At 71.4% G+C, this 108,639-nt stretch carries 88 protein-coding genes and 1 riboswitch; of the genes, 61 read left to right on the forward strand and 27 right to left on the reverse strand.

What is annotated here, in order from left to right:
- Positions 1–3: 3 nt before the first annotated feature.
- From CUT83_RS05975 to CUT83_RS05985, 3 genes are all read right to left on the reverse strand, one after another.
- On the reverse strand, positions 4–1,974 hold the full coding sequence (locus tag CUT83_RS05975) for a M4 family metallopeptidase (RefSeq protein ID WP_158238972.1): 1,971 nt from the start codon (positions 1,972–1,974) through the stop codon (positions 4–6).
- A gap of 352 nt (positions 1,975–2,326) precedes the next feature.
- Positions 2,327–4,258: an ABC transporter ATP-binding protein gene (locus CUT83_RS05980; RefSeq protein ID WP_101254828.1), complete on the reverse strand. Its 1,932-nt coding sequence runs from the start codon at positions 4,256–4,258 to the stop codon at positions 2,327–2,329.
- Complete coding sequence (locus CUT83_RS05985) at positions 4,255–6,261, reverse strand: ABC transporter ATP-binding protein (protein WP_101254829.1); 2,007 nt, start codon at positions 6,259–6,261, stop codon at positions 4,255–4,257. Before CUT83_RS05985 ends, CUT83_RS05980 begins: the two co-directional genes overlap by 4 nt.
- A gap of 165 nt (positions 6,262–6,426) precedes the next feature.
- Between CUT83_RS05985 and CUT83_RS05990 the strand changes: the two genes are divergently transcribed.
- Positions 6,427–6,735, forward strand: coding sequence for a hypothetical protein (locus CUT83_RS05990; protein ID WP_101254830.1), 309 nt, complete (start codon positions 6,427–6,429; stop codon positions 6,733–6,735).
- A gap of 51 nt (positions 6,736–6,786) precedes the next feature.
- On the opposite strand, the gene CUT83_RS05995 is transcribed toward CUT83_RS05990, so the two are convergent.
- Both CUT83_RS05995 and CUT83_RS06000 read right to left on the reverse strand, forming a co-directional pair.
- Positions 6,787–7,302 (reverse strand): ATP-binding protein, encoded by a 516-nt coding sequence (locus tag CUT83_RS05995; protein ID WP_240957942.1) that lies wholly within the window; start codon positions 7,300–7,302, stop codon positions 6,787–6,789.
- Between the two features lie 170 nt (positions 7,303–7,472).
- The gene (locus CUT83_RS06000) at positions 7,473–8,240 is read right to left on the reverse strand and encodes an enoyl-CoA hydratase/isomerase family protein (RefSeq protein ID WP_101254831.1); all 768 of its coding nucleotides are present in this window, start codon (positions 8,238–8,240) and stop codon (positions 7,473–7,475) included.
- A gap of 252 nt (positions 8,241–8,492) precedes the next feature.
- Between CUT83_RS06000 and glgX the strand changes: the two genes are divergently transcribed.
- From glgX to CUT83_RS06015, 3 genes are all read left to right on the forward strand, one after another.
- Entirely contained in the window at positions 8,493–10,736 is a 2,244-nt protein-coding gene (glgX, locus tag CUT83_RS06005) for a glycogen debranching protein GlgX (protein WP_101254897.1), read from the forward strand.
- 103 nt (positions 10,737–10,839) lie between these two features.
- Positions 10,840–11,070: an EF-hand domain-containing protein gene (locus CUT83_RS06010; RefSeq protein WP_101254832.1), complete on the forward strand. Its 231-nt coding sequence runs from the start codon at positions 10,840–10,842 to the stop codon at positions 11,068–11,070.
- A 253-nt stretch (positions 11,071–11,323) separates the two neighbouring features.
- Positions 11,324–12,334: a DUF8814 domain-containing protein gene (locus tag CUT83_RS06015; RefSeq protein WP_101254833.1), complete on the forward strand. Its 1,011-nt coding sequence runs from the start codon at positions 11,324–11,326 to the stop codon at positions 12,332–12,334.
- Positions 12,335–12,368: 34 nt separating this feature from the next.
- Here CUT83_RS06015 and CUT83_RS06020 read toward each other — a convergent pair whose 3' ends face one another.
- Positions 12,369–13,124 carry a vWA domain-containing protein gene (locus CUT83_RS06020; RefSeq protein WP_101254834.1) on the reverse strand — a complete coding sequence of 252 codons (756 nt, stop codon included), beginning with the start codon at positions 13,122–13,124 and terminating at the stop codon, positions 12,369–12,371.
- 159 nt (positions 13,125–13,283) lie between these two features.
- Here CUT83_RS06020 and CUT83_RS06025 point away from each other — a divergent pair, with 159 nt between their 5' ends.
- The gene (locus tag CUT83_RS06025; RefSeq protein ID WP_101254835.1) at positions 13,284–13,778 is read left to right on the forward strand and encodes a hypothetical protein; all 495 of its coding nucleotides are present in this window, start codon (positions 13,284–13,286) and stop codon (positions 13,776–13,778) included.
- 119 nt (positions 13,779–13,897) lie between these two features.
- On the opposite strand, the gene xynA is transcribed toward CUT83_RS06025, so the two are convergent.
- Both xynA and CUT83_RS31575 read right to left on the reverse strand, forming a co-directional pair.
- Entirely contained in the window at positions 13,898–14,938 is a 1,041-nt protein-coding gene (xynA, locus tag CUT83_RS06030; protein ID WP_101254836.1) for an endo-1,4-beta-xylanase XynA, read from the reverse strand.
- 321 nt (positions 14,939–15,259) lie between these two features.
- A complete protein-coding gene (locus CUT83_RS31575) occupies positions 15,260–15,832 on the reverse strand; it encodes a transposase (RefSeq protein ID WP_101254837.1) in 573 nt (190 codons plus the stop codon).
- Positions 15,833–16,179: 347 nt separating this feature from the next.
- Between CUT83_RS31575 and CUT83_RS06040 the strand changes: the two genes are divergently transcribed.
- The 9 genes from CUT83_RS06040 to CUT83_RS06080 all read left to right on the forward strand — a co-directional run bounded on the left by CUT83_RS06040 (position 16,180) and on the right by CUT83_RS06080 (position 27,892).
- On the forward strand, positions 16,180–17,361 hold the full coding sequence (locus CUT83_RS06040; protein WP_277347713.1) for a S1 family peptidase: 1,182 nt from the start codon (positions 16,180–16,182) through the stop codon (positions 17,359–17,361).
- 338 nt (positions 17,362–17,699) lie between these two features.
- On the forward strand, positions 17,700–20,231 hold the full coding sequence (locus tag CUT83_RS06045; RefSeq protein ID WP_101254898.1) for a collagenase: 2,532 nt from the start codon (positions 17,700–17,702) through the stop codon (positions 20,229–20,231).
- 377 nt (positions 20,232–20,608) lie between these two features.
- Positions 20,609–21,775: an NAD(P)/FAD-dependent oxidoreductase gene (locus CUT83_RS06050; RefSeq protein ID WP_101254899.1), complete on the forward strand. Its 1,167-nt coding sequence runs from the start codon at positions 20,609–20,611 to the stop codon at positions 21,773–21,775.
- Between the two features lie 53 nt (positions 21,776–21,828).
- The gene (locus CUT83_RS06055; RefSeq protein ID WP_101254838.1) at positions 21,829–22,143 is read left to right on the forward strand and encodes a (2Fe-2S)-binding protein; all 315 of its coding nucleotides are present in this window, start codon (positions 21,829–21,831) and stop codon (positions 22,141–22,143) included.
- Entirely contained in the window at positions 22,124–23,599 is a 1,476-nt protein-coding gene (locus CUT83_RS06060; RefSeq protein WP_240957943.1) for an FAD-dependent oxidoreductase, read from the forward strand. The genes CUT83_RS06055 and CUT83_RS06060 overlap by 20 nt, the downstream gene beginning before the upstream one ends.
- A 124-nt stretch (positions 23,600–23,723) precedes the next feature.
- Complete coding sequence (locus CUT83_RS06065) at positions 23,724–24,587, forward strand: dihydrodipicolinate synthase family protein (RefSeq protein WP_101254840.1); 864 nt, start codon at positions 23,724–23,726, stop codon at positions 24,585–24,587.
- Positions 24,588–24,635: 48 nt separating this feature from the next.
- A complete protein-coding gene (locus CUT83_RS06070) occupies positions 24,636–25,637 on the forward strand; it encodes a proline racemase family protein (RefSeq protein ID WP_101254841.1) in 1,002 nt (333 codons plus the stop codon).
- Entirely contained in the window at positions 25,634–27,055 is a 1,422-nt protein-coding gene (locus tag CUT83_RS06075) for an aldehyde dehydrogenase family protein (RefSeq protein WP_101254842.1), read from the forward strand. Before CUT83_RS06070 ends, CUT83_RS06075 begins: the two co-directional genes overlap by 4 nt.
- A 123-nt stretch (positions 27,056–27,178) precedes the next feature.
- A complete protein-coding gene (locus CUT83_RS06080) occupies positions 27,179–27,892 on the forward strand; it encodes a GntR family transcriptional regulator (protein ID WP_101254843.1) in 714 nt (237 codons plus the stop codon).
- Between the two features lie 105 nt (positions 27,893–27,997).
- Here CUT83_RS06080 and CUT83_RS06085 read toward each other — a convergent pair whose 3' ends face one another.
- Positions 27,998–29,461, reverse strand: coding sequence for an aminopeptidase P family protein (locus CUT83_RS06085; RefSeq protein ID WP_101254844.1), 1,464 nt, complete (start codon positions 29,459–29,461; stop codon positions 27,998–28,000).
- Positions 29,462–29,700: 239 nt separating this feature from the next.
- Between CUT83_RS06085 and CUT83_RS06090 the strand changes: the two genes are divergently transcribed.
- From CUT83_RS06090 to CUT83_RS06110, 5 genes are all read left to right on the forward strand, one after another.
- Positions 29,701–31,467: an ABC transporter substrate-binding protein gene (locus CUT83_RS06090; RefSeq protein WP_101254845.1), complete on the forward strand. Its 1,767-nt coding sequence runs from the start codon at positions 29,701–29,703 to the stop codon at positions 31,465–31,467.
- Positions 31,468–31,778: 311 nt separating this feature from the next.
- Positions 31,779–32,608 (forward strand): IS5 family transposase gene (locus CUT83_RS06095; protein ID WP_420882422.1). Its coding sequence is split into 2 segments (ribosomal slippage): positions 31,779–32,091 and positions 32,091–32,608, totalling 831 coding nucleotides; the frame shifts between segments, so codons are not numbered across the junction.
- Positions 32,609–32,641: 33 nt separating this feature from the next.
- On the forward strand, positions 32,642–32,899 hold the full coding sequence (locus CUT83_RS06100) for a DUF6221 family protein (protein WP_101254846.1): 258 nt from the start codon (positions 32,642–32,644) through the stop codon (positions 32,897–32,899).
- Entirely contained in the window at positions 32,847–33,263 is a 417-nt protein-coding gene (locus CUT83_RS31580) for an ATP-binding protein (protein ID WP_101254900.1), read from the forward strand. Before CUT83_RS06100 ends, CUT83_RS31580 begins: the two co-directional genes overlap by 53 nt.
- A gap of 325 nt (positions 33,264–33,588) precedes the next feature.
- Positions 33,589–35,037, forward strand: a complete 1,449-nt coding sequence (locus CUT83_RS06110; protein WP_101254847.1) for an alanine/glycine:cation symporter family protein — start codon at positions 33,589–33,591, stop codon at positions 35,035–35,037.
- An 839-nt stretch (positions 35,038–35,876) separates the two neighbouring features.
- Here the strand turns inward: CUT83_RS06110 and CUT83_RS06115 are convergent.
- Positions 35,877–36,524, reverse strand: coding sequence for a helix-turn-helix domain-containing protein (locus CUT83_RS06115; protein ID WP_101254848.1), 648 nt, complete (start codon positions 36,522–36,524; stop codon positions 35,877–35,879).
- A gap of 377 nt (positions 36,525–36,901) precedes the next feature.
- Between CUT83_RS06115 and CUT83_RS06120 the strand changes: the two genes are divergently transcribed.
- Positions 36,902–38,368 (forward strand): aminopeptidase P family protein, encoded by a 1,467-nt coding sequence (locus CUT83_RS06120; RefSeq protein ID WP_101254849.1) that lies wholly within the window; start codon positions 36,902–36,904, stop codon positions 38,366–38,368.
- A gap of 618 nt (positions 38,369–38,986) precedes the next feature.
- On the opposite strand, the gene CUT83_RS30790 is transcribed toward CUT83_RS06120, so the two are convergent.
- The 5 genes from CUT83_RS30790 to gcvT form a co-directional block, all read right to left on the reverse strand.
- Positions 38,987–39,247: a hypothetical protein gene (locus CUT83_RS30790; protein WP_240957949.1), complete on the reverse strand. Its 261-nt coding sequence runs from the start codon at positions 39,245–39,247 to the stop codon at positions 38,987–38,989.
- 708 nt (positions 39,248–39,955) lie between these two features.
- On the reverse strand, positions 39,956–41,365 hold the full coding sequence (locus tag CUT83_RS06135) for an L-serine ammonia-lyase (protein ID WP_101254852.1): 1,410 nt from the start codon (positions 41,363–41,365) through the stop codon (positions 39,956–39,958).
- 183 nt (positions 41,366–41,548) lie between these two features.
- Positions 41,549–42,817: a serine hydroxymethyltransferase gene (glyA, locus tag CUT83_RS06140; protein ID WP_101254901.1), complete on the reverse strand. Its 1,269-nt coding sequence runs from the start codon at positions 42,815–42,817 to the stop codon at positions 41,549–41,551.
- Positions 42,818–42,891: 74 nt separating this feature from the next.
- Positions 42,892–43,269 (reverse strand): glycine cleavage system protein GcvH, encoded by a 378-nt coding sequence (gene gcvH, locus CUT83_RS06145; protein WP_093847526.1) that lies wholly within the window; start codon positions 43,267–43,269, stop codon positions 42,892–42,894.
- 164 nt (positions 43,270–43,433) lie between these two features.
- Positions 43,434–44,561, reverse strand: a complete 1,128-nt coding sequence (gene gcvT, locus CUT83_RS06150; protein ID WP_101254902.1) for a glycine cleavage system aminomethyltransferase GcvT — start codon at positions 44,559–44,561, stop codon at positions 43,434–43,436.
- Positions 44,562–44,735: 174 nt separating this feature from the next.
- Positions 44,736–44,845, reverse strand: a riboswitch (glycine riboswitch).
- Positions 44,846–45,069: 224 nt separating this feature from the next.
- On the opposite strand from gcvT, the gene CUT83_RS06155 reads away from it, so the two are divergent.
- The 12 genes from CUT83_RS06155 to CUT83_RS06210 all read left to right on the forward strand — a co-directional run bounded on the left by CUT83_RS06155 (position 45,070) and on the right by CUT83_RS06210 (position 57,597).
- Positions 45,070–45,777: an AAA family ATPase gene (locus CUT83_RS06155; RefSeq protein ID WP_420882420.1), complete on the forward strand. Its 708-nt coding sequence runs from the start codon at positions 45,070–45,072 to the stop codon at positions 45,775–45,777.
- Positions 45,778–45,871: 94 nt separating this feature from the next.
- Entirely contained in the window at positions 45,872–46,651 is a 780-nt protein-coding gene (locus tag CUT83_RS06160; RefSeq protein WP_101254854.1) for an enhanced serine sensitivity protein SseB, read from the forward strand.
- Between the two features lie 202 nt (positions 46,652–46,853).
- Positions 46,854–47,630: an enhanced serine sensitivity protein SseB C-terminal domain-containing protein gene (locus tag CUT83_RS06165; RefSeq protein WP_101254855.1), complete on the forward strand. Its 777-nt coding sequence runs from the start codon at positions 46,854–46,856 to the stop codon at positions 47,628–47,630.
- A gap of 215 nt (positions 47,631–47,845) precedes the next feature.
- Positions 47,846–49,513 carry an ABC transporter substrate-binding protein gene (locus tag CUT83_RS06170; protein WP_101254856.1) on the forward strand — a complete coding sequence of 556 codons (1,668 nt, stop codon included), beginning with the start codon at positions 47,846–47,848 and terminating at the stop codon, positions 49,511–49,513.
- Between the two features lie 90 nt (positions 49,514–49,603).
- A complete protein-coding gene (locus tag CUT83_RS06175; protein WP_101254857.1) occupies positions 49,604–50,608 on the forward strand; it encodes an ABC transporter permease in 1,005 nt (334 codons plus the stop codon).
- Positions 50,608–51,561 (forward strand): ABC transporter permease, encoded by a 954-nt coding sequence (locus tag CUT83_RS06180; RefSeq protein WP_101254858.1) that lies wholly within the window; start codon positions 50,608–50,610, stop codon positions 51,559–51,561. Before CUT83_RS06175 ends, CUT83_RS06180 begins: the two co-directional genes overlap by 1 nt.
- 4 nt (positions 51,562–51,565) lie before the next feature.
- Entirely contained in the window at positions 51,566–52,726 is a 1,161-nt protein-coding gene (locus tag CUT83_RS06185; RefSeq protein ID WP_101254859.1) for an ABC transporter ATP-binding protein, read from the forward strand.
- Positions 52,723–53,838, forward strand: a complete 1,116-nt coding sequence (locus CUT83_RS06190; RefSeq protein ID WP_101254860.1) for an ABC transporter ATP-binding protein — start codon at positions 52,723–52,725, stop codon at positions 53,836–53,838. Before CUT83_RS06185 ends, CUT83_RS06190 begins: the two co-directional genes overlap by 4 nt.
- A 120-nt stretch (positions 53,839–53,958) precedes the next feature.
- Entirely contained in the window at positions 53,959–54,624 is a 666-nt protein-coding gene (locus CUT83_RS06195) for a trimeric intracellular cation channel family protein (RefSeq protein WP_240957945.1), read from the forward strand.
- A gap of 57 nt (positions 54,625–54,681) precedes the next feature.
- Positions 54,682–55,515 carry a thioesterase family protein gene (locus CUT83_RS06200; protein ID WP_101254861.1) on the forward strand — a complete coding sequence of 278 codons (834 nt, stop codon included), beginning with the start codon at positions 54,682–54,684 and terminating at the stop codon, positions 55,513–55,515.
- A gap of 289 nt (positions 55,516–55,804) precedes the next feature.
- The gene (locus tag CUT83_RS06205) at positions 55,805–56,281 is read left to right on the forward strand and encodes a Dps family protein (RefSeq protein ID WP_101254862.1); all 477 of its coding nucleotides are present in this window, start codon (positions 55,805–55,807) and stop codon (positions 56,279–56,281) included.
- A gap of 146 nt (positions 56,282–56,427) precedes the next feature.
- Positions 56,428–57,597, forward strand: a complete 1,170-nt coding sequence (locus tag CUT83_RS06210; RefSeq protein WP_101254863.1) for a cysteine desulfurase family protein — start codon at positions 56,428–56,430, stop codon at positions 57,595–57,597.
- Between the two features lie 41 nt (positions 57,598–57,638).
- On the opposite strand, the gene CUT83_RS06215 is transcribed toward CUT83_RS06210, so the two are convergent.
- On the reverse strand, positions 57,639–58,271 hold the full coding sequence (locus CUT83_RS06215) for an N-acetylmuramoyl-L-alanine amidase (protein WP_420882421.1): 633 nt from the start codon (positions 58,269–58,271) through the stop codon (positions 57,639–57,641).
- A 127-nt stretch (positions 58,272–58,398) separates the two neighbouring features.
- On the opposite strand from CUT83_RS06215, the gene mnmA reads away from it, so the two are divergent.
- The 3 genes from mnmA to CUT83_RS06230 all read left to right on the forward strand — a co-directional run bounded on the left by mnmA (position 58,399) and on the right by CUT83_RS06230 (position 61,783).
- Entirely contained in the window at positions 58,399–59,565 is a 1,167-nt protein-coding gene (gene mnmA / locus CUT83_RS06220) for a tRNA 2-thiouridine(34) synthase MnmA (protein WP_101254865.1), read from the forward strand.
- A gap of 107 nt (positions 59,566–59,672) precedes the next feature.
- Positions 59,673–60,953 (forward strand): AAA family ATPase, encoded by a 1,281-nt coding sequence (locus CUT83_RS06225; RefSeq protein ID WP_101254866.1) that lies wholly within the window; start codon positions 59,673–59,675, stop codon positions 60,951–60,953.
- Positions 60,950–61,783 (forward strand): RloB family protein, encoded by an 834-nt coding sequence (locus tag CUT83_RS06230; RefSeq protein WP_101254867.1) that lies wholly within the window; start codon positions 60,950–60,952, stop codon positions 61,781–61,783. The genes CUT83_RS06225 and CUT83_RS06230 overlap by 4 nt, the downstream gene beginning before the upstream one ends.
- Before the next feature lie 90 nt (positions 61,784–61,873).
- Here the strand turns inward: CUT83_RS06230 and CUT83_RS06235 are convergent, their stop codons facing one another.
- From CUT83_RS06235 to CUT83_RS06245, 3 genes are read right to left on the reverse strand one after another with little or no spacing between them, the layout of a single operon-like run.
- On the reverse strand, positions 61,874–62,422 hold the full coding sequence (locus tag CUT83_RS06235; protein WP_101254868.1) for an MOSC domain-containing protein: 549 nt from the start codon (positions 62,420–62,422) through the stop codon (positions 61,874–61,876).
- A gap of 55 nt (positions 62,423–62,477) precedes the next feature.
- Positions 62,478–62,678: a DUF397 domain-containing protein gene (locus CUT83_RS06240; protein WP_101254869.1), complete on the reverse strand. Its 201-nt coding sequence runs from the start codon at positions 62,676–62,678 to the stop codon at positions 62,478–62,480.
- A 12-nt stretch (positions 62,679–62,690) separates the two neighbouring features.
- Positions 62,691–63,542, reverse strand: a complete 852-nt coding sequence (locus tag CUT83_RS06245) for a helix-turn-helix domain-containing protein (protein WP_101254870.1) — start codon at positions 63,540–63,542, stop codon at positions 62,691–62,693.
- Positions 63,543–63,804: 262 nt separating this feature from the next.
- Here CUT83_RS06245 and CUT83_RS06250 point away from each other — a divergent pair, with 262 nt between their 5' ends.
- Complete coding sequence (locus CUT83_RS06250; RefSeq protein WP_101254871.1) at positions 63,805–64,290, forward strand: ATP-binding protein; 486 nt, start codon at positions 63,805–63,807, stop codon at positions 64,288–64,290.
- Between the two features lie 31 nt (positions 64,291–64,321).
- On the opposite strand, the gene CUT83_RS06255 is transcribed toward CUT83_RS06250, so the two are convergent.
- Positions 64,322–65,200, reverse strand: a complete 879-nt coding sequence (locus tag CUT83_RS06255) for an SDR family oxidoreductase (protein WP_277347715.1) — start codon at positions 65,198–65,200, stop codon at positions 64,322–64,324.
- Between the two features lie 197 nt (positions 65,201–65,397).
- Here CUT83_RS06255 and CUT83_RS06260 point away from each other — a divergent pair, with 197 nt between their 5' ends.
- On the forward strand, positions 65,398–66,243 hold the full coding sequence (locus CUT83_RS06260) for a class I SAM-dependent methyltransferase (RefSeq protein WP_101254873.1): 846 nt from the start codon (positions 65,398–65,400) through the stop codon (positions 66,241–66,243).
- A gap of 37 nt (positions 66,244–66,280) precedes the next feature.
- On the opposite strand, the gene CUT83_RS06265 is transcribed toward CUT83_RS06260, so the two are convergent.
- Positions 66,281–68,176: an NAD-binding protein gene (locus CUT83_RS06265; RefSeq protein WP_101254904.1), complete on the reverse strand. Its 1,896-nt coding sequence runs from the start codon at positions 68,174–68,176 to the stop codon at positions 66,281–66,283.
- Between the two features lie 247 nt (positions 68,177–68,423).
- Here CUT83_RS06265 and CUT83_RS06270 point away from each other — a divergent pair, with 247 nt between their 5' ends.
- The 8 genes from CUT83_RS06270 to gatB all read left to right on the forward strand — a co-directional run bounded on the left by CUT83_RS06270 (position 68,424) and on the right by gatB (position 78,973).
- On the forward strand, positions 68,424–69,113 hold the full coding sequence (locus CUT83_RS06270) for an SDR family oxidoreductase (protein ID WP_101254905.1): 690 nt from the start codon (positions 68,424–68,426) through the stop codon (positions 69,111–69,113).
- Positions 69,110–70,135 carry a methionine synthase gene (locus CUT83_RS06275; RefSeq protein ID WP_101254874.1) on the forward strand — a complete coding sequence of 342 codons (1,026 nt, stop codon included), beginning with the start codon at positions 69,110–69,112 and terminating at the stop codon, positions 70,133–70,135. Before CUT83_RS06270 ends, CUT83_RS06275 begins: the two co-directional genes overlap by 4 nt.
- Positions 70,136–70,151: 16 nt before the next feature.
- Positions 70,152–72,344, forward strand: a complete 2,193-nt coding sequence (gene ligA / locus CUT83_RS06280; RefSeq protein WP_101254875.1) for an NAD-dependent DNA ligase LigA — start codon at positions 70,152–70,154, stop codon at positions 72,342–72,344.
- 226 nt (positions 72,345–72,570) lie between these two features.
- Entirely contained in the window at positions 72,571–74,760 is a 2,190-nt protein-coding gene (locus tag CUT83_RS06285) for a putative bifunctional diguanylate cyclase/phosphodiesterase (RefSeq protein WP_101254876.1), read from the forward strand.
- A 449-nt stretch (positions 74,761–75,209) separates the two neighbouring features.
- Entirely contained in the window at positions 75,210–75,506 is a 297-nt protein-coding gene (gene gatC / locus CUT83_RS06295; RefSeq protein ID WP_031505700.1) for an Asp-tRNA(Asn)/Glu-tRNA(Gln) amidotransferase subunit GatC, read from the forward strand.
- A 5-nt stretch (positions 75,507–75,511) separates the two neighbouring features.
- Entirely contained in the window at positions 75,512–77,014 is a 1,503-nt protein-coding gene (gatA, locus tag CUT83_RS06300; protein WP_101254878.1) for an Asp-tRNA(Asn)/Glu-tRNA(Gln) amidotransferase subunit GatA, read from the forward strand.
- A 180-nt stretch (positions 77,015–77,194) separates the two neighbouring features.
- Entirely contained in the window at positions 77,195–77,437 is a 243-nt protein-coding gene (locus CUT83_RS06305) for a hypothetical protein (RefSeq protein ID WP_093847478.1), read from the forward strand.
- A 27-nt stretch (positions 77,438–77,464) separates the two neighbouring features.
- A complete protein-coding gene (gatB, locus tag CUT83_RS06310) occupies positions 77,465–78,973 on the forward strand; it encodes an Asp-tRNA(Asn)/Glu-tRNA(Gln) amidotransferase subunit GatB (protein ID WP_101254879.1) in 1,509 nt (502 codons plus the stop codon).
- 114 nt (positions 78,974–79,087) lie between these two features.
- Here the strand turns inward: gatB and CUT83_RS06315 are convergent, their stop codons facing one another.
- The 3 genes from CUT83_RS06315 to CUT83_RS06325 form a co-directional block, all read right to left on the reverse strand.
- Positions 79,088–79,267: a DUF6191 domain-containing protein gene (locus CUT83_RS06315; protein WP_093847474.1), complete on the reverse strand. Its 180-nt coding sequence runs from the start codon at positions 79,265–79,267 to the stop codon at positions 79,088–79,090.
- Complete coding sequence (locus CUT83_RS06320) at positions 79,267–80,472, reverse strand: PQQ-dependent sugar dehydrogenase (protein WP_101254880.1); 1,206 nt, start codon at positions 80,470–80,472, stop codon at positions 79,267–79,269. Before CUT83_RS06320 ends, CUT83_RS06315 begins: the two co-directional genes overlap by 1 nt.
- A 130-nt stretch (positions 80,473–80,602) precedes the next feature.
- Positions 80,603–81,601: an aldo/keto reductase gene (locus CUT83_RS06325; RefSeq protein ID WP_101254881.1), complete on the reverse strand. Its 999-nt coding sequence runs from the start codon at positions 81,599–81,601 to the stop codon at positions 80,603–80,605.
- Positions 81,602–81,707: 106 nt separating this feature from the next.
- Between CUT83_RS06325 and CUT83_RS06330 the strand changes: the two genes are divergently transcribed.
- The 6 genes from CUT83_RS06330 (at position 81,708) to serA (ending at position 91,617) form a co-directional block, all read left to right on the forward strand.
- Complete coding sequence (locus tag CUT83_RS06330) at positions 81,708–82,649, forward strand: 2-hydroxyacid dehydrogenase (protein ID WP_101254882.1); 942 nt, start codon at positions 81,708–81,710, stop codon at positions 82,647–82,649.
- Between the two features lie 323 nt (positions 82,650–82,972).
- Positions 82,973–85,975: a putative bifunctional diguanylate cyclase/phosphodiesterase gene (locus CUT83_RS06335; protein ID WP_101254883.1), complete on the forward strand. Its 3,003-nt coding sequence runs from the start codon at positions 82,973–82,975 to the stop codon at positions 85,973–85,975.
- A gap of 240 nt (positions 85,976–86,215) precedes the next feature.
- Positions 86,216–88,069 carry an acetolactate synthase large subunit gene (locus tag CUT83_RS06340; protein WP_101254884.1) on the forward strand — a complete coding sequence of 618 codons (1,854 nt, stop codon included), beginning with the start codon at positions 86,216–86,218 and terminating at the stop codon, positions 88,067–88,069.
- 52 nt (positions 88,070–88,121) lie between these two features.
- Positions 88,122–88,646: an acetolactate synthase small subunit gene (ilvN, locus tag CUT83_RS06345; RefSeq protein ID WP_101254885.1), complete on the forward strand. Its 525-nt coding sequence runs from the start codon at positions 88,122–88,124 to the stop codon at positions 88,644–88,646.
- Positions 88,647–88,777: 131 nt separating this feature from the next.
- The gene (gene ilvC, locus CUT83_RS06350) at positions 88,778–89,776 is read left to right on the forward strand and encodes a ketol-acid reductoisomerase (protein WP_101254886.1); all 999 of its coding nucleotides are present in this window, start codon (positions 88,778–88,780) and stop codon (positions 89,774–89,776) included.
- A 251-nt stretch (positions 89,777–90,027) separates the two neighbouring features.
- Positions 90,028–91,617 (forward strand): phosphoglycerate dehydrogenase, encoded by a 1,590-nt coding sequence (serA, locus tag CUT83_RS06355; protein WP_101254887.1) that lies wholly within the window; start codon positions 90,028–90,030, stop codon positions 91,615–91,617.
- Positions 91,618–91,731: 114 nt separating this feature from the next.
- On the opposite strand, the gene CUT83_RS06360 is transcribed toward serA, so the two are convergent.
- A complete protein-coding gene (locus CUT83_RS06360) occupies positions 91,732–92,928 on the reverse strand; it encodes a PucR family transcriptional regulator (protein WP_173915036.1) in 1,197 nt (398 codons plus the stop codon).
- Between the two features lie 191 nt (positions 92,929–93,119).
- On the opposite strand from CUT83_RS06360, the gene CUT83_RS06365 reads away from it, so the two are divergent.
- On the forward strand, positions 93,120–94,046 hold the full coding sequence (locus CUT83_RS06365; RefSeq protein WP_101254889.1) for a proline dehydrogenase family protein: 927 nt from the start codon (positions 93,120–93,122) through the stop codon (positions 94,044–94,046).
- 70 nt (positions 94,047–94,116) lie between these two features.
- Positions 94,117–95,748, forward strand: coding sequence for an L-glutamate gamma-semialdehyde dehydrogenase (gene pruA / locus CUT83_RS06370; RefSeq protein WP_101254890.1), 1,632 nt, complete (start codon positions 94,117–94,119; stop codon positions 95,746–95,748).
- A gap of 109 nt (positions 95,749–95,857) precedes the next feature.
- On the opposite strand, the gene CUT83_RS06375 is transcribed toward pruA, so the two are convergent.
- Positions 95,858–96,538, reverse strand: a complete 681-nt coding sequence (locus CUT83_RS06375) for a Uma2 family endonuclease (protein ID WP_101254891.1) — start codon at positions 96,536–96,538, stop codon at positions 95,858–95,860.
- 419 nt (positions 96,539–96,957) lie between these two features.
- Here CUT83_RS06375 and CUT83_RS31345 point away from each other — a divergent pair, with 419 nt between their 5' ends.
- The 6 genes from CUT83_RS31345 (at position 96,958) to CUT83_RS06400 (ending at position 103,796) form a co-directional block, all read left to right on the forward strand.
- Complete coding sequence (locus tag CUT83_RS31345; protein WP_093663306.1) at positions 96,958–97,092, forward strand: hypothetical protein; 135 nt, start codon at positions 96,958–96,960, stop codon at positions 97,090–97,092.
- A 185-nt stretch (positions 97,093–97,277) separates the two neighbouring features.
- A complete protein-coding gene (locus CUT83_RS06380) occupies positions 97,278–98,315 on the forward strand; it encodes a 3-isopropylmalate dehydrogenase (protein ID WP_101254906.1) in 1,038 nt (345 codons plus the stop codon).
- Positions 98,316–98,547: 232 nt separating this feature from the next.
- Positions 98,548–99,651 (forward strand): branched-chain amino acid aminotransferase, encoded by a 1,104-nt coding sequence (locus CUT83_RS06385; RefSeq protein ID WP_101254907.1) that lies wholly within the window; start codon positions 98,548–98,550, stop codon positions 99,649–99,651.
- Between the two features lie 457 nt (positions 99,652–100,108).
- Positions 100,109–101,752 (forward strand): citramalate synthase, encoded by a 1,644-nt coding sequence (gene cimA, locus CUT83_RS06390; protein WP_101254892.1) that lies wholly within the window; start codon positions 100,109–100,111, stop codon positions 101,750–101,752.
- Between the two features lie 209 nt (positions 101,753–101,961).
- Entirely contained in the window at positions 101,962–103,545 is a 1,584-nt protein-coding gene (locus tag CUT83_RS06395; protein ID WP_101254893.1) for an acyl-CoA carboxylase subunit beta, read from the forward strand.
- 20 nt (positions 103,546–103,565) lie between these two features.
- The gene (locus CUT83_RS06400) at positions 103,566–103,796 is read left to right on the forward strand and encodes an acyl-CoA carboxylase epsilon subunit (RefSeq protein WP_173915034.1); all 231 of its coding nucleotides are present in this window, start codon (positions 103,566–103,568) and stop codon (positions 103,794–103,796) included.
- A 134-nt stretch (positions 103,797–103,930) separates the two neighbouring features.
- Here CUT83_RS06400 and CUT83_RS06405 read toward each other — a convergent pair whose 3' ends face one another.
- Entirely contained in the window at positions 103,931–104,119 is a 189-nt protein-coding gene (locus CUT83_RS06405; RefSeq protein WP_101254894.1) for a hypothetical protein, read from the reverse strand.
- A gap of 557 nt (positions 104,120–104,676) precedes the next feature.
- Here CUT83_RS06405 and CUT83_RS06410 point away from each other — a divergent pair.
- Entirely contained in the window at positions 104,677–108,216 is a 3,540-nt protein-coding gene (locus tag CUT83_RS06410; RefSeq protein ID WP_101254895.1) for a sensor histidine kinase, read from the forward strand.
- 9 nt (positions 108,217–108,225) lie between these two features.
- Positions 108,226–108,639 carry a roadblock/LC7 domain-containing protein gene (locus CUT83_RS06415; protein WP_026057603.1) on the forward strand — a complete coding sequence of 138 codons (414 nt, stop codon included), beginning with the start codon at positions 108,226–108,228 and terminating at the stop codon, positions 108,637–108,639.

Here is a 108,639-nt window from a genome sequence, read left to right on the forward strand (position 1 = left end):
GGATCAGAAGGTGAGCTTCCAGCTGTTGATGTAGCCGGAGTCGGTGCGGTAGACGTCCCTCACCCGCAGCTTCCAGGTGCCGGAGGCCGTCTCGGAGGAGGCGTCGACGGTGTAGGACGCCCGGACGTCGTCGCCCGAGTCCCAGCCGGAGTTCTTCAGCCGGTAGGTGCTCCCGTCCGGGGCCACCAGGTCGATGACGAGGTCACCGCGGTAGGTGTGGACGATGTCCACGTCCACCTTCAGGTCGCCGGGCGCGTTGCCGGACCTGTTCACCGTGATCGGCGACTCCACGGTGCCCGGGTCCGGGATGGCGTGGTCGTCGGTGTTCTCGAAGACGTTGTCGCCGGGCTCCCCGCCGCCGTCGTCGGGCCGGGAGCCGACGTTGACCGCGGCCCAGGCGTGGGCCACCGCCTTGTGCTGGACGCTGTCGGCGCCGAACAGGTCGGCCGCGGCGGAGAGGGTGGCGGTGCGGGCGCCCGCGTAGTTGGTCGTCGAGGTCATCTTCTCGGTGAGCGCCTTGAACCAGATCTTCTCGGCGGCCCCGATCCCGATGCCGGTCACCGGCTTGCCGTCGGAGGTCGGCGAGTCGTAGGAGACGCCGTTGACGGTCTTGGCGCCGCTGCCCTCGCTGAGCAGGTAGAAGAAGTGGTTGGCCGGGCCCGAGGAGTAGTGGACGTCCACGCTGCCGATGCCGGAGTACCAGTAGTCCTTGGAGTTGCCGTCCCGGCTGGGCTTGTCCATGTAGCGCAGCGGGGTGCCGTTGCCGCGGATGTCGATCTTCTCGCCGACGAGGTAGTCGCCGACGTCCGAGCTGTTGTTCGCCCTGAACTCCACGGCGGCGGCGAAGATGTCGGAGGTCGCCTCGTTCAGGCCGCCGGACTCGCCGCTGTAGCGCAGCCCCGCGGTGTTGGAGGTCAGACCGTGGGTCATCTCGTGGGCGGCGACGTCGATGGAGGTGAGCGGCTTGGAGTTGTTCGCGCCGTCGCCGTAGGTCATGCAGAAGCAGGAGTCGGACCAGAAGGCGTTGACGTAGGCGTTGCCGTAGTGCACCCGGCTGTACGGGGCCTTCCCATCGCCCCGGATGCCGTTGCGGCCGTGGACGTTCTTGTAGTAGTCCCAGGTCAGGGCCGCGCCGTAGTGGGCGTCCACGCCCGCGGTCTGACGGTTGGACGGCGAGCCGTTGCCCCAGAGGTCGTCGGCGTCGGAGAACAGGGTGCCGGTGCCGGAGGAGCCGCCGTTGAGGTCGTAGGTCCTGTGGTTGCCGCGGTTCACGTCGGTCATCGTGTAGGAGCCGCCGGACCCGCTGGTGCCCAGGGAGACCCGGCCGCTGTACATGCTCTCGCCGGTGCCGGTGTGGACGCCCTCCCACTCGGCCAGCTTCTCGCCGGTGGCCGCGTCGGTGACGATGTGCAGCTCGCTGGGGGTGCCGTCCTCCTGGGTGCCAGCGACCACGCGCTCCCAGGCGAGCACGGGCTCTCCGTCGGCGGCCCAGACCACCTTGCGGGGTGCGGTGCTGCCCTCGGCCGCGGCCCTGGAGGGCTTCTTCGAGGCCGGGGCGGCGGTGGAGGGGACGGCGATCTTCGCCGTGGTGGCCTTGGCGACCTCGGCCACCGTACCGCCGGGCGACTCCTCCACGACCAGGTCGCCGCCGAGTACCGGCAGCCCGTCGTAGGTGCGCTCGTAACGGGTGTGGACGGTGCCGTCGGCGTTCTTGACCACGTCGCGGACGACGAGCTTCTCCTTGGCGCCGAGGCCGAGGGCCTTGGCGGTGGCGGAGCTGCCGGCCTCCGCGTCGCGGAGCAGTTCGGCCCGCTGGGAGGGGGAGAGCTTGACGGAGAGGGCGCCGGGGTCGGGCTTGGCCTGGGGCGCGGCGGTGGAGACCTGCGACTGGAGGCCGACGGCCAGCAGCGCCGAGGCGGCGACGAGGGCGCCGGTGGCGGTGGCACGTCTGCGGGGGGTGGATCTGCCTATCACGCTGAACTCCTCGCTGGAGAGCGGTGTGGAGAGGGAGATGGTGCGCCTGAGGGTGTGGGGACCCGTGGGGGGATCGGCTGTGCACAGCGTGGAGAGAGTGGCACCGAAACGGCGATGATGACAGGGTCAGGTCAAGAAAATGGCCGGAATCTGTCCGCTGTCGGAAAATCGCTGTCCGCTGAGCGAACGCGATGGAAACGGCGGAGAAACCGGGACGTCACCGGCGTCCGCCAGGATGGGGGGCTCGGGTGCGGGAGTCCCGCCCGGCGGGTGCGGCCCCGCCGGGCGGGACACCAAGCGGTGTCCCGCCCGAGCCGTGCGCCCGGCCCGTGCGTCCGGCCCGTGCGCCCGGTCAGGCCAGGCTGTCGCGCCAGGCGCGGTGGAGCCCGGCGAAGCGGCCGTCGCCCGCGACCAGCTCGGCCGGCGAGCCGTCCTCGACGACGCGCCCCGTCTCCATGACCAGCACCCGGTCGGCGATCTCCACCGTCGACAGCCGGTGGGCGATCACCACGGCGGTGCGCCCGCGCAGCACCGTGTCCATGGCCCGCTGGACCGCCCGCTCACCGGGGACGTCCAGGGAGGAGGTCGCCTCGTCCAGGATGAGCACGGCCGGATCGGCCAGCAGCGCCCGGGCGAAGGCGACCAACTGCCGCTGCCCGGCGGAGATCCGGCCGCCGCGCTTGCGCACGTCGGTGTCGTACCCCTCGGGGAGGGCGGCGATGAAGTCATGGGCGCCGATCGCCCGCGCCGCCCGCTCGATCTCCTCCCGGCTCGCCTCCGGGCGGCCGATCGCGATGTTGTCGGCGACCGTCCCGGAGAACAGGAACGCCTCCTGCGTCACCATGACCACCCCGCGCCGCAGCTCGGGGGTGGCCAGCTCCCGCAGATCGGCGCCGTCCAGCAGCACCCGGCCCGCCGTGGGGTCGTAGAAGCGCGCCAGCAGTTTGGCGAGCGTGGACTTGCCCGCGCCGGTGGAACCGACCACCGCGACCGTCTGCCCGGCCGGGATCTCCAGGTCGAAGCGGGGCAGCACCTCGCCGCCCGTGCGGTAGGCGAAGCGCACCCCCTCGAAGACCACGGTGCGGCCCGGCCGCCCGCCGGCCGGCGGCGGCAGCCGCCGGGGGTGCTCCGGCTCGGGGACGCCGGGCGCCTGGGCGAGCAGCCCGGCGATCTTCTCCAGCGAGGCCGCCGCGCCCTGGTAGGAGTTGAGGAACATCCCCAGCCGGTCGATCGGGTCGTACAGCCGCCGCAGGTACATCGCCGCCGCCGCCAGCACACCCAGCTCCAGCGAGCCGGACGCCACCCGGTACGCGCCCCACAGCACGATGGCGGCCAGCGCCGTGTTGGCCACCAGCCGGGCGGAGACCACATAGCGGGCCATCTCCAGGATGGCGTCCCCGTTGAGCCGCAGGTGACGGTCGTTGAGACGGCCGAACTCCGCCTCGCCCGCCCGCTCACGGCGGAACGCCTGCACCGGGCGGATGCCGTTCATCGTCTCCACGAACTTCACGATCATCGCCGCGGTGGCCGTGGACTTCCTGCGGTAGACCCGCATCGAACGGCGCCGGAAGTTCTGCACGATCAGCAGGAGCGGGACGAAGGAGACCAGGGCCGCGCCGCCCAGGCCCGGGTCGAGCCAGAGCAGCACCGAGCAGATGTAGACCACCGACAGGATCACGCCCAGCAGCTCCTGCAGACCCTCGTCGAGCAGCTCGCGCAGCGCCTCGACGTCGGTGGTGGCGCGGGAGATCAGCCGCCCGGAGGTGTAGCGGTCGTGGAAGTCCACGCTGAGCACCTGGGCGTGCCGGTAGATCCGGCCGCGCAGCTCCAGCAGCACGCTCTGGTTGACCCGGGCGGCGGCGCGGACGAAGGCGTACTGCAGGCCGCCCGAGGACAGCGCGCACACCGCGTAGCCCGCCGCGACGGCGGCCAGCGGGCCGCCGTCGCCGCCGCGCAGGGCGGGCACCGCCCGGTCGATGGCGTACGCGACCAGCAGCGGACCGGCCTGAACGGCGGCCTGCTGGAGCAGCAGCAGAAGGGCTGCCACCGCGACCCGCGGCCGCAGCGGGCGCAGCAGCGAGCCGAGCAGCCGGAGCGAGGCGCCCTTGGGCGCGGGCAGCACATCGCGGTCGAAGGCGTCGGGCGCCCCGGGCCGCCCGGGCTCCCTTGCCGGTCCGGACGGGCCGGGTGGTCCGGCCGGTTCCGTGCCCGGTGCGGCCTTCGCGTCCGGTGAGTCCCGCGCGTCCCCGTCCCCGGAGGACGGTTCGGTGACGGTGGCGGTCATCGCTCCTCCTCGTAACGCTCGTACTGCTCGTACTGCTCGTGCCGCTCGCCGGACATCAGATGGCGGTACTCCGCGCTGGAGCGCAGCAGTTCGGCGTGGGTGCCGACGGCGGCGATCCGGCCCCGCGACAGCAGCGCGACCCGGTCGGCCAGCAGCACCGTGGAGGGCCGGTGCGCCACCACCAGGGCGGTGGTGCCGGCCAGCACCTCGCGCAGGGCGGCCTCCACCAGCGCCTCGGTGCGGACGTCGAGGGCGGAGAGCGGGTCGTCCAGCACCAGGAAGCGGGGGCGGCCCACGACGGCGCGCGCCAGCGCCAGCCGCTGACGCTGCCCGCCGGACAGGCTCAGCCCCTGCTCGCCGACCTGGGTGTCCAGCCCCTGCGGCAGCGCCGCGGTGAACTCCTCGGCCTGGGCCACTCGCAGGGCACGCGCCAGATCCTCCTGCGCCGAGCCCCCCGCCGAATCCTCCACCGCGCTCTCCACCGCGCTCTCCGCCGCGCCCATCAGCACGTTCTCGCGCACGGAGGCGGAGAAGAGCGTGGCCTCCTCGAAGGCCACGGCGACCAGCGAGCGCAACTCCTCGCGCGACATCGCGGCGATGTCGCGGCCGTCGAGGGTGATCCGGCCGGACGTCACCTCGTGCAGCCGGGGGATCAGGGCGGTGAGCGTGGTCTTGCCGCTGCCGGTGGCGCCGACCAGAGCCATGGTCTCGCCGGAGCGGATGTGCAGATCGACGCCGTCCAGCACGGGCGGGGCGTCCGGCGGGGTGTCGGGATGGCGGAAGACCACACCTTCGAAGCGCAGGCCTTCCCGAACGGTCCTGATCTCCCCTGCCTCCCCTGCCTCCCCGGCTTTCCCTGCCTCCCCGGCTTTCCCGCGCGGGGCGGGGGAGGGGCGCCCGCTGGCGAGGACGTCCGGCGGCACCGGCTCGTCCAGCACCTCGAAGTAGCGGTCGGCCGCCGTCGCCGACTCGTTGCTCATGGCGATCAGGAAGCCGATCGACTCCACCGGCCAGCGCAGTGCCAGGGCCGTGGTGAGGAAGGCGACCAGGGTGCCCGCCGACAGCTCGCCGTCGGCCACCTGGACCGTGCCCCACACCAGAGCGGCGCCGATGGCCAGTTCCGGCAGCGCCGTGATGACCGCCCAGATACCCGCCAGCAGCCGCGCCTTGCGCAGTTCGGTGCCCAGCAGCCGCCGCGAGAGCTCGCGGAAGGCGCGGGCCTGGCTGCGGTGGCGGCCGAAGCCCTTGATGATCCGGATGCCGAGGACGGCCTCCTCGACGACCGTGGTCAGATCGCCGATCTGGTCCTGGGCGCGGCGGGCCTGGAGGGAGAACTTCGTCTCGAAGAGGGAGCAGAACACCACCAGCGGCGCCACCGGGGCCAGCAGCACCAGCCCCAGCGTCCACTCCTGGGACAGCAGCACGGCGAAGCCGACGACGATGGTGGTGCCGTTCACCAGCAGGAAGGTGAGCGGGAACGCCAGGAAGATGCGGATCAGGTGCAGGTCACCCGTGGCGCGCGACAGCAGCTGCCCGCTCGCCCAGCGGTCGTGGAAGGCGACCGGCAGCCGCTGCAGGTGCCGGAACAGGGCGGCGCGCATCGACGCCTCCACTCCGGCCAGCGGACGGGCCACCAGCCAGCGCCGCAGCCCGAACAGCGCGGCCTCCAGCACACCGACGGCCAGCAGCAGCGCGCCGCCCAGCCACACCCCGCCCGTGTCGCGTCCGGCGATCGGTCCGTCGACGATCCACTTCAGGATCAGGGGGATGACCAGGCCCAGGCAGGAGGCGAGGATCGCGACGAGGGCCGCCGTGAACAGCCGCGCCCGCACCGGGCGGACGAAGGGCCACAACCGCAGCAGCGAGCGTACGGCGGAACGGCTCCGCCGCCCGGCGGGCGCGGCCGGGGCCGCGGTGCCCGGCCCGCCGGGTTCGGAGCCGGAATCGCCGGGTTCGGGGTGGGGAGGGTCGGGACGCGGTGGACTGGCGGCGGTGGCAGACATCACGAGCGAGACTACGTTTCACCACTGACGGGGCACACTCGGTTTTCCGCCGTAGGACTGACGGCCGAGTCCGCCCGGCCGAAGGCCCCGCCCGGCCGGGCCCAGTACCGCCCGCACCGACGAGCAGCGGGCGGTCTGTCGGTGCGGGCACCTACGCTGCCCGGTATGAGTCAGGCAGAACTGAGAGAGCTGCGGGCCGCGCTGCACACCGCCTCCGACATCGTCTTCACGCTGGACGGCGAGCCCTCGGCGGAGCAGGCGGACCAGCTGACCGACGCGCTGCGCCGGGCGCTGGACGCGGCCCGGTCGCTGGGCGAGGACCGCGGCGGCACGGGCTGCCGGGAGCATCCGCGCGGGGCGGTCGATCCGCTGTACGGGGACAAGGACGATCCGCTGCCGCCGGGCTGGGGGCGGTGTCTGCTGTGCAACGACCGGCGGCGCCGGGCGGGCGTGCGGCGGTACGCCGCGCGCTGAGGCGACCGCCGAGGCGGGCGCAGGGGCGGCGGGTGGGGTTGCGGGCGCCGGTCAGGGCTCCTCGTCCCGCAGTTCGAACCAGGTCGTCTTGCCCAGCGGCAGCAGGTCCACGCCCCAGCGGTCGGAGAGGTGGTCCACCAGGAACAGTCCGCGCCCGCTGACGTCGAACTCGTACACGGGCAGCAGGCAGGGCAGTCCGCGCGAGGGGTCGCGCACCTCCACGCGGATCCGGCCGCGCTGCCGCCGCAGCCGCAGCCCCAGGGACTGGGCCCCGGTGTGCCGCACGGCGTTGCCGACCAGTTCGGAGACGAGCAGCACGGTGTCCTCGGCCAGGGCCTCGGACAGCCCCCAGCGTTTCAGCAGGACGGAGCGGACCAGCCGGCGCGCGGTGCGCGCGGACTCGGGGCGGTTGGGCAGCCGCACCTCCGCGGCGGCCGGATCGCCGAACTCGCGGAACTCGGTGGACTCGTCGAGTGAGCCGGCCCCGACCGGCCCGTCGTCGGGGATCGCGGGGGCCGGTTCCTCCCCCGGTGCCGATGCCATGTACGCCGTGTTCGCTCCCGCCATGGGCCAATCATGGCCGCGAAACGGTCGCCTTGCGGCCGTACAGCGCGAATTCCCGGTCGGTGGCGGACCGTTCGGGGCTCACCGTGCTGTACGCGCACCGGTTGCGTGCGCCGGGGCGGGGCGCGGAACGGCTCGCGCGCCGTTCCGCGCCCCCGCGCCCCGGCCGGGCGTCAGCGGAACCTCGCCTTGCCCGGCCCCTCCTCGACGAAGCTGCGCATGCCGGTCTCGCGGTCCTCGGTCGCGAACAGCCCGGCGAACCAGGTGCGCTCGATCGCCAGCCCGGTGTCGATGTCCGCCTCCAGCCCGGAATCGACGCACTCCTTGGCGGCGCGCAGGGCGATCGCCGGACCGGCCGCCAGCCTCGCCGCCCAGGCGTGCGCCTGCTCGTAGACATCGGCCGCGGGCACGACCTTGTCCACCAGGCCGATGGCCAGGGCCTCGTCCGCCTTCACCTGGCGGCCGGTGAAGATCAGGTCCTTGGCCCTGGAGGGACCGACCAGCCGGGACAGCCGCTGGGTGCCGCCGGCGCCGGGGATCAGTCCCAGCAGGATCTCGGGCTGTCCGAGCTTGGCGTTGTCGGCGGCGATCCGGATGTCGGCGCACAGCGCCAGCTCGCAGCCGCCGCCCAGCGCGTAGCCCGTCACCGCGGCCACCACCGGCTTGGGGATGCGGGCCACGGCGGTGAAGGAGTCCTGCAGACCCCGGGACCTGGCGACCATGGCCGCGTGGTCCATCTCGCGCATCTCCTTGATGTCCGCGCCCGCCGCGAACACCTTCTCCCCGCCGTAGATCACCACGGCCCGTACGTCGTCGCGGTGCGTCGCCTCCTCGGCCAGCTCGCGCAGCCGGTCCTGGGTGGCGATGTCCAGCGCGTTCATGGGGGGACGGTTCAGTCGGATGGTGCCGACGCCCTCGGCGACCTCAAGAGTCACAGTCATGGGGGCAGGTTAGTCCCCGTTAACGCCGCGCGGTCCGCCGCCTCCCGGCCGTACGGTCCCCGCCCGGTCCCGGTCCGGCCCTCACCCGGCCGGAGCAGCACGGTGGAAAGAAGACGATCACATGAGTGAGGCGGGCGGTCCGATTGGGAACACTCCTGCCAGACCCGGGCACCGGACCCGTGCGGCAGGCGCGCCGCGCGGGCCCCGAACCCGCCCCCGCCGCGAGCCGCCGGAGGCCACAACGTGTCGGACGTGTCGAGTGCACCCGAACAGCACACGCGCCGGGAGTCCCGGTACGCCGGGGCCCCCGCGGCCCCTGCGGCCGCCCCCACCGTCTGGCCCGGCAGCCCCCAGCCGCTGGGAGCCCGCCACCACATCGGCCCGGGCGGGGTGGCGGGCACCAACTTCGCGCTGTGGTCGGCCGGCGCCGAGGCCGTGGAGGTCTGTCTCTTCGACGACGACGGCAACGAGACCCGCTGCCCGCTGACGGAGCACACCCAGGAGATCTGGCACGGCTTCGTCCCCGGCGTCGGCCCCGGGCAGCTCTACGGCTACCGGGTGCACGGCCGCTGGGACCCGTGGACGGGCGCTCGCTGGAACCCGGCCAAGCTGCTGCTCGACCCGTACGCCCGCGCGGTGGACGGCGAGTACGCCCTGCCGCCGGAGGTCTACGGCCACGTCCGCGACTGGCCGCAGCGGCATCTGGCCGACACCGTCCGCGACGAGAGGGACTCGGCGCCGTACGTGCCCAAGGGCGTCGTCGTCGACTCGGCCCTGGGCGCGGGGCCGGGCGGCGGGGACGAGTGGGCCGACGACCGCCGCCCCAAGACCCCCTGGCCCGACTCGGTCATCTACGAACTGCACGTGCGCGGCTTCACCATGCGCCACCCCGGCGTCCCGCCCGAGCTGCGCGGCACCTACGCCGGACTGGCGCACCCGGCCGCGGTCGAGCACCTGGTGAAGCTGGGCGTGACGGCGGTGGAACTGCTGCCGGTGCACCAGTTCGCGCACGAGGACCACCTGCTCCGCCGCGGCCTGCGCAACCACTGGGGCTACAACTCCATCGGCTACTTCGCGCCGCACGCCGCGTACGCCGCCGGCGGCACGCGCGGCCGGCAGGTGGGGGAGTTCCGGGAGATGGTCCGGGCGCTGCACGCCGCCGGGATCGAGGTCATCCTCGACGTGGTCTACAACCACACCGCCGAGGGCAGCGAGCTGGGGCCGACCCTCTCCCTGCGCGGCATCGACAACCGCGGCTACTACCGGCTGGCCGACGACCCGCGCCATTACGCCGACTACACCGGCTGCGGCAACACCCTGCACGTCGTCCAGCCCCAGGTGCTGCGGCTGATCACCGACTCGCTGCGCTACTGGGTGCAGGAGATGGGCGTGGACGGCTTCCGCTTCGACCTGGCCGCCGCGCTGGCCCGCTCCATGCACGACGTGGACATGCTCTCCCCCTTCCTGGCCGTCATCGCCCAGGACCCGGTGCTGCGCCGGGTGAAGCTGATCGCCGAGCCCTGGGACGTGGGCGCGGGCGGCTACCAGGTGGGCGCCTTCCCACCGCTGTGGACGGAGTGGAACGACCGCTACCGCGACACCGTCCGCGACTTCTGGCGCGGCGCCCTGCCGGACGTGCGGGACCTGGGCTACCGGCTGTCGGGCTCCAGCGACCTGTACGCCTGGGGCGGGCGGCGGCCGTACGCCTCGGTCAACTTCGTCACCGCCCACGACGGCTTCACCCTGCGCGACCTGGTGAGCTACGAGCACAAGCACAACGAGGCCAACGGCGAGGACAACCGCGACGGCACCGACGACAACCGCTCCTGGAACTGCGGTGCGGAGGGCGAGACCGGCGACGAGGCGGTCCTCGCCCTGCGGCGGCGCCAACTGCGCAACCTGCTGTCCACCCTGCTGCTGTCCACCGGCGTGCCGATGCTGGTGGCGGGCGACGAGATGGGCCGCACCCAGGGCGGCAACAACAACGCCTACTGCCAGGACAACGAGACCGGCTGGGTGGACTGGTCGCTGCTGGACGAGCCCGCCTGGCGCGAGCTGTACGCCCTGGCCTCACGGCTGATCGCGCTGCGCCGCTCCCACCCGGTGCTGCGGCGCAAGGCTTTCTTCTCCGGGCGCGCGCACGGCCCGGAGGGGCTGCGGGACCTGGCCTGGTTCACCGGGAGCGGCCAGGAGATGAGCGAGCCCGACTGGTACGCGCCCGGCGCCACTTTGGGCATGTACCTGTCCGGCCGGGACATTCCGCAGCGCGACGAGCGGGGCGGCCCGGTCGTCGACGACAGCTTCCTGGCCGTCCTCCACGCCGGGCACGAGGACGGACGCTTCAGGCTGCCGGGGCCGCCGTGGGGGCAGGGCTACGAACTGCTGGTGGACACCGCGCGGGAGGAGCAGAAGGAGGAGCCGGGCAGTGTCCACCCGGCGGGTGAGGCGGTCGCGCTCCCGGCACGCTCGGTGCTGGTGTGGCGTGTGCTGCCCTGAGATACGCGCGCTGCCCCAAGATACGCGGGTGACTCGTGTGGCTCAGGTGATGGCCCGTTAGGGTGAGCACGTCACGACCGCACGAGGGAGGGGACGACAGGCGATGGCCGACATGGAGACCGCGCGCGAGGCGTTCGACCGCTTCGACCTGGACGGGGACGGACTGGTCACCGCGGCGGAGTTCCGCAAGGTGCTGGGCGAGCTGGGGGACCACACCCTCACCGTGGACATGGCACAGACGCTGATCAACCAGCACGACAGCGACGGCGACGGACTGCTGTCCTTCGAGGAGTTCTGGCAGGCCCGCCAGAAGGCCGCCACCCGGTCGGCGTAGGGCTGCGGCGCGGTCCTCGCGGAGCGGCGGGGGCACGACAGGGCACGGCGGGGCGGCCACCACAGGGAGCAACCCAGGGTGACCGCCCCGCTTTTCTGTGTCATAAGTGGCTTTTGTCGGTTTATGCACCCGGTGCGGCATCGACCGGTGCGGCGGCACCACCGAGCCCACCGAGCCCACCGAGCCCGCCGAGCCCGCCGTGCTTCCGCCCCCCGACCGGGCCGGGAGCGCGGCACGACACGGAAGGACCACGATGCGCACCAGACACACGATCCGCCACCGCTCCGAGTCCCGGATCCCCCGCCCGCTCCGCGCCACCCGTACCACCCTGCCGGCCGTGGCCCTGCTCTGCCTCGGTCTCGGCCTCGCGCCGCCGGCCGCACCGGCCCCCGCTCCCGCCGCGCGCGAGGCACCCGGCCCCGTCCAGACCTGGGCGGCCGACCTGTCCCGGGTGGACGCCGACGACAGCGGCGTGCGCCACACCGGCGGGGAGTTGCGCACGACCGGCGACTACGGCGTCCAGGTCCTGGCCCCGCACCGGCTCGACCGGCAGGCCAACCGCGTCCGGGTCAGGCCCGACGCACAGGTGCCCGACGGTGCCGGGATCGCCTTCGACGTCCGCGGCCGCACCGGGAGCGGCCCGTGGACCGAGTGGCGCGAGGCGGGCGACGCGCGCGGCGGCACCGCCGCCCTCCCGCGCGCCGTCACCACCGTCCAGGTCAGGCTGGCGATGTGGGACCCCGAGGGCGCGATCCGGCTGCGCGGCCTGGAGGTGAGCGCCGACACCGACCCGAACGCCCGGCCGGAGCCGCAGGCGGCCGCCGCGTACGGCGCCCATGTCTTCGCCACCCGGATCGGCCTGGTCGGCCGCACCACCGCCAACGGCCACGTCATCCGGGAGAACGACCGCTTCGTGGCCCTGCCCTCCCGCCGGGGCCTGTCGCGCAAGGGCGGCCGGGAGTACTCGGTGCGGGTCTGCGGCCCGGCCCGCTGCGTGACCGCCCCCGTGTGGGACGTCGGGCCCTGGAACATCCGTGACGACTACTGGAACCCGTCCTCGGTGCGCCAGACCTTCCGCGACCTGCCGCGGGGGGTGCCCGAGGCGGAGGCCGCGTACTACACGGGCTACAACGGCGGACGCGACGGGAAGGGCCGCCGGGTGCTCAACCCAGCCGGCATCGACCTGGCCGACGGCACCTTCCGCGACGTCGGGCTGCGCGACAACGGCTGGGTGACCGTCACCTACCTGTGGACGGGCCGCTGACCACCGCGTGTCCCGCCGCCCGCGGCCGCCCGGGTCATCGCACGATGCCGCTGTCCCGGGCGGCCCGCAGCCAGTCGGGGAACTCGCCGGTCAGCCGGTCGTACAGCTCCGCGTCGGGTATGGCGCGCGGGTCGGGACCGGCGGCGAAGAACCCGGCGTTGTCCACCACCCTCTTCCCCGGTACGGGCAGGTCGTCCAGCTTCCGCAGGAAGCGGAACTCGTCCTCCCCGAACCCGACGAACTGCCAGAACAGCGGCAGGCGCGAGGCCTCGCACAGCACACGCTCGGCGGCGGCCTTCGAGGTGGGGCCGCCGTCGGTCTGGAAGACCACCAGCGCCGGATCGGTGGAACCGCTCGTCCGGTAGTGCTCGATCACCGCCTCCATCGCGAGGTGGTAGTTGGTGCGGCCCATGTGCCCCAGGGACGAGTGGAGGGCCTCGACGCGCCCGGCGTAGTCCTCCAGCGCCACCTCGGCGCTCCCGTCCACGCCGGTACTGAAGAAGACCACCGGCACCCGCCCGTCGTCGTCCAGGTGCGCGGCCAGCCCGAGGACCTGCTCGGCCAGGTGCTGGACGGTGCCGTCGCGGTAGTACGGCCGCATCGACCCGGAGCGGTCCAGCACCAGGTAGACCGCGGCCCGCTGCCCCGACAGCCGGTGCTTGTCCAGACTGACCGCGGCCTGCTTGTACAGGCTCACCAGCCCGGGGGCGGCGGCCTCCACCTTCTCCAGACTGATCGCCGGCCCGGACCCGGCTCCGGACCCCGGCCTCTTCACGTAGTCGACGGCCATGACGCCCCCTTCGTGCTCGGTGCTGCGGACGCCGAGAGTAACCGAGGTACGGGCGGCGGCAGGACCCCTGTGGACAACCGGCCGCCATCGGCGGTTTTCATCCCGTTCCGCCGGGGACTCGCCCGGGACGGCCCATACGGACGCAAGGGAGGAGGTCCCATGTCGGGCAAGAAGATGGAAGGCGACGAGGACCAGAAGCGGGCCGCGGCCCGCGAGGCCGAGCGGGCCGGGCGTCAGCCCAGCGAGCGGAGCGACACCACCGGCGCGTCCAAGCAGCGCACCCACCTCACCGGCCGGTCCGCGATCACGCACGAGGAGCGGCTGGAGACCCGGGACCAGGGCAAGCAGGGCCGGCGTGCCGAGGACACCGGCTCCCCTCCGGCGGGGCAGACCGGCCGCACGTTCACCGGCCGCGGCGCACCGCCGTACGGCGAGGAGCACGAGAAGGTCTTCCGCGCCCTCGCAGCCGAGGAGGGCGGGCACCCCGGCGAGCCCGTCCACCTCCAGGACGTCTCCCGGGCCGCGGAGCTGCCCGAGGAGCGGACCCGGGTGCTGCTGCACGATCTGGTGGCCGTCCACAAGCTGGCCACCGAGATCCAGGAGGACGCGGGCCCCGGCATCGGCCCCCGCTACGAGACCAAGCCCCGCCGCTGACCGGTGCGGGGGAGAGGCCGGCCGCCCCGGGCCCCGGGACGGCCTCCCCGGGAGCGCCGTGGCGCGGCGGCCGGGGGCCGCCGCGCCAGGGGTGCGGTGCTCAGAGTGCTTGCCGGGAGCTAACCGGCGCTACAGGACACCGATGGCCAGGTCCAGTTGCCGTTGTGCTTGATGGTGACCCCGAAGTTGTTGCCGCTGCCGTTGGGTCTGGCCACCATGACCTGGCTGCTGGGCCAGGTGGCGGTGGTGTTCCAGGTCGACAGGATCGTGGCGGGGGAGGGGACGTTCATCGTCACGGTCCAGTTGCTGGAACCGGACACCGAGACGTTGAGGTTGTAGCGGTCGTCCCACCTCTCGCCGGCGGACAGGGTCGCGGTGCAGCCGCCACCACCGCCGCCGCCACCGCCGCCGCCACCGCCGCCACCGCCGTCGGAGGTGCCGCCGACGGTGATGTTGGAGTTGCCGCTGCTCTGGTAGCCCTCGGTCGCCATGATCATGTAGTCGTGGCTGCCCAGCTGCATGCCGGCCCGGGCCCAGGCGTCGAAGTGGTTTCCGGTGGTGATGGTGCCGCCGGTCCTCTTCTGCTGCCGGACGCTCCAGTACTGGTCGAAGGTCCTGGTGCCCTCGATCGAGGGGGCGTTGTAGCGGGTGGTCTTGTAGATGTCGTACGTACCGCCGTCGGTGTTGACCGTCCCCATGAAGGTCCCGGTGGGCCGGTAGGTGCCCCAGTTGTCGACGATGTAGTACTCCACCAGCGGGTTCCTGGACCACCCGTAGAGCGTCAGGTAGGCGTTGCCGGACGGGTTGAAGCTGCCCGAGTAGGTCACGGTCCGGCGGCCGCCGGTGCTCCAGCCCTTGCCGATGACGAAGTTGCCGGTGTTGCTCCACGAGGTGCTGTAGTTGCCACCGGATCCCATGGTGGCGGAGACCGTCCCCGGGGCGTCGGTCCAGAACGAGTAGAAGTACCCGTTGTGGTTGCCCGTCTGGTTCGAGGTGATGGTCTGGGCGTGGGCGGCGCCGGGCGGAAGGACCAGAACCGCGAGCATTGCGGCGCAGGCACTGGCGATGAGCAGCTTCAGCCGGGCGAACCTGCTGTTCCTCGGCAGCAGCCCGGTGCGGCCGGGTCTGCGTCTCTTCCGCTGTGCGGGTGCGTCGTGCATGTGCGTGCCTCCTCGTATGGATTGGCGGCGATGCCGGGCAGCGCGTACGGACCTGCGGGATCTTCGGCGGCCGGCCCCGGACGGGGCCGGCCGCCGTGTGCCGGTGCCGTACGACGACGGTGAAGGTCGGTCGACCGGTCGGTCACCGCACGGCCGGCAACCGAAGGGCCGGACCACGGCAGGGGTGGCCCGGGTCGACAACGGTCGGGGCCTGTCGACGCCGACAGTGTTGATTCGCCCTGATGGGTTGTCAATGGTTTCCGCAAGGATTACGGAAGGATCCTGACGCCCCGAATCTTCATGGAGTCAGAAAGAACCTGCTCAGGCACCACAGAGGATCGGAGGCTCTCGCCGGCTTCCATGGATGGCTTCGATCATGTGGGAGATGAGCGAGGGATCTCCTCCGTAATTTCCGGAGCCTTTCCGGAACTTGTGGAGGCGGGGGCGGCCACCCATGGTGGGGCCGGGGGCGGAACGCGGCCGTCCCCGGCCCGAGAGACACGGACCGGGGACGGAGCGGGAGATGGGGTGAGGGTGTCGGTGAAGTTTCCCCGTGATCTTGGACATTCGTTCGTTATGCCGCGAGGGCGTGTTGACGCCGTTGCCTGGTCTCGGCTGGTGTGAGGTAGCCGAAGATCTTGTGCTTGCGCAGGCGGCGGCGGTTACGGTTCTCCCTGCGCAGCCGGCGCAGTTCCTCACGCTCACGCCGGTCAACTCGCCCGGGGCACCCTCGGCCCGGTCGGCCTTGGCCCGGCGGTACCAGCCGCGCAGGGATTCGGAGCTGATGCCGAGTTCCCGGGCGACGGCGGTGACCGTCTTGCCCGAGGAGTCGACGAGCGCGATCGCGTCCCGCTTGAACTCCTCGGTGTACCGCTTCGTGTACTTGCCTCCCACCTGGTGCTACTTCCTCTGGTGGAACCTCAGGTCCCAGTCTCCAGGTGTCCACGATCAAGGGGAAGCTTCACCAGCCATGTAGCAGTTTGTTGAGGCGAGTCGTAGGAGAACTGGTCTCGCTGGCCAGGGGGTTTGCCTACGCACAGCGAGTGGTTCTGCGGAGATTGAAACACCACCCTTGATATGTGAAATGTCACCCGCCATATTGTTCCCTGTCATGCTCCTGACGCCGGATGTTCATCGACGCGCTGCGTGAGGTGTCCACTGCATCCGGTGTTCGCTCCATCACACGGAGGTGCTCGATGCACGGTGCTTCACTACGGTTGTCGGGGGCGGTGTGGGCGGCTTTGGCTGCTCTCATCGCCGCGGTCTTCCTGGCTCCGCCGGCTTCGGCCGGTGAGGCGGTCCAGGCCCAACCGCGCCTGGACGCCCAGCAGAAGGCCGCAGTGACCCAGCTGGCCAAGGATTACGGCATCCCGGCCGAGGAAGGGCAGCGGCGCATAGCGCGGCAGGACGAGCAGGCCGCTCTCGCCACCAAGCTGCGCAAGAGACTGGGAGCGCGTTTCGGCGGGGCGTGGGTGGACCACGACCGAGGCGGCAAGCTGATGGTCGCGGTGACGGGGAAGTCGGCGGTGCCGACGGTGAGCGCTCTTGCCTCGAAGGCGGCGGCCGAGGCCGTGGTCGTCCAGCGCGGCATGAGCGAACTGCAGAAGATGTCGGAAGAGCTGGGCAAGCGGATCGCCAAGGCCAACAAGGGCGCCGAGTACGGCCTGCAGTCCGCGGTGGTGACCGAGAAGAACGTGCTGCGACTGGACCTTCCGCAGGGGAGGGAGCTCACGGGGGAGCAGCAGCGGACCGTGCGCTGGGCCGAGCGGAAGTTCGGGGACGCACTGGTCATCGACACCTACCAGCACGCCTCCGAGCCGCTGTACTGCGGCGGGCAGTACTCCTGTGACCCGCCGCTGCGCTCGGGGCTGGCCATCTATGGCGGCAACACCCGCTGCACCAGCGCCTTCATGGCCTACGCCGGTTCCAGCTACTACATGCTGACCGCCGGGCACTGCACCGAGGCCGCCTCCTACTGGCAGGTCCCGACCTACAGCTATGGCTACCAGGGTGTGGGCAGCACCGCGTCCTACCACTTCGGCTACTACGGCGACTACGCCGCCGTGCGGATCAGTGATCCTGCCTTCTGGCAGCCGCGGGGGTGGGTCTACACCACCCAGCCCATCCGGAGCTGGAACTACGACTACGTGGGCCAGTACGTGTGCAAGCAGGGCTCCACCACCGGCTACACCTGCGGGCAGATCACCGACACCAATGCCACCGTCTACTACCCCGGCCGCACCCTGACCGGGATGACCTGGAGCACGGCGTGCGTGGCGCCGGGCGACAGCGGTAGCGGTGTCTACAACGGATCCACCGCGCACGGCATTCTCAGCGGCGGCCCGAACAGCGGCTGCGGCATGATCCACGAGCCGATCAGTCGCGCGCTCTCCTCTCTGGGAGTCACGCTCCTGGCCGGCTGACCGGGCAGAGGCCGCCGCGCTCGGCGCAGAGGGAGCGCGGCGGCTCCTCGCCGGAGGCGCCGAACTCCAGGCGCGCTTTCCATTCCTTCACTTCGGACTCTTCCCACCCGAAGTGACATGTGCAATATTACCTGTCACATCTTATAGGTGTGCCCATGACAACCCGGGGGAGTGTGCCTCCCCGCTGCTCCTCCGGGCCCGTCGTGTGGACACCCCACCCGGCCGTGCCCCCATACGGCCCTTCCTCCCGCTGGAGGCAGCGAGTGAGAACAGAAAATGCCCGACTCCCTCTCGCGAGGCTGAGTGTGCTGATCCTGGCGCTGTGCCTCGGGATCGGGATGCTCGCCGCTCCGGGACACGCCGCCCCGAGCCGCGTAGGTGAGAAGTCAACCGAACAACAGGCCCCCAAGGACGTACCGCCTCAGGCTTCGGTGCAGACAGAGGCGGGCGACGATCCCGAACACGTTCGCCACAAGCCGCTGAAGGTCGAGGACCGCGCCCCGCTGCCCTCGACGAAGGACGCGCTGCGCCGGGACTACGATGACCCCGCCTCCCTCGCGCCGCGGCAGAGGCCGTCCATGCAGGCGGCCCCGGAGAAGAAGGCCTCCAAGAAGGGGAAGGCCTCGGCGGCAGCGGTGCCCAGCTGCAGCACGAGCGACTTCACCAGCCGCACCGGCAGTGCTCTGGTGCAGCAGATCAAGGCATCCACGACCGACTGCATCAACACTCTGTTCAGCCTCACCGGAAGCGACGCCTACCACGCCTTCCGCGAGGGCCAGATGACGAGCGTCGCCTACGCGCTGCGCGACGGCTCCGCCTCCTACCCCGGCAACGGCAGTACCGGGATGCCGCAGCTCGTGCTCTACCTGCGCGCCGGCTACTACGTGCACTGGTACAACGAGGCCACCGTGGGCACCTACGGACCGGGCCTGCAGACCGCCATCCGCGCCGGACTCGACGCGTTCTTCGCCAACCCCCGCTCCCGGGACGTCACCGACGCCAACGGTGAAGTGCTCGCCGAGGCCGTCACCTTGATCGACAGCGCCGAGGAGAACGCCCGCTACCTGTACGTCGTCAAGCGGCTGCTGAACGACTACAACAGCACCTACAACTCCTCCTGGTGGATGCTCACCGCGGTCAACAACGTCTACACCGTCCTCTTCCGCGGTCACCAGGTGCCCGCCTTCGTCGCCGCGGTGTCCTCTGACCGCAGCATCCTGGACACGCTGCACAACTTCGCCTCCTCCCACAAGAACCTCCTGGGTACCGACCAGAGCTATCTGGCTTCCAACGCCGGGCGAGAGCACGCCCGGTTCCTGCAGCACACCTCGATGCAGAACACGGTCCGGCCGCAGGCGGCCGGGCTGCTGAACCAGAGCTCCATCAAGGGAGCCACCGCCCCGCTGTGGGTCGGCATCGCCGAGATGACCGACAACTACGACAAGGCCAACTGCGGCTACTACGGCACCTGCAACCTCCAGCAGCGCCTGATGGCCGACGTCCTGGTGATCAACCACACCTGCAGTGCCAGTCTCCGCATCCGCGCACAGCAGATGACCTCGGCGCAGCTGGCGGACACCTGCCGCAGCCTGGCCGACCAGGACGCCTACTTCCACAGCATCGCCAAGGACAGCGGCCCGGTCGCCGGCGACCGCAACACCAGCCTCGAGGTGGTCGTCTACGACAGCAGCACCGACTATCGGACCTACGCCGGGGCGACCTGGGGCATCGACACCAACAACGGCGGCATGTATCTGGAGGGCAACCCCTCCGCCGCCGGCAACCAGGCCCGCTTCATCGCCTACGAGGCCGAGTGGGTGCGTCCGGCCTTCGAGATCTGGAACCTCAACCACGAGTACACGCACTACCTCGACGGCCGCTTCAACATGTACGGCGACTTCAACGCCAACGTCGCCACCCCCACCATCTGGTGGATCGAAGGCTTCGCCGAGTACGTGTCCTACTCCTACCGCAACCTGCGCTACGACGCGGCCATCACCGAGGCGGGCAAGCGCACCTACGCGCTGAGCACCCTGTTCGACACCACCTACAGCCACGACTCCACGCGCGTCTACCGCTGGGGCTACCTCGCCGTGCGCTACATGCTCCAGTCCCACCGCGCCGAGATGGACACCGTCCTGGGCTATTACCGCACCGGCAACTGGAACGCGGCCCGCTCCTACCTGACCGGCAGCATCGGCACACGCTACAACAGCGACTGGTACAGCTGGCTGTCGCGGTGTGCAGCCGGCGACTGCGGCGGCTCCACCAACCCGCCCGGCAACCAGGCGCCCACCGCGTCCTTCACCGTCGCCGTCAGCGGTCTGACGGCGAACTTCACCGACCGCTCCACGGACTCCGACGGCACCATCGCTTCGCGCTCGTGGAACTTCGGCGACGGCACCACCTCCACCGCCGCCAACCCCTCCAAGACCTACACGGCGGCGGGCACCTACACCGTGAAGCTGACCGTCACCGACGACAAGGGCGCCACCAGCACCGCCACCCAGAGCATCGCCGTCGGTGGCGCGGACCCCACTCCCGAGTGCACCGGCAGCGACACCCGGGAACTCGACCGCAACTGCAAGCGCAGCAACCTGACCGCGACCGCCGGGAACTACGCCTACCTCTACATCTACCTCCCCGCCGGCACCCAGCAACTGAAGATCACCTCATCCGGCGGGACCGGCAACGCCGACCTCTACTACAGCAACAGCACCTGGGCGACCACCACCACCTACACCAGCCGGTCCACCGGCGCGGGCAACAGCGAGACGCTCACCATCACCAACCCGGCAGCCGGCTGGAACTACATCAGCCTGGCCGCGACGGAGGACTTCTCCGGGGTGACCGTCAAGACCGAGTACTGACCCCTCCGTTCCCCACCGACCGCCGGGGCGGGCGAAGGAACCCCGCCCGCCCCGGCACCGCGGCCTTGTGCCGCAGGGCTCAGGCAGAGCACCGCGCACATCAATAATGTGTGACATAGCATTGCCGTGCCCAAGAGGCGCAGAGCCGGAACGGCGGGGCGGCGCCTTCCGCCGCCGTGCAACCCGACCGGTCTCGGTCCTGTCCAGGTAGTCGCTCAGGCGGCGCCGGCCCGCTTCGCCCTCCGGTGATCGCCGGGGTGGGCGCGAGGAACCCCTCGCGCCCGCCCCGGTTTCTGCGTTTCCTTGCCGAAGTTTCCTTATCGAAGGGAAAGTGGCGCCTTCTGGGCTACCGCAGAAGCATGTGACATATTACTGTGGTGCTCATGAGACAGACCGTCGATGCCGTCGTCATCGGCGCGGGAGTCGTCGGTGCCGCGTGCGCCTACTACGCCACCCGCGCCGGACTTGCCGTCGCCGTCGTCGACCGCGGCAGCCCGGCCGGTGGTACGACGGGGGCAGGGGAGGGGAACCTGCTGGTCTCGGACAAGCCCCCAGGCCCCGAACTCGATCTCGCCCAGCTCTCCGCGAGCCTGTGGCGCGACCTGGCCGCCCAGCTGCCCGAAGGGATCGAATACGAGGCCAAGGGCGGAGTCGTGGTGGCCGCGGACGACACCGAGTGGTCCGCGCTGCGCCGCATGGCCGCCGGGCAGGCCGCAGCCGGTGTCGTGGCCCGGGAGGTGCCCGCCGACCAGCTGCCGGACCTCGAGCCGCACCTGGCCCCCGGACTGGCCGGGGCCGTCCACTACCCCCAGGACGCCCAGGTGCAGCCCGCCCTTGCCGCGTCCCGCCTGCTGCGCGCCGCCCAGAGTGCGGGTGCCACCCTCCATCTGCGCGAGGCGGTCACGGAGGTGCTGGTAACCCCCGCAGGGCGGATCGACGGCGTGCGCACCTCCCACCGCGAGCTGAAGGCCCCGGTGGTGGTCAACGCCACCGGCACCTGGTCGGCGCAGATCGCCGCCCTGGCCGGGACGACCCTGCCGGTCATGCCGCGCAAGGGCTTCGTCCTGGTGACCGAGCCCCTGCCCCGCGTGGTGCGACACAAGGTCTACGCCGCCGCCTACGTCGCCGACGTCGCCAGCGACTCCGCCTCTCTCCAGACCTCCCCCGTGGTCGAGGGCACCCCGGCCGGCCCCGTACTGATCGGATCCAGCCGGGAGCGCACCGGCTTCGACAGGACCCTGTCCACCGAGGCCCTGCAGCGTATGGCTGACAGCGCGGTAACCCTCTTCCCCGTCCTGGCCCAGGTCTCCGTTCTGCGCGCCTACCACGGATTCCGGCCCTATCTGCCCGACCACCTCCCGGCAATCGGAGCCGACCCCCGCGTCCCCGGCCTCCACCACGCCTGCGGACATGAGGGCGCGGGGATCGGGCTGGCACCGGCCACGGGACTGCTGCTCGCCCAGGCCCTGACAGGGGAAGAGCCGTCGCTGGACCTCGCCCCCTTCCGCCCCGACCGCTTCGAATCCGAGGTCCAGCACGCATGAGCACGCGGCGCCGCACCGGCGACCACCGCCCGCCGAAACCTCAGGGAGGTCCCATGTCACGCACCCCGGCCGGGCTGGTGCGGGCTGAACCCCAGCCCGCCATCAGCATCGACTACGACGGCAGGAAGCTCCCGGCGCTGCCCGGCCAGAGCATCGCCGCCGCCCTGTGGGCCGCGGGCATCGTCTCCTGGCGCACCACCCGCCGCGGCGAGCGCCCCCGCGGTGCCTTCTGCGGGATGGGGGTCTGCTTCGACTGTCTGATCACCGTCAATGGCCGCCCCAACCAGCGCGCGTGCCTGGTGCCGGCGCACGACGGCGACACCGTCACTCCCCAGGAAGGAGACGGCCGTGCCGACCTCGCCTGCTGAGCCCCCCGGAGCTCCGTACGACCTGGCGGTCGTGGGCGCCGGCCCCGCCGGACTCACTGCGGCCGTCACTGCCGCCGATGCGGGGCTGACCGTCGCCCTGGTCGATGCCGAACTCAGGCCGGGCGGCCAGTACTACCGCCATCCCGCACCCGGCCTGGGAGCGCGGCACCCCGAGGCCCTCCACCACGGCTGGTCCGCCTTCACCGCCCTGGAGGCCCGGCTGCGTCAGCACAAGCAAGCCGGCCGGGTCCGGCACCTGCCGGGACGGCAGGTGTGGACCATCCAACAGTCATGCGACCACGCGGGCCGCTGGACACTGCTCACCACCGCGACCGTGCCCGGCGACCAGAACACCGGCGAGGCGCCAGGAGAGAGCGTGCCTGCGCATCACCTGTTGCTGGCGACCGGCACCTACGAGCGCCAGCTGCCCTTCTCCGGCTGGACGCTGCCCGGAGTCGTCGGCGCCGGGGGAGCCCAGGCCATGATCAAGTCCGGCCTGGTACTGCCGGGCCGACGCGTGATCGTGGCCGGAAGCGGTCCCCTGCTGCTGGCCGCGGCCGCCTCGCTGTCCGCCGCCGGGGCCCGCGTGCCGTACGTCCTGGAGGCGAGCGGCTACCTGCCCTACGCCCGCCGACCGGGGCCGCTGCTGCGCAACCCCGGCAAGCTCGCCGAAGGATTCCGGCACGCGGCGGCGCTCGCCCGCCGGGGGGTACGGCTGCGCACCCGGACCGCCGTGGTCCAAGCCCATGGGACCGACCGGGTCACCGGCGTGACCGTGGCGAGGCTGGATGACGACTGGCGGCCGCTGCCCGGGACCGAGCAACACCTGTCCTGCGATGCCCTGGCGGTAGGCCACGGTCTGGTACCCCAGCTCGAACTCGCCGTGGAACTGGGCTGTGCTACCCGCACCGCACCCGACGGCACACCCGCCCTCGTGGTGGACCCCTCCCTGCGCACCAGCGTCGAAGGCGTATGGGCGGCAGGCGAGACCAACGGCGTCGGCGGCGCCCAGCTCGCCCTGTGCGAGGGAGAACTGGCCGCCCGCGCGATCGCTGCCGCGGCGCACGGCGAGACCGCTGCCGCGCGCAAGGCTGCGGCGCTGCGCACACGTGCCACCCGGCTGCGGGCCTTCGCCGACCTCATGGCCCAGGTTCACAGGCCCGGACCGGCTTGGCCCCAGTGGCTGCGAGGCGACACCGAGATCTGTCGCTGCGAGGAAATCGATGCCGCATCCGTACGCGAGGCGGTCGACGCCTTCGGCGCGGGCGACACGCGCACGGCCAAGCTGCTGACCCGGGCCGGCATGGGCTGGTGTCAGGGACGAATGTGCGGCCCCGCGGTCTCCTGCCTTGCGTCCGGCGACGGCAGCGCACCGGTGAGCGTGGACCGGCGCCCGCTGTCCCGCCCCGTCCCCCTCGTCCAGCTCGCCCGGCACCGGCCTCAGGGGCGCCCCTGACCGGCGCAACCCGACCAGAACCTCCAACCCTCCCGAGAACCGGCCCGGCCGGATTCGCCCAACCCAAGGAGAACCGAACGTGAGTGCATCCCAGCACAGCCCCGAACACCCCTGGCGTGGAGTCATGGTGGCCACCGCCCTTCCCTTCAAGGAAGACCTGTCGGTGGACTACGACGCCTACGCCGAACACGTCCGCTTCCTGCTGGACGCCGGTTGCGACGGCGTCGTCCCCAACGGCTCCCTGGGGGAGTACCAGACCCTCACCGACGACGAACGCGCCCGCGTCATCCGAACCGCGGTGGAGGCCGCCGGGGACGGCAGCCGGGTCATGGCCGGAGCGGCCGCCTACGGCAGCACCGAGGCCGCGCGCTGGACCGAGCAGGCAGCCGAAGCCGGCGCCGGTTCCGTCCTGCTGCTGCCCCCCAACGCCTACCGCGCCAACGACACGGAGGTCCGCGCCCACTACGCCGAGGTCGCAGGTGTCGGGCTGCCCGTGGTGGCTTACAACAACCCCTACGACACCCGCGTCCACCTCACCCCGCAGCTCCTGGCCGATCTGCACGCGCAGCAGCACATCGTCGCGGTCAAGGAGTTCAGCGGCGACGTGCGACGGGCCTACGAGATCGCCGAGCGCGCCCCTGGCCTGGACCTGCTCATCGGCGCCGACGACGTCCTGCTGGAACTGGCCCTGGCCGGCGCCGTCGGCTGGATCGCCGGCTACCCCAACGCCCTGCCCCACTCCTGCGTGGCACTGTACCGGGCCGCCATCGCCCAGGATCTGGAGACCGCACTGCCTCTCTACAGAGCGCTGCACCCGCTGCTGCGCTGGGACACCAAGCACGTGTTCGTGCAGGCCATCAAGCTCTCGATGGACATCGCCGGACGCCGTGGCGGCCCCTGCCGCCCGCCGCGCTCCCCGCTGGACACAGAGGCGGAGGCCGCCGTGCGGTCCGTGACGGAGAAGGTCCTGGCCGAGGGCCTGAACTGACCCGTCCCGCACGCACCCCCGACACCCCCAGTCCGCAGGAGAAGAGCCATGCGCAGTCGCCGTGTCTTCCACGCCGTCGACTCCCATACCGAGGGCATGCCCACGCGCGTCATCACCGGAGGAATCGCACCGGTCCCCGGGGCCACCATGGCCGAACGACGCACGTACTTCATGCGCCACCTGGACCACATCCGCACTCTGCTGATGTACGAACCGCGTGGGCACGCGGCGATGAGCGGTGCGGTCCTGCAGCCTCCGATCCACCCTGAGGCGGACTGGGGGGTCATCTACATCGAGGTGTCCGGCTGCCTGCCCATGTGCGGGCACGGCACCATCGGAGTCGCCACCGTACTGGTGGAGACCGGCATGGTGCCGGTGACAGAACCGGTGACCACCGTCCGGCTGGACACACCGGCCGGGCTCGTCACTGCCGAGGTCCACGTCCACGACGGCGCCGCCCGCGCGGTGACACTGCGCAACGTCCCCTCTTTCGCCGTTGCCCTGGGGGAGAAGATCGAAGTCCCCGGCTTCGGGCAGATCACCTACGACCTGGCCTACGGCGGCAACTTCTACGCCATCCTCCCCGTCGAGGAGCTGGGACTGCCCTTCGACCGGTCACGCAAGGAGGAAATCCTGCGCGCGGGTCTGGAGGTGATGGCCGCGATCAACGCCGCAGGCGAACCGGTGCACCCGGAGGATCCCGGGATCACGGGATGCCATCACGTCCAGCTCCTCGCCCCGGGGTCGGACGCCCGGCGGTCGCGGAACGCGATGGCCATCCACCCCGGATGGTTCGATCGGTCGCCCTGCGGCACCGGCACCTCGGCGCGAATGGCGCAGCTCCACGCCCGCGGGGAACTCCCTCTGCACCGCGATTTCGTCAACGAGTCCTTCCTGGGCACCTCCTTCACCGGCCGCCTGGTGGACGAGACCGAAGTCGCCGGCAGGGCGGCCGTGGTGCCGACGTTCACCGGAAGCGCCTGGATCACCGGCACCGCCCAGTTCTTCCTCGATCCCACAGACCCGTTCCCGGAAGGCTTCCTGCTGTGAACACCCCTCCCGCCCCGGCGGCCGACAGCCCGGTGATCTCCCGTAACCCCGCCGACCCCGGCGACATCCTCGTCGAGTTGTACGGCTGCGGCCCCGACACCGTCACCCGTGCCGTGCGGCGGGCTGCCCGAGCCCAGAGCGAATGGCTCGCCGCCGGCGCGGCCGCGCGGTCCGCTGCCCTGCGCCGCGCCGGAGACGCCGTGGAGACCGCGTCCGAGGAATTGGCTGGACTCCTGGTGAGAGAGGTCGGCAAGCCACTCGCCGAGGCCCGCGGCGAGTTGGCGCGCACGGCGGCGATCTGGCGCTACTACGCTCAGCTTCCCTACGACGCCACCGGGGCGGTGCACGAGCCGGCCTCGGGGCCGGGGCTGCTGCTCACCCGGCGGCGCCCGCACGGTGTCGCCGGTCTGATCACGCCGTGGAACTTCCCGCTGGCCATTCCGTCGTGGAAGGCCGCTCCGGCCCTGGCCGCCGGTAATGCCGTCGTCCTCAAGCCCGCACCGGAGGCGACCGCGTGCGCTCTGCGGCTGGCCGAGATCCTCAAGGAGGTCCTGCCCGCGGACGTTGTGCAGGTCGTTCCCGGGGGTGCCGAAGCCGGCGCTGCCTTGATCGGCCTGGCCGATGTCGTCTCCTTCACCGGGTCGACCGCCGTCGGTGCTGTGGTGGCCCGTGCCGCCGCAGCCCGCGGCGTCCCAGCCCAGGCGGAAATGGGCGGCCACAACGCTGCCGTGGTCATGCCGGACGCCAACATAGGGAGGGCGGCTGCGGACATCGCCGCGGCAATCGCTGGTTACGCGGGGCAGAAATGCACCGCCACCAGAAGGGTGATCGCCGTGGGCAGCGCTCTGCCGAAGCTGCGCGAGGCGCTGGCCGAGGCCCTGCGGGAGCTGCCCGCCCGCGACCCCCACGCGGTGGCCGCGGTCTGCGGTCCCGTCATCTCCAAAGCGGCCCGAGACCGTGTCATCCGAGCCCGGGACAGCGCCCTCAGCACCGGGGCACGTGCGCTGGCAGGGGGCGGTCGGCGCGGTTCGGGCACAGCAGCGGGCTGGTACGTCGACCCGGTGCTGCTGGAGAACGTGCCTACCGCACACGAGCTGCACCGCCGTGAGGTCTTCGGCCCCATCGCGGTGCTGTCGGGGGCGGCGGACTTCGACGAGGCGATCCAGGCTGCGAACAGCGGTCACTACGGCCTGGTCGCGTCGCTCCACACAGGCGACCTGGAGAAAGCGCTCTCGGCAGTCGACCGCCTCGCCACGGGCATGCTGCGGGTGAACGCTCCGACCACTGGTGTCGACTTCCACCTCCCCTTCGGGGGAGAGAAGGACTCCAGTTATGGAATGAGGGAGCAAGGGCACGCCGCGATGGACTTCTACACCTCCAGCCGCACGGTTTCCCTCCTGCCCGTCGCATCAGCCTGAACCGCCGCGAGACGGGCACCCTCCCGATCCCCGGCGCGGCCTGGTCGGTCGCGCCGGGGATAGCGCAAGTGTCGCGCAACGTGACATTGTATAGTGGGATCACAAACCCACGGAGGGGAACCCATGACTGAGCTGAAACCCCGGAAGCTCGTTTCGGTGCAGGAGCACCTGCGTGACCAGGTGGCCAACGCCCTCCGGGCCGCGCTGATCGCGGGTGAACTGCAGCCCGGGGTGATCTACTCCGCCCCTACCCTCGCCGCCGAGTACGGCGTCTCGGCCACCCCTGTCCGTGAGGCCATGCTGGACCTGGCGCGCGAGGGACTGGTCGAATCGGTGCGCAACAAGGGCTTCCGCGTCACCGAGCTGTCCGAGCGCGACCTGGACGAGTACACCGAGATCCGTGCCCTGATCGAGATCCCGACCGTCGGCAAGGTGGTCAGGTCTGCCACGCGGGAGCAGTTGGAGGCTCTGCGTCCCACGGCCGAGGAGATCGTGGCCGCCGCACGTGCCGGTGACCTCATCGGCTACCTGGAGGCCGACCGCCGCTTCCACCTCGGCCTGCTCGCCCTGGCCGGCAACTCCCGTCTCGTCGAGACGGTGGGCGACCTGCGCAAGCGCTCCCGGCTCTACGGACTCACCGAGCTCGCGGAAGCGGGCGCGCTGGTGGCCTCCGCGCAGGAACACGCCGAGCTGCTGGATCTCATGCTGGCCGGCGACGCCGCGGCGGCCGAGGAACACATGCGCCACCACCTGGCGCACGTCCGCTCCCTGTGGGCCGCACGCAAGCAGGAGACGCCCGAGCAGAAGTCCCCGGCTCGGAAACTGAACGCACGCTGACCTCGCAAAGTCGGCGCTGTCCCCGCAGAGTCTGCAGAGCCTCGCGAACAGGGTGAGGAGTGTGTCCGACCGTACACGCTCCTCACCCGACAGCAGGTGGGTCCGTCATCCCTGAAGCAGCGCGCCCATCCACTCCTCGATGCCGTCTGCGGTCCTGGGCAGCGCGGAAGACATCAGCCGCGCCCCGTCCTTGGTGATTACCAGGTCATCTTCGATGCGCACGCCCATGCCCCGCAGTTCGGCCGGCAGGGTCTCATCGTCAGGTTGCAGGTACAGACCCGGCTCGACGGTCAGGACCTGACCTTCCTTCAGCACTCCCTCAACGTACGCACCGGTGCGGGCCTTGGCACAGTCATGCACGTCCATGCCGAGCATGTGGCCGCTGCCGCAGAGGGTGTAGCGGCGATGCAGGCCGCTGTCCCCGCCCAACTCGTCGGCGGGTGTCTTCAGCACGCCCCAGTCGCACAGGCCTTCGGTGATCACTCTCATGGCAGCGCGGTGGAAATCGCGGAACGAGGCGCCTGGCCGCAACGCGGCGATGCCGGCCTCCTGAGCTGCCAGCACCAGGTTGTAGACCTGTCGTTGCACGGGGGAGAAGCGTCCCGACAGGGGAAGGGTACGGGTGATGTCGGCGGTGTAGAGGGTGTCGGTCTCCACCCCGGCATCCAACAAAAGAAGTTGGGAGGGGTCCAAGGGACCGTCGTTCCGTACCCAGTGCAGTACGCAGGCATGTGCTCCAGCGGCCGCGATCGTCTCGTACCCCACACCGTTCCCCTCGGCACGGGCCCGGAGATTGAAGATCCCTTCGACCCACCGCTCACCGCGGCGGTGGCGCAAGGCTTGGGGCAGGGCCCGCACCACGTCCTCGAAGCCCACCGTGGTGTGGTCCACGGCCAGTTGGAGCTGCTCGACCTCCCAGGCCTCCTTGATCAGACGGAGCTCGGACAGACAGGCCTCCAGCTCCTTCTCCCGCAACCGCTCGGCTTCGCTGGAGACGCGGGGCTCGACGAGGGCGTCAACGGCACAGTCGATCCCGGTCAGAACCCGGGCGAGGGGCTGGGGCCCGGACAGCGCAACGGCCAGCTCGTCCAGGTGGCGGCATTCGATGCCGGTGAGCTGCGCCGCCTCGTCGAGGTCAGGGCGGCGACCGACCCAGAACTCGCCGTACCGGCGATCACGGTAGAACTCCTCGCCCGTGCGCGAGGACCGAGGCCGCATGTACAGCACGGGGTGATGCCCCTCGGGGCCGGAGGGCTCCATGACCAGCACGTTGCCTGGCTGGTCCTCGCCGGTGAGGCCGGTCAGCCAGGCGTAGGCGGTATGGGGGCGGAAATGGTAGTCGCAGTCGTTGGACCGCACCTTGAGACCACCGGCCGGCAGGACGAGCCGCTCGCCGGGGAAGCGTTCCGAGAGCCGTGCCCGCCGGGCCGAGGTGGCTTGGTAACCGGGGACGCGTACGTCGCGAGACAGACGGGAGGGAGCCCAGCCGCTGCTCATGAACGACGACAGGGCGGGGGAGATCGGGAGGTCGTGGCTGCCCGTAGTAGGGCGGGCTGAGGGCGGGGGCATGCTGGCTCCGGGAGATCGGGGGCGACCGGACTCGGCTATGCGCCATGCCTGGTGCAGGGGAGGTGCCACGGACGCCGTCGGGTACAGGAAGGTAACGAGAGTCCTACCTTCTTGCCAATGCAATTTTACATTATTATGTTACACAGCACTTCAGTGGAGGGGTGCACGACCTGCCGCCCGGCAGGGCAGACCTGGCCTCTTTGCGCACTGTTACCGGTCTCCCACGACGGAGTGGCACGATGACCAAGCTCCTACGCACAACCCTGGCAACCACACTGTCGGTCTGCCTGGCTGCCGGCCTCGGCGCCTGCTCCACGGACGACGACCCGAGAGAGGGCCTGGCACAGCACACCCCTGGGGCTGTCGGAATCGTCGGCGGAACACCCCAGCGAGGCGGCACTCTGACAGTCCTCGCCGATCAAGACTTCCCTCACCTCGACCCTGCCCGCAACTGGGTCATGCCCGCCATGGACTTCGGGATCCGCCTGCTCTACCGGACCCTGGTCACCTTCAAAGCGGAGCCCGGCAGAGGCGGCACCGAAATCGTTCCAGACCTCGCCACCGACCTCGGCCGACCCTCCCAAGGCGGGAGAGTGTGGACGTTCACTCTGAAGAAGGGTCTGAAGTACGAAGACGGCAGCCCCATCCGGGCTCAGGACGTCAAGTACAACGTCGAGAGGTCCTTCGCCCCCCAACTCAGTGGCGGGCCCGACTACGCCCGCAGGTACCTCGCTGGTACCGAGGGGTATGAAGGCCCCCTCGACGGCGAGCACCTGGACTCGATCGAAACTCCAGACGACCGCACCATCGTCTTCCGCCTCAACCGCCCCGTCAGCGAGTTCTCCCAGACCGCGACCCTGCCGACTTTCTCGCCGGTTCCTCCCGCCCAGGAGAAGGGCACCCGCTACGACCTGCGGCCCTTCTCCTCAGGACCGTACAAGATCGAAAAATACAGCAAGCGTGAACGCATGGTCCTGATACGCAACCCGCACTGGGACCCGGCCACCGACCCTGTTCGCAAGGCCTACCCCGACAAGATTGTCGTGCGGATGGGACGGAACGGCGCACACATCGACGATCGGCTCATCGCAAGCGAAGGCGAGGACGCCTCCTCCGTCCAGTGGTCCGACACGCAGCCCGACAGCATGCCCGAACTACTGGCCGACACATCCAAGAGCGCACCACGCAAGCGACTCGTCGCCGAGATCACCGGCTGCACCGACATGCTGCACCTCAACACATCCAAGCCGCCCTTCGACGACTCCACGGTCCGCAAGGCCGTCCAGTACGCGATCAACAGGGAAGACCAGGTCGCAACTCGAGGCGGCCCCGCGCTCAACGAGCCCGCCACCTCTTACCTCCCCCCCACCTTGACCGGCGGCGACAGAGCGAACCCCCTCGACCTGTCGCCCACCGGCAACCCGGGGCGGGCCAGGGAACTACTGGCCGAAGCCGGCTTGAAACAGGGAGTCAACGCCGACTTCACCGTATCCAGGAAAGACACAGCCCGCGCTCAGGCCATCCAAAAGGACCTCTCCCACATCGGAATCAACGTCAGAATTCAGATCGTGGACCCGGCCGTCTATTTCGACACCATCGGCGACACGAGGAAAGCTCCTGACATGTCCTTGAGCGGATGGTGCCCCGACTACCCGTCAGGAGCCACATTCCTCCCCTTCTTGTTCGACGGACGCACGATCAAAGAGAAGGGAAACCAGGGCAACTATTCACAGTTCCGTGACGGCGAAACCATGGAACGAATAGACGAAATCTCGGTCATGGCCGACGCCACCCAAGCCAACCAGGCATGGAGAGAACTGGACCGGCAGATCATGCGGAAGTCGCCGGCCATCCCTCTGCTGTGGGAACGCAGACCGCTCCTGGTCGGCAACAACATCGCGGGTGCCTTCGGACACTCCGTGTGGAGCGGCCAGCTCGACTACGCGGTGATCGGTCTGAAGCACCCCGAAAAATCCCCGGACGACCGAGGATCCAACGCATCATGACCGCCCGATCCGCACCCGGCACGGCACAGCGCGCGCAGAGGAACCCACATGTCACCGCTCAAGACTCCTGCTTCACAGCGGAACCAGCCAGCCGACCATAGCCATCACCCCGAGGAAAACTTCGCAGAACCCTCCGGGAAGAGGCCGGCCAACAGCTCCGCGCCTGGTCGCCACATGCCGCGAGACAGCGAGGGAACCAAGGTCACGAGCCTGCTCCCGCACACGAACCAGGCTCCAGGCCTAGGGCGTGTCTCTTTGGTCGGTTGGCCAGTTGGTCGGATGTGTCCGTCCGATTAGTGATCACTGATGCGATGTGGGACCGGATCGAGCCGCTGATGCCGGACGATCCGGTCCGCGGTCGGCGATGGGCCGATCACCGCCGAACCTTGGAAGCCATCGCGTGGAAGTACCGCACCTGCTCGCCCTGGCGAGACCTGCCGGACGAGCTCGGCTCGTTCCAGACCGCTCACAAACGCCTGATCAGATGGGCCGTGGACGGTACCTGGGAGCGCATCCTCGCCGCGATTCTGGCAGCATCCGATGCTGATGCCGACATCGGCTGGACGGTCTCGGTGGACTCCACCGTCTGCCGAGCCCACCAGCACGCCGCCGGAGCCATGAAAAAGGGGCGCCAGGTCGGGGTGAACCTGACGACCACGCCCTCGGACGCTCCCGAGGTGGTCTGAGCACAAAGGTCCACCTCGCCAGCGACAGCCGAGCACGGCCCCTGACCCTTCGCGTCACCGCAGGCCAGGCGGGTGACGCCCCGGCCTTCGAGGCTGTCATGGCCAGTATCCGTGTTCCGCGAAGCGGACCCGGAAGACCGAGGACCCGACCTGATGCTGTCCTGGCGGACCGCGCGTATTCATCCCGCGCGATCCGGAATCACCTCCGACGACGGGGAATCCGCGCTGTCATCCCCCAGCCGTCCGACCAGATCGGCCACCGTCTGCGGCGAGGTCGCGCCGGCGGTCGCCCGCCGGCTTTCGACGCCGAGGCATACAAGCAGCGCAACGCCGTTGAACGGTGCATCAACCGACTCAAGCAGTGGCGCGGTCTGGCCATGCGAACGGACAAGCTCGCCATCGCCTACCAGGCCGCACTCCACCTCGCCACCATCCTCATCTGGACAGCCACATGACCGACGAAGCACCTCGCCCGCGAAGATGGCCACATGGACGATCTTGTGAAGTTCCTCGTCGCACGCATCATGGACGACCACCATGCCTATGCCTACGTGGCCGACACCCTGGGCGGCGAGGCTCTTCTCGACAGTCATCTCGCCATGCTCGACCTGACCGAGCAACTGGCGCACGACTACAAGGCCATGGACTCCTCGGACCCGCGCTCAGCCGGCCTGGCATACGCGCTGCGAGTCCTTGCCCAGTCATACGCTGAGCACCCCGCCTACCGACAGGAATGGCGCCCATAGCCTTTCAAGGAGACAGGCCCTAGCACGTAGGTATGTGCGTGCGGCTCTGGAAACCCACCTGGAACCCGAACTGCTCGACAACACCCTCCTGGTGATCACGGAGATGGTCACCAACGCCGTCCAGCACGCCCTGCCCCCCGTCATTCTGGAGGTACGCCACACTTACGGCCACCCCAAGGCCATCCACATAGAAGTCACCGACACAGGCCCCAACCCGAGGGCGGTCCGGTTGGCCAAATGCTCCTCGCAAGAAGAGAACGGCCGAGGTAACAACATCATCGCAGCTCTATCGGCAGAGAACGGAACGCGGCTCCACAGCGGGACTGCCACCCGGTGGGCGTACCTGACCGCTGCGGGAGAGTAAGGCCGCTCAGCTCCTGAATCCCGCACCGAGAAACCCTGCCACCGCTCCAGAGGAGTCTCCTCACGGACGACCGCCTGGAAAGAACCCCCCTCGGAACACAAGGAATCGAACAGCGTTGGCTGTCGACGCGCCCCCTCCTCACTGATTTACACCGCTGAGCCGTCACCACGGAAAAATCAGCCTTCGGAAACCACACGCCAGAGGCACCACACCAGCTCTCAACAAGGCGCCCTGTCCATCGGTCACCGACCTCACCCCCCTGACGCCGGTGGCCGACTGGAACCAGATCACGTTCGTGGCATGTGTACGCCAAAGGAAGTCAAGCATGAATTTCCTCACCTCCCTCACCGACTGGCTGTGGAGCCCGCTGGTAGTGCTAGCCCTGGGCCTCGGCTTGGTCTTCACCATCCTGACCCGCGGTGTGCAGATCCGGCGAATCCCCGACATGATCCGCCAAATATGGAAAGGAGAGCGCTCGGAGGCAGGCATCAGTTCGTTTCAGGCCTTGACCTTGACCCTGTCAAGTCGGGTCGGCGTCGGCAACATAGCGGGCGTGGCGACGGCCATTGCGGCAGGCGGACCGGGAGCCCTGTTCTGGATGGCAGTGATGGCTCTTCTCGGAGGAGCCACAGCTTTCATCGAGTCGACGCTCGCCCAGATATACAAGATCAAATCTGAGGGAACCTTCTGGGGCGGCATCCCCTACTATCTGGAGAAAGGCCTGAGAAGGAAGTGGCTCGGAGTCGTCGCCGCATCTGCCGCCCTGGCTCTGTACGCGGTATTGGCGCCCGGGGTCCAATCCAACGCCATCGCAGCCAGTTTCGACCAAGCGATGGGCATCAAGCCATGGCTCACCGGTGTAGTCCTCGTCGGTCTGCTCGGCTTCGTCATCTTCGGCCAGCGAGGACGCGTGGTCGGTGTCGCCGATGTACTGGTGCCGTTCATGGCCATCGGCTACATCATCGCGGCGCTCATCGTCCTGGCCGCCAACCTCACTGAGGTGCCGGCCGTCTTCCTCCTGGTGGTCAAGAGCGCAGCCGGGGTGGACTCCGTGTTCGGCGGAATCGTCGGAGCAGCGATCGCCTGGGGGGTGCGCCGCGCTCTCTTCTCCAACGTCGCTGGCGTCGGCGAAGGAATCTATGGGGCGGCAGCGGCTCAGGTGTCTCACCCCGCGAAACAGGGTCTGGTCCAGGCGTTCTCGATCTACATCGACACGCTTTTCGTATGTACGGCTACGGGGTTCATGATTCTCGTCACCGGAAACTATAACGTCCACACCGAATCCGGAGAGCACATCATTACGCACATCAAGGGCGTCGAGGCAGGCCCCGCCTACACGCAAGGAGCCATTGACTCAGTAATCCCTGGTATCGGTCCTCACTTCGTGGCCACTGCCATCGGGCTGTTCGCCTTCACCACGCTCGTCGCCTTCTATTACATCGCCAACACAAGCTTGACCTACCTGACTCGCGGTGTACGGAACGAGTCACTCCTGCACGCCCTCCGCGTCGCGATGCTCGCCATGGTCTTCTACGGTGCGGTCGAATCGGCAGACATAATGTGGGCGATCGGCGATGTCGGCTACGCCACCCTCGCTTGGATCAACATGATCTGCCTCGTCTTCTTGGCCAAGCCCGCCCTGATTGCTCTGCGGGGCTATGAGAATCAGAGGAAACTTGGAGTGGACCCAGTCTTCGATCCTGTGAAACTGGGAATCGACAATGCCGACTACTGGGTTTCAGAAAGCAGCCCTGAAAGAAACCCAAGCATGTGAACTTCTAGTACCCGGTGCGAGGTAATGCGAGTTTTTTCCTCGCACCGGGGTCGGTTGGAAAAACCCTGACAGGCGCCAGAGGGGAATTTAACATTGTATTTCAAGACTGGTCGGGGAGGGGGTTCGGGCCGGCATGTCAGCGCAAGTCGTTCAGGTTGCGCAGGCAGGCGTGTTTCCCAAGCCTTGACCTAAGGAGCCTTGGTGTCAAACCATCATTTCAATGTGGTCGCATTGCGCCGTCGTCTCGACTTTCATAGGAAATGGCGCAAAATCGCCTGGAGGCAGGTAGCTGCAGAAACTGGCCTGAATCCAGTTGTGTTAACCGGCATCATTCGCGGACAGGCCCGTCGGTTGACGATCTGGTGACATTGATGATGTGGCTTGGTGAAACCGACATCGTTCCTTTCGTCACCCCCGGGGGCACTGTCGATGGTTAAGGAAATCTCTTAGAGCCGAGGCACGGACCACCAGGGTGGGGAAACAGTTTGGAGTCGACAGCATCGCCTGCCAGTCGTTCCACGAGCGACCGGGCAGCGTGCGCTCCGATGTTGCGCATGAGGGGGGGGTAGGTGGCGGACAGCCCGCCTAGAGGGGCCCGGAGAGCGGTACGCCTTTGAATTCGAAGACTGCGATGCCAGCCCTGACTTGCAACTTCGCGCCGCATGATACCCCCGTGGTTCCGATGCGGAGAGACCACTGATGGCGGAGCCGCAGACGGTCGCCCCCACGGAGAAAGGTAGCGGCCATGGTCAAGAGGAGGTACGCAGGGGCGCACGCCTCGCCATCTGTTCGTTATAACGAACGGCGAGATGTCGATCTTCTGTGAGGCAAGCCAATGGTCACGACGGAGCAGTGTCCTGCAAAGGGGGCCGGGCCGGGACACCGGGACAGCAGGCATCCAGACCGGGACCGGTCGGATGCAGTCGCTGTTCCGCCTGGTAGTGCAACAGCAATACGGAGCGCACGGGACCGTCGAGGGCCGTGTAGGAGTGCGGCATCGCCGCATCGAACCCCACGTAGTCGCCGGGCCCCAACTCCACCTCGCGTCCACCGACCTGCACGCCGAGCCTGCCGATCTGGACCACGGTGTGCTCACTGCCGATGTGACCGAGCGACTCCTGTGTACAACTGGCTCGCACCTGCTGGTCGTAAATCTCAAGAACGGATCCGCCGGACTCGATTCGCCGTAGCGGACGCAGGTCGACACCCTTGCCGCTGAGGACCTCGACATCGGTGGCGCGGATCACGGTCACCCCAGCGGATGGCCGCTGATCCACCAGGTCAGAGATAGGCACCTCCAGGACGCGCGAGAGGCTGAACACTGTCTCGATGGTGGGGTTGCCGGTGCCCGACTCCAACTGCGACAGCGTGGCTTTTCCGATCTTCGATCGCCGGGACAACTCGGAGAGCGACAGTCCCCGCTGGGTCCTCACCCGCTTCAGGTTGGCGGCCAGCACGCCCCGAACCGATCCCTCGGCGACGCTCACACTTCCTCTTTCCTCTCGCTGGCGTTCGGTATATCGTACGAGCTATGCCAGCGGGACGACAGCATTATGCCGATCGCTCCTCGGAGGGGGCGGTGGGCAACAGCCCAACCGGACCGCTGCCGTAGCCGAACGCGTGGACGGGCGACTAGCCGACCAAGGGCTCAACGAGGAGCAACCAGCCCCAGATCCATGACACGAGTCGGGTATCGACGCGAATCCGGGCGAACTGCGCCTACCGCCGGAACGGCGGAGTGCACGGGCAGACAGCCCACCACACCGATGCGGCTCACGGGCCGAGGCCCGCCCGCGCCCGTCCACCCACAACCAGAGCTGCTCGCCCGAAGGCAGCCTGGAGTCATTCGAATCAGGAGACGGTTATGACTGAGCGGACAGCCGAGAGTCAGGTACCCGAGGACCTCGAGAGCGAGCGCGGGAGCCGGAAGAACGGCCTGCTCGGGAAGGTGAGCGACGAACTCGCCGAGAACATGAAGCAGGGCTGGGCCGACACCGAGCGACACGACCTCAAGACCATCCCACAGGCCGCGTACACCGCGCGCCGCCGGGCCAGACTCTCCGCCCGCTTCCCCGGCGAACTGCTGGTGATCCCCTCCGGTAACCCCAAGGTTCGCTCCAACGACACGGACTACCCATTCCGGCCTTCCTCCGACTACGTCTACCTGACGGGTGACCAATCGCAGGACGCCGTGCTGGTCCTGGAGCCCGGCCAGGACGGCACACACAGAGCGATCGCCTACATGCTGCCCCGATCGGACCGCGAGAGTGGCGAGTTCTGGCAGGACTACCACGGCGAGCTCTGGGACGGCCGGCGCAACAGCCTCGCCGAGAACGAGCAACTCCTGGGGCTGCCGTGCCGCGATGTGCGCACGCTGACCGGGCGGCTGGCCGAGGCCACCGGCCCGATCCGCCTGCTGCGCGGCTACGACGCCGGTGTCGAGGCCGCCCTGCATGACAAGGTCACCGCGGAACGCGACGGTGAGTTCCACGTCTTCCTCTCCGAGATGCGCTTGGTCAAAGACGAGTTCGAGATCGCCGACCTGCGCTTCGCCTGCGAGGCGACCACCCGCGGCTTCGAGGACGTCGTGCGCGTCCTCGGCACGGACGAGCCGACCCTGGAGCGCAGGATCGAGGGCACGTTCTTCCTGCGCGCGCGGATCGAAGGCAACGACGTCGGCTATGCCTCGATCTGCGCCGCGGGCGAGCACGCCACGACGCTGCACTGGGTCCGCAACGACGGCGCTGCCCGTCCCGGTGATTTGCTGCTGCTCGACGCCGGAGTGGAGACCAACAACCTCTACACCGCCGACGTCACCCGCACCCTGCCCGTCAGCGGCCGCTTCACCCCGATCCAGCGCAAGGTCTACGAAGCGGTGTTCGCGGCGCAGGAGGCCGGCATCGCTGCGGTCAAGCCCGGCGCCGCCTACCGGGACTTTCACGACGCTGCCCAGCGGACCCTGGCCGAGCACCTGGTCTCCTGGGGCCTGTTCGGCGACCGGTCGGTGGACGAGGTCTTCGCGCTCGGCCTGCAGCGCCGCTGGACTCTGGCCGGCACCGGTCACATGATCGGTCTGGACGTCCACGATTGCGCCAAGGCCCGCACCGAACTGTACGTGGACGGCACGCTGGAGCCCGGCATGGTGCTCACCGTCGAGCCGGGGATGTATTTCCAGTCTGACGACCTGACCGTGCCCGAGGAGTACCGCGGCATCGGCGTCCGGATCGAGGACGACATCTTGGTCACCGCCGACGGCAACGAGAACCTCTCGGCCGACCTGCCCAGGACGGCGGACGAGGTCGAGGCCTGGATGGCCCGGCTGCGGGGCTGACGACCGCCACACGTCCCCCCGCGTCCGCTACAGCAGGCCGAGCAGCTTCAGATCCGCGACGCACTTACCGATGAACCCTGGTGAGAGCGAGGGTACGGCACCGCCACCGACCCCCAGGGTCCCGGCTCGCCCGGGCGGGCGTACGCCGACAGCAGCGGCAGCACGGCGACAGTCGGCGCTGGTGGTCGGGCAGGCCCCGCATCGCCGCCTCGAAGCGCATGTGCCACTCTCGGCGATCGTCGAGCCGGGTGATTGCGACCGGATACAACGCCAAGCCCCTGGAGCGTCTCACCTGCCTCGTCCTGCCCGCTGCCGACGAACCCTTCCTCGTAGTACCGGAGCTGGAGCGGGCCGAGGCGCACGCCTCCCCGGCCGGGGGCCTCGGTATCGAGATCACCGGCCGGGGCGGGACCGAGGCCCCGTACGCTCTCGTCGCCGCCCGCCTTCCCCGCAGCACGGTGCGGGTCGCGGTGGAGCATCACATGTGGGCCGAGAAGGCCGCCGCCTTCCGCACCGTGCTGCCCGACGCCCGGCAGGAACTCGACGGGCAGGTGCTCGACGCGCTGCGGATCCGCAAGACCCCAGCTGAGGCCGAGGTGCTGCGTCGGGCCGGAGCCGCTATCGACCAGGTGCACGCCCGCATGGGGGAGTGGTTGCGGGCCGGGCGCGCGCCGCCGGGCCGACCGGGGCGCGGTCCAGTCGGTCCAGGGCCGTCCAGGCGAGGTCGAAGCGCCCGGCCGCCTCGGCATCCCGGGCGGCGACCAACAGGTTGGGCCGGGAGCCGTCGGCGCGGCCGCACGTCAACAGGCAGAACTCGGCGTCCCAGGCCCAGTCGCCGCTGTCCCGCGCGGCGGCGGCATCGGCCAGCGCATGGACCAAGCAGACCGGGATCCCGGCCGGGGCCAAGCCCTGTCTGACAAATGAACACCGAGCGGGTGCGTGCTTGGTCCGACTGCCTTGCTGTCCTGACGACAGTCAGTGATTCTGGGCGAGTGCCAGGGCAGAGGAAGAGAAGGCGGCGGCAAGGGGACGCGCGGCAGCGGCTTGCTGCCCGCACCGCGCCGAACCCGGAACGGTTCAGTCACCACCACGGCCGCCGTCCCGTCCGCCGGGCCCGCGACGGTCGACGCGGCGGCCCCGGAGTAACCACCGGCGGCCGAAGCCGGACCACCCCCGCTCGCGCGGGGACCAGCTTCCTGACCTGCGGAGTTAGAACGGCTTTGCTGTTCCTTGACCTGGGTTTCTCTCTGTCACCCGTACATGGTGACAGAGAGGAGGCGCTGTGATGGGCATGGAGAAAGAAGGGTGAGGCGGAAGCTTCATGAGGCGGGCCAGCCAAGTGGTTGGCCTGCTGCGCTGCGCTTTCCGAGACAGCCAGTCCCCGGGCGGGCATCCGTACGGCTGCCCGCCCGGAGACTCCGGAGCTGATCAGGTGCTGTGCGGGTGCTCCGCCCGGCCCCTTCCCAGGGAGTTTTCAGGGACTCTCCGCTTCTTCCGAGGGACTTCTCAGGGACTTTCCGTCGTGTAGACGAGAAAGGGCCCGACAGTTCCGAAAGGACAGGAACCGCAGGTCAGGGCGGCCGCCCCTCAGCACTCGATGACGTTGACGGCGAGCCCGCCGCGGGCGGTCTCCTTGTACTTGACCTTCATGTCCGCGCCCGTCTCCTTCATCGTCTTGATGGCCTTGTCCAGGGAGACGTGGTGGCGGCCGTCGCCGCGCAGGGACATCCGGGCCGCGGTGACCGCCTTGACCGCGGCCATGCCGTTGCGCTCGATGCAGGGGATCTGGACCAGGCCGCCCACGGGGTCGCAGGTCAGGCCCAGGTTGTGCTCGATGCCGATCTCGGCGGCGTTCTCGACCTGCTCGGGCGAGCCGCCCAGGACCTCGGCGAGACCGCCGGCGGCCATGGAGCAGGCCGAGCCGACCTCTCCCTGGCAGCCGACCTCGGCGCCGGAGATGGAAGCGTTCTCCTTGAACAGCAGGCCGATGGCACCCGCGGTCAGCAGGAAGCGCACGACCGTGTCGTCGTCCGCTCCGGGGACGAACTCCATCGCGTAGTGCAGCACGGCCGGGATGATGCCCGCCGCGCCGTTGGTGGGAGCGGTGACGACGCGCCCGCCGGCGGCGTTCTCCTCGTTGACCGCCATCGCGTAGAGCGTCAGCCACTCCATGGCACGCGCCGCGGCGTCCCCCTCGGCGCGCAGCCGCCGCGCCGAGGCGGCCGCGCGCCGGCGGACCTTCAGACCGCCGGGCAGGATGCCCTCCCGCGACAGGCCGCGGGCCACGCACTCGCGCATCACCCGCCAGATCTCCAGCAGGCCCGCGCGGATCTCCTCCTCGCTCCGCCAGGCCCGCTCGTTCTCCAGCATCAGCGCCGAGACGGACAGGCCCGTCTCGCGGGTGGCGCGCAGCAGCTCGTCACCGGTGCGGAAGGGGTACTTCAGCGCCGTGTCGTCGAGTTTGATGCGGCCGGCTCCGGCCGCCTCCTCGTCCACCACGAAACCGCCGCCCACCGAGTAGTAGGTCTTCTCCAGCAGCGGCGCGCCGTCGGCACCGTACGCGGCCAGGGTCATGCCGTTGGCGTGGTACGGCAGCGAGCGGCGGCGGTGCAGCACCAGGTCGCGGTCGACGTCGAAGGCGATCTCGTGGCCGTCACCGCCCTTGCCGTCTTCGGGGCCGTCCTCCCCGCCGGCGGTGAGCAGGCCCAGCCGGCCCGAGCGCCGCACCCGCTCGACCTCCGCCTCCGCGGCCTCGACGTCGACGGTGCGCGGCGAGTGGCCCGCCAGGCCCAGCAGCACGGCCTTGGGTGTGCCGTGGCCGTGGCCGGTGGCGCCCAGGGAGCCGAACAGTTCGGCCCGCAGTGAGGTGGTGCGGGCCAGCACGCCCTCCTTCCGCAGTCGGCGTGCGAACATCCCGGCCGCCCGCATGGGGCCGACGGTGTGGGAGCTGGAGGGGCCGATGCCGATGGAGAAGAGGTCGAAGACGGAGATGGCCACGGTGGCGGACTCCCTTGTCTGCTCGTGGTTCGCGGCCCGCCGGGTAAGGCGGGCGTGGAGCCCCGCGGGTGTGCGGGACGGGGGACACGGTGTCGGTGGCCGGGGGGGCCGGTGAGCCGGGTGGACTGGGCGGACCGGGTGCGCCGCCGGCGGGGGCGGCGCACCCGGGTGCCGCGCCGGGGCCTACAGGCCCGGGTACAGCGGGTGCTTGTCGGCCAGCGCGGACACGCGGCCGGCCAGCTGCTTGGCCTTCGCCTCGTCGAACGAGGGCTTCAGCGCCTCGGCGATGACGTCCGCGACCTCGCGGAAGTCGTCGGTGGTGAAGCCGCGCGTGGCCAGCGCCGGGGTGCCGATGCGCAGACCCGAGGTGACCATCGGCGGGCGGGGGTCGTTCGGGATGGCGTTGCGGTTGACGGTGATGCCGATGGCGTGCAGGCGGTCCTCGGCCTGCCGGCCGTCCAGCTCGCTGTCGCGCAGGTCGACCAGGACCAGGTGGACGTCGGTGCCGCCCGACAGCACGGCGACGCCCGCCTCGGCCGCGTCCGGCCGCGTCAGCCGCTCGGCCAGCAGCTTCGCGCCCTCCAGGGTACGGCGCTGGCGGTCCTTGAACTCCTCCGTCGCCGCGATCTTGAAGGAGACGGCCTTCGCCGCGATGACGTGCTCCAGCGGGCCGCCCTGCTGGCCGGGGAAGACCGCGGAGTTGATCTTCTTGGCGTGCTCCTGCTTCGACAGGATCACCCCGCCGCGCGGGCCGCCGAGCGTCTTGTGGGTCGTGGTGGTGACCACGTCCGCGTACGGCACCGGGTTGGGGTGGAGGCCCGCGGCCACCAGGCCGGCGAAGTGCGCCATGTCCACCATCAGCAGCGCGCCGACCTCGTCGGCGATGCGGCGGAAGGCGGCGAAGTCGAGCTGCCTGGGGTACGCCGACCAGCCGGCGATGATCAGCTTCGGACGGCGCTCCCGCGCCAGCCGCTCGACCTCCTCCATGTCGACCAGCCCGGTCTCGGCGTCGACGTGGTAGGCGACCACGTCGTACAGCTTGCCGGAGAAGTTGATCTTCATGCCGTGGGTCAGGTGGCCGCCGTGCGCCAGGTCCAGACCCAGGATGGTGTCGCCCGGCTGCAGCAGGGCGAACATCGCCGCGGCGTTGGCCGAGGCGCCCGAGTGCGGCTGGACGTTGGCGGCCTCGGCGCCGAAGAGGTCCTTCACCCGCTCGCGGGCGATGTCCTCGATCACGTCGACGTGCTCGCAGCCGCCGTAGTAGCGGCGGCCGGGGTAGCCCTCGGCGTACTTGTTGGTGAGGACCGAGCCCTGGGCCTGGAGGGCGGCGACCGGAGCGAAGTTCTCCGAGGCGATCATCTCCAGGGTGGTCTGCTGGCGGCGCAGCTCGGCGTCGACGGCTGCGGCGACGTCGGGATCGACCTCGTGCAGGGAACTGTTCAGAAGCGACATCCGGGTCTTTCCGATCGTGGTGGGATGGCGGCGGACGGCGGATCCGGGCGCGGAGGAGGCGGGCGGGCCGCCGCTCACTCGCCGGTGAAGGCGGCGTACTCGTCGGCGGACAGCAGGTCCGCCGGCTCGTCCGTCACCCGGACTTTGAACAGCCAACCGCCCTCGTAGGGGGCGGAGTTCACCAGCGCCGGGTCGTCCACCACGTCCTGGTTGACCTCGGTGACCTCACCGGTGACCGGCGCGTACAGGTCGCTGACCGACTTGGTCGACTCCAGTTCGCCGCAGGTCTCACCCGCGGTCACTGTGTCGCCGACCTCCGGGAGCTGCACGAAGACGACGTCGCCGAGGGCGTTCGCCGCGTGCTCGGTGATGCCGATCGTCGAGACGCCGTCCTCGGCGGCCGACAGCCACTCGTGCTCCTTGCTGTAGCGCAGCTGCTGGGGGTTGCTCATGACGTGATTCTCCTGATCAGGGGTGTGGTGTGAGAAACGGGTCTTGCCAGGTGGGACGGTGTCCCGGGCGGGGGGTGCGGCAAGCGGTCGGTCGAGCGGTGGGCTGGTGGGCGGTACGGGCGGTACGGGCGGTACGGCCGGTGGTGCGGCGGTGGCCGGGGCCGTCAGCGCTCGCGCCGGTAGAACGGCAGCGCGACGACCTCGTAGGGCTCATGCGTACCGCGGATGTCCACCGCCACACCCTCGGTGCCCGGGGCGGCGTGGGCGGCGTCCACGTACGCCATGGCGACCGGCCTGCCCAGCGTGGGGGAGGGGGCGCCGGAGGTGACCTCGCCGATCACCGAGCCGTCCGCGCCGACCACCGCGTATCCGGCGCGCGGCACCCGGCGGCCGGCGGCGACCAGGCCGACCAGCTTGCGCGGCGGGTTCTCGGCGGCGCGTGCGGCGGCGGCCTCCAGGGCGGCGCGGCCGGTGAAGTCGCCGGGCTTGTCGAACTTCACCACGCGGCCGAGCCCGGCGTCGAAGGGGGTGGTGGAGCGGGTCAGCTCGTGCCCGTACAGCGGCATGCCCGCCTCCAGTCGCAGCGTGTCGCGGCAGGACAGCCCGCACGGCACCAGGCCCTCGTCCGCCCCGGCCTCGGTCAGCGCCCGCCACAGCGTCTCGGCGTCGCCGGGGGCGACGAACAGCTCGAAGCCGTCCTCGCCGGTGTAGCCGGTGCGGGCGATCAGCGCCTCCACGCCCGCCACCGTGCCGGGCAGCCCGGCGTAGTACTTCAGGCCGTCGAGATCGGCGTCGGTGACCTTCGCCAGGACGGCGGCCGCCCGCGGCCCCTGGACGGCCAGGAGGGCGTAGGCGTCGCGGTCGTCGCGCACGGCGGCGCCGGTGAGACCGGAGGCGGCGAGCCGCTCGGTGAGGGCGTCCAGCACCACCTGGGCGTTGGAGGCGTTGGCGACGACCAGGTACTCCTCGTCGCCCAGCCGGTAGACGATCAGGTCGTCGAGGATGCCGCCGGACTCGTCGCAGATCATGGTGTAGCGCGCCCGGCCCACGGCGACGGCGGACAGATGGCCGACCAGGGCGCGGTCCAGCAGCTCGCCGGCCTGCGGGCCGGTGACGGCGATCTCACCCATGTGGCTCAGGTCGAACAGGCCGGCGCGGGTGCGCACGGCGTTGTGCTCGTCGCGCTCGCTGCCGTAGCGCAGCGGCATGTCCCAGCCGGCGAAGTCCGTCATGGTCGCGCCCAGGGCGCGGTGCACGGAGTCGAGGGCGGTACGGCGGGGGGAATCACTCATGGTCGGCAGGCTCCCGGGCGAGGTGGCGATGTCGTACGAGGACGGCGGAAAGGACACGTCCTCCCCATCTGTCATCGGAACCTGAGAGGTTCGCCACGAGTCCGCACGGGCGGGCCACGGCTTGCACCTTGGGTGGGACGGCTCCGCTGGGGGCCGCCCGCTTTTCAGATCTGCCTCGTCCACACGGTATCGGGGCCTGAGAGATTCAAGGGAGGACTTGCTCCTTCGGCGCCCCGGAAACCGTCGTGACCAGCGTTTTCCGGGAACTCTCCCGTGCGGACTCGATCGGCCGGTATGCAGTTGACCCGCTCATCATCGCACGCCCGGCGCACACCGCCCCCGGGCGGGCGCGAAGCCGTGCCGCCGTGGCCGGGACGAGGGGGGTGACGTGACGGGTACGGCACCGTGACACACCTGGTGAGCTGCCGTCTTGTCCGCCGTCGTCCTTCTTGACACGCTCAGGGTGACGCCGCGAGCACGTGGCGCGAAAGCGGGGAGGGCGTATCCGGTGAGCAGCCTGGAGAGTGCTTGTACGGCACAGGGCGGAGCGCCGCCCCGGCGCAGGGCGGCCCCGAAGAAGGCGGCGTCCGCGGCGGCGCGGGCGGCGGTGCCCGCGGCGGCGCCGGAGAGGGCGGGGAGAGCCGGCGGACGCGATCTGCGCGGCACCGCGGCGGTGCGGATCCTGCGCTTCCCCGCGGGCGACCGGGTGGTCGTCTCGGGGCTGCCGGGCAGCGGCAAGTCCACCCTGATCCGCCGCGTGGTCGCCGAGGGCGACTCGGTGGTGCGGATCGACTCCCAGGACATGCGGGAGCGCTGGGAGCGGCGGATGCCCGCCCGGCTGCCGTACGCCGTCTACCGTCCTCTGGTGAGGATCGCGCACTACCTCGCGCTGTGGCGGGCCCTGGCCTCGGGCGCCGGTGTGGTGGTGCACGACTGCGGGGCCCAGGGCTGGGTGCGCCGCTGGCTGGCCCGGGACGCGCGGCGGCGCGGGCGGGCCGTGCACCTGCTGTTGCTGGACGTGCCGCCCGGAGTGGCGCTGGCCGGGCAGGCGGAGCGGGGGCGCGGGGTGTCGGCGTACGCCTTCGCCCGGCACCGGCGGGCGGTGCGCCGGCTGGTGGCGGACGCGGAGGCCGGGCGGCTGCCCAGGGGCTGCGTCGCGTCGGTGCTGCTGGACCGGGGAGCGGCGGGGGCACTGCGCGGGGTGGTGTTCGACTGACGTCCGCGCCGGTGCCCGCGCGTCCCGCGCTCCCAGTGAAAGCGGGCGCGGCCGGCGGAGGGGCGCACCCGTCCGGTGCCGATAGGGTTTTCCCATGAGCATCCCGCAGCAGTACGGACCGGGGCACGGCGGCGGCTGGCCCGGCAACGAACTGGAGGAGACCCTCGCCGCCTCCCTCGGCGCCCCGGGAGCGGGCGCCCGGCTGCTGGAGGTGCTCGGCCGCAGCAGTCTGTGGGTGCCGCTGCCCGAGGGCGGCGGGCCGGACAGCCCCAACCTCGACCTGCCCACGATCCAGCTCGACGGGGCGCCCTACGTGCCCGTCTTCAGCTCCGAGCAGCAGTTCCGGCAGTGCGTCGGCTCGCATCTGCCCTTCGCCGTCGCACCCGCGCGGGAGTTCGCCCGCGGCCTGCCGCCGCAGGTGGGCATCGCGGTCAACCCCGACGGCGCCGTCGGCGTCCCGCTGCCCCCGGAGGCCGTGGCCGAACTGTGCCGCGAGGGCGGGGCCGAGGGGATCCCGGGGGTGGCGAGCGGCGCCCGGGTCCGGCTCTTCGAGCCGGACTGGCAGGAGGAGCCGGTGGACTTCCTGGCCGCCGCGGCCGGGGAGTTCGCGGTGCTGCCGCAGGTCCGCACCGCGCGCCGCGGTCTGGCCAGCGTCGAGGGGGACCCGCCCGCGCTGTTCGTCGGGGTGGAACTGGACCTGCTGGACCCGCAGGCCCGCGCGGCGGCGCACGAGGCGCTCGGCCGCGCGCTGGGCCGGGAGCCGGTGCGGTGGCCGGTGCAGATGGTGCTGCTGGACGCGGCCCAGGACCCGGTCGTGGACTGGATGCGCCAGTGCGTGCGGCCCTTCTACGACCGCCAGGGCCGGACGTACTGACCCCGGGCAGCCCGGCGTCCCGCCCGGAGTCACGCGCGGCCGCGGCCGCGGCCGCGGCCGGGTGCCCGGCCCCGGCGCCTCTGCCCGGAAACGGCCGAGTGGTCCGGACCCTGTCGGTTGCGGACCGTAAGCTGGTTGGATGTCGGGACGGGACGCGCGCGCGGCCCGGTGAGCGAGGACGACGCGAGAAGGGGCGGCCCACGTGAGCGCGGGTGGAAGCGTTGAGCAGCTGCTGCGGCAGGTGGCGCCCGGGCGGTACGACACCTATGAAGCGCTGTTGGGTGCCCTCGCCTCCGGCCGGGTGTGGATGCTGCTCTGGCACGGCCAGTCCGGTTCCCCCGACGCCCAGTACGGGAACATGGAGGTCGCCGGACACGGCTACGCGCCCTGTGTGACCTCCGAGCACGAGCTGACGGCCTCCGGCTGGACCAGGGCCCACGAGGTGGTCGGCGGGCGCGACATCGCCGCCGCCCTCTTCCCCGACCGCTGGGGGCTGTGGCTCAACCCGCACGCGCCCGGCGGCGGCGTCGGCATCCCCTGGCTGGACCTGCGCCGGATCGCGGGAGGGCTGGAGAGGCTGCCGGCCGGTCCGCTGCGCATCGGCGAACCGACCGTGGACGTACCGCACTTCTACGCCCAGCTGGTGCACAACGCCCACCGCACGCCCGCCGTGCGCACCCTGCGCCGGGCCTGGGTGCAGCCCGCCCTGGGCGCGCCGCGGCTGGTGATCGGGCTCGACCTGTACGACTCCGCGCCGCAGGCGGTGGAGTCGGTGCGCTCGATGATGCGGCAGTCGGTGGCCGCGGTGCCGGACGGGCTGGCGGTGTCCACGGTGTCGATGTCGGACGAGTACGACCCGGTCGCCATGTGGCTGCGGGCCAACTCCCGCCCGTTCTTCGACCGTGACGCCCACGCCGCCGCTCCCGCCGCCCCCGCGGCGGCCCCCGGACACGGCTACGGCTACCCCCGCCCCTACTGACCTCCTGCCGACAAGCCTCCTCCGGCGCCGGGCCCCGCCCTGTCGGCGACCGGTGGTTTCGTCCGGTATCAATGCTTTGACCTGCACTGTCGCTGTTTCGGGCGCCAGGGTCTCAGGTCTATATCACCGACATGCGGACAGTTCACACCGATGGTTGGGCGCAGTACTGTTCGGGCGACCAGCAGTCAAACCGTCACCGACCCCTGAGGTGGAACATGCGAATAACCGGTTCCAGGGTCGTCCAGACGATCGCGGCGACCCTCGCGGTTGGTGTGATCGCCACTGGATGTGCCAGTGAACGAGGCGAGAAGGACGAAGGCAAGGGTGGTGACACCTTCGTCTTCGGCGCCGCCGGAGACCCGGGCTCGCTGGACCCGGCGCTGGCCAGTGACGGTGAGACGTTCCGGGTCACCCGCCAGGCCTTCGAGGCGCTGATCGAGCACGAGCCGGGCGGCACCGAGCTGGTCGGTGGCCTGGCCGAGTCGTGGGACGCCGACGAGACCGGCACCGAGTGGACCTTCAACCTCCGCAAGGGCGTGAAGTTCCACGACGGCGAGAAGCTCACCGCCGAGGCGGTGTGCAAGAACTACGACCACTGGTTCAACTGGACCGGTACGTACCAGAACAGCGCGGTCTCCTACTACTGGCAGACCATCTTCGGTGGCTTCGCCGAGAACGAGGACAAGGACACGCCCAAGGCCAACTACAAGGGCTGCGAGGCGAAGGACGAGCACACCGCCGTCATCAGCGTCCACGAGTCCTCGGCCAACCTGCCCGGCGGCTTCTCCCTCCAGGCGCTGGCCATCCACTCCCCGAAGGCCATCGACAAGTACGAGGAGCAGGAGGCCACCGGCGAGAACGACGCCATCTCCTACCCCAAGTACAGCCAGGAAGCCGGCACCGTCGCGGGCACCGGTCCCTTCCGGATCACCGAGTGGGACAAGGGCAACAAGGAAGTCACCCTCGAGCGGTTCGACGACTACTGGGGTGAGAAGGCCGGCGTCGAGAAGCTGGTCTTCCGCACCATCGCCGACGAGTCCGCGCGCCGCCAGGCCCTGCAGGCCGGCAACATCCACGGCTATGACCTGGTCGCGCCCTCGGACGTGAAGACCCTGGAGAAGGAAGGCTTCCAGGTCCCGGTCCGCGGCGTGTTCAACATCTTCTACGTGGGCTTCTCGCAGGAGGCGAACAAGGCCCTGGAGAAGAAGGAGGTGCGCCAGGCGATCACCCACGCCATCGACCGCGAGAACGTCGTCAAGACGCAGCTTCCCGAGGGCGGCGTGGCGGCCACCCAGTTCATGCCGGACACCGTCGACGGCTACTCCGACAAGGTCGCCACCTACGAGTTCGACACCAAGAAGGCCAAGGACCTGCTGAAGAAGGCCGGCGAGGAGAAGCTGAAGGTCACCTTCTGCTACCCGACCGAGGTCACCCGCCCGTACATGCCCGCCCCGGCCGACATGTACGAGCTGATGAGGGCCGACCTGGAGAAGGCCGGCATCAACGTCGAGCCCAAGCCCATGAAGTGGGCCCCGGACTACCTGGACGCCACCGAGGCCGGCTCGTGCGACCTGCACCTGCTGGGCTGGACCGGTGACTTCAACGACGCCTACAACTTCATCGGTACCTGGTTCTCCGGTTACGACAAGCAGTGGGGCTTCCGCGACGACAAGGTCTTCGACGCCGTGAAGAAGGCCGAGGCCGAGCCGGACGTCGCCAAGCGGGTCGAGCTGTACAAGAAGGCCAACGAGGTGATCATGGACTACATCCCGGGCGTCCCGGTCTCCTCCTCCCCGCCGTCCATCGCGTTCGCCAAGGACGTCAACCCCCCGAAGGTCTCCCCGCTGACGCAGGAGAACTTCGCCGAGGTCTCCTTCAAGTAAACGCATGACCGCGCGCAGGTCCGCCCGGCCACGGCATCCGAAGTGGCCGGGCGGACCTGCCCATGAGGACCAAGAAAGGGGCATCGCGGGGTGTTGCGTCTCGTCGTACGAAGACTGCTCCAACTGATACCCACCCTGCTGGGCCTGTCCGTTCTGCTGTTCATCTGGCTGAACCGGCTGCCCGGCGGACCCGCTGCGGCCATGCTCGGCGAGCGTGCGACCGAGGCGGACAAGGCCCGCATCGAGGCGGCCCTCGGGCTCGACCAGCCCGTGTGGGTCCAGTACGGCCGCTTCCTCGAGCGGCTGTCCGAGCTGAACCTGGGGATCTCCACCCAGACCGGCCAGCCGGTGTGGGACGAGTTCACCCGGGCGTTCCCCGCCACGGTGGAGCTCGGGATCTCGGCCATGATCATCGCCATCGCCGTCGGTGTCCCGCTGGGCTACTTCGCCGCCCGCCGACGCGGCAGCTGGCTGGACGTCACCGCGGTCTCCGGCTCCCTGGTGGGCATCTGCATCCCGGTGTTCTTCCTGGCCTTCCTGCTCAAGGCGCTCTTCGCCGTCCAGCTCGGCTGGTTCCCCAGCTTCGGACGCCAGACCACCGGCATCGACGCCACCGAGGTCACCGGCTTCTACGTCCTGGACGGCATCCTCACCGGCGAGTTCGACGCGGCCTGGGACGCGGTGATGCACCTGGTGCTCCCGGCCCTGGCGCTCTCCTCGATCCCGCTGGCCATCATCACCCGTATGACCCGGGCCAGCGTCCTGGAGGTACTCGGCGAGGACTACGTGCGCACCGCCGAGTCCAAGGGCCTGAGCCGTCAGGTGGTGCGCGGCCGCCATGTGCTGCGCAACGCGCTGCTGCCGATCGTCACCGCCATCGGCCTGCTCACCGGCGGTCTGCTGTCGGGAGCGGTGCTCACCGAGTCGGTCTTCGCCTTCGGCGGCATCGGATCCTTCATCAAGGACGCCATCTCCCAGCGTGACTATCCGGTCCTGGTGGGCTTCATCATGTTCATCGCAGCTGCGTACGTCGTCATCAATCTGCTGGTCGACCTCGCCTACAGCCTTATCGACCCGAGAGTGCGGGTGCACTGATGAGCACCAAGACCGACAAGATCGACCGGCTCGCGGAACTCACCGCCGCCACCGACACCTCCACGGGTGCCAGTCTGTGGGTCGAGGCCTGGCGCAGGCTCAAGAACAACAAGATGGCCGTGATCGGCGCGTGCATCATCGGTGTGTTCGTGGTGGTCGCGATCGTGGGACCGTGGGTCGCCCCGTACAGCCCCACCGCGCAGTTGTGGCGCGGCGAGGTCTTCACCAACCAGAACATCTTCGTCGGCCCCCGCGCCGAGAACTGGCTCGGTCTGGACCATCTGGCCCGCGACGAGTTCTCCCGGCTGCTGGTGGGAGCCCGCCAGACCCTGATGGTCGGCATCGTCGCCACCCTGCTGGGCTTCACCGTCGGCGCGCTGATCGGCGGCACCTCGGGCGCCGCCCTGGTGCTGGGCGGCAGGATCGGCCGCCGGATCGACACCGTCGTGATGCGCGTCATCGACATCATGCTGGCGCTGCCCTCGCTGCTGCTGGCCGTGTCCATCGCGGCGGTCCTGGGACAGTCCCTGACCACCGTGATGATCGCGGTTGGCGTGGTGCAGATCCCCGTCTTCGCCCGGCTGCTGCGCGGCGCCATGCTGGCGCAGGGCGGCTCGGACTACGTACTGGCGGCCCAGGCCCTCGGGGTGCGCAAGCGGCGCATCGCGCTCGGCCATGTGCTGCCCAACTCGCTGAGCCCGGTGATCGTCCAGGCCACCCTGAGCCTGGCCACCGCCATCATCGAGGCGGCGGCGCTGTCCTTCCTCGGCCTGGGCAACCCCGACTCCGCCGAACCGGAGTGGGGCGTCATGCTGGCCCAGGCGCAGGACTACTTCGACAGCGCACCGATGCTCGCGATCTACCCCGCGCTGGGCATCATCGTCACCGCGCTCGGCTTCACCCTGCTGGGCGAGGCGATGCGGGAAGCCCTCGACCCGAAACTGCGGAGTTGATCACATGGCCCTGCTTTCCGTGGACGAACTGACCGTCACCTTCACCCAGCGCGGCCGGCGCGATGTGAAGGCCGTGTCGGGAGTGTCCTTCGACGTCGACCAGGGCCAGGTCGTCGGCCTGGTCGGCGAGTCGGGCTGCGGCAAGTCCGTCACCTCGCTGGCCCTGATGGGGCTGCTGCCCTCCCGGGGGGTGAGGACCGGCGGCCGGGCCGACTTCGACGGCACCGACCTGCTGACCCTGAGCCCGAAGGGGATGCGCGACCTGCGCGGCTCCCAGATGGCGATGATCTTCCAGGATCCGCTGTCCTCGCTGAACCCGGTGGTGCCCATCGGAGTCCAGGTCACCGAGATCCTGGCCCGGCACCGAGGGATGAAGGGCGAGGCCGCCCGTAAGGAGGCCGCTTCCCTGCTGGACCGGGTCGGCATCCCCGACCCCACCCGGCGGCTGAAGGAGTACCCGCACCAACTCTCCGGCGGCATGCGCCAGCGCGCCCTGATCGCCATGGCGGTGGCCTGCGCGCCGCGGCTGCTGATCGCCGACGAGCCGACCACCGCGCTGGACGTGACGATCCAGGCCCAGATCCTGGAGCTGCTCAAGGAACTGGTCGACGAAGAGGGCACCGCCCTGCTGATGATCACCCACGACCTGGGCGTGGTCGCCGGTCTGTGCGACCAGGTCAACGTGCTCTACGCGGGCAAGGTGGTGGAGTCCGCCGAGCGGTGCGAGCTGTTCGACGCGCCGACCCACCCGTACGCCAACGGGCTGCTGGGGTCCATCCCCCGGCTCGACGCGCCGCGCGGCGAGCCGCTGAGGCCGGTGCGCGGCTCCATCAACGACACGATCGCCTGGGCGGACGGCTGCGCCTTCGCCCCCCGGTGCGACCACTACACGCTGGAGTGCCTCCAGGGCACCCCGGCGCTGGACGAGCCCCGCAAGCCCGGACACCAGGTGCGGTGCGTCAACCCGGTGCTCTCCGGGGGCGCCGCCGATCTGCGCGAGTCCGCACTGCCCGAGCCGGACGAGGCGCCCGGTGCCGGCACCGACGCCGAGGGCGACGCCGAGAGCGGGCCCGCGGGGGACGAGCCGGTGGAGAAGACCGAACCGGTGGAGAAGGACGCGGCGGTCGGCACGGCCGGCACGGCCGAGAAGGAGGCCGGAGCATGAGCCTGCTCCAACTGAACGGTGTGAAGGTCCACTTCCCGGTGAAGAAGGGCATTCTCTTCGACCGCACGGTCGGCCACGTCTACGCCGTCGACGGCGTGTCGCTCTCCGTCGAGCCCGGCCGGACGTACGGCCTGGTGGGCGAGTCGGGCTGCGGCAAGACCACGCTGGGCCGGGCGGTCCTGCGGCTGGTGGACATCACCGACGGCGAGGTCGTCTTCGACGGCACCGATCTGGCGAAGCTGCCGGACGAGGAGATGCGCCGCTTCCGCCGCCGGCTCCAGATGGTCTTCCAGGACCCGCTGGGCAGCCTCAACCCCCGGCAGAACATCGAGTCGATCCTCTCCGAGGGCATGGCGGCCCACGGCATCGGCGCGGACCAGGAAGAGCGCCGCGAGAGGATCCGGAAGATCCTGGCCAGGGTCGGGCTGCCGGCCAACGCGCTCTCCCGCTACCCGCACGAGTTCTCCGGCGGGCAGCGCCAGCGCATCGGTATCGCCCGTGCGCTGGTCCTGGAACCGGACGTGATCATCTGCGACGAGCCGGTCTCCGCGCTGGACGTCTCCATCCAGGCGCAGGTGATCAACCTGCTGGAGGAACTCCAGAAGGAGATGGGGCTGACCTATGTGGTCATCGCCCACGACCTGGCCGTGGTGCGGCACATCTCCGACGTCGTCGGGGTGATGTACCTGGGCTCGCTGGTGGAGGAGGCGCCCAGCGACACGCTGTACGCCGAGCCCCGGCACCCGTACACCCGGGCGCTGATGTCGGCCGTGCCGGTGCCCGACCCGGAGGTCGAGGACAACCGCGAGCGCATCCTGCTCACCGGCGACCTGCCCTCCCCGGCGAACCCGCCGGCGGGCTGCCGCTTCCACACCCGCTGCCCCTGGAAGCAGGACACGCTCTGCGCGACCGACCGCCCCGAACTGCGTGACCTGGGCGGCGGGCACAAGGTGGCCTGCCACTGGGTCGAGGAGATCGCCGACGGCCGGATCAGCCCCACGCACAACGCGGCCCAGGTCGTCCCGGCCGGTCACGAGGGGCACGACGGGCACGGTGAGCCGGCTGAGGCCGGGGCCGTGAAGACGGAGAAGGCCGCGACCGCGGCCGGGTGAGCCGCGCGCCGCACCCCCGGCTCCCCGGACGCCCCGTAGCGCCCCCGCACCGCCCGCTTCCCGCCCCATGGGCGCGGAGGCGGGCAGTGCGGCGTTTGCGGCACCTGTTACAACCGGGGGGTGGATCTGTTCACCCCTTCCGTCCAGCACTGGCTCGACCTGGCCGGGATCTTCGTCTTCGCCGTCTCCGGCGCGCTGCTCGCCGTCCGCAAGAACTTCGACGTCGTCGGCATGGCGCTGCTCGCCTCGGTCACCGGGCTGGGCGGCGGGCTCTTCAGGGACCTGGTGATCGGGGCGGTGCCCCCGGCCGCCTTCACCGACCTCGGCTATCTGCTGACCCCGCTGGCCGCCACGGTGCTGGTCTTCTTCCTCCATCCGCAGGTGGAGCGGATCAACCGGGCGGTGATGGTCTTCGACGCGGCCGGGCTCGGCCTGTTCTGCGTCACGGGCACGGTCAAGGCGCACGCCTACGGGCTCGGCCTGACCGCCTCGGTCGTCATGGGGCTGGCCACGGCCGTCGGCGGCGGCGTGCTGCGCGACGTGCTGGCCAACGAGGTGCCCTCGCTGCTGCGCTGGGACCGGGAGGTCTACGCGGTGCCGGCCGTCGTCGGGGCGGCGGCGGTGGCGCTGCTGATCAGGGCCGGGGAGCTGAACGGGGTGACCAGCGGCGCGGCGGCGGCTCTCGCCTTCGTCCTGCGGCTGCTGGCCCTGCGCTACAACTGGCGCGCGCCGAGGGCCTGGCACCGCCGCAGCCGGCGGACCGAGGAGGGCGAGGGGGAGGCGTGAGAGGTGTGCCGGGACTTGGCTACTAGCCGGTAATAAAAGCCTGTACCGTGTACTGCCATGACCGAGGCAACCATCGGTACCAGCGCGTTCGATCGCGACACGGCCGTCACAGCACAGGGAGAGGGCGTCTACGGCGCCGATCTCTCCGCCCAGTGGACCATCGGGCACGCCGTCAACGGCGGCTACCTGCTGGCCCTGCTCGGCCGGGCCCTCGGCGACGCACTGCCGCACCCCGACCCCTTCACCATCACCGCGCACTACCTCACCGCCTCCCGGCCCGGCCCGGCGACCGTGCGCACCACCGCCGTACGCGCCGGCCGCACCCTGTCCACCGGCGCCGCCTCCCTGCTCCAGCGGGACGAGGACGGGCGGGAGGTCGAGCGCATCCGCGTGCTGGCGAGCTACGGGGACCTGGCCGCGCTGCCCGACGACGTCCGCACCAGCGCCAAGCCGCCGCAGATCCCGCCGTACGAGAACTGCCTCGGAGCCCGGGACGGCATGGACCCGTCCGCCGTCCCGCCCATCACCCACCAGGTCGATCTGCGCCTGGACCCGGCCACGGTCGGCTGGGCGGTCGGCGCCCCCAGCGGACGCGGCGAGATGCGCGGCTGGTTCGGGCTGGCCGACGGCCGCGACCACGACCCGCTCTCCCTGCTGCTGGCCGTGGACGCCCTGCCGCCGACCGCCTTCGAGCTGGGCCTGTCCGGCTGGGTGCCGACGGTGGAGCTGACCGTCCACGTCCGCCGCCGCCCGGCCCCCGGGCCGGTGCGGGTGGCCATCACTACCCGCAACCTGGCCGGCGGCTTCCTGGAGGAGGACGCGGACGTCTGGGACAGCCAGGACCGGCTGGTCGCCCAGTCCCGCCAGCTCGCCCGCGCCCTGCCGGTCTGAGCACGGACCGGACTGGACCGGACCGTCTCCGTCACGCGCTCCGCGGCCCCGCCCCCTCGCCGAGAGGGGGCGGGGCCGCTTCCGCATGCGACGGGCGGCGCGGGGCACACGTGACGGTGTCGCCCCGTGCCCCGGCACCCGCCGTGACCGGCGTGAACGCGGTGCGCGACCGGACGGGCGGGGCCGGTGGCGCGGGAGTGGCGAAGCCCTTCACGGGTACCCTGAAAAGGGATGAAAATCGCCATACGCGACAAAGCCCCCCTGTGAGAGAAGTGAAGGTGGTCAACGGATGTACGCCGTGAAGAGCACACTGCCCGACCAGGACCTCAAGGTCGTCGGAGAGGCGCTGCAGGGCGCAGTGGCGGATCTGGTCGATCTGTCGCTGGTGGCCAAGCAGGTCCACTGGACCGTGATCGGTCCGCGGTTCCGCTCCATCCACCTGCAGCTCGACGAGGTCGTGGACACCGCACGCACCTACTCCGACACCGTCGCCGAACGCGCCGCGGCCCTGGGCCTGGCCCCCGACGGCCGTGCCTCCGCCCTCGCCTCCGGCAGCGGCATCACCGGGGTGGAGAGCGGCTGGCACCAGGACGACAAGGCCGTCGAGGTCATGGTCGGCGCGCTGGCCTCCGTGGTGAACCGGATGCGCGAGCGCATGGACGCCACGGAGAAGCCCGACCCGGTGACCCAGGACATCTTCATCGACATCATCGCCGAGCTCGAGAAGCACCACTGGATGTTCCAGGCCGAGCACAAGGGCGGCTGAGGACGTCCGAGAACATCAGAGGATGTCCGAGTCGCCCGCCCCGCCCCGCGGATTCCGGAGCGGGCGGGGCGGGAGGAGCGAGGACCGGCCGAGTGGCCGGTCCTCGCTCACGTCCCGGCCCGGGCGGCTCGTAGAATCGGTTAACCATGGCCTACCTTGACCACGCCGCCACCACCCCCATGCTCCCGGAGGCGGTGCAGGCGATGACCGCCCAGCTCGGCCTCGTCGGCAACGCCTCCTCCCTCCACGCGGCGGGAAGGCGGGCCCGTCGCACGGTGGAGGAGGGGCGCGAGGCCCTCGCCGCGGCGCTGGGCGCCCGGCCGAGCGAGGTGGTCCTCACCTCCGGCGGCACCGAGGCCGACAACCTCGCCGTCAAGGGCCTGTACTGGGCCCGGCGCGCGGCCGATCCCGTCCGCACCCGCGTCCTGGCCAGTCCCGTGGAGCACCACGCGGTCCTCGACGCCGTCCACTGGCTCGCCGACCACGAGGGTGCCCGGGTGCGGTGGCTGCCGGTCGACTCCCTGGGGCGCGTTCACCCGGATGCGCTGCGCGAGGCGGTGGAGGAAAAGCCCGAGGACGTCGCCCTGATCACCGTGATGTGGGCCAACAACGAGATCGGCACCCTCCAGCCCACAGCCGAACTGGCGGCGGTCGCGGCCGAGTTCGGCATCCCGATGCACGCGGACGCCGTCCAGGCCGTCGGCCAGGTGCCGGTGGACTTCGCCTCCTCCGGCCTGGCCGCGATGACGGTCAGCGGCCACAAGATCGGCGGCCCGTACGGCATCGGCGCGCTGCTGCTGGGCCGTCAGTGGGCCCCCACGCCGCTGCTGCACGGCGGCGGCCAGGAGCGCGACGTGCGCTCCGGCACCCTCGACGTACCCGCCGTCGCGGCCTTCGCGGTCGCCGCGCGGCTGGCGGCCGAGCGGCGCGAGGAGTTCGCCCGGGAGATCGGCGCGCTGCGGGACGCGCTGGTGGCGGCCGTGCGCGAGGCCGTGCCGGACGCCGTCCTGGGCGGCGACCCCGACCCGGCCGGGCGGCTGCCCGCCAACGCGCACTTCTCCTTCCCCGGCTGCGAGGGCGACTCGCTGCTGCTCCTGCTGGACGCCCAGGGCATCGAGTGCTCCACCGGATCGGCCTGCACCGCCGGCGTCGCCCAGCCCAGCCACGTCCTGCTGGCCACGGGCACCGACCCGGAACTGGCCCGGGGCACCCTGCGCTTCTCGCTGGGCCACACCTCCACCAGGGCGGACGTGGACGCGGTGGCCGCGGCCATCGGCCCGGCCGTGGAGCGCGCCCGCGGTGCCGGGCTGTCGTAACCCCCGCCCGGCTGCCGGCCCGCTTCCCGTCCCCGGCCCGCTCAGGCCTTGCGGACGGGGACGTCCCGCACCATCCGCATGTACCGGTCCCAGTCCCAGTGCGGCCCGGGGTCGGTGTGGTCGGTGCCGGGCACCTCGATGTGGCCGATGATGTGCTCGCGGTCCCGGGGCAGGCCGTACCGGTCGCATATCCCGGCCGTCAGCGCCGCCGACGCCCGGTAGGTGGCGTCGGTGATCGTCTCCGGGCGGTCCACGAAGCCCTCGTGCTCGATGCCGACGCTGCGCTCGTTGTACTCGCGGTTGCCCGCGTGGTACGCCACGTCCAGCTCCCGCACCATCTGCGTCACCTTCCCGTCGGAGGTGCGCACCACGTAGTGCGTCGCTGCGCGGTGGGACGGGTCCTGGAAGACCTTCAGGGCCACCGCGTAGGGGCCCTGGATGACGTGCACCACCACCCGGTCGACGGTGTAGTCGTAGGGCCGGTCGGCCCGCCGCCAGTTCGCCTCGGACGCCGGCACCCAGTCCGCCCCGGGGTGGTCCACCTCGCCCTCGGTGCGCGGCCGGTTCACGCCCGGCACCTTCCACCACGTCCGGGCCAGATCGTCGCGGGCCGCGTACCCGAGGGCGCCCAGGCCCACCGCCGCGCCGCCGACCAGCAGGGCGCGACGGCCCACCGGCCGACCCTTCCCGTCCGCCCGGCGGTCTCCGGGGGCTTCTTTCTCGCTCACAGACCGCACAACGCCCGGGAACACCCGTACGGTTCCGCCGGCGCGCACCCGGACCCGTACCCTGGAGGGCGCTATGACTGACACGACCGGTGCGCCCAGCCCCGCCCCCCGCCTCCGCGTCCTCGCCGCCATGTCCGGCGGGGTGGACTCCGCCGTCGCCGCCGCCCGCGCGGTGGAGGCCGGCCACGACGTGACCGGCGTCCACCTCGCCCTCTCGGCGAACCCGCAGTCCTTCCGCACCGGCGCCCGCGGCTGCTGCACCGTCGAGGACTCCCGTGACGCCCGCCGCGCCGCCGATGTCATCGGCATCCCCTTCTACGTGTGGGACCTGGCCGAGCGCTTCCGCCAGGACGTGGTGGAGGACTTCGTCGCCGAGTACGAGGCCGGCCGCACCCCCAACCCCTGCCTGCGCTGCAACGAGAAGATCAAGTTCGCCGCGCTGCTGGACAAGGCCCTGGCGCTGGGCTTCGACGCGGTGTGCACCGGCCACTACGCCACCGTCGTCGTCCGCGAGGACGGCAGCCGCGAGCTGCACCGCGCCACCGACATGGCCAAGGACCAGAGCTATGTGCTGGGCGTGCTGGACGAGCGGCAGCTCGCCCACGCCCTGTTCCCCCTCGGCGACACCGCCACCACCAAGGAGGAGATCCGAGCCGAGGCCGAGCGCCGGGGCCTGGCGGTGGCGAAGAAGCCCGACAGCCACGACATCTGCTTCATCGCCGACGGCGACACCCAGGGCTTCCTGGCCAGGCACCTGGGCACCGCCGAGGGCGACATCCTCGACGAGGACGGCAACAGGCTCGGCACCCACTCCGGCGCGTACGGCTTCACCGTCGGCCAGCGCAAGGGCCTGCGCATCGGCCACCCCGCCCCCGACGGCAAGCCGCGCTACGTCCTGGACATCTCCCCGGTGGACAACACCGTCACCGTCGGCCCGGCCTCCGCCCTGGACGTGGTCGCCCTCAAGGCCATCCGCCCCCGCTGGTGCGGCACCCCGCCCACCGGGCCGGGCACCTACACCGCCCAGCTGCGCGCCCACGGCGGCGAGACGCCGGTGACGGCCGAGCTGGTCGGCGGTCCGGACGGCGACGAGCTGAAGGTGTCCTTCGCCGAGCCGGTGCGCGGCGTCGCCCCGGGCCAGGCGATCGTCCTCTACGACGGCACCCGCGTGGTCGGCTCGGCCACCATCGCCGCCACCGAGCGCCGCGCCGCGGCGGCTGTCTTCGTCAGCCAGGGTTGACGCCTTCCTGGCGACGCCCGGATTCTCGCCTTAAGGTATTTGGTGCGGGTTACCCGCACCAAATAGCCTGAGACGCCTGTTGGGGGTGTTCGGTAGGGAGGGCAGCCGTGCTGCTGAGTTTCCGGGTGGCCAACCACCGGTCGATCCGTGATGAGCAGGAGCTGTCACTGGTGGCCACCGAGTTCAACGAGGGCACCGGTCGCGACACCGGCGTCCGTATCGACGGGAAGCCCGTCCAGGTGCTGCCGGTGATCGGTCTCTTCGGCGCCAACGCCTCCGGCAAGTCGAACGGACTGCACGCCATGAGCTTCATGCGCAGGGCGGTGCTGGACTCCTTCGCGGACTGGGCGAAGGAGCCGGGGATCCCGAGGGAGCCCTTCGCCCTTGCCCCCGAAGCGCAGGAGGAGACCAGCCTCTTCGAGGTGGACCTGCTGCTCGGCGACGACCCGGTCCGCTACACCTACGGCTTCGAGGTGTCCGACGACCGCGTGGAGGCGGAGTGGCTGCATGCCTACCCTTCGGGCCGGCGCCAGGTCTGGTTCGACCGGGAGGCCGGACGCCCTGGTGCGGAGGGAGGGGAGTTCAAGTTCCCCGGAACCGGGCTGAAGGGACACAAGGACGAGTACACGGCCCTCACCCGGCCCAACGCGCTCTTCCTCACCGTCACCGCCACCCTCAACCACCCCCAGCTGTCCCCCCTGCACCGTTGGTTCATGGACAGCCTGTGGACGGCCGACCCGAAGGCCGGCGAGGCGGACCGGACGCGGTGGATCCGTGACAGGCTCACCGAAGGGAGGTCGGACCGCCGCTTCCGCGACCGTTTCGTCCGGCTGCTGGTCAAGGCCGACCTGGGCATCACCGGTATCACCACCGATCCGGAGACGGGAGAGGTCCAGCTCCTGCACCGCACGCCCGGCGGAGGCACCCGCCCCCTCGACTTCATGGAGCAGGAGTCCCTGGGCACCCACGCCTGGTTCGCGTTTCTCGGGCCGCTGCTGCACGTCCTGGACCGGGGCGGCACACTCCTGGTCGACGAACTGGACTCCAGCCTGCATCCGCGCCTGGCCGCGGAGGCCGTCCGGCTGTTCCACGACCGGGACGCCAATCCCCACACCGCCCAGCTCGTCTTCACCACCCATGACGCCACACTGCTCGGCCCGTCCGTGGCGGAACGCCCGCTGGACCGCGACCAGGTATGGATCGCGTTGAAGAACGCCACCGGGGAGAGTGCGCTGTACCCGCTCACCGCGGCCCGGAAGGCACGCAGGGACGAGAACCTGGAACGCCGTTACCTGCACGGCCACTACGGCGGGATCCCCCGGCTCACCGCAGGCGAACTGGCACGGGAGATCGCCGTCATCGAAGAGGAGCCGAAGGCGACGGCATGAGCAGGGATAAGAAGGAGCGGGAGCGCCGCCGCAGGCGGGAGCGGACCCCGGGCGGTCCGCCGCGCCGACCGGTCGCCTCGTACGGTGACCGGTCGCACCGCGTGCTCTACATCGCCTGTGAGGGGGCGAGGACCGAGCCCGCCTATCTCGACCTGCTCAACGAGGCCTACGGCAGGCAGCGCTCCGGAGAACGGGCATTCCATCTGCACTACTGCGACCCCGGACATGCCGACGGCCTGCGTCCGGAGGAGGCCGTGGACCAGGTGCTCTCCGTGGCCGGGCCGGGGGACGAGAAGTGGGTCCTGTTCGACCGCGACACCGAGGACAACCGGGACGGGGAGATCCCGAGGGCCCTGCGCAAGGCTCACCGAGGTGGTGTCCAGGTCGCGCTCTCCCACCCCTCCTTCGAACTGTGGCTACTGCTGCATTTCAAGAACTGGACCAGCCGGGAGAACGGCCGCAGCGCCACGGTGGTGAACGAACTGCGCCGGCACAGGGACGCGGACGGCTTCGCGGACTACGACAAGGGGTCCGGAGACCGGGGCAAGGGGCTGGGCGGCAAGCGCGGCGCCTCCCTGCTGGGCAGAGAGGCCAACGCGGTCCGCAACGCCCGGGGCCTGGTCACCCAGTGTTCGCACGGCGCCTGCTCGGCCAAGGCGGCCGACGGAGCGGCGAAGACCGCCTCCACCGAGCTGGACCAGACCCCGGACTACGCGGAATGGGCGGCGCTCACCGGCCACGCGCCCGACTGCGACCCTCTCGGCCGGGATCCCTCCACCGACGTGTGGCGGCTGCTCACCGCACTGGGAATCGGCACGGACCGCGCCTGAAACCCGCGAGTTCCCCGGCCCGGTCCCGTCCGGCCCTGTGGAGTTCCTCCACGTACGCGCGGGCTCACCAGAGGGCGGCCCCGCCGGGCGTCAGACCATCTCCAGCGGGCGGTGCGGGCCGGTGGGGAGTTCGACCGCGATCGCGTCGCCGGGGCGGACCACGCCGCCCGTTCGCACGACGCCCATGATCCCGGCCCTGCGCACCACGTTCCCGTCCTCGTCGCGGCCGACGACCCGCTTGAGCAGGCCCCGCCGGAAGCCGTCGATCTGGGGGCACGGGTTGCGCAGGCCGGTGACCTCCACGACCGCCTCGGCGCCGATGCGCAGCAGCGTGCCGGTGGGCAGGCCGAGCAGATCGAGGCCGCGGGTGGTGATGTTCTCGCCCAGTTCACCGGGCTTCACGGTGAAGCCCGCCTCGCCGACCTCGGCGAACAGCTCCTCGTGGATGAGGTGGACCTGACGCAGGTTCGGCTGGGTGGGGTCCTTGGCGACGCGGGAGCGGTGCTTGACCGTCTCCCCGGCGTGCGCGTCCCCCTCCACCCCGAGCCCGGCGAGCAGCCTGACGCTCTCCCGGTTCGGCTTGCTGAACGAGTGCTCACCGCTGCTGCTGACCGCGACCACGGTCCCTGTCCCGCCCATGGAGCGGCCCCCTTCGCCGGTGGCGTGTCCCGCCGGGAGCCTAGCTCAGGCGGCTCTACGGGAGTAGGTGGTCGAAGGCCCCGGCCTTCGCGCCCCGCAGGAGGGCGCGGAAGGCGGCGCGGTCGGTGGTGAGGACGCGGCCGGGGTCGGTGCTCTCGCGGACGGCTATGCCGTCACCGTCGTCGGCGGCCACCTCCACGCAGTTGTTGCCGCCCGCTTCGGAGAAGGACGACTTGGTCCAGACGAGTTCGGACACGGACGGCACCTCTCACAGGTCTCTGACGATCGCGCTGATGAAGTCCCTCGACGCCTCGGGCGACAACGCCGCTTTCTCGATCAGGTCCAACCGGCGGCGGAAATGCGCCAGTTGCGTCGGAGAGTCGATGAACACCGCGCCGGTGGGCGAGTCCATGTGCACGGTATCAAGGCGCGGGTTCGGTGCGTCGGCGTAGAGTACGGAGTCTCCGGCCATGGGGAACCCGCCTGCCCGGAACGGGATCACGAGGAAGGTGACGTTGTCGCGTTCTCCGTCCTCCAGCAGCCGGTTGAGCTGGGCGCGGGCGGTCTTGCTGCCGCCGAACTGCATCCTCAGGGCGGCCTCGTGGATCAGGCCCACGTACGGGATCGCCCTGTCGCCGGTGACCACGGCCTGTCTGGCCAGACGGTGGGCCACGCGCAGCTCCACCTCAAGGCGGGGCAGCGGCGGTACGAGAAGTTCGAAGATCGCCCTCGCGTGGTCTTCGGTGTGGAACAGGCCCGGAAGATGGGCGGTCTGTGCGGTGCGCAGCCGCAGCGCGTAGTGCTCGACCTCGGACACGTCGAGGAAGTCCGGCGGAACCTTGCCGCGGTACTCCTCCCACCAGTGGGTCCTCCGCCCTCCGGTCATCTCGGCCAGGGCGTCGACGAGCGCCTGGTCGGCGCACTCGTAGATGCTGGCCAGGCGGCGCAGGCGCTCCTCGCTGATACCGAAGCGACCCGCCTCGATGTTGGAGATCATCGTCCGGTTCGTCCCCAGCAGGCCGGCCGCGGTCTCCGCGGACATGCCGACCTCTTCGCGCAGCCGCCGCAGTTCGGCGCCGAAACGGCGCTGACGGATGGTCGGGGTCTGCCTTGGTGCCATGTGCCTTCTCCTTGTCCGCGCACAGTCTGGCGATGTCCGGCGCGCCGGTCCACGCGACCAACAAGGGTTAACTCGTTCTGATTAGTTTGGTAGCACCCGTTATGAGTTCGGCTCTACGGTGAAGCCCGCCAACGCGCCGCACCGCCGAGCGCGCAGCGGAAGCGCACCGTGCGCCCTGCCCGGGAGGGCGCACGGCAGGCCACCGCCCCGCGTACCGGTGCCCGGCGGCGCGACCAGCCCCTCACACTCACCGGAGGACCGCGTGAGCACGCCACCGTTCCCGAAGCCGATCCCGTTCGCCGAGCCCTGGGAGTACGAGCTGCGCTTCCCCCGCGACCCGCGCGGTCCGGGGATCGCCAGAAGGACCCTGCGGGCCGTACTGGCCGCGCACGGGCTGCTCGAACTGGCCGGCCGGGCGGAACTGCTGACCTCGGAGCTGGCCACCAACTCCGTCAGGTACGGCGAGCACGCCGCCGCCGTGACGCTGCGGTGGCTCCATCCCGTCCTGCGGGTCAGCGTGCGGGACGCCGGGCCCGGCGGGGTGCCCGTGCCGTCCTCGTCCCCGCCGCCTCCCGACCGGGAGGGCGGGCGGGGGCTGCTCATCCTCGACGTGCTCGCCGACCGCTGGGGCGACTGCCCGGCCGGGGGCGGGTCCGCCGGACCGGGCGGGCCGGCCGGCAAGACCCTCTGGTTCGAACTGCTCTGGGGCGGGCCCCCGCACCCGTCCGACCTGGTGCCCGCCGCCTGACGGGGAGCCGACCGCGCCCGGCGGGCGCGGGTCAGCCCCTGAGGAGGGCTGCGAGGGTGTCGCGCAGCGGGGTGGTGGGGCGGCCGATGAGGCGGGAGAGGTCGCCGGGGGTGTCGCCGAGGTCTCCGGCGGCGATGGCGGCGTCGGTCCCGGCGAGGAACCGGGCCGTCCCCTCGGGCAGCCCGGCACTGGTGAGTGCCTTGGTGTACCCGTCGACGGACAGGTCCCGGTAGACGACCTCGGTGCCGGTCAGGTCGGTGAGGACGGCGGCGAAGTCGGCCATGGTCCAGGCGGTGTCGCCGGACAGCTCGTACACGGCGTCCGTGTGGGTCCCGTGGCCGTCGGTTCCCTCGTCGGCCAGGACGGCGGCGGCCGCGGCCGCGTAGTCGGCGCGGGGGGCGGACGCGATCCGGCCGTCTCCGGCGGCCCCGGCGATCATCCCGGTCTCCAGCCCCTGGCGGGCGGCCTGCTCGTAGTTCTCGGTGTACCAGCCGTTGCGCAGCAGGCAGTGGGGCAGACCGGAGCCGCGCAGGTACTCCTCGGTCTCGCGGTGCTCGGGCGCCACGGGGACGGTGGTGGTGTCGGCGTGCAGGACGCTGGTGTAGGCCAGCAGCTCCGCCCCGGCCTGTCCGGCGGCGTCGACGACGGCCCGGTGCTGCGGGACGCGGCGGCCGACCTCGCTGCCGGAGATCAGCAGCACCCGCCGGGCGCCCTCGAACGCGGCGGTCAGGGTGGCGGGCCGGTCGTAGTCGGCCTCCCGCACCTGTACGCCCCGCCGGGCGAGGCCGGCGGCCTTCTCGGGCGAGCGCACGGCGGCGACGATCCGGGACGCGGGTACGCCGCGCTCCAGGAGGGCCTCGACGGTGAGACGGCCGAGCTGTCCGGCGGCTCCGGTGACGACGATCATGATCTGCTTCCTTGCCGGGGAGGGCCTGGGCCGGACGGGTACCACGCCGCCCCGGCGGCCATGCCCTTGTCCGGTCCGCCGGGCGGGGGCTTGCCCGGGGCTCCCGGCGGGCACCCGAACGGATCAGCCGGAGGGTGCGGCGAGGGCGCCGCGCCCATACTGACGCCACCGGCCCGACCCCGAGCGACGCGGAGGTCCTCATGGGAACCAAGATCCCGTCCGACTCCAGGCTCTCCCGGAACCGCGCCACCCTCGCCCACAAGGTGCGCTACGCGATCGGCCACCCCGAGCGCGTCCCCGCCCATCTGCGCCGGGCCGCCCGCGACGCCTGGCTGCGGGCGAGGTACCGCGACGACCACATCGGGTACTACCGGGCCGTGATGGCCTCCGACGCCGCCCGCAGCCCGGAGGCGGCGGTCGGCGGCAGGCCGTCGTACGAGCGGTGGCTGGCCCTCGGGCGGATGCAGTTCGACTATCTGCTGGAGCACGGGCTGAGGCCGGACGACCGGATGCTGGAGATCGGCTGCGGCAACCTGCGGGCCGGCCGGCTGTTCATCGACCACCTCGACCCCGGCCACTACTACGGGATCGACATATCGCCCCACATCCTGATCGAGGCCAAGCGGACCGTCGTGCGCCACGGGCTCCAGGCCAAACTGCCCCATCTGGCGATCGCCGACGACCTGACCTTCGACTTCCTGCCCGAGGGGCACTTCACGGTCGTCCACGCCCACAGCGTGTTCTCCCACTCGCCGCTGGACGTCGTCGACCAGTGCCTGGAGAACGTGGGGCGGATCCTCGCCCCGGGCGGCTTCTTCGACTTCACCTTCGACCGCACCGAGGGCCGCGAGCACCACGTGCTGCGCGAGGACTTCTACTACCGCACCGAGACGCTGACCGACCTCGCGGCCAGCCACGGCCTGACGGCGCGTCTCATGGACGACTGGGAACGGCTCCCGCACGGCCAGTCCAAGATCCGCGTCACCCGGCCGGCCCCGGACCGGGCGGCGGCGGGCGGACCGGAGCCGGAGCGCAGCCCGGTGTAGCCCGCGCACGGGCGCCCGTGCGCCCGGCCCGGACCGTTCACGGCGCGGGGGCCGGGCTCCCCGCGCCCGCGCCGCCGGCGCCGTTCGCATCAGCGGCGCCCGCCCCGCAAGGGTCCTCGCCGGAGAGCAGGACGCCCAGGCCCTCGCGGGTGGCGGCCACCACCACGCGGTCGCCGGCCGTCAGCACGTAGCCGTCGTGCAGCCGCCAGGCGAGGTCGCCGGTGAGGGTGTAGGTGCGGGCGCCGGAGGTGAGGGAGCCCAGGTCGGCGCGGCGGCGGTCGGGCGGGGCGGTGTCCAGGGCCAGGATCCGCCAGGAGCCGGGGCGGAACGCCTCGCCGACGGTGCGGCCCTCCAGCAGCCGGTTGCCCTCCACCGAGACCGCGGCGAAGACCAGCACCCGGCGGCCCACGGGGATGGCGCCCAGCACCTGGCGGCCCATCATGGCGCCGGCGAAGGCCGGTGCCGCCAGCGCCGAGACGCTGCGGCTGCGGGTCTGCGCGCCGGGGTAGGTGTCGCGCAGCGTGCGGTAGACGGTGGCGGCGAACTCGTCGTCGAACAGGCGCATCACCACCCGCAGGTCGGGGTTGACCTGGCGGGCGTAGAGCGTGGCCTCCAGATTGGTGCCGCTGTCGCTGGTCAGCGCCAGCAGGGCGCGGCTGCGCGCTATTCCCGCCTCCTCCAGCACCCCGTCCTCGGTGACGTCCGCGATCAGGGTCGGCACCCGGCGCGCGCGGGCGGTGGCGATGCCGCGGGCCTCGTCGTCGCGCTCGATGCACACCACGGGGATGCCCAGTTCCAGCAGCTGGTCCAGTACACGGGTGCCGACCTTGCCCAGGCCCAGCAGGACGACGTGCCGCTCGATGCCGCGCGGCGGGGGCGGCAGGGTGGCGGCCCGGCGGAAGGTGCCGTAGCTCTCCAGCACGACGGCGAACATCAGCGGCAGCAGCGCGGTGCCCGCCAGCCCGCCCAGCAGTTGCAGGACCTGCTCCCCGGTGCCGCCCTCCAGTTCGGGTTCGTTGATGGACATCACGTTGAGCAGGGTGATGTAGGCGGCGTGCAGCGGCGTCTCGCGGGTGACGTACCAGTTCGCGGCGGCGAGCAGGACGACCACCGCGGTGAGCCCGAGCAGGGCGGCCCGCAGCTTCCGGGAGAAGAAGCTGCCCACCGGTAACCGCGGCACGCGGGGAGCGGGGGCGCCGGCCCGGTCGGGGCGGCGGGTGATCGCCTCCAGGACGACGGTGCCGCGCTCGTCCGGCAGCCCTTCCAGCTCGCGCGGGTCGGGCAGCAGTACGGGGCCGTCGTGGTCCTCGGGGTCGGTGTAGACGTCGCCCTCGTCGGAGTCCGGGGAGTCGGGCAGCAGGGCCAGGGTGCACAGCGGGTCGCGGCGGTCGGCGGTGCCCACGGTGCGCTCCTTGGCCCGCAGCAGCAGCCCGCCGGCGTGGATGACCTTGCTGGTGCCCACCACGGCCGCCGCCACCATGGAGGGGGCGGCGGTGTCCGCGTCGGACAGGACGGTGGTGGAGGCGTCCACGGCCCTCTGGTCCAGGCCGGGGACGCAGGCTGCGATGGTCCGGTCGAGCAGGTCTTCCAGATAGCTGCCCAGGGTCCGGTTGAACATCCGGATGACCAGGCGCAGTTCGGGGTTGATGCGGCGGGCGCGCAGGGCGGTGTGGATGTTGAGCTGGTCGTCGCCGGAGGTCAGCGCCAGGGCGGCGGCGTGTTCGATGCCCGCCTCCCGCAGCGCCTCGTCGTCGGGTATCTGGGCCTCCACCGCCCGTACGTCCAGGCACCGGTCGCCGACCAGCGCGGCGATCTGCGGGCCCTGGTCGCCGCCGCGCAGCGAGGGCAGGACGACGGTGACCTTCTGGCCGTAGACGGAGGCGAGTTCGCGCACCAGCCGCTGGGACAGCGAGTTGTCGCCGCACACGACCATGTGGCCGAAGTGCCCGCCGTCCTGCCGCGGGCCGTCCTGCCGCGGGCCGCCCTGCGGAGGGACGGCGGGAACGGGAGCGGCGGGGACGGAGACGCCGGGAGCGGAGACGGCGGCGTGGGCGGGCGCGGAGGGTTCCGGCCGAGGGGGCTGCGGTACGGGAGCGGCCATGAGGCCTCATTCGATCACGCCCGCCGCGGTGGACGGCACCATTCCCGCCACCGGGGACGGCGGATGGGACGATGTGCGCATGGGAACGCATGTGATCACCGGGGCGGGCTCCGGCATCGGAGCCGAGATCGCCGAGCGCCTGCTGGAGCGGGGCGAGGAGCTGTGGCTGCCGGCGCGGAACGCGGGCCGTGCCAGGGAACTGACCGAACGCTTCCCCGGCGCCCGCACCCTCGTCGCGGACCTGGCCGAGCCCGAGAGGCTGTCGTGGGCGCTGTCCCACCAGGAACTGCCGGAGCGGGTGGACTCGCTGCTGCACGTCGCCGGGGTGGTGGACCTGGGGAAGGTCGGTGAGCTGACGCCGAAGGTCTGGAACGCGACCCTGGCGGTCAACCTCGTCGGCCCGGCCGAGCTGACCCGGCTGCTGCTGCCCCAGCTCCGCCTGGCCCACGGCCATGTGGTCTTCGTCAACTCCGGCGCGGGCCTGAACGCCAACGCCGACTGGGGCGCGTACGCGGCCAGCAAGCACGGGCTGAAGGCGCTGGCCGACTCGCTGCGCGCGGAGGAGGGCGGCGCCGGGGTGCGGGTGACCTCCGTCTACCCGGGCCGCACCGCCACGCCCATGCAGGCCAAGGTGCACCGGCAGGAGGGCAGGGAGTACGACCCGGCGCGCTGGATCCCCCCGTCCGCGGTGGCGACCGCCGTCCTGACCGCCCTCGACCTGCCCGCGGGCTCGGAGATCACCGACCTGAGGGTGAGGCCGTCGGCGTGAGGGAGCACGTGTGGGGCACGGGGGCCGCGACCGGCGTCGGGTCGATGCCCGGCACCGACGCCAGGGAGGCTGCCAGGACCGTCACCGGCAGTCTCGAGCACCTCCCGTACCTGCCGGAACTGCCCGCGCGCGGGCCCGGCGCGGACATGATCGGGCGGACGGCCGGGATGCTGGTGGAGCTGTACGCCCGTCTGGAGCCCAGCGGATGGCGGGTCGGCGACGCGCCCGGGCGCGACACCCGGCGGGCCCGGTCCTGGCTGGGGGAGGACCTGGACGCGCTGGAGGAGTTCACCCAGGGCCACACCGGTGCGCTGAAGGTCTCCGCCGTCGGGCCGTGGACGCTGGCGGCGTCGCTGGAGCGCCGCGGCGGCGAGGCGATGCTCGGCGACGCGGGTGCCTGCCGCTATCTGGCCGAGTCCCTGGCCGAGGGGCTGCGCGCGCATCTGGCCGAGGTGCGGCGCAGGGTGCCGGGAGCCCGGGTCGTCCTCCAGCTCGACGAGCCGTCGCTGACGTCCGTGCTGCTGGGCAGGGTGCCCACCGCCAGCGGCTACCGCACCCATCCGGCCGTGGACCGCGGCGTGGCCGAGGGCGCGCTGCGGCAGGTGGTCGGAGCGGCCCGGGAGGCGGTGGAGGGGACTTCCGTGGTGGTGCACTCCTGTGCTCCGGGGGTGCCCTTCGGGCTGCTGCGCCGGGCGGGCGCGGACGGGATCTCCTTCGACCTCTCGCTGCTCACCGAGCGTGACGACGAGGCGGTCGGGGAGGCGGTCGAGGCGGGCACCGCACTGTTCGCCGGGGCGGTCCCGGCGGTGGAGCCGGACTCGAGCGCACTGTCAGACCCTGCCGGTAGCGTCATGGGTGTCAGGACGCTGTGGCGCAGGCTCGGGCTGTCTCCGAAGCTGCTGGCGCGATCGGTGGTCGTCACGCCCGCCTGCGGTCTGGCCGGCGCCTCGCCGGCCTACGCGCGGGCCGCGCTCGCGCACTGTGTCCGGGCCGCACGCTCGCTCGTAAACGACCCTGAGTAACGGGAGGCTTGGATACATGGAGACGGTGAGCCCGGACAGCGAGGCGCGCGAGCGGCACGCGCGGCTGGCCCAGGAGGTCGACGAGCACCGCTTCAGGTACTACGTGACGACACCGGTCGTCAGCGACGCCGAGTTCGACGCGCTGATGCGCGAGCTCCAGGAGCTGGAGGCCAGGTACCCGGAGCTGGCCACGCCGGACTCGCCGACGCAGAAGGTGGCCGGCTCCTACGAGACGGAGTTCACCGCCGTACAGCACCGCGAGCGGATGCTGTCGCTGGACAACGCCTTCGACGACGAGGAGCTGGACTCCTGGGCCGACCGGATCGCGCGCGAACTGAGCGGAGTACCCCACCACTTCCTGTGCGAGCTGAAGGTGGACGGGCTCGCGGTCAACCTGACGTACGAGCACGGCAGGCTGACGCGCGCCGCGACCCGCGGCGACGGACGCACCGGGGAGGACATCACACCCAACGTCCGCACCATCGCGCAGATCCCCGAGCGGCTGGAGGGGGAGCGCATCCCGGATCTGGTGGAGATCCGCGGCGAGGTGTTCATCCCCATGGAGCGCTTCGAGGAGCTGAACGCGCGGCTGGTCGAGGCGGGCAAGCCGGCGTTCGCCAACCCGCGCAACGCGGCCGCCGGTTCGCTGCGGCAGAAGGACCCCAAGGTCACCGCGGAGCGCCCGCTGCACATGGTGGTGCACGGCATCGGCGCCCGTGAGGGCTTCGACATCGACCGGCTGTCGCACGCCTACGAGCTGCTGCACGAGTGGGGTCTGCCGACCGCCGCGCACGCCAGGGTGGTCGGCTCCGTCGAGGAGGTGCGGGAGTACATCGCGTACTACGGCGCCAACCGCCACTCGGTGGAGCACGAGATCGACGGGGTCGTCGTCAAGCTGGACGAGATCCCCCTCCAGGGGCGGCTGGGTTCCACCTCGCGGGCGCCGCGCTGGGCGATCGCCTGGAAGTACCCGCCGGAGGAGGTCAACACCAGACTGCTGGACATCAAGGTGAGCATCGGCCGCACCGGGCGGGCCACGCCGTTCGCCGTGGTGGAGCCGGTGACGGTGGCCGGCTCGGAGGTGGAGTTCGCCACCCTGCACAACCAGGACGTGGTCAGGGCCAAGGGCGTGCTGATCGGGGACACCGTGGCGCTGCGCAAGGCGGGCGACGTCATCCCCGAGATCCTGGGCCCCGTCGCCGATCTTCGGAACGGCAGCGAGCGGGAGTTCGTGATGCCCGCGGAGTGCCCCGAGTGCGGCACCGGGCTGGAACCGGCCAAGGAGGGGGACGTCGACCTGCGCTGCCTCAACGCCCGCTCCTGTCCGGGGCAGTTGCGCGAGCGGCTCTACTACCTGGCGGGGCGCAAGTGCCTGGACATCGAGCACTTCGGGTACGTGGCCGCCACCGCGCTGACCCAGCCGCTGGAGCCGGCCACACCGCCGCTGCGGGACGAGGGGGATCTGTTCGACCTCACCGTCGAGCAGCTGCTGCCCATCAAGTCCCTGGTGCTGGACCAGGACAGCGGCCTGCCCAAGCGGGATCCGAAGACGGGGGAGGAGAAGGTCGTCACCTTCTTCGCCAACCTCAGGGGCGAGCCGAAGAAGAACACGCTGGCGATGCTGGAGAACATCCGGGCGGCCAAGGAGCGCCCGCTGGCCAGGATCATCACGGGGCTGTCGATCCGCCACGTCGGCCCGGTGGCGGCCGAGGCGCTGGCCAGGGAGTTCCGCTCGCTGGACAGGATCGCGGAGGCCTCCGAGGAGGAGCTGGCGGCCACCGAGGGGGTCGGCCCGACCATCGCGGCCTCGCTCAAGGCCTGGTTCGCCGAGGAGTGGCACCGCGAGATCGTCGAGAAGTGGCGGGCGGCCGGCGTCCGGATGGAGGAGGAGGGCGGCGCCGAGGAGGGGCCGCGTCCGCTGGAGGGTGTCACCGTGGTGGTCACCGGGACCCTGAGCTCGTACACGCGGGATGGCGCAAAAGAGGCGCTACAGAGCCTGGGAGCGAAAGTGACCGGTTCTGTTTCAAAGAAGACCGGTTTTGTTGTGGCGGGCGACAGTCCGGGGTCGAAATATGACAAGGCCGTGCAGTTGAAGGTCCCGATCCTGGACGACGACGGTTTCGCCGTCCTGCTGGAACAGGGGCCCGACGCCGCACGGGAGGCCGCTGTCACACCCGTCGAACCCGCCGCGGAGCAGCCCGCCGGGTGACGGAGCGTCGGCGGCGGTGGTGCCACCGCCGCCAAATCCCTTTTCGGCCAAAGCCGTTGACTGAGTGATGAGGAGAGGCTGCGCGGCGCTTATCAGACGGACGCGATCGACCGGTCGGCATTCGGGCAACCCCGATCGATCACTGCCCAGCCGGCCGTCCGCGCCCTACTGTTGACGGGGTGCGCCTGCCGTGGCGTGGGCACCGACGGCTGTGAGAGGGACGCGCATGCAGCACAAACCCCGGGACCGGGGACAGCGGTGGCTCCGCCACGGGCGGCCCCGACCGATCTCCGCCCCGCCGGGCGACGGCCCCGACGGCGCGCCGAAGCTGCAGCGCGTCGCCTCCCTGGAGGTCCCCGGGCTCTCCCGCGCGGTCGTCGCGGTCGCCGCCGCCGCGCTGGCCGCCGGGATCCACCGGGTGGTCTCCGAAGGGCACGCGCTCTTCCCCAGCGGCACGGCGGGCTGGTCCTTCGCCCTCCTCACCGGCCTCATCGTCGGCCATCTGGTCGCCCTCGGCCGCGACCGCTGGTGGGGCGGCACCGGCTCCGGCGCCGCCCTCACCCTGGCCATCCTGCTGCTGTACGGCTGGATCCCGGCCACCCTGGTCAGCCTCGCGGTGGTGGTCCTGGTCGGCGCGGCCCGGCGGCACCGCTGGCGCCAGGCACTGCGGCACGGCGCGGTGGACATCCTCGGCATCGGCGCCGCGGCGCTGTGCCTGGCGGCCTTCGGCGTGCACCCCTCGGTGGAGCAGCCCTGGCGCCCGGCCGCCTGGAGCGTGTACGCGCTCCCCGAGGTCCTCCTGGCCGCCGCCGCCTACCTGCTCGTCACCCGGACACTGCTGTGGTACATCCTCGCCCCGCGCCAGGCGGGCCTGCCCACCGTCGCCCGCACCGCCCTGGCGCGGCAGGGACTGGTCGCCCTCGCGCTGCTGGCCATCTCCCCGCTGATCGTCGTGGTCGCCGTCCACATGCCGCTGCTGCTGCCGCTGTTCTCCGTGCCGCTGGTCTCGCTGGACTCCGCCCTGTGGATCGCCCGCGCCCGCGCCGAGGAACAGCTGCGCGACCCCCTCACCGGACTCGCCAACCGCCAGTGGCTGCTGGAGCGCACCTGGTCCGCCCTGGACGAGGCGGACCGGCTGGGCGCCCGCTCCGCCCTCGTCCTCATCGACCTCGACCGCTTCCGCTCGGTCAACGACACCCTCGGCCATCTGGCGGGCGACCGGCTGCTGCTGCAGATCGCCGACCGGCTGCGGACGGCGCTGCCCCGCGGCGCCGAGGTGGCCCGGCTCGGCGGCGACGAGTTCGCCGTACTGCTTCCGTTCGCCGACTCGCCCACCAGCGCCCAGCGCATCGCCCGCGCGCTCGTCGGCGTCCTCGGCTCGCCGCTGGACCTGGACGGGCTGACCCTGGAACTGGAGGCCAGTGCCGGGGTCGCGGTCTTCCCCGACCACGCCGGCGAGGCGGAGGGCCTGCTGCGCCGCGCCGACGTCGCGATGTACCAGGCCAAGCGCGACCGCAGCGGTGTGGAGGTCTACGAGGCCACCCGCGACGGCAACACACCCGACCGGCTGGGCCTGCTGGGCGACCTGCGCCGCGCCCTGGACGCGGGCGAGGTCGAGCTGCACTACCAGCCCAAGGTCTCCTTCGACGGCTCCGTCTGCGGCCTGGAGGCGCTGGTGCGCTGGGTGCACCCCGAGCGGGGCAGGGTGCCCCCGGACGAGTTCATCGCCATCGCCGAGTCCTCCGGCCTGATGCCGCGCCTGACCGACTACGTGCTGGAGACCGCGCTCGCCCAGGTCGCCCGCTGGCGCTCCCGGGGCCTGACCGTGCCGGTCGCCGTCAACGTCTCGCCCCGCGACGTCCACAGCCCCGGCTTCGCCGGATCGGTGGCCGCCCGGCTGGCCCGGCACGGCGTCCCGGCCGGGGCGCTCCAGCTGGAGATCACCGAGCACGTCCTGCTGGAGGACCCGCAGCAGGCCGCCGACACCCTCGCCGCGCTCACCGGCCACGGGGTGCGGATGTCGCTGGACGACTTCGGCACCGGCTACTCCTCCCTGGTGCACCTGCGCAGACTGCCGGTGAGCGAGCTGAAGATCGACCGCTCCTTCGTGGCACGCCTGGCGGTGGACGCCGAGGACGCCGAGATCGTGCGCTGCACGGTGGACCTCGCGCACTCCCTGGGCCTGCTCGTCGTCGCCGAGGGCGTGGAGGACGACGAGACCTGGGAGCGCCTGCGCGATCTGGGCTGCGACGCCGTGCAGGGCTGGCTGGTGTCGGCCGCGATGCCCCCCGCCGAGGCCACCGCCTGGCTGCGGGCGCGCGACGGGGCGCCGCCGCCGGTCGAGGCGGCGCACCCCGCGCTGCCGGGTCCGGCCGGGAAGACCGCCCCGGGGCGCCGCGGACAGCCCGCGCGCTAGGCCCTGTCTGACAAATCCCGCCTGCTCCGCGGCGTCTGGCACGCACGCTCGCTGCGTTGTCGATCGTCGGCGCAGCACGCTGCGCTCTCCTCCTCCGCCTTGCGATCGCACGCACCAGACGCCGCGGAGCCCGCCCTTCGGGCGGACAGCGCTATTTGTCAGACAGGGCCTAGACGCGCGGCAGCACGCGGCACCGCGGTCCGGGCGCCCGGACGGGGGCGAAGGCTGCTCCCCGCCCCCGTCCCGGCACCGCCGTGCGCCGCGGCCAAACTGTTAGCATGCTGTTCTGCCCTCCGGGCAGCGGTCAGGACTTGGCCGCGCCCCGGCCGGAAGGCCGGGGGGAAAGCCGTCCCGCTCAGGAGACGGAGGAGTCACAGGATCGGGGCGGACGGCGGGGAAGAGCCCGCCAAGCCCCGAAGGATCCACCACTCACCCCGAGGAATCGCTGCATGCCTGGCATCACGCGCGAGGAGGTCGCCCACCTCGCCCGGCTGGCACGTCTGGAGCTGAAGGACGAAGAGCTCGACCACTTCGCCGGACAGCTCGACGACATCATCGGCGCGGTCGCCCGCGTCTCCGACGTCGCCGACGAGGACGTACCGCCGACCTCCCACCCGCTGCCGCTGACCAACGTCATGCGCCCGGACGAGGTCCGTCCGTCGCTGACCCCCGAGCAGGCGCTCTCCGGCGCCCCGGCCCAGGAGCAGCAGCGTTTCAAGGTGCCGCAGATCCTGGGGGAGGAGTGAACGCCATGACGCATTCGAGCGATCTGACCAGGCTCACCGCGGCCGAGACCGCCGCGCGCATCGCCTCCGGCCGGGCGAGCGCCGTCGAGGTGGCCGAGGCCCACCTCGCCCGTATCGAGGCCGTGGACGAGAAGGTGCACGCCTTCCTCCACGTGGACCGCGAGGGTGCGCTGGCCCGTGCCCGCACCGTGGACGCCAAGCGCTCCCGCGGCGAGAGGCTCGGCCCGCTGGCCGGCGTCCCGCTCGCGCTCAAGGACATCTTCACCACCGAGGGCGTGCCCACCACGGTCGGCTCCAGGATCCTCGAGGGCTGGATCCCGCCGTACGACGCCACGCTCACCAAGCGGCTCAAGGACGCCGACGTGGTGATCCTGGGCAAGACCAACATGGACGAGTTCGCCATGGGCTCCTCCACGGAGAACAGCGCCTACGGCCCGACCGGCAACCCCTGGGACCTCACCCGCATCCCGGGCGGCTCCGGCGGCGGCTCCTCCGCGGCGCTCGCCTCCTACCAGGCCCCGCTGGCCATCGGCACCGACACCGGCGGCTCCATCCGCCAGCCGGCCGCCGTCACCGGCACCGTCGGCGTGAAGCCGACCTACGGCGCCGTCTCCCGCTACGGCATGGTCGCCTTCTCCTCCTCCCTCGACCAGGGCGGGCCCTGCGCCCGCACCGTTCTGGACGCGGCCCTGCTGCACGAGGCGATCGCCGGGCACGACCCGCTGGACTCCACCTCCGTCGACGCCCCCGTCCCGCCGGTGGTCGAGGCCGCCCGCAACGGCGACGTCAAGGGCCTGCGCGTCGGCGTGGTCAGGGAGTTCGCGGGCGAGGGCTACCAGGCCGGGGTCATGCAGCGCTTCAACGAGTCGGTGGAGCTGCTGCGCGAGCTGGGCGCCGAGATCGTCGAGATCTCCTGCCCGTCCTTCGACAAGGCGCTGGCGGCCTACTACCTGATCGCGCCGTCGGAGTGCTCCTCCAACCTGGCCCGCTTCGACGCCATGCGCTACGGCCTGCGCGCCGGCGACGACGGCACCCGCTCGGCGGAGGAGGTCACCTCCCTCACCCGTGAGGCGGGCTTCGGCCCCGAGGTCAAGCGCCGCATCATGCTGGGCACCTACGCGCTGTCCTCCGGCTACTACGACGCCTACTACGGTTCCGCCCAGAAGGTGCGCACGCTGATCAAGCGCGACTTCGACGCCGCCTTCGGGAAGGTGGACGTACTGGTCTCGCCGACCACGCCGACCACCGCGTTCCCCATCGGGGAGCGGGCGGACGACCCGATGGCCATGTATCTGGCGGATCTGTGCACCATCCCGTCCAACCTGGCGGGCAACGCGGCCATGTCGCTGCCGTGCGGACTGGCGCCCGAGGACGGGCTCCCGGTGGGTCTGCAGATCATCGCCCCCGCCATGGCCGACGACCGGCTCTACCGTGTCGGAGCGGCGGTCGAGGCCGCCTACCACGCACGCTGGGGACACCCGCTGCTGGAGGAGGCGCCCTCGCTGTGAGCGTCGCACGCGCGGCCACCGGGCCGCAGATGACATACGAGGCAGTACCTCTGCGCCGCGCGGGCGGAGAAGCGAACGGAGGCGGGCTGTGAGCGTCGCACGCGCGGCCACCGGGCCGCAGATGACATACGAGGCAGTACCTCTGCGCCGCGCGGGCGGAGAAGCGGGAAAGGACAGGCTGTGAGCGCGCTGAAGAAGGCCAAGGGCTTCAAGAAGTCCCGGCCCGGCCTGTACCTGTCCATCGGCACCTCGCTCTTCGGCGCCTTCGGCGTCGTCAAGCAGATGCAGCTCGCCCGTCGGGAGGACGACAGGCTCCAGCTCCTGGACGCCGTCGTCTCCGGCGCCGCGATCCTGACCAGCGTCGCCATCCTCGTCCGCGAGGTGCGGCGCCTGGACATCGACGACGTCCTCGCCGACGACTGACCGCAGCGCCTGAAAGGTTTGACTTTCGTGACTGTCACCGAACTGGTGTCGTACGAGGACGCGCTGGCCTCCTACGATCCCGTCATGGGCCTTGAGGTCCATGTCGAACTGGGCACCAGGACCAAGATGTTCTGCGGCTGCTCCACCTCGCTGGGCGCCGAGCCCAACACGCAGACCTGCCCCGTCTGCCTCGGACTGCCCGGCTCGCTGCCGGTGGTCAACGCCACGGCGGTGGAGTCCGCCGTGCGCATCGGTCTCGCGCTGAACTGCGAGATCGCCCAGTGGTGCCGCTTCGCCCGGAAGAACTACTTCTATCCGGACATGCCGAAGAACTTCCAGATCTCCCAGTACGACGAGCCGATCGCCTTCGACGGCTACCTGGACGTCCAGCTGGAGGACGGAGAGGTCTTCCGCGTCGGCATCGAGCGCGCCCACATGGAGGAGGACACCGGCAAGTCCACCCACATCGGCGGTGCCACCGGCCGTATCCACGGCGCCGTGCACTCGCTGCTGGACTACAACCGCGCCGGCATCCCCCTGATCGAGATCGTCACCAAGCCGATCACCGGAGCCGGGGAGCGCGCGCCGGAGGTGGCCAAGGCGTACGTCGCCGAACTGCGCGAGCTCATCCGGGCCCTCGGGGTGTCCGAGGCCCGGATGGAGATGGGCCAGATGCGCTGCGACGTCAACCTGTCGCTGCGGCCGCACGGCACCGAGACGTTCGGCACCCGCTCGGAGACCAAGAACGTCAACTCGCTGCGCAGCGTGGAGCGGGCCACCCGCTTCGAGATCCAGCGCCACGCCGCGGTGCTGGGCTCGGGCGGGACGATCGTCCAGGAGACCCGCCACTTCCACGAGGACGACGGCTCCACCACCTCCGGCCGGGTCAAGGAGGAGGCGGAGGACTACCGCTACTTCCCCGAGCCGGACCTGGTGCCCGTCGCGCCCGCGCGCGAGTGGGTGGAGGAGCTGCGGGCCGGTCTGCCCGAGCTGCCGCGCCTGCGCCGCAACCGGCTGCGCGAGGAGTGGGGCATCTCCGAGCACGAGATGCAGTCCGTCCTCAACGCCGGCGCCATCGATCTGATCACCGCCACCATCGACGCCGGGGCCCCGGCCGACCAGGCCCGCAAGTGGTGGATGGGCGAGCTGGCCCGCCGGGCGAACGAGCAGGGCACCGAGCTGTCCGCCCTGCCGATCACCCCGGCCCAGGTCGCCCGGGTGTGCGAGCTGGTCGCCGACGGCTCCCTCAACGACAAGCTGGCCCGGCAGGTCATCGAGGGCGTCCTCGCCGGTGAGGGCGGGCCGGACGATGTCGTGGACAAGCGCGGACTGAAGGTCGTCTCGGACACCGGAGCGCTGAGTGCGGCCGTGGACGAGGCGATCGCCGCCAACGGGGCGATCGCCGAGAAGATCCGCGGCGGCAAGGTGGCGGCGGCGGGCGCGCTCGTCGGCGCCGTCATGAAGGCCACCCGGGGCCAGGCGGACGCCGCCCGGGTGCGCGAACTCATCCTGGAGAAGCTGGGCGTGCAGGGCTGACGCCCGCCCGGCCGCCATGGCCAGGCCCCGTGCTCCCGGACAGGGAACGCGGGGCCTGGCCGTTTGCCGTGCGAGGCCGCTGGCGGGGCCGGCACCAGGGGCCGGTGCGCGAGGTCAGGCCGACTTCGGGGCGGAACCGCGGGTCCTGATCAGAACATGCCCGGAGGAGAGGTCGATCGGGCCGCGCCCCGGATCGTGGCTGCCCTCCTCCACCCGGGTGTTCTCCAGCCGCCTGCGCTCGTCGTCGGCGTGGCGGCGCCCGGGGTTGAACAGCTCCTCGATCAGGTTGAACATCAACTGACCTCCAGCTTCAGGATGCGGTCGTCGTCCTCGGCGGGCGTACCGCGCGAGTCGGTCTCACTGGTCACCAGCCACAGCCCGTCGCCGCCGTCGGAGACGACCGTCCGCAACCGCCCGTACTCACCTTCCAGGAACGCCTGCGGCCGTGCCACCTTTTTCGCGCCATCCAAGGGAACGCGCCACAGCCGCTCCCCCCGCAGCGACGCCATCCACACCGAACCCTTCGCGACGGCGATGCCGCTGGGGGAGGCCTCGGCGGGCTTCCACTGCGCCACGGGGTCGATGAAGCCCTCCTCGCCGGCCTCGCCCTCCACCTCGGGCCAGCCGTAGTTCCCGCCGGGCCGGATCAGGTTGAGCTCGTCCCAGGTGTTCTGGCCGAACTCCGAAGCCCACAGGCGCTTTTCCGCGTCCCAGGCCAGTCCCTGGACGTTGCGGTGGCCCCAGGAGTAGACGACCGAGTCCGCCTCGGGGTTGCCGCGGCCGGGGGGTTCGCCCTCCGGTGTCATGCGCAGGATCTTGCCGCCGAGGGATTCCCGGTCCTGGGCGAGGCTCCGGTCGCCGGAGTCGCCGGTGCCCACGTAGAGCATCCGGTCCGGGCCGAAGGCGATCCGGCCGCCGTTGTGGACCATCCCCTTGGGGATGCCGCGCAGGACCGTGCTGGGCGCGCCGAGCCGGTTGCCCTCCTCCTTGCCGGCGTCGTAGAGCATGCGCACGACCCGGTTGTCGGAGGCGCTGGTGAAGTACGCGTAGATGTAGCGGTCCTCGGCGAAGTCGGGCGGCACGGCGATGCCCAGCAGGCCGCCCTCGCCGCCCGGTTCGACGCCGGGCACCGAACCCAGCTCGGTGGCCTTCCCGCTCTCCGGGTCGACCAGCGAGATCGTGCCCTCGTCCCGGGAGGAGACCAGCAGACCGCCGTCGGGCAGCGGAGCCAGCCCCCAGGGGGAGTCCAGGTTCTCCGCCACGGTGCCGGTGACCTCCGCCGAGCCCTCGGCGGGCGCGGCCGAGGAACCGGGGGAGCGGGACTCACCGGGGGAGGGGGACGGGGAGGAGGTGGCGCCGGTGCGGTCCGGTGCCCCCTCACCGGCCCCGCCGTCCGAACAGCCCGCCACCAGCAGGGCGAGCCCGGCGAGGGCGGCGGCGGCCTTCCGCAGCGGCGGCCGCGGCCGCGGACGTACGGACGGGGGACGGCTTCGCGGCATCGGTGCGCCTTTCGACTACTCGACTACGGGCAGCTCTCGCCTGCGGTGCGGGGGCCGGCCGTGCACGCGGTGCGCACCACCGGCCCGTACACCCGACCGTACGCCGTGAAGGCGCCGGATTGTTCCCGGCTCAGTCCCACGACCCCTGGGCGGCGGGCAGCGCGGCGATCTCCGCCAGGTCCCGCGCGGTCAGCTCCAGACGTGCCGCCGCCGCGTTCTCCACCGCCCAGCGCTCCTTCTTGGCGCCCGGCACCGGCACCACGTGCCGCCCCTGGGCCAGCAGCCAGGCCAGGGCCACCTGTGCCGGGGTGGCGTCGCCGTGCCGGGCGGCGACGCGCCGCAGCCCGGCGACGATCGGCTGGTTGGCCGCCATCATCTCGGCCGTGAACCGCGGGTGCCGGGCGCGTACGTCGTCGCGCTCGAAGCCGCCGCCCGGGGTGAGGGTGCCGGTCAGGAAGCCGCTGCCCAGCGGCATCGCGGCCAGAAGGCCGACGCCGCGCGCCTCGCACCACGGCAACAGCGAGGCCAGGGCCTCGGGCGACCACACCGACAGTTCGGCCTCCACACAGCTGACCGGGAAGACCTGCTGGATCCGCTCCAGTTGCCGGAGCGTTCCGGCGTACGCGGGTGCGCTCGACCCGCGGCGCCGCTCCCGCGCGCCCACCGCGCACAGTCCCAGCGAGCGCACCTTGCCGGCCGCGACCAGTTCGGCCATCGCGCCCCAGGTCTCCTCGACGGGCACCTCCGGATCGGCGCGGTGGAGCTGGTAGAGGTCGATCACATCGGTCTGCAGCCGGCGCAGCGAGGCGTCGCAGGCGCGCTTCACATAGCCGGGGCGCCCGTTGGCGACGATGTGCTGCTCGCCGGCGAGGAGGCCGCACTTGGTGGAGACGAACACATCCGCGCGGCGCCGCCGCAGCACCCGGCCCAGCAGCAGCTCGTTGGTGAACGGCCCGTACATGTCGGCGGTGTCCAGCAGCGTCACCCCGCGGTCGAGGGCCGCGTGCACCGTGCGCATCGAGGACTCGCCGTCCCGCTCGGACGCGGTGTAGGCCCAGCTCATCGGCATGCAGCCGAGCCCGATGGCACCCACCTCCAGTGCCCCCGCACCGATTGTCCTGCGCTCCACCTGGACGTGCTCCCTCCTCGCCCCCGCGGGGTCGCCCCCGTAGGGCGCTCCCAACCTAACGGGTGGCTTCCGGCGCCTCCGCACAGCCTCCGGATAGCCTCTGGCCATGGCTTCCGCAGATGTCTGGCTGCCCATCCCGCCCGCCGAGATGGGCGGGCTGCCCGAGTCGTTCCGCTACGTCCACTGGGACGGGGAGGAGGAGTTCCCGGCGGACCCCGCGGACTGCGTCTTCTACGCCGTTCCCTATCTGAAGGGTCAGGCCGTCGCCGTACGACCGCTGGCGCACATGCCGAACGTACGGGTGGTGCAGACGCTCACCGCGGGCATCGACCACGTGGAGTCCGCCGTACCGCAACTGCCCCGGGGCACGCTGCTGTGCAACGCCCGCGGCGTCCACGACGCGAGCACCGCCGAACTGGCGCTCACCCTCGCCCTCGCCTCGCTGCGCGGCATCCCCTCCTTCGTCCGGGCCCAGGACGCCGGACGGTGGACGCCGGGATTCCGGCCCTCCCTCGCCGATCGGACGGCGCTGATCGTCGGCTACGGCTCCATCGGCGCCGCCATCGAGGACCGGCTGGCGCCCTTCGAACCGGAGGCGGTCCACCGGGTGGCCCGCAGCGCCCGCACCGTGCCGCGCGGTCCGGTGCACGCCCTCGCCGACCTGCCCCGGCTGCTGCCCGGGGCCGACGTGGTCTTCCTGGTCACCCCGCTCACCGACGCCACCCGCCATCTGGTGGACGCGGGCTTCCTGTCGCGCATGAAGGACGGAGCACTGCTGGTGAACGTCGCGCGCGGCGCCGTCGTGGACACCGAAGCGCTGCTGGCGGAGCTGGAGTCCGGGCGGCTGCGGGCGGCGCTCGACGTCACCGATCCCGAGCCGCTGCCCGCCGGCCACCCGTTGTGGAAGGCGCCCGGCACCCTGATCACACCGCACGCGGGAGGCCCGACGTCCGCGTTCCTGCCGCGCGCCAAGCGGCTGCTCCGCGCCCAGCTGCGGCGCTTCGCGGCCGGGGAGGAGCCGGAGAACGTCGTCGCATCGGCCGGGTGACGGCCTCGCCGGGCGGCCGGGGGTGTGAGACGGGTGGTGCGGGCGCGGACGACCGCCCGCACGGCCATCCGTACGCTCCGAACACGAATGGCTGCGTATTGTATCGGCGATTCCCTCATTAGTCACGCTGTGTAGAAGAGGTATGTCCCTGAGTGACCGGTCTGGTGTATCGTCCGACCCGGGGGCGTACCAGACCAGCGAGGGGGGACGGGCGACATGCACGGCCACCGGACGAACCACCGGACGCACGAACGGTGTTGGACACGGCCCCGGCCCGCGGAGCCCGGGCCGGGGCAGGGACTGCCGCACCCGGAGGCGGCGCGATGAGCGCCCGGGGGGCGGAACAGCCCCGCTTCCCGCGGCTGCCCCGCACGGCCCGCCCGCACGACGGGACGGGCGCCGGGGAACGGAGGGCGTTCCCGCGGCTGGCGCTCGCCGCCCTGTGCGGGGCGTACGCGGTGGGCGCGCTGCTGGGCTGGGGATCACCGGCGGTGGCGCTGTTCATGGGCGACTTCGGGCTGAGCGCCGCGGCCTTCGCCGCCGCGGGATCGTGTGTGCACTACGCCCGCATCCACCCGGACACGCCGTTCCGGCCCGCCTGGACGCTGTTCGGGATCTCCTCGGCGATGGCCGGGCTCGGAAACGGGATCTGGGGCTGGTACGAGGTCGTGCTGGGCGAACCCGTGCCCAGCCCCTCCGCGGCGGACTTCTGCTTCCTGCTCTTCGCGCCACCGGCCATCGTCGGACTGCTGGTCCTCGCCAAACGGCCGGTCACCCGGGCCGGCTGGACGCGCCTGGTCCTGGACGCCTGGCTGGTCGGCGGCTCGCTGCTCACCCTCTCCTGGAGCCTGGCGCTGGACCACCCCTCGTACTGGCGGGGCGAGTCCCTCTCCCTGGTGGCCCTGTCGCTGGCCTACCCCCTGATGGACATCGTGCTGATCAGCATGGTCCTCGCACTCCACTTCCGCCGCTCGTCCGCCCACCGCTCCGCCGTCAACACCGTCATCGGAGCCCTCGCGCTCACCGTGCTCTGCGACGCCCTGTTCACCTCGCCCCTGCTGCGGGAGAGCTACACCTCCGGCCAGATCCTCGACGCCGGCTGGTTCGCCGGCTCGCTGCTGCTCGCGTACGCCCCCTGGGTCGGCTGCCGGGAAGGGGACGGCAGCCGGCACGCGCCCCTGCGTCCGGCCGTCCGGCCGCCCGCGCCCGGGAACGGAGCGGTGGCCGGGTCGCTGGCCGCCCTCGCCCCGTACCTGGCGGCCGCCGTCTGCACCCTGGGGATCCTCTACAACGTCCGCGACGGCGGGGCCATCGACCCGGTGGTGCTGCTGACCGGCTGCACCGTCGTCCTGGCCCTGGTGGTCCGGCAGGGCATCATGCTGCTGGAGAACATCCGCCTCACCCAGGAACTGGCCCAGAAGGAGAACCACTTCAGGTCGCTGGTACAGGGGTCCAGCGACGTCATCATGATCGCCTCGCCGGCCGGGATGCTGCGCTACGTCTCCCCGGCCGCCGCCGGCGTCTACGGCCGGGAGCCGGACAAGCTGGTCGGCTCCGAGCTGGCCTCCCTCATCCACCCCGAGGACCTGGGCCGGGTCCTGCACGAGGTGCGCCGCTTCCTGGCCACCCCGCCCCGGGAGGAGCCCTCCACCCGCATCGAGTGCCGCATCCGGCACGCCTCGGACCGCTGGCTCAACGTCGAGTCCACGGTCAACCGCTACCAGGGCGGCCTGATCTTCAACAGCCGCGACGTGACCGAACGGGTGCGGCTCCAGGCGCAGCTCCAGCACAACGCCTCCCACGACCCGCTGACCGACCTGCCCAACCGCTCGCTGTTCACCGAGCGCGTCCACCAGGCGCTCGGCGGCCGCCGCCGGGGCGACGCGAGGGCGGGCCACACGGCGGTGCTCTACATCGACCTCGACGGCTTCAAGGCCGTCAACGACACCATCGGCCACCAGGCGGGGGACGAGCTGCTGATCCAGGCGGCCCGCCGCCTGCGGGAGGCCGTACGGGCCGGTGACACCGCGGCCCGGCTCGGCGGGGACGAGTTCGCCGCGCTCATCGTCGGCGACGGGAAGTGTGACCGGGCCGAGCGCGAGTACCGCGTCCTGGAGATCGCCGAGCGGCTGCGCACCACCCTCTCCCGGCCCTACCGGGTCGAGGGCGGCGAGGCGCGGGTCGCCGCCTCCATCGGCGTGGCCTTCGCCGAGCCCGGAGTTACCCCGGCCGTGCTGATGCGCCATGCCGACCTGGCGATGTACCGCGCCAAGCAGGCGGGCAAGAACCGGGTCGAGCTGTACGCCTCGCAGCCGCAGGCCGAGGCCGTCCGCCGGGCGGAGCTGACCACCGACCGGCTGCGCGGAGTGCTGGCGGAGAGCGAGTTCGCGCTGCTCCACCAGCCCGTGGTCGAGCTCTCCAGCGGAAAGATCACCTCGGTCGCGGCCCAGGCCCGCAGGCGTTCCGCCCGGGGTGTGCTGTTCCCGCCGGGCGGGCCCCAGCCCGCCCCCCAGGCCCGGCCCGTACCGCCGGCGCGGTACGGCCCGCAGCCCCCGCACGTCCCCACCGCGGCGGACGCCCGCGGCGGCGACGGCGGGGACGCGGGCCGGTGGCTGCTGCGCAGGGCCGTCGAGCAGGCCGCCGAACGGCACCACGCGGGCTACCGCGTGCCGGTGTCCGTAAGACTGGACGCGTGCCGCCTCACCGACCGCTCCACGACCCCGGCCACCGTCGAGGCGCTGCTGTCCCGGCACGGGCTGCCGCCCGACGCCCTCGTCGTCGAACTGGCCGACACCGACCCCCGCGTCTCCCTGGACGAACTGGAGCTGTGGGTCACCGCACTGCGGCGGATCGGGGTCGGCATCACCCTGGACGGCTTCGGCGGCGCCCACTCCGGTCTCGCCGCACTCCGCAGACTCCCCGCCGACGCGCTGAGGCTGGACCGCGCGCTGGTCGACGGTGTGGTGGACTCCCCCAGGGTGCGGAAAATCACCTCCGGGCTGCTGCGGATCGCCGACGACCTCGGGATGCTCTCCGTCGCCGACGGCGTGGACCTGCCGGAACAGGCCGCGACGCTGCGCGCGCTGGGCTGCACCCACGCCCAGGGCGCCGCCTTCTCCAAGCCCCTGGACGAGCACCGTCTCAGGCGTGCCCTGGCCCGCGGGAGCTACCCCGTCTCCGGCGAGGAGCAGCACTTCCCGGGCGTCGGCCGCTCGGTGGTGGTCGCAGGCTCGCTGCCGGCGCACAGGAGTGGACCGGCCGCGCACGGCCCGGTGGCACATCCCCCATTGCGATCAAATAGTGAGACGTCCGTCCCACCCACTTGACACCTCGGGCACTGCGGGAGGAAGGTCGGTGCCATGCGCACCCGACTTCTCGTAATTGGACAGCGCGTCGACTGACACAGGGCATGTCCGCCCTGTGGACGACATCGACGCGCTCCCCTCGCTTGCCTGACGGCACGAGGGGTTTTTTGTTGCACCGGTGCCAGCGGCACTCGAGCGCGACCCACCCACAGCCATCTACAACGAGCGTCAAACCCTCAACTCTCCGAGAAGAGACAAGTGATGACCGAGCAGGCCACCGGGGCCCCCCGCCCGCAGCCGCGGGCCCGTACCGGCGGAGCACAGCCGCAGCCCGCCACCGTCGAGCACGTCACGGGAGCCCAGTCCCTCATCCGTTCTCTCGAGGAAGTCGGCGCCGACACGGTATTCGGCATTCCGGGGGGCGCCATCCTGCCCGCCTACGACCCGATGATGGACTCGTCCCGGGTGCGCCACGTCCTCGTCCGCCACGAGCAGGGCGCGGGCCACGCCGCCACCGGCTACGCCCAGGCCACCGGCAAGGTCGGCGTCTGCATGGCCACCTCCGGCCCCGGCGCCACCAACCTGGTCACCCCGATCGCCGACGCGCACATGGACTCCGTCCCGCTGGTCGCGATCACCGGCCAGGTGGCCTCCAAGGCGATCGGCACCGACGCCTTCCAGGAAGCCGACATCTGCGGCATCACCATGCCGGTCACCAAGCACAACTACCTGGTCACCGACCCGGCCGAGATCCCGCGGGTGATCGCCGAGGCGTTCCACATCGCCTCCACCGGCCGGCCCGGCCCGGTCCTGGTGGACATCGCCAAGGACGCCCTGCAGACGCAGACGACCTTCTCCTGGCCCCCCGCCACGGACCTGCCCGGCTACCGCCCGGTGACCAAGCCGCACGCCAAGCAGATCCGCGAGGCCGCCCGGCTGATCACCGAGGCCGCCCGCCCGGTGCTGTACGTGGGCGGCGGCGTCCTGAAGGCCGGGGCCACCACCGAACTGAAGGTGCTGGCCGAGCTGACCGGCGCCCCCGTGACCACCACCCTGATGGCGCTGGGCGCCTTCCCCGACAGCCACCCGCAGCACCTGGGCATGCCCGGCATGCACGGCACCGTCGCGGCCGTCACCGCCCTGCAGAAGGCCGACCTGATCGTCGCGCTCGGCGCCCGCTTCGACGATCGCGTCACGGGCAGACTGGACTCCTTCGCGCCGTACGCGAAGATCGTGCACGCCGACATCGACCCGGCCGAGATCGGCAAGAACCGCACCGCCGACGTCCCGATCGTCGGTGACGCCCGCGAGGTCATCGCCGATCTGGTCGTGGCCGTCCGCGCCGAGCACGAGGCGGGCAACACCGGCGACCACACCGAGTGGTGGCAGCAGCTCAACCGCTGGCGCGAGACCTACCCACTGGGCTACGACCACCCCGAGGACGGCTCCCTGGCCCCGCAGCAGGTCATCGAGCGCATCGGCTCCCTGGCCCCCGAGGGCACGGTCTTCGCCGCCGGTGTGGGCCAGCACCAGATGTGGGCCGCCCACTTCGTCAAGTACGAGAAGCCCGCCACCTGGCTGAACTCCGGCGGCCTGGGGACCATGGGCTACGCCGTCCCGGCCGCGCTGGGCGCGAAGGCCGGCGTCCCGGACCGCACCGTCTGGGCGATCGACGGCGACGGCTGCTTCCAGATGACCAACCAGGAGCTGGTGACCGCCGCGCTCAACGGCATCCCGATCAAGGTCGCGATCATCAACAACGGCGCCCTGGGAATGGTCCGCCAGTGGCAGACCCTCTTCTACAACCAGCGCTACTCCAACACCGTGCTGCACAGCGGCCCGGACGCCGTCAGCCCCGAGAACAGGGGCACCCGCGTCCCGGACTTCGTGAAGCTGGCGGAGGCCATGGGCTGCGTCGGCATCCGCTGCGAGGACCCCGCGCAGCTCGACGCGGTGATCGAGAAGGCCAACTCCATCAACGACCGCCCCGTGGTCGTGGACTTCATCGTTCACGAGGACGCGATGGTCTGGCCGATGGTCGCGGCCGGCACCTCCAACGACGAGGTCATGGCGGCGCGCGGCGTCCGTCCCGACTTCGGCGACGGCGACGACTGAGTCCCGGACGACAGAGCCCCAGAGGAACCCGAGGAACGGAACACCACACCCGATGTCCAAGCACACGCTCTCCGTCCTGGTGGAGAACACCCCGGGCATCCTCGCCCGGATCGCCTCCCTGTTCTCCCGTCGCGGTTTCAACATCGACTCGCTCGCCGTCGGCGTCACCGAGCACCCCGACATCTCCCGCATCACCATCGTGGTGAACGTCGAGGACCTCCCGCTGGAGCAGGTGACCAAGCAGCTCAACAAGCTCGTCAGCGTGCTGAAGATCGTCGAGCTGGAGCCGGGGTCCGCCGTCCAGCGCGAACTCGTCCTGGTGAAGGTCCGCGCCGACAACGAGACCCGCTCGCAGATCGTCGAGATCGTCCAGCTCTTCCGCGCCAAGACCGTCGACGTCTCCCCGGAGGCCGTCACCATCGAGGCGACCGGCAGCAGCGACAAGCTGGAGGCCATGCTCAAGATGCTGGAGCAGTTCGGCATCAAGGAGCTGGTCCAGTCCGGCACGATCGCGATCGGCCGCGGAGCGAGGTCGATCACCGACCGTTCGCTGCGCGCGCTCGACCGGACCGCATAGCGAGACCCCAGCCCGTCCCCGCCCGCACCGGCATACGGTGGCTTCGGCGGCGGCTGCGGGGACGGGCCCCGCACCCCCGACCCGTACGGCGAGACCGCCGGTGCGGCAGGAACAACAAGGAGATATCCCAAGTGGCCGAGCTGTTCTACGACGACGACGCCGACCTGTCCATCATCCAGGGCCGCAAGGTCGCGGTCCTCGGTTACGGCAGCCAGGGCCACGCCCACGCCCTGTCCCTGCGCGACTCGGGCGTCGACGTCCGCGTCGGCCTCCCCGAGGGCTCCAAGTCCCGGGCCAAGGCCGAGGAGCAGGGGCTGCGCGTGGTCACCCCGGCGGAGGCCTCCGCCGAGGCCGACGTGATCATGGTCCTGGTGCCAGACCCGATCCAGGCCAAGGTCTACGAGGAGTCCATCGCCCCGAACCTCAAGGACGGCGACGCCCTCTTCTTCGGCCACGGCTTCAACATCCGCTTCGGTTTCATCAAGCCCCCGGCCGGTGTGGACGTCTGCATGGTCGCACCCAAGGGCCCGGGCCACCTGGTCCGCCGCCAGTTCGAGGAGGGCCGCGGCGTCCCCTGCATCGTGGCCGTCGAGCAGGACGCCGCCGGCAGCGCCTTCCAGCTGGCCCTGTCCTACGCCAAGGGCATCGGCGGCACCCGCGCCGGCGTCATCAAGACCACCTTCACCGAGGAGACCGAGACCGACCTGTTCGGTGAGCAGGCCGTGCTGTGCGGCGGCGCCTCGGCCCTGGTCAAGGCGGGCTTCGAGACCCTGGTCGAGGCCGGCTACCAGCCCGAGATCGCGTACTTCGAGTGCCTCCACGAGCTGAAGCTGATCGTGGACCTGATGTACGAGGGCGGCCTGGGGAAGATGCGCTGGTCGGTCTCCGAGACCGCCGAGTGGGGCGACTACATCACCGGCCCGCGGATCATCAACGAGAACACCAAGGCCGAGATGAAGAAGGTCCTGGCCGAGATCCAGGACGGCACCTTCGCCAGGAACTGGATGGCCGAGTACAACGCCGGCCTGCCCAAGTACAACGAGTACAAGAAGGCCGACGGCGACCACCTGCTGGAGACCACCGGCCGTGAGCTGCGCAAGCTCATGAGCTGGGTCGACGACGAGAACTGAGCGGATCCGCCGGGCCGTCGCGGACGGCCCGGCGCCGCCCGACCCGCCCGCAGGTGGACGCCGCGGCCCGCCGACGGGGCGGAGCGGCCCCGGTGATCGGCCACCGGGGCCGCCCCTCCGCCGATACACTGCACACACAAGCGCGTCACAGGCTCACAGCGTCGTGCGTCTCCACGCGGCTGCCCACCTCCACCGCCCTCGGCCGTCGGGACGCGGCCGCCGGCACGGACCAGTGAGGACTGAAGACCGAAGTGAGCAAACCCGTAGTACTCATCGCCGAAGAACTCTCGCCGGCCACGGTCGACGCCCTCGGCCCGGACTTCGAGATCCGGCACTGCAACGGGGCCGACCGAGCCGAGCTCCTGACCGCCATCGCCGACGTCGACGCGATCCTGGTGCGCAGCGCCACCAAGGTCGACGCCGAGGCCATCGCCGCGGCCCGGCGGCTGAAGGTCGTCGCCCGCGCGGGGGTCGGCCTGGACAACGTCGACGTCTCCGCCGCCACCAAGGCCGGCGTGATGGTCGTCAACGCGCCGACCTCCAACATCGTCACCGCGGCCGAGCTGGCCTGCGGCCTGATCGTCGCCACCGCCCGCAACATCCCGCAGGCCAACACCGCCCTGAAGAACGGCGAGTGGAAGCGCAGCAAGTACACCGGCGTGGAGCTGTCGGAGAAGACCCTCGGCGTCGTCGGCCTCGGCCGCATCGGCGTCCTGGTCGCCCAGCGGATGTCCGCCTTCGGCATGCGGGTCGTCGCCTACGACCCCTATGTGCAGCCCGCCCGGGCCGCGCAGATGGGCGTCAAGCTGCTCTCCCTGGACGAACTGCTGGAGACTTCCGACTTCATCACCGTCCATCTGCCCAAGACCCCCGAGACACTGGGTCTGATCGGCGACGAGGCGCTCCACAAGGTCAAGCCGGGCGTGCGGATCGTCAACGCCGCGCGCGGCGGCATCGTGGACGAGGCGGCGCTGCTGTCGGCCCTGAAGGAGGGCCGGGTCGCGGGCGCGGGCCTGGACGTGTACGCCACCGAGCCGTGCACCGACTCCCCGCTGTTCGCCTTCGACAACGTCGTGTGCACCCCGCACCTGGGCGCCTCCACCGGTGAGGCCCAGGAGAAGGCGGGCATCGCGGTCGCCCGCTCGGTGCGGCTGGCGCTCGCCGGCGAGCTGGTCCCGGACGCGGTCAACGTCCAGGGCGGCGTGATCGCCGAGGACGTGCGGCCCGGGCTGCCGCTGGCCGAGCGACTGGGCCGGATCTTCACCGCGCTGGCGGGCGAGGTCGCCGTCCGGCTCGACGTCGAGGTCTACGGCGAGATCACCCAGCACGACGTCAAGGTGCTCGAGCTCTCCGCGCTCAAGGGTGTCTTCGAGGACGTCGTCGACGAGACGGTCAGCTACGTCAACGCGCCGCTGTTCGCGCAGGAGCGCGGGGTGGAGGTCCGGCTGACCACCAGCTCGGAGTCCCCGGAGCACCGCAACGTGGTGACCGTGCGCGGCACCCTGGCCGACGGCCAGGAGGTCTCGGTCTCGGGCACCCTCTCCGGTCCCAAGCACGTCCAGAAGATCGTCGCCGTCGGCGAGTACGACGTCGACCTCGCGCTGGCCGAGCACATGGCCTTCCTGCGGTACGCCGACCGTCCCGGCGTGGTCGGCACCGTCGGCCGCGTTCTGGGCGAGGCCGGCATCAACATCGCCGGCATGCAGGTCTCCCGCGCCGAGGAGGGCGGTGAGGCACTGGTCGCCCTCACCGTGGACGGCCCCATCCCGGCTCCGGTGATGGGTGAGATGGCACAGGAGATCGGTGCCACCTCGGCCCGTAACGTCAACCTGGAGGACTGATCGAAGATCCCTCCTCCGGGTGAATCTCCGGGGGCGGGATCCGGAGATCACCACGGCCCCGGCGCGGATGTCCGCGCCGGGGCCGCGGCGGTCCTCCTGCGCGGAGGCGAACGGTCAACCCCTCAGCAGCCGCGCCGTCTTCAGCGCCATGTGCAGCAGCAGCCGGTCCTCGCCGTCGTCCAGGTCGAGACCGGTGAGCTGCTCCACCCGCGACAGCCGGTAGTACAGCGTCTGCCGGTGGACGCCCAGCAGCGCCGCGGTGCGGCCCGCCTGGCCCGCACAGTCCAGGAACGCCTCGGCGGTACGGGCCATCTCCCGGTGGCCGGGTTCCAGCAGCGCACGCACCGACGGGTCCGGCACACCGGCCGCCGACGGGCCGGAGGGGCGGGCGAGCAGGGCCAGCAGCCGGTACGGCCCGATCCGGTCCCACCGCGCAACCGGCCCGAACCTGCTCTCCGCCCGCGCCGCCCGCGCCGCGGCCAGCGCCTGCCGCCAGGCGCCGGGTACCCCGCCCAGCCCCGTGCAGGGCCGGCCGATTCCCGCCGTCGCCCCGGCGCGCGGCGAGCGCAGCAGCCGTTCGGCGGCGGTGCGGGCCGGGTCGAGACCGTCGGGGGCGCGCAGCCGCACCAGCACGGCCAACCCCTCCGTCCCCGGCACCGCGCACACCGCGACCGCGCCGGGGATCCCGGGCGCCGCCGCCGACCGGCCCTCCGCTTCCCCGTCCTCCGCCCATGGCACCACGGCCACCACCGCCAGCGGACCCGCCGCCACCGGCCCCAGTTCCCCGGCCAGTTCCGCCTGCGCGAGCTCCACGGCCGCCCGGTGCCCCGGCGCCGCGGTGAGCAGGGCGCACAGCAGCTCGCCCCGGCGTGCGCCCGCCCGGGACTCGTCGGCCAGCAGTGAGCCGATGCGGCGCGCGACGGCCTGTACGTCCGCCAGCCTGGGGTCGGACAGCTCCAGCGCACCGTCGTCCAGCAGCCAGATGTAACCCAGCACCACACCGCCGTGCCGCACCGGCACGCAGATCCGGCCCCGCAGCACACCGGCCGACGGGTCCGGCGGAATCCGTACGGGCTCCACCGCCCGGGTGATGCCGAAGCTCTCGAACCACGCCCGCACCCGGGCGGTGGAGCGGCGCCGGAGGATCGAGCGGGTGCGCACCGGGTCCATCAGGAGGGCGCCGTCCTCCCCGTCGTCCTCCCCCTCGTGGGCCCCGAAGGCGATCAGCCCGAAGTCGCGGTTCTCCAGTGTCGCGGGGGTGCCGAGGAGGGCGGTCACCTCGTCGATCAGCACCTGGTAGTCCTCGCGCACCGCTTTGCGCCGCCTTCCGTACACCGCCCGCGGCACTCCCGCGCACACCGCCATTGTCATACAGATGTCTGAGATCCGGGCCACGGAAGCGTGACAGCTGTCGATGGCGGGAAAGCGGAGCGATCCTTAGTTTCGACGGTGGCTCACCAGCCGTTCGACCACCGTCAGAGAACCACCCGTGGAGGTGCCCCGTGCTGGGTCCCGTGCTCCTCGCGGCCGCGCGCAGCGACAGCATCCGCCGCGTCGTCTCGGCCGCACCGGTCACCCGCCCCATGGTGGACCGCTTCGTCGCCGGAGAGCGCCTCGACCAGGCCATGGAGACCGTCCGCTCCCTGACCGGCCGGGGCCTGGAGATCACCCTCGACCACCTGGGCGAGGACGTCACCGACCGCACCGAGGCCCTGCGCGCCCGGGACGCCTACCTGGCCCTGGCCGAGGCGCTGCGGGAGGCCGGCCTGGGGGCGCGGGCCGAGATGTCGGTGAAGCTCTCCGCCTTCGGACAGGCCCTCCCGGGAGGCGACGACATCGCCTACGAGGGCGTCCTGCGGGTCGTGGAGGCCGCCGCCGAGGCGGACACCACCGTCACCCTGGACATGGAGGACCACACCACGGTCGACTCCACGCTGGCCATCCTGGCGAAGCTGCGCGAGCGCTTCCCCGCCACGGGCGCGGTACTCCAGTCGTACCTGTACCGCACCGAGGACGACTGCCGCGCCCTGGCCGGCGAGGGCTCCCGGGTCCGGCTGGTCAAGGGCGCCTACAAGGAGCCCGCCTCCGTCGCGCTCCAGGACAAGCGCGAGGTGGACCGGGCGTACGTGCGCTGCCTGCGGATCCTGATGGCGGGCGAGGGCTATCCCATGATCGGATCCCACGACCCGCGGATGGTGGCCATCGCACAGGAGCTGGCCCGCCGCGCCGGCCGCAAGCCGGACGAGTACGAGTTCCAGATGCTGTACGGCATCCGCACCGCCGAGCAGGAGCGGCTGGCCGCCGCCGGTCACCGGATGCGCGTGTACGTCCCCTACGGCACCGACTGGTACGGGTACTTCATGCGGCGCCTGGCCGAGCGCCCCGCCAACCTGGCGTTCTTCCTGCGCTCGCTGGCCACCAGAGGCTGAGCGGGACACGGCCGCGCACACCCCTTTGACGTACGACGACAGATCCGAACCCTCGAAGGAGACACGGCTCATGGACGCTGTGACCCAGGTCCCCACGCCGGTGAACGAGCCGGTGCACACCTACGCACCCGGCACGCCGGAGCGCGCCCGTCTCGAAACCAGGCTCAAGGAGCTGGCCGAGAACCCGATCGACCTGACGATGACCATCGGCGGGAAGCGGCGCCTCGGCGGCGGCGAACGCTTCGACGTCGTGCAGCCCCACAACCACAAGGCGGTACTGGGCACCGCCGCCCACGCCACCCGGCAGGACGCGCAGGAGGCCGTCGACGCGGCGCTGGCCGCCGCCCCGATGTGGCGCTCGCTCTCCTTCGACGACCGCGCCGCGGTCTTCCTGCGGGCCGCCGAACTGCTGGCCGGCCCCTGGCGCGAGACGATGGCCGCCTCCACCATGCTCGGCCAGTCCAAGACGGCGCAGCAGGCGGAGATCGACACCCCCTGCGAACTGATCGACTTCTGGCGCTTCAACGTCCACTACGCCCGCCAGATCCTCGCCGAGCAGCCGGTCGCCAACTCCCCGGGCGTGTGGAACCGCATGGACCACCGCCCGCTGGAGGGCTTCGTCTACGCGATCACGCCCTTCAACTTCACCGCCATCGCGGGCAACCTCCCCACCGCACCGGCGCTGATGGGCAACACGGTGATCTGGAAGCCGTCCCCGACCCAGACCCACGCCGCCGTGCTGCTGATGCGCCTGCTGGAGGAGGCGGGGCTGCCGGACGGCGTCATCAACCTGCTGACCGGCGACGGCAAGGAGGTCTCGGAGGTGGCGCTGACCCACCCCGACCTCGCCGGCATCCACTTCACCGGCTCGACGAAGACCTTCCAGTACCTGTGGAAGACGGTCGGGAACAACATCGAGAACTACAAGACCTACCCGCGCCTGGTCGGTGAGACCGGCGGCAAGGACTTCGTCGTCGCCCACCCCTCGGCCGACCCGGCGGTGCTGAGGACCGCGCTGACCCGCGGCGCCTTCGAGTACCAGGGGCAGAAGTGCTCGGCGGCCTCGCGCGCCTACGTGCCGCGCTCCCTGTGGGAGGGCGGCCTCAAGGAGGAGTTCGCGGCCGAGGTCGAGGGCCTGACCATGGGCGACGTCACCGACCTGTCGAACTTCATGGGCGCCGTCATCGACGAGCGCGCCTTCGCCAAGAACAAGGCCGCCATCGAGCGCGCGAAGTCCGACCCGGCCTGTGAGATCGTCGCCGGCGGGAGCTGTGACGACAGCGTCGGCTACTTCGTCCGCCCGACCGTCATCGCCTGCACCGACCCGGCGAGCGAGGTCTTCCGGCAGGAGTACTTCGGTCCGATCCTGGCCGTCCACGTCTACGAGGACGCGGAGTACCAGGCGGTGCTGGAGCAGATGGAGTCGGTCGCCCCCTACGGCCTGACCGGCTGCGTCATCGCCCAGGACCGTGCCGCCGCCGCGCAGGCCTGCGAGAAGCTGCGCTACGCCGCCGGCAACTTCTACATCAACGACAAGCCCACCGGCGCCGTCGTCGGCCAGCAGCCCTTCGGCGGCGGCCGGGCCTCGGGCACCAACGACAAGGCGGGCTCCAAGCAGAACCTGATGCGCTGGACGTCCACCCGCTCCATCAAGGAGAACCTGATTCCGCCGACCGACTACCGCTACCCCCACATGGGCTGACCCTCGACGGCCCGTGAAACGGCCCGTGGAGCGACCATGAACGGCGCCCCCGCCCGGATCCGTCCGGGCGGGGGCGCCGCGTGCGCGGGGCCGGCGGAATCAGGCTGTGTCAGGCGCCGCGGCGCGGGCCGGTGATCGCCTCCCCGATCACGAAGCCCTTCGCCGCGCCGTCGGGGATCGCCACCTCCGTCCCGTACGGGACACGGGTCTCGGCGGCGTAGACGGCCTCGCCGGGGGAGGGGGAGGTCAGCACGGTGACGGTGCCGTGGCCGTCGTGGTCGTCGATCAGGACGTACACCGGCACCCCCGCGCGGGCGTACGCGCGGCGCTTGTGGACCCGGTCGCGCTCGATCGAGCGGTGCCCGGGGGAGACCACCTCCACGACCATCTCCACACAGGACGCCTTCAGCCCCAGCCCGTCCTCGGTGACGTGCTCGGTGTCGTCCTCGGGGGCGACGAACAGGTCGGGGACGTATGCCGTCAGCTCGTGGATGACGTTCATGTCCTGGTAGGCCACGTGGTCGCCGTCGTCGAGGAACCTCTCGAGGGCGCGGCGCAGGCGGTTGACGATCTGACCGTGGCAGTGGCGGCCGGTGGGAGACACTTCGATGGACCCCTCGACGATCTCGGCGTGAAAGCCCTCGGGGAGTTCCAAGGTTTTCCACGCCTGCCACAGTGCCTCGTCCAGGTCGGCCCGGGGCGGGGCCTGTGGGCCGCCGTGGGGCCCGGGGTCCTCGTCGGTCTCGTCGACCCCGGTGACCTCGGGCGCCTCGTGCGTGAGAGCGGTCATGGCGTAGCACCTCCTCCTTGAAGTATGGGCGGGCTCTTCGTCGCGGTACAGCACGTACGGCGGTACGGGTGCGACGTCAGTGACGCCAGTGACGCTAGAGCCCTTCCGCCCGTGCGCGCCCACAAGGGACAAGCCCACGCCCGAAAGAGTGAAGTGTGCGGCGTCACAGTGACAAAACCGCAGGTCGGAGAAGGCCCCGTCTCAGATAGTAGGAAGGCCAACTAATCGGCGGGACATCACAGCTTTCAGCCCTTACTTTGGTAGAAGCCGAACGTCTCGCTCCATCAGCGAATGGCGGATGAGGCGCCGTGCCCGTCGCAGGTGACCCCTGCCGCACCGGCCGCCCCCGCCCTTACGGCGCGTTGGGAATCCCTCCTCTTTCCACCCTCCGGTTCTTCCGCCCCCTCAGGGAGTTCGCCATGGACGCGACCGCACGCCGCCGCCCCCGTCACACCGCCCGTGACCACCACGACAACGCCGACCGCCGCAACGCGGCCGCCGCCCTCCAGCGGGCGCTGGACCGTCGGGACAACGGGGGCGCCACCGGCCACTGAGGCCGGCTCCGCCGCCCGCCCGGGCCGTACCGCCGCACGAGCCGCCGCCCGGAACCGAGAGTCCCGGCCGCGGCTCGTGCGGCGCCGCAGCAGCGCTCGTACGGCGCTCGTACGGCACTGGAGCGCCCGGTCCGCATCGCGGACAGCGCGTGTCATTCCCTGGGACGAGCGGTATGGTCCCTTCCATGTCTCGCAGCATCGACCTCGCAGTGATCCCCGGTGACGGCATCGGCCGGGAAGTCGTGGCCCAGGGCCTGAAGGTCCTGTCCGCGGTCCTTCCGCAGGACGCGAAGCTGCGGACACGGGAGTACGACCTCGGCGCGAAGCGCTGGCACGCCACGGGGGAGACCCTGCCGGACGCGGAGCTGGAGCAGCTCAGGAGCCACGACGCCATCCTGCTCGGCGCGATCGGCGACCCCTCGGTCCCCTCCGGCGTGCTGGAGCGCGGGCTGCTGCTCAAGCTGCGCTTCGCCTTCGACCACTACGTCAACCTGCGTCCCTCCAGGCTCTTCCCGAACACCGCGACCCCGCTGGCGGGCCGCCCCGACATCGACTTCGTCGTCGTCCGGGAGGGCACCGAGGGCCCGTACACCGGAAACGGCGGCTCCCTGCGCACCGGCACCCCGGCCGAGGTGGCCACCGAGGTCAGCGTGAACACCGCCTACGGCGTGGAGCGCGTGGTGCGGGACGCCTACGAGCGGGCCAAGGCCCGGCCGCGCAGGAAGCTCACGCTGGTCCACAAGAACAACGTCCTGGTGCACGCCGGCCACCTGTGGAAGAACATCTTCGACCGGGTCGGCGAGGAGTACCCCGAGGTCACCACCGACTACCTGCACGTGGACGCCGCGACGATCTTCTTCGTCACCCAGCCCGAGCGCTTCGACGTGATCGTCACCGACAACCTCTTCGGCGACATCCTCACCGACCTCGCCGCCGCCGTCACCGGCGGCATCGGACTGGCCGCCTCCGGGAACATCAACCCCACCGGCGCCTTCCCGTCGATGTTCGAGCCGGTCCACGGCTCCGCGCCCGACATCGCCGGCACCGGCAAGGCCGACCCCACCGCGACGGTCCTCTCCGTCGCGCTGATGCTGCGGCACCTGGGCCTGGACCCCGAGGCGGCCCGCATCGAGGACGCGGTCTCGGCCGATCTCGCGGAGCGCTCCGCGCCCCGCACCACCGAGGAGATCGGCGACGCCCTCGCGGCGCGAGTAGCCGGCTGACGCCCGGCCGTACGCTCCGTCCGGCCGGGCCGCAGGCGCCCGGCCGCTGGGCTACTCGGCGGTTGGGTGCGAACATCTACCACCAGGACCGCCCACCCGTGCCCCATGCGGTCTGCCGTCCCCGATAATCGGACATGGGGCCGCTGTACGCAGGGAAGCTCGGACGTCCTGGTACCGATCGGGGCGACGGGAGCGCGGTCCACCACGACACCCAGTGAAGGACGCGCTCACCATGACGACGCCCCGTATCGAGTTCGACCTCAAGCCCTCCGCGCAGCTGCTGCCCGCCGCGGAGCGCGAGGCGGTGCTCGCCGCCCCCGGTTTCGGCCGGCACTTCACCGACCACATGGTCACCATCCGGTGGACCGAGGGCCGTGGCTGGCACGACGCGCAGCTCCAGCCGTACGCCCCGTTCCAGATGGACCCGGCGAACATGACGCTGCACTACGCCCAGACGATCTTCGAAGGGCTGAAGGCGTACCGGCAGCCCGACGGCTCGGTCGCCGTCTTCCGCCCCGACGCCAACGCCCGGCGCTTCCAGCGCTCCGCACGCCGTCTTGCGATGCCCGAGCTGCCGGTGGAGACCTTCGTCGAGGCGTGCGACCTACTGGTGCAGCAGGACAGGGCCTGGGTGCCCGGCGAGGGCGAGCAATCGCTGTACCTGCGCCCCTTCATGTTCGCCACGGAGGTCGGCCTCGGGGTCAAGCCCGCGAACGAGTACCTGTTCGTGGTGATCGCCTCGCCCGCGGGCGCCTACTTCCCGCGCGGTGTCAAGCCCGTCTCGGTCTGGCTGTCGCAGGAGTACGTGCGCGCCGCCCCCGGCGGTACGGGCGAGGCCAAGACCGGCGGCAACTACGCGGCCTCCCTCGTCGCCCAGGCCGAGGCCGCCGGGCACGGCTGCGACCAGGTGGTCTGGCTGGACGCCGGAGAGCGCCGCTGGATCGAGGAGATGGGCGGCATGAACCTGTACTTCGTGAAGGGGTCGGGCAAGGACGCCACCATCGTCACGCCCAGGCTGACCGGCACCCTGCTGCCGGGCATCACCCGCGACTCGCTGCTGACGATCGCCTCCGACCTGGGCTACGGCACCGAGGAGGCCCGCATCTCCGTCGACGACTGGCGCGAGGGCAACGCCGACGGTTCGATCACCGAGGTCTTCGCCTGCGGCACCGCGGCCGTCATCACCCCGGTCGGCACGGTGAAGTCCGCCGCCGGGAACTGGACGGTGGGCGACGGCGAGCCGGGTGAGATCACCATGGAGCTGCGCGAGGCGCTGCTGGCGGTCCAGACCGGCCGCGCGCAGGACACGCACGGCTGGATGCACAGGCTGGCCTGAGCCCGGTCCGGCGGGATGGGAGGGCCGAGAGCGTCCCGGCCCTCCCATCCCCCGGTCCTCCCATCCTCCGGTCCTCCCGCCCCTGGTTCTCCCATCCCCCCGGTCCTTCCGGTCCTCCCGTCCCGCCGCTTCCCGTTCCGCCGTCCGCCTCCACGGACGGCGGCGACCACATCGTGAGACCACCCGATCCGCGGAGCGGATCCGTGCCAGACTGTGCCCGTGCCTCACCTCGCCATGATTTTCGGCAGCAGGCGCGCCGGTCCGCAGTGACCGCCTACGCACACACCCGGTGCGGTGGCGGACACCGTGTCCCAGACCCGCGCGCAGACCTCTCGCACCCGCGAGAGGTTTTTTCGTTTTCCGGCACCACCCGGCCGGAACGAGGGCGTGAGGGATGATGGGGACAAGTAGGGCCAAGCACTCCGGACCTACATCCATCGACAGGAGCCAGACCAGCATGACCGACGCCGCGGCCTCCCGGCAGCCGGGGGACGCGTCCCTCGGCGACGCGTTCCACGTCTTCGACACCACGCTCCGCGACGGGGCACAGCGGGAGGGCATCAACCTCTCCGTCGCGGACAAGCTCACCATCGCCCGTCACCTGGACGACTTCGGTGTCGGCTTCATCGAGGGCGGCTGGCCCGGTGCCAACCCCCGGGACACCGAGTTCTTCCGGCGCGCCCGTGAGGAGATCGACTTCCGCCACGCCCGGCTCGTCGCGTTCGGCGCCACCCGCAGGGCGGGCGTCGCCGCGGCCGACGACCCGCAGGTGCGGGCGCTGGTCGACTCGCAGGCGCCGGTGGTCACCATCGTCGCCAAGGCGCACGACCGCCATGTCGAGCTGGCGCTGCGCACCACGCTGGAGGAGAACCTGGCGATGGTCCGCGACACGGTGGAGCACCTGCGGGAGCGGGGCCGGCGGGTCTTCGTCGACTGCGAGCACTTCTTCGACGGTTACCAGGCCGACCCCGAGTACGCCAAGCGGGTCGTGCGCACCGCCTACGAGGCCGGCGCCGACGTGGTCGTGCTGTGCGACACCAACGGCGGCATGCTCCCCGCCCGGATCCAGGCCGTGGTGCGGACGGTGCACGCCGACACCGGCGCGCGACTGGGTATCCACGCCCAGGACGACACCGGCTGCGCCGTCGCCAACACCCTGGCCGCGGTGGACGCCGGCGCCACCCATGTGCAGTGCACCGCCAACGGCTACGGCGAGCGCGTGGGCAACGCCAACCTCTTCTCGGTGGTCGCCGCCCTCCAGCTCAAGTACGGCATGAAGGTCCTGCCCGAGGGCGCGCTGCGCGAGATGACGCGGATCTCCCACGCCATCGCCGAGGTCGTCAACCTGACGCCCTCCACCCATCAGCCGTACGTGGGTGTTTCCGCGTTCGCACACAAGGCCGGACTGCACGCCTCCGCCATCAAGGTGGATCCCGACCTCTACCAGCACATCGACCCCGAGCTGGTCGGCAACCGCCTGCGGATGCTGGTCTCCGACATGGCCGGCCGGGCCTCCATCGAGCTCAAGGGCCAGGAGCTGGGGATCGATCTGAGCGGTGACCGCGAGCTGGTCGGCCGGATCGTGGAGCGCGTCAAGGAGCGCGAGCTGCGCGGGTACAGCTACGAGGCCGCCGACGCGTCCTTCGAGCTGCTGCTGCGCGAGGAGCTGCTGCGGGGCGGGGCGGAGGAGCGCTCCCGGAGCTTCTTCACCACCGAGTCCTGGCGCGCCATCGTGGAGAACCGCCCCGACGGTTCCCACGCCAACGAGGCGACCGTGAAGCTGTGGGCCAAGGGCGAGCGCATCGTCTCCACCGCCGAGGGGAACGGCCCCGTCAACGCCCTGGACCGGGCCCTCCGGCTGGCGCTGGAGCGGATCTACCCCGAGCTCGCCCAGATGGAGTTGGTGGACTACAAGGTCCGCATCCTGGCGGGCACCCACGGCACGGAGTCCACCACACGGGTGCTGGTGTCCACCGGGGACGGCGGAGGCGAGTGGTCCACCGTCGGAGTGGCCGACAACGTCATCGCCGCCTCCTGGCAGGCCCTCGTCGACGCCTACACCTACGGCCTGCTGCGCGCCGGCGTCGAGCCGCAGGGCTGACCGGCCGTCACGACACGCCCACCCAGGCCTGAACGCTCCTCTGGCGCGGACTGTGGGAACCCCACAGTCCGCGCCAGAGGAAACTGGGGATCCTCCCTGGTGTGGCGGCCTCAAAGGCGTGGTTCTGTCCAGCGTGGCCATGAATCGCGGGCTGAGACTGTACGAATCCGACGACGGCGAACAGTGCGGCGGTTTCGTAGGGTCTGAACATGACCGATCTGTCCCAGACGCCGCTCGCGGCGAGTGACGCCCGTGGCCGTGTGGCGGAGTTGCACGCCATCCGTGAGCAGGTTCGGCGCGGTCCGAGCGAGCGGGCCACCGAGGCCCAGCACTCCAAGGGCAAGCTGACCGCGCGTGAGCGGATCGAACTGCTGCTGGACGAGGGGTCGTTCCAGGAGGTCGAGCCGCTGCGCCGGCACCGCGCCACCGGCTTCGGCCTGGAGGACAGAAAGCCGTACACCGACGGGGTGGTCACCGGCTGGGGCACCGTCCACGGCCGCACCGTCTTCGTCTACGCCCACGACTTCCGGATCTTCGGCGGGGCGCTGGGCGAGGCCCACGCGCAGAAGATCCACAAGATCATGGACATGGCCATCGCGGCCGGCGCGCCGCTGGTCTCCCTCAACGACGGGGCCGGCGCCCGCATCCAGGAGGGCGTGGTGGCCCTGGCCGGCTACGGCGGCATCTTCCAGCGCAACACCAGGGCTTCCGGGGTGATCCCGCAGATCTCGGTGATGCTGGGCCCGTGCGCGGGCGGGGCGGCCTACTCCCCGGCGCTGACCGACTTCGTGTTCATGGTCCGCGACACCTCGCAGATGTTCATCACCGGCCCCGACGTCGTCCAGGCGGTCACCGGTGCCCAGGTGAGCCAGAACGGGCTGGGCGGGGCGGACGTGCACGCGTCGACCTCGGGCGTGGCGCACTTCGCCTACGACGACGAGACCGCCTGCCTGGAGGAGGTCCGCTACCTGCTGTCCCTGCTGCCGTCCAACAACCGGGAGAACCCGCCGCGCACCGAGTGCGCCGACCCGGCCGACCGGCGCGGCGAGGTGCTGTACGACCTGGTGCCGGCCGACGGCAACCGCCCCTACGACATGCGCGCGGTGATCGAGGAGATCGTCGACGACGGCGAGATGCTGGAGGTCCACGAGCGCTGGGCCACCAACATCATCTGCGCGCTGGCCCGGATGGACGGCCAGGTGGTGGGGATCGTCGCCAACCAGCCCCAGCAGCTCGCCGGCGTGCTGGACATCCACGCCTCCGAGAAGGCCGCCCGCTTCGTGCAGATGTGCGACGCGTTCAACATCCCCATCCTCACCCTGCTGGACGTGCCCGGCTTCCTGCCCGGCGTGGACCAGGAGCACGGCGGGATCATCCGGCACGGCGCCAAGCTGCTGTACGCGTACTGCAACGCCACCGTGCCGCGGATCTCGCTGGTGCTGCGCAAGGCCTACGGCGGCGCGTACATCGTCATGGACTCCCAGTCCATCGGCGCGGACCTGACCTACGCCTGGCCGACCAACGAGATCGCGGTGATGGGCGCCGAGGGAGCGGCGGGCGTGATCTTCCGGCGGCAGATCGCCGCCTCCGACGACCCCGAGGCCACCCGGGCGGAGCTGGTCAAGGAGTACCGGTCCGAGCTGATGCACCCCTACTACGCGGCCGAACGCGGCCTGGTCGACGACGTCATCGACCCCGCCGAGACGCGCTCCGTACTCATCGGCGCCCTGGCCATGCTCCGCACCAAGCACGCCGATCTGCCCGCCCGCAAGCACGGCAACCCGCCCCAGTGACACCTGTGAGGACCAGCCCCGTGAACGTTTCCGCCACCACCACCGCAGCCGCGGCCGTCGCCGACGTGGTCCGTGTGGAGAAGGGCCACGCCAGCGAGGAGGAGCTCGCCGCGGTCACCGCCCTGCTCCTGGCCCGCGCCGCCGCCCACCGGGCCGGCCCCGCCGCCTCCCGTCCGCGCCGCAGCACCGCACCCTGGCGCCGCCTGGAGCGCACCTCCGGTTTCCGGGCCCCGCACAGCTGGCAGGGCTGACCGGAGACCGGAGGAGCCCGGGAGCGCCCGCCGCCGGGACCGGGCGAACCGGCCTTCGGCGCGAACTCGCACGGACCGGCCCCCGTACACCTCGGGTGTACGGGGGCCGGCGAGGTCTGTCGTCGCGGGGCCGGTCAGCCGACGGGGGCGTCCATCAGAACGGTCCGGCGCGGGTTGGCGGTCCGGGCCGGAAGGTTCCCCGCGTCCTCCCCGCTCTCCGCGCGCTCGGCCGGGACGCCCGCCGGCTCGTCGGCGTCCTCGAGGTGGGCCAGGGTGGTGCGCTGCGGATTGGCAACGCTGCGCGTGATCATCGTCGTCTTCACCAGGTCTGCCTCGTTCGCCTTCTTGTCGTTTACATACCTTGTGTAAAGCTGAGCGTAAGGGGCCCCATTCCCCTCCAGGGATGACTCGTATAACGATCCGTCTGTGATTTTACTCACGAAACGGCGGGCAAAAGCCACATAACGGACCACCTGAGCCGGTCACCTAAACGGGCATACCCGGCCAAAATCGGGCCATCCACCCTCTGGTGTCGCTACCGGGGCAGTGGGCACTGTAGCGGCTCACGTGTGGCGCCAGCTGCCAAAAGTCCGTGATGCGCCGTATGTGTCTACACCCTCAGCCACAGAGTGTCTGCGTAGCGTCACGCATGTCACAGCCTTATCCACGGACCTTGTTGGAGATCCGGCACTGTGCTGGAATTCCACGGACCGCCGCAGGAGACGACCCGGCGCGCAAGGGGCGCATAGGAGCGCCGCGCGGCGGAGACTTGGGGGCGCGCCGGTCACTCACGACCGTCAGGGGGGTCCTTCGGACCTTCCCGACTCGATACCGTTCCGCCGTTCGCGGGGGGACGCCTGGTCCAGAGGTTGCGACGCTAGTGCAGGGACGTTTCAAGAGGGATGGCAGCGCTGTGGGGGACCCGGAGCTGCGCGGTGCGACCGACCGCGGCTCCTCACCACAGCGCGCCCAGGAGAGCGGTGGCCGGGAGCAGGCCCTCGACGCCGACAAGGGCAAGCGCGCGAAGGCGCGACCGGACGGCGAGGCCGAGGGCGCCCCGAAGCCCAAGGAGCCCGGCGCCACGGGCTCCCGTCTGGCCCTGCGCAACTGGCGCATCAGTACCCGTCTGGTCTCGCTGCTGGCCCTTCCGGTCGTCACGGCCACCTCGCTGGGCGCACTGAGCATCAACAGCTCGCTCGCCGAGGTCGACCAGCTCGACAACATGAAGCTCCTCACGGAGATGACCGAGCGCGCCACCGAGCTGGCGACGGCGCTCCAGGAGGAGCGGGACCGCTCGGCCGGCCCCCTGACCGGCACCGGCAACCCCAAGGACGACGCGGTCGTCGGTCCGCGCGAGGAGACCGACCAGGTCAAGGCCGCGTTCTTCGACGCCACCCCCGCGCTCGACACCGCCGACGCCGGGCTCCTCTCCGGCGTCCGTGCCACGATCACGGACATCACCCGGCAGCTGAACCGGCTCAAGACCATCCGGGAGCGGGCGTACGACAACCCGGACAACATCTCGCAGACGGTCAACGACTACAACCAGCTGATCGAGTCGCTGCTGAGCCTGTCCCAGGACATGGCGCAGGCCACCAGCAACCCGGAGATGATCCAGAGCACCCGTGCGCTGGCGGCGTTCTCCTCCGCCAAGGAGTACGCCTCCATGCAGCGGGCGATCATCAGCGCCGGCCTGGCTCGCGAGGACGGCCCCAAGCTGTCGGACAACGACCACCTGTACATCAGGACGGCCTGGGAGAGCGAGAGCGCGGCCCGTAAGCGCTTCGACGACATCTACGGCAACAACGAGGCGGCCGAGCTCACCAAGCCGCTCGACGAGGGCATCGTCAACATCACCTCGGCCGACGAGTACGCCGAGCGTGTGGTGAAGGACCCCAAGGGCATCTCACGCGAGAACCGCTCCTACCTGGACTGGTTCGACCAGGACCAGGTCAAGATCGAGCAGATGCGGAAGATCGAGGCCTCGCTGCTCACGCAGATGGACGAGCAGGCCCGTACGCTGCGGGCCGAGGCCCAGCAGTCGGCCCTCTTCAACGGTGTCCTGGTGCTGCTCGTGCTCGGCATCTCGCTGGTCGGCGCGTTCGTCGTGGCCCGCTCCATGATCCGCTCGCTGCGCCGGCTGCAGGACACCGCGCAGGACGTGGCCCGCCGCCGCCTGCCCGAGCTGGTCAAGCAGCTCTCCGAGGCCGACCCGCAGGACGTCGACACCTCCGTGGAGTCCGTCGGCGTCCACAGCCGCGACGAGATCGGCCGGGTGGCCGCGGCGTTCGACGACGTGCACAGCGAGGCCGTCCGGCTCGCCGCCGAGCAGGCGCTGCTGCGGGGGAACGTCAACGCGATGTTCACCAACCTCTCGCGCCGCAGTCAGGGCCTGATCCAGCGCCAGCTCTCGCTCATCTCCGAACTGGAGTCCCGCGAGGCCGACCCGGACCAGCTCTCCTCCCTGTTCAAGCTGGACCACCTGGCGACCCGTATGCGCCGTAACGGCGAGAACCTGCTGGTCCTCGCGGGCGAGGAGCCCGGCCGCCGCTGGACCCGCCCGGTGCCGCTGGTGGACGTGCTGCGCGCCGCCGCGTCCGAGGTGGAGCAGTACGAGCGCATCGAGCTGAGCGCCGTTCCCACCACCGAGGTCGCGGGCCGGGTCGTCAACGACCTGGTGCACCTGCTGGCCGAGCTGCTGGAGAACGCCACCTCGTTCTCCTCGCCGCAGACCAAGGTCAAGGTCACCGGCCACGCGCTGCCCGACGGCCGGGTGCTGGTCGAGATCCACGACACCGGCATCGGACTGTCGCCCGAGGACCTCGCGGCGATCAACGAGCGGCTCGCCAACCCCCCGACGGTCGACGTCTCGGTCTCCCGCCGCATGGGCCTGTTCGTGGTCGGCCGCCTGTCCCTGCGGCACGGCATCCGCATCCAGCTGCGCCCCTCCGACTCCGGCGGCACGACCGCGCTGGTCATGCTCCCGGTCGACGTCGCCCAGCGCGGCGGTCAGCAGAACGGCCAGCAGAACGGTCAGCAGAGGAAGCCCTCCGGCGACGGCGGCCAGGGCGCCGGCCCGTCCGCCACGCTGCGGCGAGAGCCGCAGGGCGGTGGTGCGCCGGCCGGTACCAGCCGGCTCGGTGCGCTGCCCACCCGCAACCAGGTCCAGGGCGCTTCCTCCTCGCGTGCCGCGCTTCCCGGCGGTCCGGCGGGCGGTCCCGCGGCAGGCAGTCCCGCGGCAGGCGGTCCCGCGGGCGGTGGCTTCGGTGCCCCCGGCCGCCCCGGCCCCGGGCAGTCGCCCCGCCCCGGGCAGCCCGGGCGTCCCGGAGAGGGTGTGCCCGCGGGGGCCTTCGGCTCCGGCGCGCGCCCCGAGCCCCGCACCGGCCAGCAGCCGCCGCAGCGGCGTGCCGACGTCTCCACGGGCGAACTGCCCGCCGGACCCGGCGAGCGGCGCCCCAGCTGGGCCGACGGCCGCGACGACCGGGCGTCCGGCCGCTACGAGGCCCCCGACGCGCCGCGCGGTCACGAAGAGGCGGAGAGCACCTCGGAGTTCGCCCGTCCGGGCGGCCCCGGCGCGTACCCGCAGCAGCCCGCCGGGCCCGGCGAGACCGCCCCGCTTCCGCGTGTGGAGCCGCAGGGCGGTCCGCGCGGTCCGCAGGACACCGGCCAGTACCCGGTGCCTCAGGACACCGGTCAGTACGCCCGACCCCAGAGCCCGCAGGACACCGGTCAGTACGCCCTTCCGGGCGGCCCCCAGGACACCGGCCAGTACCCGGCGCCTCAGACCCCGCAGGACACCGGGCAGTACGCCGTCCCCCGGCAGGGCGCCTCCACCGCCCGCGAGTCCTCCGCCTACGAACTTCCCGGCAGCAGCCCGGCCGCGACGGGCTCGGACGAGCGCACACCGATCTTCGAGTCGATGGAGACGAACTGGTTCAGCGCCCGCCAGGCCGCCGCCCAGCAGGCTCCCGCGACCGCGTCGTCGGGTGAGTCCCCGTCGGCGGGAGCGCCCGGTCCGGCATCCCCCCAGCGGCCCGAACGGCCCGAAGGGCCCGCCCGGCCGGCGCCCCAGCGGCAGCCCACCGGCGGGTCCGGCGGTGCCGGCGGCGGCACCGGCACCGGGTGGCAGGAGACCCCGAACGACGAGCGCTGGCGCCGGGCCGAACAGCTCCGCCAGCCCGCGGCCGGCGGGGTCACCACCTCCGGTCTGCCCCGCCGCGTGCCGCGCGCCAACCTCGTGGCGGGCACCGCGCAGCAGCGGCCGTCCACACCGACCGGTCCGCAGGTCTCGCGTGCGCCCGATGACGTACGCGGTCGGCTGACCAATCTCCGCCGGGGCATCCAGCAGGGTCGGCAGGCCGGAAACGGCCAGGCCGGCGGCAGCCGCGGCACAGGCCCCACCTACCAGCAGGAGCGTTAGTTGAGTCCGATGAGCCAGGCGGCGCAGAATCTGAACTGGTTGATCACCAACTTCGTGGACAACACCCCGGGGGTGTCGCACACGGTGGTGGTCTCCGCCGACGGCCTCCTTCTGGCCATGTCCGAGGGGTTTCCGCGGGATCGTGCCGATCAGTTGGCGGCGGTCGCGTCGGGGCTGACCTCGCTGACCGCTGGTGCGTCGCGCATCTTCGAGGGGGGTGCGGTGAATCAGACGGTGGTGGAGATGGAGCGTGGGTTCCTTTTCATCATGTCGATCTCCGACGGTTCCTCGCTGGCGGTGCTGGCGCATCCGGAGGCGGACATCGGTCTGGTCGGGTATGAGATGGCCCTGTTGGTGGACCGTGCGGGTACGGTGCTGACGCCGGACCTCCGCGCCGAACTGCAGGGAAGTCTGCTCAACTAG

The organism is Streptomyces barkulensis, from assembly GCF_002843305.1.
Classification (GTDB): Bacteria; Actinomycetota; Actinomycetes; order Streptomycetales; family Streptomycetaceae; genus Streptomyces; species Streptomyces barkulensis.

What these genes read in the sequence shown, in the direction of transcription:
- gcvT (WP_101254902.1), bottom strand. Translation starts at nt 44,561, where the DNA reads ATGAGTGATTCCCCCCGCCGTACCGCCCTCGACTCCGTGCACCGCGCC.
- CUT83_RS06190 (WP_101254860.1), top strand. Translation starts at nt 52,723, where the DNA reads ATGAGCCTGCTCCAACTGAACGGTGTGAAGGTCCACTTCCCGGTGAAG.
- CUT83_RS06340 (WP_101254884.1), top strand. Translation starts at nt 86,216, where the DNA reads ATGACCGAGCAGGCCACCGGGGCCCCCCGCCCGCAGCCGCGGGCCCGT.
- CUT83_RS06045 (WP_101254898.1), top strand. Translation starts at nt 17,700, where the DNA reads ATGCTCGCCGCTCCGGGACACGCCGCCCCGAGCCGCGTAGGTGAGAAG.
- CUT83_RS06415 (WP_026057603.1), top strand. Translation starts at nt 108,226, where the DNA reads ATGAGCCAGGCGGCGCAGAATCTGAACTGGTTGATCACCAACTTCGTG.
- CUT83_RS05985 (WP_101254829.1), bottom strand. Translation starts at nt 6,261, where the DNA reads ATGTCTGCCACCGCCGCCAGTCCACCGCGTCCCGACCCTCCCCACCCC.
- CUT83_RS05995 (WP_240957942.1), bottom strand. Translation starts at nt 7,302, where the DNA reads ATGGCGGGAGCGAACACGGCGTACATGGCATCGGCACCGGGGGAGGAA.
- CUT83_RS06265 (WP_101254904.1), bottom strand. Translation starts at nt 68,176, where the DNA reads ATGGTCGTGTGCGGCGACAACTCGCTGTCCCAGCGGCTGGTGCGCGAA.
- ligA (WP_101254875.1), top strand. Translation starts at nt 70,152, where the DNA reads ATGGAGACGGTGAGCCCGGACAGCGAGGCGCGCGAGCGGCACGCGCGG.
- CUT83_RS06200 (WP_101254861.1), top strand. Translation starts at nt 54,682, where the DNA reads ATGACCGAGGCAACCATCGGTACCAGCGCGTTCGATCGCGACACGGCC.
- CUT83_RS06110 (WP_101254847.1), top strand. Translation starts at nt 33,589, where the DNA reads ATGAATTTCCTCACCTCCCTCACCGACTGGCTGTGGAGCCCGCTGGTA.
- CUT83_RS06185 (WP_101254859.1), top strand. Translation starts at nt 51,566, where the DNA reads ATGGCCCTGCTTTCCGTGGACGAACTGACCGTCACCTTCACCCAGCGC.
- cimA (WP_101254892.1), top strand. Translation starts at nt 100,109, where the DNA reads ATGACCGACGCCGCGGCCTCCCGGCAGCCGGGGGACGCGTCCCTCGGC.
- xynA (WP_101254836.1), bottom strand. Translation starts at nt 14,938, where the DNA reads ATGCACGACGCACCCGCACAGCGGAAGAGACGCAGACCCGGCCGCACC.
- CUT83_RS06375 (WP_101254891.1), bottom strand. Translation starts at nt 96,538, where the DNA reads ATGACCGCTCTCACGCACGAGGCGCCCGAGGTCACCGGGGTCGACGAG.
- CUT83_RS06080 (WP_101254843.1), top strand. Translation starts at nt 27,179, where the DNA reads ATGACTGAGCTGAAACCCCGGAAGCTCGTTTCGGTGCAGGAGCACCTG.
- CUT83_RS06230 (WP_101254867.1), top strand. Translation starts at nt 60,950, where the DNA reads ATGAGCAGGGATAAGAAGGAGCGGGAGCGCCGCCGCAGGCGGGAGCGG.
- CUT83_RS06285 (WP_101254876.1), top strand. Translation starts at nt 72,571, where the DNA reads ATGCAGCACAAACCCCGGGACCGGGGACAGCGGTGGCTCCGCCACGGG.
- pruA (WP_101254890.1), top strand. Translation starts at nt 94,117, where the DNA reads ATGGACGCTGTGACCCAGGTCCCCACGCCGGTGAACGAGCCGGTGCAC.
- CUT83_RS06100 (WP_101254846.1), top strand. Translation starts at nt 32,642, where the DNA reads ATGGACGATCTTGTGAAGTTCCTCGTCGCACGCATCATGGACGACCAC.
- CUT83_RS06260 (WP_101254873.1), top strand. Translation starts at nt 65,398, where the DNA reads ATGGGAACCAAGATCCCGTCCGACTCCAGGCTCTCCCGGAACCGCGCC.
- CUT83_RS06070 (WP_101254841.1), top strand. Translation starts at nt 24,636, where the DNA reads ATGCGCAGTCGCCGTGTCTTCCACGCCGTCGACTCCCATACCGAGGGC.
- CUT83_RS06090 (WP_101254845.1), top strand. Translation starts at nt 29,701, where the DNA reads ATGACCAAGCTCCTACGCACAACCCTGGCAACCACACTGTCGGTCTGC.
- ilvN (WP_101254885.1), top strand. Translation starts at nt 88,122, where the DNA reads ATGTCCAAGCACACGCTCTCCGTCCTGGTGGAGAACACCCCGGGCATC.
- CUT83_RS06235 (WP_101254868.1), bottom strand. Translation starts at nt 62,422, where the DNA reads ATGGGCGGGACAGGGACCGTGGTCGCGGTCAGCAGCAGCGGTGAGCAC.
- CUT83_RS06010 (WP_101254832.1), top strand. Translation starts at nt 10,840, where the DNA reads ATGGCCGACATGGAGACCGCGCGCGAGGCGTTCGACCGCTTCGACCTG.
- CUT83_RS06180 (WP_101254858.1), top strand. Translation starts at nt 50,608, where the DNA reads ATGAGCACCAAGACCGACAAGATCGACCGGCTCGCGGAACTCACCGCC.
- CUT83_RS06385 (WP_101254907.1), top strand. Translation starts at nt 98,548, where the DNA reads ATGACGACGCCCCGTATCGAGTTCGACCTCAAGCCCTCCGCGCAGCTG.
- CUT83_RS05980 (WP_101254828.1), bottom strand. Translation starts at nt 4,258, where the DNA reads ATGACCGCCACCGTCACCGAACCGTCCTCCGGGGACGGGGACGCGCGG.
- gatA (WP_101254878.1), top strand. Translation starts at nt 75,512, where the DNA reads ATGACGCATTCGAGCGATCTGACCAGGCTCACCGCGGCCGAGACCGCC.
- CUT83_RS06020 (WP_101254834.1), bottom strand. Translation starts at nt 13,124, where the DNA reads ATGGCCGTCGACTACGTGAAGAGGCCGGGGTCCGGAGCCGGGTCCGGG.
- CUT83_RS06205 (WP_101254862.1), top strand. Translation starts at nt 55,805, where the DNA reads ATGTACGCCGTGAAGAGCACACTGCCCGACCAGGACCTCAAGGTCGTC.
- CUT83_RS06170 (WP_101254856.1), top strand. Translation starts at nt 47,846, where the DNA reads ATGCGAATAACCGGTTCCAGGGTCGTCCAGACGATCGCGGCGACCCTC.
- CUT83_RS06085 (WP_101254844.1), bottom strand. Translation starts at nt 29,461, where the DNA reads ATGCCCCCGCCCTCAGCCCGCCCTACTACGGGCAGCCACGACCTCCCG.
- CUT83_RS06380 (WP_101254906.1), top strand. Translation starts at nt 97,278, where the DNA reads ATGTCTCGCAGCATCGACCTCGCAGTGATCCCCGGTGACGGCATCGGC.
- gatC (WP_031505700.1), top strand. Translation starts at nt 75,210, where the DNA reads ATGCCTGGCATCACGCGCGAGGAGGTCGCCCACCTCGCCCGGCTGGCA.
- CUT83_RS06000 (WP_101254831.1), bottom strand. Translation starts at nt 8,240, where the DNA reads ATGACTGTGACTCTTGAGGTCGCCGAGGGCGTCGGCACCATCCGACTG.
- CUT83_RS05990 (WP_101254830.1), top strand. Translation starts at nt 6,427, where the DNA reads ATGAGTCAGGCAGAACTGAGAGAGCTGCGGGCCGCGCTGCACACCGCC.
- CUT83_RS06320 (WP_101254880.1), bottom strand. Translation starts at nt 80,472, where the DNA reads ATGCCGCGAAGCCGTCCCCCGTCCGTACGTCCGCGGCCGCGGCCGCCG.
- glyA (WP_101254901.1), bottom strand. Translation starts at nt 42,817, where the DNA reads ATGTCGCTTCTGAACAGTTCCCTGCACGAGGTCGATCCCGACGTCGCC.
- CUT83_RS06120 (WP_101254849.1), top strand. Translation starts at nt 36,902, where the DNA reads ATGACTGAGCGGACAGCCGAGAGTCAGGTACCCGAGGACCTCGAGAGC.
- CUT83_RS06160 (WP_101254854.1), top strand. Translation starts at nt 45,872, where the DNA reads ATGAGCATCCCGCAGCAGTACGGACCGGGGCACGGCGGCGGCTGGCCC.
- CUT83_RS06335 (WP_101254883.1), top strand. Translation starts at nt 82,973, where the DNA reads ATGAGCGCCCGGGGGGCGGAACAGCCCCGCTTCCCGCGGCTGCCCCGC.
- CUT83_RS06270 (WP_101254905.1), top strand. Translation starts at nt 68,424, where the DNA reads ATGGGAACGCATGTGATCACCGGGGCGGGCTCCGGCATCGGAGCCGAG.
- CUT83_RS06315 (WP_093847474.1), bottom strand. Translation starts at nt 79,267, where the DNA reads ATGTTCAACCTGATCGAGGAGCTGTTCAACCCCGGGCGCCGCCACGCC.
- gcvH (WP_093847526.1), bottom strand. Translation starts at nt 43,269, where the DNA reads ATGAGCAACCCCCAGCAGCTGCGCTACAGCAAGGAGCACGAGTGGCTG.
- CUT83_RS31345 (WP_093663306.1), top strand. Translation starts at nt 96,958, where the DNA reads ATGGACGCGACCGCACGCCGCCGCCCCCGTCACACCGCCCGTGACCAC.
- CUT83_RS06065 (WP_101254840.1), top strand. Translation starts at nt 23,724, where the DNA reads ATGGTGGCCACCGCCCTTCCCTTCAAGGAAGACCTGTCGGTGGACTAC.
- CUT83_RS06245 (WP_101254870.1), bottom strand. Translation starts at nt 63,542, where the DNA reads ATGGCACCAAGGCAGACCCCGACCATCCGTCAGCGCCGTTTCGGCGCC.
- CUT83_RS06395 (WP_101254893.1), top strand. Translation starts at nt 101,962, where the DNA reads ATGACCGATCTGTCCCAGACGCCGCTCGCGGCGAGTGACGCCCGTGGC.
- CUT83_RS06025 (WP_101254835.1), top strand. Translation starts at nt 13,284, where the DNA reads ATGTCGGGCAAGAAGATGGAAGGCGACGAGGACCAGAAGCGGGCCGCG.
- mnmA (WP_101254865.1), top strand. Translation starts at nt 58,399, where the DNA reads ATGACTGACACGACCGGTGCGCCCAGCCCCGCCCCCCGCCTCCGCGTC.
- CUT83_RS06015 (WP_101254833.1), top strand. Translation starts at nt 11,324, where the DNA reads ATGCGCACCAGACACACGATCCGCCACCGCTCCGAGTCCCGGATCCCC.
- CUT83_RS06330 (WP_101254882.1), top strand. Translation starts at nt 81,708, where the DNA reads ATGGCTTCCGCAGATGTCTGGCTGCCCATCCCGCCCGCCGAGATGGGC.
- CUT83_RS06210 (WP_101254863.1), top strand. Translation starts at nt 56,428, where the DNA reads ATGGCCTACCTTGACCACGCCGCCACCACCCCCATGCTCCCGGAGGCG.
- CUT83_RS06055 (WP_101254838.1), top strand. Translation starts at nt 21,829, where the DNA reads ATGTCACGCACCCCGGCCGGGCTGGTGCGGGCTGAACCCCAGCCCGCC.